The sequence below is a fragment of the Eggerthella timonensis genome (genome assembly GCF_900184265.1).
Classification (GTDB): Bacteria; Actinomycetota; Coriobacteriia; order Coriobacteriales; family Eggerthellaceae; genus Eggerthella; species Eggerthella timonensis.
The window spans coordinates 226,397-341,739 of record NZ_FXXA01000002.1 but is presented as its reverse complement, the minus strand read 5'-3'; the positions used below and the strand labels follow the sequence as shown (position 1 = coordinate 341,739).

General features: G+C 64.8%; 93 protein-coding genes and 3 tRNA genes (1 of these 96 cut by a window edge). 62 read left to right on the top strand and 34 right to left on the bottom strand.

Translation table 11 applies throughout. From position 1 onward, the window contains the following. Positions 1-37: 37 nt before the first annotated feature. From C1A15_RS01490 to C1A15_RS01460, 7 genes are all read right to left on the bottom strand, one after another. Positions 38-850 carry a family 1 encapsulin nanocompartment shell protein gene (locus C1A15_RS01490; protein WP_101720936.1) on the bottom strand — a complete coding sequence of 271 codons (813 nt, stop codon included), beginning with the start codon at positions 848-850 and terminating at the stop codon, positions 38-40. A gap of 108 nt (positions 851-958) precedes the next feature. After that, a complete protein-coding gene (locus tag C1A15_RS01485) occupies positions 959-1,330 on the bottom strand; it encodes a demethoxyubiquinone hydroxylase family protein (RefSeq protein WP_101720935.1) in 372 nt (123 codons plus the stop codon). 122 nt (positions 1,331-1,452) lie between these two features. Further along, positions 1,453-2,760: a UV DNA damage repair endonuclease UvsE gene (gene uvsE / locus C1A15_RS01480; protein ID WP_101720934.1), complete on the bottom strand. Its 1,308-nt coding sequence runs from the start codon at positions 2,758-2,760 to the stop codon at positions 1,453-1,455. Positions 2,761-2,875: 115 nt separating this feature from the next. Further along, the gene (locus C1A15_RS01475) at positions 2,876-3,655 is read right to left on the bottom strand and encodes a TVP38/TMEM64 family protein (RefSeq protein ID WP_101720933.1); all 780 of its coding nucleotides are present in this window, start codon (positions 3,653-3,655) and stop codon (positions 2,876-2,878) included. 57 nt (positions 3,656-3,712) lie between these two features. Next, complete coding sequence (locus C1A15_RS01470; protein WP_245864869.1) at positions 3,713-5,356, bottom strand: HAMP domain-containing sensor histidine kinase; 1,644 nt, start codon at positions 5,354-5,356, stop codon at positions 3,713-3,715. Beyond that, on the bottom strand, positions 5,326-6,039 hold the full coding sequence (locus tag C1A15_RS01465) for a response regulator transcription factor (protein ID WP_101720932.1): 714 nt from the start codon (positions 6,037-6,039) through the stop codon (positions 5,326-5,328). The genes C1A15_RS01470 and C1A15_RS01465 overlap by 31 nt, the downstream gene beginning before the upstream one ends. Before the next feature lie 224 nt (positions 6,040-6,263). Next, a complete protein-coding gene (locus C1A15_RS01460) occupies positions 6,264-6,749 on the bottom strand; it encodes a universal stress protein (RefSeq protein ID WP_101720931.1) in 486 nt (161 codons plus the stop codon). An 818-nt stretch (positions 6,750-7,567) separates the two neighbouring features. Here C1A15_RS01460 and C1A15_RS17395 point away from each other — a divergent pair. Together C1A15_RS17395 and C1A15_RS01450 are read left to right on the top strand one after the other, a co-directional pair. Continuing rightward, positions 7,568-8,410 (top strand): GGDEF domain-containing protein, encoded by an 843-nt coding sequence (locus C1A15_RS17395; protein WP_425430951.1) that lies wholly within the window; start codon positions 7,568-7,570, stop codon positions 8,408-8,410. After that, on the top strand, positions 8,407-10,296 hold the full coding sequence (locus C1A15_RS01450; protein ID WP_146001781.1) for a putative bifunctional diguanylate cyclase/phosphodiesterase: 1,890 nt from the start codon (positions 8,407-8,409) through the stop codon (positions 10,294-10,296). The genes C1A15_RS17395 and C1A15_RS01450 overlap by 4 nt, the downstream gene beginning before the upstream one ends. Here the strand turns inward: C1A15_RS01450 and C1A15_RS01445 are convergent. Next, positions 10,220-11,062, bottom strand: a complete 843-nt coding sequence (locus C1A15_RS01445; protein ID WP_101720928.1) for a stress response protein nst1 — start codon at positions 11,060-11,062, stop codon at positions 10,220-10,222. The two genes, C1A15_RS01450 and C1A15_RS01445, sit on opposite strands and share 77 nt — an antisense overlap. Before the next feature lie 262 nt (positions 11,063-11,324). Beyond that, complete coding sequence (locus tag C1A15_RS01440; RefSeq protein WP_245865074.1) at positions 11,325-11,513, bottom strand: helix-turn-helix domain-containing protein; 189 nt, start codon at positions 11,511-11,513, stop codon at positions 11,325-11,327. 140 nt (positions 11,514-11,653) lie between these two features. Here C1A15_RS01440 and C1A15_RS01435 point away from each other — a divergent pair, with 140 nt between their 5' ends. Continuing rightward, positions 11,654-12,112: a hypothetical protein gene (locus C1A15_RS01435; RefSeq protein ID WP_146001780.1), complete on the top strand. Its 459-nt coding sequence runs from the start codon at positions 11,654-11,656 to the stop codon at positions 12,110-12,112. 113 nt (positions 12,113-12,225) lie between these two features. Here the strand turns inward: C1A15_RS01435 and C1A15_RS01430 are convergent. The 3 genes from C1A15_RS01430 to C1A15_RS01420 form a co-directional block, all read right to left on the bottom strand. Next, positions 12,226-12,301 (bottom strand) — tRNA-Thr (locus tag C1A15_RS01430). A gap of 81 nt (positions 12,302-12,382) precedes the next feature. Beyond that, positions 12,383-13,657 (bottom strand): ArsB/NhaD family transporter, encoded by a 1,275-nt coding sequence (locus tag C1A15_RS01425; RefSeq protein ID WP_101720925.1) that lies wholly within the window; start codon positions 13,655-13,657, stop codon positions 12,383-12,385. Positions 13,658-13,843: 186 nt separating this feature from the next. Further along, on the bottom strand, positions 13,844-15,193 hold the full coding sequence (locus tag C1A15_RS01420; protein ID WP_245864868.1) for a polysaccharide deacetylase family protein: 1,350 nt from the start codon (positions 15,191-15,193) through the stop codon (positions 13,844-13,846). Between the two features lie 240 nt (positions 15,194-15,433). Here C1A15_RS01420 and C1A15_RS01415 point away from each other — a divergent pair, with 240 nt between their 5' ends. Further along, positions 15,434-17,653, top strand: a complete 2,220-nt coding sequence (locus C1A15_RS01415; RefSeq protein ID WP_101720924.1) for a MurT ligase domain-containing protein — start codon at positions 15,434-15,436, stop codon at positions 17,651-17,653. 821 nt (positions 17,654-18,474) lie between these two features. Then, a complete protein-coding gene (locus C1A15_RS01410; protein WP_101720923.1) occupies positions 18,475-19,824 on the top strand; it encodes an LCP family protein in 1,350 nt (449 codons plus the stop codon). Between the two features lie 60 nt (positions 19,825-19,884). Here C1A15_RS01410 and C1A15_RS01405 read toward each other — a convergent pair whose 3' ends face one another. Next, entirely contained in the window at positions 19,885-20,607 is a 723-nt protein-coding gene (locus C1A15_RS01405) for a TraX family protein (protein ID WP_101720922.1), read from the bottom strand. A gap of 101 nt (positions 20,608-20,708) precedes the next feature. Between C1A15_RS01405 and C1A15_RS01400 the strand changes: the two genes are divergently transcribed. Continuing rightward, positions 20,709-21,530: a CPBP family intramembrane glutamic endopeptidase gene (locus tag C1A15_RS01400; protein ID WP_101720921.1), complete on the top strand. Its 822-nt coding sequence runs from the start codon at positions 20,709-20,711 to the stop codon at positions 21,528-21,530. On the opposite strand, the gene C1A15_RS01395 is transcribed toward C1A15_RS01400, so the two are convergent. The 4 genes from C1A15_RS01395 to C1A15_RS01380 form a co-directional block, all read right to left on the bottom strand. Continuing rightward, positions 21,499-22,437: a sensor histidine kinase gene (locus tag C1A15_RS01395; protein ID WP_101720920.1), complete on the bottom strand. Its 939-nt coding sequence runs from the start codon at positions 22,435-22,437 to the stop codon at positions 21,499-21,501. The two genes, C1A15_RS01400 and C1A15_RS01395, sit on opposite strands and share 32 nt — an antisense overlap. Before the next feature lie 3 nt (positions 22,438-22,440). Beyond that, positions 22,441-23,307 (bottom strand): ABC transporter permease, encoded by an 867-nt coding sequence (locus C1A15_RS01390; RefSeq protein ID WP_245864866.1) that lies wholly within the window; start codon positions 23,305-23,307, stop codon positions 22,441-22,443. Continuing rightward, the gene (locus C1A15_RS01385) at positions 23,300-24,211 is read right to left on the bottom strand and encodes an ATP-binding cassette domain-containing protein (protein WP_101720918.1); all 912 of its coding nucleotides are present in this window, start codon (positions 24,209-24,211) and stop codon (positions 23,300-23,302) included. The genes C1A15_RS01390 and C1A15_RS01385 overlap by 8 nt, the downstream gene beginning before the upstream one ends. Positions 24,212-24,332: 121 nt before the next feature. Continuing rightward, positions 24,333-25,037: a response regulator transcription factor gene (locus tag C1A15_RS01380; protein WP_101720917.1), complete on the bottom strand. Its 705-nt coding sequence runs from the start codon at positions 25,035-25,037 to the stop codon at positions 24,333-24,335. Positions 25,038-25,212: 175 nt separating this feature from the next. On the opposite strand from C1A15_RS01380, the gene C1A15_RS01375 reads away from it, so the two are divergent. The 6 genes from C1A15_RS01375 to C1A15_RS01350 all read left to right on the top strand — a co-directional run bounded on the left by C1A15_RS01375 (position 25,213) and on the right by C1A15_RS01350 (position 32,316). After that, positions 25,213-25,299: transfer RNA gene (locus C1A15_RS01375), tRNA-Leu, on the top strand. 107 nt (positions 25,300-25,406) lie between these two features. Further along, positions 25,407-26,888, top strand: a complete 1,482-nt coding sequence (locus C1A15_RS01370) for a helix-turn-helix domain-containing protein (RefSeq protein WP_146001779.1) — start codon at positions 25,407-25,409, stop codon at positions 26,886-26,888. A gap of 298 nt (positions 26,889-27,186) precedes the next feature. Beyond that, positions 27,187-27,651, top strand: a complete 465-nt coding sequence (locus C1A15_RS01365; protein ID WP_146001778.1) for a hypothetical protein — start codon at positions 27,187-27,189, stop codon at positions 27,649-27,651. Between the two features lie 98 nt (positions 27,652-27,749). After that, on the top strand, positions 27,750-29,330 hold the full coding sequence (locus C1A15_RS01360; protein WP_101720914.1) for an FAD-dependent oxidoreductase: 1,581 nt from the start codon (positions 27,750-27,752) through the stop codon (positions 29,328-29,330). A gap of 99 nt (positions 29,331-29,429) precedes the next feature. Continuing rightward, on the top strand, positions 29,430-30,065 hold the full coding sequence (locus tag C1A15_RS01355; RefSeq protein WP_101720913.1) for a YigZ family protein: 636 nt from the start codon (positions 29,430-29,432) through the stop codon (positions 30,063-30,065). A gap of 316 nt (positions 30,066-30,381) precedes the next feature. Further along, complete coding sequence (locus tag C1A15_RS01350) at positions 30,382-32,316, top strand: serine/threonine-protein kinase (protein WP_245864865.1); 1,935 nt, start codon at positions 30,382-30,384, stop codon at positions 32,314-32,316. A gap of 664 nt (positions 32,317-32,980) precedes the next feature. Here C1A15_RS01350 and C1A15_RS01345 read toward each other — a convergent pair. Beyond that, positions 32,981-34,852 carry an FAD-binding protein gene (locus C1A15_RS01345; RefSeq protein WP_180952954.1) on the bottom strand — a complete coding sequence of 624 codons (1,872 nt, stop codon included), beginning with the start codon at positions 34,850-34,852 and terminating at the stop codon, positions 32,981-32,983. A gap of 181 nt (positions 34,853-35,033) precedes the next feature. On the opposite strand from C1A15_RS01345, the gene C1A15_RS17310 reads away from it, so the two are divergent. From C1A15_RS17310 to C1A15_RS01325, 4 genes are all read left to right on the top strand, one after another. Further along, positions 35,034-36,593 carry a helix-turn-helix domain-containing protein gene (locus tag C1A15_RS17310; RefSeq protein WP_101720910.1) on the top strand — a complete coding sequence of 520 codons (1,560 nt, stop codon included), beginning with the start codon at positions 35,034-35,036 and terminating at the stop codon, positions 36,591-36,593. Between the two features lie 423 nt (positions 36,594-37,016). Beyond that, positions 37,017-37,922, top strand: coding sequence for an acetamidase/formamidase family protein (locus tag C1A15_RS01335; protein WP_101720909.1), 906 nt, complete (start codon positions 37,017-37,019; stop codon positions 37,920-37,922). Between the two features lie 146 nt (positions 37,923-38,068). Beyond that, on the top strand, positions 38,069-39,094 hold the full coding sequence (locus C1A15_RS01330; protein WP_245864864.1) for an NADPH:quinone reductase: 1,026 nt from the start codon (positions 38,069-38,071) through the stop codon (positions 39,092-39,094). Next, positions 39,091-39,780 (top strand): metallophosphoesterase, encoded by a 690-nt coding sequence (locus tag C1A15_RS01325; RefSeq protein ID WP_101720908.1) that lies wholly within the window; start codon positions 39,091-39,093, stop codon positions 39,778-39,780. The genes C1A15_RS01330 and C1A15_RS01325 overlap by 4 nt, the downstream gene beginning before the upstream one ends. Positions 39,781-39,846: 66 nt before the next feature. Here C1A15_RS01325 and C1A15_RS01320 read toward each other — a convergent pair whose 3' ends face one another. Both C1A15_RS01320 and C1A15_RS01315 read right to left on the bottom strand, forming a co-directional pair. Beyond that, on the bottom strand, positions 39,847-40,728 hold the full coding sequence (locus tag C1A15_RS01320; protein WP_101720907.1) for a PfkB family carbohydrate kinase: 882 nt from the start codon (positions 40,726-40,728) through the stop codon (positions 39,847-39,849). A 210-nt stretch (positions 40,729-40,938) separates the two neighbouring features. Further along, positions 40,939-41,130 carry a DUF6724 family protein gene (locus C1A15_RS01315; RefSeq protein ID WP_101720906.1) on the bottom strand — a complete coding sequence of 64 codons (192 nt, stop codon included), beginning with the start codon at positions 41,128-41,130 and terminating at the stop codon, positions 40,939-40,941. Between the two features lie 155 nt (positions 41,131-41,285). On the opposite strand from C1A15_RS01315, the gene C1A15_RS01310 reads away from it, so the two are divergent. The 15 genes from C1A15_RS01310 (at position 41,286) to nhaA (ending at position 58,672) form a co-directional block, all read left to right on the top strand. Beyond that, positions 41,286-44,075 carry an ATP-binding response regulator gene (locus tag C1A15_RS01310; RefSeq protein WP_101723642.1) on the top strand — a complete coding sequence of 930 codons (2,790 nt, stop codon included), beginning with the start codon at positions 41,286-41,288 and terminating at the stop codon, positions 44,073-44,075. A 73-nt stretch (positions 44,076-44,148) separates the two neighbouring features. Continuing rightward, on the top strand, positions 44,149-45,438 hold the full coding sequence (gene serS, locus C1A15_RS01305; protein ID WP_101720905.1) for a serine--tRNA ligase: 1,290 nt from the start codon (positions 44,149-44,151) through the stop codon (positions 45,436-45,438). Positions 45,439-45,480: 42 nt separating this feature from the next. Continuing rightward, positions 45,481-46,461 (top strand): hypothetical protein, encoded by a 981-nt coding sequence (locus tag C1A15_RS01300; protein ID WP_245864863.1) that lies wholly within the window; start codon positions 45,481-45,483, stop codon positions 46,459-46,461. Further along, positions 46,458-46,874, top strand: a complete 417-nt coding sequence (locus C1A15_RS01295; RefSeq protein ID WP_101720904.1) for a cyanophycin synthetase family protein — start codon at positions 46,458-46,460, stop codon at positions 46,872-46,874. Before C1A15_RS01300 ends, C1A15_RS01295 begins: the two co-directional genes overlap by 4 nt. Positions 46,875-46,879: 5 nt before the next feature. After that, entirely contained in the window at positions 46,880-48,145 is a 1,266-nt protein-coding gene (locus C1A15_RS01290; RefSeq protein ID WP_101720903.1) for an aminotransferase-like domain-containing protein, read from the top strand. A 37-nt stretch (positions 48,146-48,182) separates the two neighbouring features. Further along, the gene (locus C1A15_RS01285) at positions 48,183-49,166 is read left to right on the top strand and encodes a D-alanine--D-alanine ligase family protein (RefSeq protein ID WP_101720902.1); all 984 of its coding nucleotides are present in this window, start codon (positions 48,183-48,185) and stop codon (positions 49,164-49,166) included. A 554-nt stretch (positions 49,167-49,720) separates the two neighbouring features. Next, a complete protein-coding gene (locus tag C1A15_RS16925) occupies positions 49,721-50,509 on the top strand; it encodes a hypothetical protein (protein WP_180953165.1) in 789 nt (262 codons plus the stop codon). Between the two features lie 15 nt (positions 50,510-50,524). Then, on the top strand, positions 50,525-51,205 hold the full coding sequence (locus C1A15_RS01270) for a PspA/IM30 family protein (protein ID WP_101720901.1): 681 nt from the start codon (positions 50,525-50,527) through the stop codon (positions 51,203-51,205). A gap of 118 nt (positions 51,206-51,323) precedes the next feature. After that, positions 51,324-51,860: a YtxH domain-containing protein gene (locus C1A15_RS01265; protein ID WP_180952953.1), complete on the top strand. Its 537-nt coding sequence runs from the start codon at positions 51,324-51,326 to the stop codon at positions 51,858-51,860. Positions 51,861-52,014: 154 nt separating this feature from the next. Continuing rightward, a complete protein-coding gene (locus tag C1A15_RS01260) occupies positions 52,015-52,998 on the top strand; it encodes a PRC-barrel domain-containing protein (protein WP_101720899.1) in 984 nt (327 codons plus the stop codon). Continuing rightward, on the top strand, positions 52,991-53,716 hold the full coding sequence (locus C1A15_RS01255) for a TVP38/TMEM64 family protein (protein ID WP_101720898.1): 726 nt from the start codon (positions 52,991-52,993) through the stop codon (positions 53,714-53,716). Before C1A15_RS01260 ends, C1A15_RS01255 begins: the two co-directional genes overlap by 8 nt. Positions 53,717-53,873: 157 nt before the next feature. After that, entirely contained in the window at positions 53,874-54,764 is an 891-nt protein-coding gene (locus C1A15_RS01250; RefSeq protein WP_101720897.1) for a TM2 domain-containing protein, read from the top strand. A gap of 425 nt (positions 54,765-55,189) precedes the next feature. Beyond that, a complete protein-coding gene (locus C1A15_RS01245) occupies positions 55,190-56,128 on the top strand; it encodes a beta/alpha barrel domain-containing protein (RefSeq protein WP_101720896.1) in 939 nt (312 codons plus the stop codon). A 609-nt stretch (positions 56,129-56,737) separates the two neighbouring features. After that, positions 56,738-57,127 (top strand): anaerobic ribonucleoside-triphosphate reductase, encoded by a 390-nt coding sequence (nrdD, locus tag C1A15_RS01240; protein WP_101720895.1) that lies wholly within the window; start codon positions 56,738-56,740, stop codon positions 57,125-57,127. 81 nt (positions 57,128-57,208) lie between these two features. After that, positions 57,209-58,672 carry a Na+/H+ antiporter NhaA gene (gene nhaA, locus C1A15_RS01235; protein ID WP_245864862.1) on the top strand — a complete coding sequence of 488 codons (1,464 nt, stop codon included), beginning with the start codon at positions 57,209-57,211 and terminating at the stop codon, positions 58,670-58,672. A gap of 40 nt (positions 58,673-58,712) precedes the next feature. Here the strand turns inward: nhaA and mscL are convergent, their stop codons facing one another. Next, positions 58,713-59,165: a large conductance mechanosensitive channel protein MscL gene (gene mscL, locus C1A15_RS01230; protein ID WP_101720894.1), complete on the bottom strand. Its 453-nt coding sequence runs from the start codon at positions 59,163-59,165 to the stop codon at positions 58,713-58,715. 156 nt (positions 59,166-59,321) lie between these two features. Here mscL and C1A15_RS01225 point away from each other — a divergent pair, with 156 nt between their 5' ends. The 11 genes from C1A15_RS01225 (at position 59,322) to C1A15_RS01175 (ending at position 76,556) form a co-directional block, all read left to right on the top strand. Beyond that, entirely contained in the window at positions 59,322-60,617 is a 1,296-nt protein-coding gene (locus tag C1A15_RS01225; RefSeq protein WP_101720893.1) for an isochorismate synthase, read from the top strand. Beyond that, positions 60,614-62,428, top strand: coding sequence for a 2-succinyl-5-enolpyruvyl-6-hydroxy-3-cyclohexene-1-carboxylic-acid synthase (menD, locus tag C1A15_RS01220; RefSeq protein WP_101720892.1), 1,815 nt, complete (start codon positions 60,614-60,616; stop codon positions 62,426-62,428). The genes C1A15_RS01225 and menD overlap by 4 nt, the downstream gene beginning before the upstream one ends. Positions 62,429-62,715: 287 nt before the next feature. Continuing rightward, positions 62,716-63,621 (top strand): alpha/beta fold hydrolase, encoded by a 906-nt coding sequence (locus tag C1A15_RS01215; RefSeq protein WP_101723639.1) that lies wholly within the window; start codon positions 62,716-62,718, stop codon positions 63,619-63,621. Positions 63,622-63,767: 146 nt separating this feature from the next. After that, the gene (locus C1A15_RS01210; RefSeq protein ID WP_101720891.1) at positions 63,768-66,551 is read left to right on the top strand and encodes a phosphoenolpyruvate carboxylase; all 2,784 of its coding nucleotides are present in this window, start codon (positions 63,768-63,770) and stop codon (positions 66,549-66,551) included. A 302-nt stretch (positions 66,552-66,853) separates the two neighbouring features. Then, complete coding sequence (menB, locus tag C1A15_RS01205) at positions 66,854-67,693, top strand: 1,4-dihydroxy-2-naphthoyl-CoA synthase (protein WP_101720890.1); 840 nt, start codon at positions 66,854-66,856, stop codon at positions 67,691-67,693. 48 nt (positions 67,694-67,741) lie between these two features. Further along, positions 67,742-70,627 carry an o-succinylbenzoate synthase gene (gene menC / locus C1A15_RS01200; RefSeq protein ID WP_101720889.1) on the top strand — a complete coding sequence of 962 codons (2,886 nt, stop codon included), beginning with the start codon at positions 67,742-67,744 and terminating at the stop codon, positions 70,625-70,627. Positions 70,628-70,813: 186 nt separating this feature from the next. Beyond that, positions 70,814-72,298: a basic amino acid/polyamine antiporter gene (locus C1A15_RS01195; RefSeq protein ID WP_101720888.1), complete on the top strand. Its 1,485-nt coding sequence runs from the start codon at positions 70,814-70,816 to the stop codon at positions 72,296-72,298. A 302-nt stretch (positions 72,299-72,600) separates the two neighbouring features. Continuing rightward, a complete protein-coding gene (locus C1A15_RS01190; RefSeq protein WP_101720887.1) occupies positions 72,601-72,993 on the top strand; it encodes a hypothetical protein in 393 nt (130 codons plus the stop codon). Between the two features lie 130 nt (positions 72,994-73,123). After that, positions 73,124-73,699, top strand: coding sequence for a xanthine phosphoribosyltransferase (locus C1A15_RS01185; protein WP_101720886.1), 576 nt, complete (start codon positions 73,124-73,126; stop codon positions 73,697-73,699). Further along, a complete protein-coding gene (locus C1A15_RS01180) occupies positions 73,696-75,084 on the top strand; it encodes a nucleobase:cation symporter-2 family protein (RefSeq protein ID WP_101720885.1) in 1,389 nt (462 codons plus the stop codon). Before C1A15_RS01185 ends, C1A15_RS01180 begins: the two co-directional genes overlap by 4 nt. 152 nt (positions 75,085-75,236) lie before the next feature. Beyond that, positions 75,237-76,556, top strand: a complete 1,320-nt coding sequence (locus C1A15_RS01175; protein ID WP_101720884.1) for a hemolysin family protein — start codon at positions 75,237-75,239, stop codon at positions 76,554-76,556. A gap of 302 nt (positions 76,557-76,858) precedes the next feature. On the opposite strand, the gene C1A15_RS01170 is transcribed toward C1A15_RS01175, so the two are convergent. Continuing rightward, positions 76,859-77,653 (bottom strand): amidohydrolase family protein, encoded by a 795-nt coding sequence (locus tag C1A15_RS01170; RefSeq protein ID WP_101720883.1) that lies wholly within the window; start codon positions 77,651-77,653, stop codon positions 76,859-76,861. A 234-nt stretch (positions 77,654-77,887) separates the two neighbouring features. Here C1A15_RS01170 and C1A15_RS01165 point away from each other — a divergent pair, with 234 nt between their 5' ends. From C1A15_RS01165 to C1A15_RS01150, 4 genes are all read left to right on the top strand, one after another. Continuing rightward, positions 77,888-78,607: a DUF4097 family beta strand repeat-containing protein gene (locus C1A15_RS01165; RefSeq protein WP_180952952.1), complete on the top strand. Its 720-nt coding sequence runs from the start codon at positions 77,888-77,890 to the stop codon at positions 78,605-78,607. Positions 78,608-78,758: 151 nt separating this feature from the next. After that, positions 78,759-78,835 (top strand) — tRNA-Met (locus tag C1A15_RS01160). A 131-nt stretch (positions 78,836-78,966) separates the two neighbouring features. Further along, positions 78,967-79,533, top strand: coding sequence for a 3'-5' exonuclease (locus tag C1A15_RS01155; RefSeq protein WP_180952951.1), 567 nt, complete (start codon positions 78,967-78,969; stop codon positions 79,531-79,533). A gap of 9 nt (positions 79,534-79,542) precedes the next feature. After that, positions 79,543-79,830 carry a hypothetical protein gene (locus C1A15_RS01150; RefSeq protein WP_101720880.1) on the top strand — a complete coding sequence of 96 codons (288 nt, stop codon included), beginning with the start codon at positions 79,543-79,545 and terminating at the stop codon, positions 79,828-79,830. Between the two features lie 135 nt (positions 79,831-79,965). Here the strand turns inward: C1A15_RS01150 and C1A15_RS01145 are convergent, their stop codons facing one another. Further along, positions 79,966-81,018 (bottom strand): amidohydrolase family protein, encoded by a 1,053-nt coding sequence (locus tag C1A15_RS01145; protein ID WP_101720879.1) that lies wholly within the window; start codon positions 81,016-81,018, stop codon positions 79,966-79,968. 260 nt (positions 81,019-81,278) lie between these two features. Between C1A15_RS01145 and C1A15_RS01140 the strand changes: the two genes are divergently transcribed. After that, positions 81,279-81,887, top strand: coding sequence for a TetR/AcrR family transcriptional regulator (locus C1A15_RS01140; protein WP_101720878.1), 609 nt, complete (start codon positions 81,279-81,281; stop codon positions 81,885-81,887). Positions 81,888-82,156: 269 nt separating this feature from the next. Further along, positions 82,157-83,374: an MFS transporter gene (locus tag C1A15_RS01135; RefSeq protein ID WP_146001777.1), complete on the top strand. Its 1,218-nt coding sequence runs from the start codon at positions 82,157-82,159 to the stop codon at positions 83,372-83,374. Here C1A15_RS01135 and C1A15_RS01130 read toward each other — a convergent pair. Then, a complete protein-coding gene (locus tag C1A15_RS01130; protein WP_101720876.1) occupies positions 83,371-84,156 on the bottom strand; it encodes a response regulator transcription factor in 786 nt (261 codons plus the stop codon). The two genes, C1A15_RS01135 and C1A15_RS01130, sit on opposite strands and share 4 nt — an antisense overlap. A 237-nt stretch (positions 84,157-84,393) precedes the next feature. On the opposite strand from C1A15_RS01130, the gene C1A15_RS01125 reads away from it, so the two are divergent. The 4 genes from C1A15_RS01125 (at position 84,394) to C1A15_RS01110 (ending at position 89,458) form a co-directional block, all read left to right on the top strand. Continuing rightward, positions 84,394-85,614, top strand: a complete 1,221-nt coding sequence (locus C1A15_RS01125; RefSeq protein ID WP_180952950.1) for an MFS transporter — start codon at positions 84,394-84,396, stop codon at positions 85,612-85,614. Further along, on the top strand, positions 85,614-87,227 hold the full coding sequence (locus C1A15_RS01120) for an amidohydrolase (protein WP_101720874.1): 1,614 nt from the start codon (positions 85,614-85,616) through the stop codon (positions 87,225-87,227). The genes C1A15_RS01125 and C1A15_RS01120 overlap by 1 nt, the downstream gene beginning before the upstream one ends. A gap of 164 nt (positions 87,228-87,391) precedes the next feature. After that, positions 87,392-88,108 (top strand): Crp/Fnr family transcriptional regulator, encoded by a 717-nt coding sequence (locus C1A15_RS01115; RefSeq protein WP_101720873.1) that lies wholly within the window; start codon positions 87,392-87,394, stop codon positions 88,106-88,108. A 42-nt stretch (positions 88,109-88,150) separates the two neighbouring features. After that, positions 88,151-89,458 carry an MFS transporter gene (locus tag C1A15_RS01110; RefSeq protein WP_101720872.1) on the top strand — a complete coding sequence of 436 codons (1,308 nt, stop codon included), beginning with the start codon at positions 88,151-88,153 and terminating at the stop codon, positions 89,456-89,458. A 136-nt stretch (positions 89,459-89,594) separates the two neighbouring features. On the opposite strand, the gene C1A15_RS01105 is transcribed toward C1A15_RS01110, so the two are convergent. The 4 genes from C1A15_RS01105 to C1A15_RS01090 all read right to left on the bottom strand — a co-directional run bounded on the left by C1A15_RS01105 (position 89,595) and on the right by C1A15_RS01090 (position 96,589). Beyond that, complete coding sequence (locus C1A15_RS01105) at positions 89,595-90,167, bottom strand: 4Fe-4S dicluster domain-containing protein (RefSeq protein ID WP_101720871.1); 573 nt, start codon at positions 90,165-90,167, stop codon at positions 89,595-89,597. Positions 90,168-90,175: 8 nt separating this feature from the next. Continuing rightward, the gene (locus tag C1A15_RS01100; protein WP_101720870.1) at positions 90,176-92,617 is read right to left on the bottom strand and encodes a molybdopterin-dependent oxidoreductase; all 2,442 of its coding nucleotides are present in this window, start codon (positions 92,615-92,617) and stop codon (positions 90,176-90,178) included. A gap of 321 nt (positions 92,618-92,938) precedes the next feature. Beyond that, positions 92,939-94,504 (bottom strand): flavocytochrome c, encoded by a 1,566-nt coding sequence (locus tag C1A15_RS01095; protein ID WP_101720869.1) that lies wholly within the window; start codon positions 94,502-94,504, stop codon positions 92,939-92,941. A 597-nt stretch (positions 94,505-95,101) separates the two neighbouring features. Continuing rightward, a complete protein-coding gene (locus C1A15_RS01090) occupies positions 95,102-96,589 on the bottom strand; it encodes a LuxR C-terminal-related transcriptional regulator (protein ID WP_101720868.1) in 1,488 nt (495 codons plus the stop codon). 301 nt (positions 96,590-96,890) lie between these two features. Between C1A15_RS01090 and C1A15_RS01085 the strand changes: the two genes are divergently transcribed. Then, on the top strand, positions 96,891-97,439 hold the full coding sequence (locus tag C1A15_RS01085; protein WP_101720867.1) for a DUF308 domain-containing protein: 549 nt from the start codon (positions 96,891-96,893) through the stop codon (positions 97,437-97,439). 111 nt (positions 97,440-97,550) lie between these two features. Then, positions 97,551-99,002 carry a sodium-dependent transporter gene (locus C1A15_RS01080; protein ID WP_101720866.1) on the top strand — a complete coding sequence of 484 codons (1,452 nt, stop codon included), beginning with the start codon at positions 97,551-97,553 and terminating at the stop codon, positions 99,000-99,002. A gap of 56 nt (positions 99,003-99,058) precedes the next feature. On the opposite strand, the gene C1A15_RS01075 is transcribed toward C1A15_RS01080, so the two are convergent. After that, positions 99,059-99,466 carry a DUF302 domain-containing protein gene (locus tag C1A15_RS01075; RefSeq protein WP_101720865.1) on the bottom strand — a complete coding sequence of 136 codons (408 nt, stop codon included), beginning with the start codon at positions 99,464-99,466 and terminating at the stop codon, positions 99,059-99,061. A 168-nt stretch (positions 99,467-99,634) separates the two neighbouring features. Here C1A15_RS01075 and C1A15_RS01070 point away from each other — a divergent pair, with 168 nt between their 5' ends. Further along, a complete protein-coding gene (locus C1A15_RS01070) occupies positions 99,635-100,546 on the top strand; it encodes an acetamidase/formamidase family protein (protein ID WP_101720864.1) in 912 nt (303 codons plus the stop codon). A 68-nt stretch (positions 100,547-100,614) separates the two neighbouring features. On the opposite strand, the gene C1A15_RS01065 is transcribed toward C1A15_RS01070, so the two are convergent. From C1A15_RS01065 to C1A15_RS01055, 3 genes are all read right to left on the bottom strand, one after another. After that, a complete protein-coding gene (locus C1A15_RS01065) occupies positions 100,615-101,652 on the bottom strand; it encodes a threonine aldolase family protein (protein WP_101720863.1) in 1,038 nt (345 codons plus the stop codon). Positions 101,653-101,702: 50 nt separating this feature from the next. Further along, complete coding sequence (locus C1A15_RS01060; protein ID WP_101720862.1) at positions 101,703-102,905, bottom strand: 4Fe-4S binding protein; 1,203 nt, start codon at positions 102,903-102,905, stop codon at positions 101,703-101,705. A gap of 81 nt (positions 102,906-102,986) precedes the next feature. Then, positions 102,987-104,540, bottom strand: coding sequence for a helix-turn-helix transcriptional regulator (locus tag C1A15_RS01055; protein WP_101720861.1), 1,554 nt, complete (start codon positions 104,538-104,540; stop codon positions 102,987-102,989). A gap of 147 nt (positions 104,541-104,687) precedes the next feature. Between C1A15_RS01055 and C1A15_RS01050 the strand changes: the two genes are divergently transcribed. Both C1A15_RS01050 and C1A15_RS01045 read left to right on the top strand, forming a co-directional pair. Then, the gene (locus C1A15_RS01050; RefSeq protein ID WP_101720860.1) at positions 104,688-105,662 is read left to right on the top strand and encodes a hypothetical protein; all 975 of its coding nucleotides are present in this window, start codon (positions 104,688-104,690) and stop codon (positions 105,660-105,662) included. Positions 105,663-105,748: 86 nt separating this feature from the next. After that, positions 105,749-106,342 carry an iron-sulfur cluster assembly scaffold protein gene (locus C1A15_RS01045; RefSeq protein ID WP_101720859.1) on the top strand — a complete coding sequence of 198 codons (594 nt, stop codon included), beginning with the start codon at positions 105,749-105,751 and terminating at the stop codon, positions 106,340-106,342. 671 nt (positions 106,343-107,013) lie between these two features. On the opposite strand, the gene C1A15_RS01040 is transcribed toward C1A15_RS01045, so the two are convergent. Beyond that, complete coding sequence (locus C1A15_RS01040) at positions 107,014-109,143, bottom strand: aldehyde ferredoxin oxidoreductase (RefSeq protein WP_101720858.1); 2,130 nt, start codon at positions 109,141-109,143, stop codon at positions 107,014-107,016. 379 nt (positions 109,144-109,522) lie between these two features. Here C1A15_RS01040 and C1A15_RS01035 point away from each other — a divergent pair, with 379 nt between their 5' ends. The 5 genes from C1A15_RS01035 to nrfD all read left to right on the top strand — a co-directional run bounded on the left by C1A15_RS01035 (position 109,523) and on the right by nrfD (position 114,709). Next, entirely contained in the window at positions 109,523-110,257 is a 735-nt protein-coding gene (locus tag C1A15_RS01035; protein WP_101720857.1) for a ferredoxin-like protein, read from the top strand. Between the two features lie 80 nt (positions 110,258-110,337). After that, positions 110,338-111,051: a molecular chaperone TorD family protein gene (locus C1A15_RS01030; RefSeq protein WP_101720856.1), complete on the top strand. Its 714-nt coding sequence runs from the start codon at positions 110,338-110,340 to the stop codon at positions 111,049-111,051. A 14-nt stretch (positions 111,052-111,065) separates the two neighbouring features. Next, on the top strand, positions 111,066-113,267 hold the full coding sequence (locus tag C1A15_RS01025) for a molybdopterin-containing oxidoreductase family protein (protein ID WP_101720855.1): 2,202 nt from the start codon (positions 111,066-111,068) through the stop codon (positions 113,265-113,267). After that, the gene (locus C1A15_RS01020; protein ID WP_101720854.1) at positions 113,267-113,809 is read left to right on the top strand and encodes a 4Fe-4S dicluster domain-containing protein; all 543 of its coding nucleotides are present in this window, start codon (positions 113,267-113,269) and stop codon (positions 113,807-113,809) included. Before C1A15_RS01025 ends, C1A15_RS01020 begins: the two co-directional genes overlap by 1 nt. Positions 113,810-113,815: 6 nt before the next feature. Then, the gene (gene nrfD, locus C1A15_RS01015) at positions 113,816-114,709 is read left to right on the top strand and encodes an NrfD/PsrC family molybdoenzyme membrane anchor subunit (protein ID WP_101720853.1); all 894 of its coding nucleotides are present in this window, start codon (positions 113,816-113,818) and stop codon (positions 114,707-114,709) included. A gap of 304 nt (positions 114,710-115,013) precedes the next feature. On the opposite strand, the gene C1A15_RS01010 is transcribed toward nrfD, so the two are convergent. Further along, a protein-coding gene (locus C1A15_RS01010) for an InlB B-repeat-containing protein (RefSeq protein ID WP_101720852.1) crosses the window boundary here: on the bottom strand, positions 115,014-115,343 show its final stretch. Its footprint extends 4,542 nt past the window's final position; the window shows 330 of its 4,872 coding nt (coding positions 4,543-4,872); its start codon lies beyond the right edge, outside the window; the stop codon is at positions 115,014-115,016.

Genomic DNA, 115,343 nt, shown 5'->3' with positions numbered 1-115,343 from the left:
GAACCGTCCGTGAAATGCGCGGCGTGCGTGCTTCGCGTTACGCGAACACCACGATGGATGCGGGGTCCTTGATACGCAGGGCGGCCGTCTCCATGATGCGGAACGTGTGGTTGAAGTCCGCGAGCTCCAGGTAGCCTACCGACAGGTCCAGGCCGACGGCGAGGTCGAGGTACTCGGGCTCGGCGCACACGAGCACGGCCTTGCCGGGACCCATGACGCTGGTCATGTACACGTTGTCGCCGATGAGCTTCTTGATGCGGTCGATTTCCAGCAGGCCGGTGTTCGGCTGCAGGCGCTGCAAGTCGAGGAACAGGTCGGGCGATACCACGAGGGCGTAGCGGCCGAGGTAGCCGGTTTTGGCCAGCTGCGCCACGCCGGCGGTGACGTCGGAGAAGCTGTTCTCGCCCTGGGCCCAGTCGCCCTTCTTGATCTTCGCCGAACCCTTCACGGTGAGCAGGCCGTCGGCGCCGAGGGCCTTGTTGCCGTTGAGGATGAGGTCGTCTTCGCGACGCGATGCCTTCTTCGCGGCGGCGATGGCCACCGAGAGGTCGAGCGGGTAGCCGGTTTGGGCGGCGTACTCCATGTCGCGGCTGAGCAGGGTGAAGTCTTCGTAGAACAGCGGCAGCTCAAGCTGCGTGCGGCCGACGATGCGGCCGATGCCGTCCTCGAGCACCTCTTCCTTGTTCACGCCGTCGACGGCCACCGTGGTCACGCCGGCGCCGAGCGGGCCGAACACCTTGAGGAAGCGGCGGCAGGTCAGCTGGTTGCGAGCCGTTCCGATAACGGTGTCGTCGATGCGGTTCCACAGCTCGACCGAGAGGTCGGCTGATTCACGAGCGAGGTAGTCCATGGGGGACTCCTTTCAAACGGGGCGCTGCGATGGGGGGCAGTTCGTGCGAACCATGGCGCACGAACGAATGTTTCACGTGAAACATTCGTCCTCCATCAGCGGAAACGGTTAGGACAGGTCGCCGACGGTGGGAGCGGGGGCGGGCTCGGCCGGCGCCGGGGCGATCTCGCCGTCGGTCTTGATGCCGAGCTCGGCCAGCTTCTCCTGCACTTCGCCTTCGCCCTCCAGGAAGAACTCCGTCTCCGTGGGATCGAGGTGGCGCATCAGCGTGATGAGCTCGCCCATGTGAGCCTTCTCCTCGTCGCGGATGTCGGCGAGCACGGCCTTGGCGGCGGGATCGTCGGTGGCCTGGTAGTGGGCGTCGTACAGGAAGATGGCTTCAAGCTCGCCGGCGATGTCGATGCGAAGCGCCTGCATGAGCTCGGCATTCGTCATCTTGCGATCGACGTTGCCGGCGAACGGGTTGGGGAAACTGGGCATAAGGTCCCTCTCTTTCGTATAACGGTGTAACGCTCTTCTCCTGCTCGATATGATACTCCGATTATCAGGGTTGATGTATTACGATAGGGTTATTATTGAGAATAGTTCTCAATAAATACACGTTAAATCGAAAGAGAAGGGGATTCGATGAAATAGTAGGACTCCAGCAGATAGGCCTGGTCGTACTTCTCGGCGAGCGCGTGCAGCTTGCGTTTCGCCGCGCGCTGGTTGCCTTGCGCCATGAGGCGCTCGAACGACGCTCGCTCGCGCGGGGTGGCGTGGCCCGACAGGTAACCCCACACGTGCTGGGCGGCGTTGCGAAACGATCCGGGCTCCACCGGCTTTGCGAGCGCACGTTCGACCGTTTCATAGAACGGGATGGCCGGCCACGTGCGCTTGTCCTTGAGCAGTGTGCGCAAGGCCAGGTAAGCGGTCTGGTCGTGCTCGAGCACCGCGTATTTGTAGCGTGCCCACTCCCGTTCGAGTTCGGCGAAACGGCCGCGTTCGCTTGTGCTCAGGATGCACTTGAGGGCCGAGAGGTTCTTGTCCTTCACTTCGAGCATGATGTCGGGCATGCCGAAACATGCGCCGCTTTCGTCCCCCGCGCTTCCCGCGTCGGTTCGGTGCGCTTCGAGTTCTCGGTAGAACGCGAGGAAGGGTTCCAGCTCGATGGAGTCGGTGTGGCTGCCCAGCCTGCGACCGGGGGCTTGCTGGGCATAGTGCATTTTCTGCACGCCGTCCTCGGGCTTCCAGGTTGCGGCCGCCGCGTCCAGCAGCGTGCGCCAGTCCGGCGCGTCGGGCTCGTGGTGCAGCTCGTGGTGGAGGATGTCGAACACCATGGGTGCCCCGGTGGTGCGGCTGAGCGAGAGCACGTCTTGTGCGGTGAAGAGCCGATCGTCGTTCTCGATGACGAGTCGTCGGCGCACGGCGGAGGGGAGCGTGCCGTATGCGCTGGCGAACCGTTCGAGCGAGCGCAGCTTGTCGCCGTACGCGCCTCCTACATGTAGGACGATCTTGGCGGTTGCGTCCATCTCGAGCGCGTCGAGAAACGCCGCATGGTACGCCAGATCGAGTTTCGCGCGCTCCACCACGTCGGCGTCGGGCGAGTTCAACACCGTGTATTGCCCCGGGTGCATGCTCAGTCGGATGCGGTGGCGCCGCGCCTTGCGTCCGAGCGCAGCCAGCTGCGGCTCGAAGTCGCGCACCCAGTCGAGCGCGTTCACGGGGCTCGAGCCGAAGGGGATCACGTCCGAGCTGACGCGGAACAGGTGGATCCCGTTTTTCGCCTGGTAGTCGAGCGCGGCATCGAGGGCGCGCAAGTTGCCGTCGATGACTTGGGTCAAGCGTTCGGGCGTGGCAAGCCGCTGCACCACCGATTGCATACGCGCGGCGGGCACCGCCAGCGTCTTCGATGCGTAGCCGATGCTCACGATGCCTCCCTCCGATACGGTTGCCGCGCTTCGTCGGCTCCCATCATACGCGGAATCGATGCGGAACAGGATGCGAGCGCCCAACCCTCGAGACACGACAGCGTGACAGCTGCGCCTACGCTGTCGCAGCCTCTCCCTCGGCGCTGCGCTTCGCCAGCTTCCGGTACGCCACCACGCCTGCCGCCGCCAGTACCACGGTGAGCGCCGCCACGAGCGCTGCGCCCGCGTAATTGCCGTCGCCGAAGGCGCCTGCGGCCAGCGTGGACGAGACGATGGAGGGAATGCGTCCCACCGTGGTGAGGGCGACGATGCGCCCGATAGAGCTCGAACCCAGCCCCGCCACATAGGTGAGCAGGTCTTTCGGCGTGCCGGGGATGAGGAAGCACAGGAACAGCAGCAGCTCGAAGCGCCTCGCGTCGCGCAGCCAGCGCATCGAGGTGATCTTGTCGGGCGAGAAGAACAGGCCGACGATGCGCATGCCGAACGTGCGCACGAGCGCCATGACCGCCGCCGTCCCCAGCGCGCTGGCCACGAGGCACCACAGCGTGCCTTCCCAGAAGCCGAACGCGTACCCTGCGCCCAGCTCAAGCGGTTCGCCGGGCAAGAACGCGAACACGACTTGCGCCATGTTCGCCAGCACGAAGACGATGCGGCTCATCCATCCCGCCTCGTCTACCCACGCGCGGAAGCGCGGGGCATCGGCCACGAACGAAAGCAGCTCGGGGCCGTAGGTGACGCAGAGCGCGACCAGCCCCGCCGTCACCGCCAGCAGCCCGACGATCACGGCGGCGCGTTTCCTGACGAGCGAGCGCCGGTCCTCGTCGGGGGTACGGTGTATCTCGGCAGCCTCGGCGAGGGGCGCGTGCTGGGCGCGCAGGGAGGCGACGTCTTCCATGGGATGCTCCGTTTCTCGGGTGCGTTCGGTACGCTTCCGATGGTACGAAGCAAATATCTACCGGCTGTCTACGTCTGCGCACAAATCCAAAGAGAATCGCGCGACCACCCGCGCCCCTCCCGTTTCGCGGTTTTGCAGCGCGAGGCTGCCGCCGTGCTTTTCGCACATGAGCGACGCGATGTTCAGACCCAACCCGAAGTGCTCGGCCGAGGGAACCTCGCTGAAGAAGGGAGCGCATCCTCGCTCGAGCGCTGTGGGCGTGAAGCCCGGGCCGTCGTCCTCCACGATGAGCACGAGCGCTCCGTCCTGCACATCGATGCGCGCATCCACCTGCGAGGACGCATACCGCATCGCGTTGTTCAGCAGGTTGTCGGCCACCTCGCCGACGATGGCCTGATCCACGCACAGCCTTGGCCGCTCGCGGTCGCACCGCGGGCTGACCGATAGGGCGAACGTGCGGTCGGCGCAGGCTGCAAGCCCTGTGCCGGCATCGTTAACCATGCCGGCCACGTTGTCGAACGCGACCATGTGCGCGACCACGGCGCGGTCTTCCAGCTTTTGCAGGCCGCTCATGGCCTGCACGTAGCGTTCGAGGCGCTCCACCTGCGCAGCCAACGAGGCGACGGATGCCGCTAACCGATCGGCGGGCACGTCGCCCGCTTGCACGCGCCCTTCGAGCAGTTCGATCTTGCCCTTGAGGATGGTGAGCGGCGTGCGCAAATCGTGCGCGAACGCGGCGTTCAGGCGCTTGCGCTCCTCGGCCGTGCGCCATAGCGCGCGCTGCGATTCGGCCAGCGAGGCGCGCATGGCCTCGAACGATGTGGCGAGATGTCCCAGCTCGTCGTCGCGATCGTACGACACCGAGAACTCGAGGTTCTGCTCGGCGATGTTCTTCGCCGCCCCGTCGAGCACGGAGAACCCGGGTTCGAGACGCTGGCCGAAGAAGCGCCGCGCGGCGGCGAAGATGCACAGGCCGAACCACAGGGGGAACATGAGGAAGGTCAGCATTCCGAAGGCGGCCGACAGCGCTTGCGCTTCGTCTGACGGGGGCGTGTTCAGATAGTAGCCCACCGCCGACGTGAGCAGACCGACAGTGTCGCCATCCTGGTCGCCGCCGCTGAAGAACGACGCATAGGGGCTGTCGGGGTTGGCGGCAAGCCAGGCATCGAACCGCTCGCGTGCCAACGCGTCGTAGGCGGGCAGCTCGTCGGGCGTGAGCTCGACGTTTTCGGGGAGTTCCGGCAGATCGGACGTTCCGGGCGTCTCGATGCTGAAGGAGTCGCCCTCGTCGCTGGCCGATCCGTACAGGTACGTGGTCCCCGGCGCATATTGGTAGTCGCTCGCATCGGTTATCTCGACGAGCGAGGACAGGTCGGCAAGAGGCATCTCGGTCACGTCGCCGCGCACGGTTTGGACGAACACGCTGCTGCCGTTCTCGTCGATCTCCACGGCGCGCGCGGGAACGAGCATCTCGTCCTGGGCATCGAAGAGATACAGCCCCGACACCTCGTACGCGTCCTCGGTCGCCGCATGCTGCAGCGCGCTGAACACGCCGGCCGTCACGGTGGACATCACCAGCGCGAGCAGCAGGAACCCCAGCATGTACACCATGAACGAGGTTTTGAGCGACGCGTTGCGCCAACGCTCCCGCAGCGAGTCGAGGCGGGAGCTCATGCGCGCCACCGGTATCCCATGCCCCACACGGTTTCCACCGGGTCGGGCGCGGCTCCTGCTGCGGCCAGCTTCTTGCGGATGCGTCGGATGTGCTCGGTCACCACTTGGGAATCGCTTTCGTTCTCCCAGCCGCCCACGCGCTCGTGGATGCGGTCGCGTTCGAACACCTGGCCGGGATGCTTCGACAGGAATGCGACGATATCGAACTCGCGGCGCGTCAGATCCACAGCCTGTCCGGCCACCGTCACGATGCGGGAACGGTAGTCGATGGCGATGTCGCCGTCGAAGCGCACCTCGGCGCGCACGTGCTGACGGTTGTCGCGGGCGAGGTGCGCCTTCACGCGCGCGCCCAGCACGGCCAGCGAGAACGGTTTCAGCACGTAGTCGTCGGCGCCGGCCTCGAAACCCTCCAGCGCATCGACGTCCTCGACGCGCGCGGTGAGGAATAGGATGGGGCAGGTGAGGTGCTCGCGCAGACGGCGGCATACGGCGTAGCCGTCCAAGAGCGGCATGCCCACGTCGAGCACGATGAGGTCGGGGTTCTGCTCGGCGCGCTTGAGCGCCGACGCACCATCGCCGGCAGTGAGCACGCGGTAGCCCAGGCCCGTGAAATACTCGTCCAGCAGCGCGACGATTTCCGGTTCGTCGTCGACCACGAGCAACGTGGTCTCGCCGCCCCGCTCGATCGCCGCTGTCTCTTGTTCGCTCACCGCTTCGCTCCTCTGCATGCTCGCTCATCGTCGCACATGCGGCGAAGCATAGCACGAGAATATCAAGAAACCATCAACGCATTCGAGCGGGGTGCGCTATCCGCTGTGGTCGCGCGTGATCCTTCGGCCCCGACGGCTTCGCCGCCTCCGCTCAGGATGACGCGGGTTTGCGGCGGCGTTCCCGCAGGTGCCCAGGCTGGGGGGGGAGGAGGGCCAACCCGTCGCTACTCGTTCGTGCCCTCTTTGACGATGAGCACCGGCACGTCGGCGTTGCGCAGCACGTAGCTGCTGACGCTGCCCAGGATGCCGCGCAGCGCGCCCAGCCCGCGCGAGCCCATGACGATGAGATCGCACAGGTTGTCGATGGCGTACGTCACGATCTGCCCGCCTGGTTGCGTCTCTTGCAGCAGCTCGATGTACACCTTGTTCATCAAGCCGCTCAGCAGCGGGTCGATTTCGCGATGCAGGTCCTTGCTGGCCTCTTCGGTAACTTCCTCGTACGTTTTCTTGAGCATCGCCGACGATGCCGCGGTTAGCTCGTCGCGCCCTTCGGCTTCCAGCTTGTCGATGGCAAGTTGGTCGGTGTCGATGATCTGCACGATGCGCAGCGTCAGGCCGGGATCGTCTTTCGCGAACCGCACCGCTTCGGAAAGCGCCGCCCGGGCCGAAGCCGATCCGTCGTAGGGAATCATGATGTTGTCGTACAGCATGGTGCATCCTCTCTCGCGAAGGCCGCTCGATGGTTTCAGTATACCAGCCGCACGCGGGCAACGGCTCCTGCGCAGCGCTCAAGCAGCCGACTGGCACCAGGCCGTCACCTACTTTGCGGACACAAAATCTCGGCAAAGTCAAGACAATACTAGTTCTATTTACCCTGATGAGCGCATTGTAGAACCCTTCCATCATTGGTATGCTTATGCAAGTGTGTTCTCTTGCGAGACCGGGTTGCAGATGCGTCCCTGGACGCGTCGGGAACCGCGGGAGAGAGACGGACAGATGCGAGGGCGCGATGGACGATCGTGATATAGCGGCACTCATTTGCGAGGAAAGCCAAAGCGCTATCTACGCGTGCGATTCCCGCTCGCACGAGCTCGTGTACCTTAACCGCACCGCGCTCGCGCTCTATCGTCCCGAAGGCGATTACCACGGGCAGCTGTGCTATCGCGTGCTGTACGGTCGAAGCGAGCCCTGCCCGTTCTGCACGATGCAGAAGCTCTCGTCCGAGGGCGAGCTGAGCTACGGCCGCTACGACGAGCGGCTCGACCGCCATTTTCTCTGCCGCGATAAGCTCGTCGAGGTTGGCGACCGTCTCGTGCGGCTCCAAATCGCGAACGATTCCACGCTCGAGGTCGAGGAGCGCCGCGGCCTCGAGGCGCGTCTCGCCGTCGAGGAGACCCTCGTGCGGTGCGCCAAAACGCTTTCGAGCGATGCGAACGGGGAACGCGGGCTGGACGATCTGCTGCGTATCATCGGCGAGTTCTACGATGCCGATCGCGCGTATCTGCTCGAGTCGTCGCTGAACGCCACGATGATGTCCAACACGGTGGAGTGGTGTGCCGACGGGGTGGAGCCCCAGATCGACTTCCTCCAAAACGTGCCGCTTTCCGAATTCGAGCGTTGGACCGAGCTCTTCGACGAAGTGGGCATGGTGCGCATCGTCGATCTGGAGCACACGGTCGACCGCGATTCGGTTGAATACGCAACCCTCGCCCCGCAAGGCATCACCGATCTGCTGGTCGTGCCGCTTTACGAGGGCGGCGGCGTCATCAGCGGCATGCTGGGCATCGACAACCCGCATCGCAACACCGAAGAGACGGGGCTGCTGCGGTCGCTCACCTACTTCGTGCAGAACGATTTGGAGAAACGCCAGCTGCTCGACCGGTTGGGCGAGCTGTCGCATACCGACGGGCTCACCGGGGTGGGAAACCGAAACAGCTACATCGAGCGCTTGGTGGGTCTGGCCGAACAGCGGCCGAAAACGTTCGGCGTGGTATTCGCCGATATCAACGATCTCAAGCTAGAAAACGACACGCGCGGCCATTCCTTCGGCGACGCGATGATCCGGCGCGCCGGTCAGCTGGTGCGCGATCTGTTTCCCGGCGACACGTACCGAATAGGCGGGGACGAATTCGTGGCGTTTTGCGTGGACGCGACGCAAGAGGAGTTCGAAGAGCGCGTGCGCAAGCTGGCCGAGATGACCGACGCTGATGGGGCGCTGACCATCTCGGTTGGCTCGTCGTGGAGCGAGGACCAGGAGGCGCCGGGCGATTTGGTGATCCGCGCAGATCGGCTGATGTACGAGCAAAAGCGTTGGTACCATAGCGCTTCTCGGGGCCGCGGCCACGGCGCCGATGTGGGTGATCGCTCGTGAAACGAAAGATGTCGGCAAAAGGGCTGATCGTCGTTGCGCTGTGGGTGTTCGGCGCGATCATGCTCATCGCGTTCCTGATACAGGTGCGCAGCTATGCCGGCATCATCAACGACTCGGGCGTGGTTCGCGGCGGCACGCAGCGCGTCGTGAAGATGGAGCTTGAAGGCGAGCACGCCGAGAAGACCGTAGAGCGCGTTTCGGCGTTGCTCGCGGAACTCAAGCGCGACGAGGAATCCCGTCCCTTCAAGGATTCGGAAACCAGGGCGTTCATGCAGAGCATCGACGACGTCGAACGCCAATGGGGCCTGATCCTCGAGGAGTTCGATCGACTTGATCGGGGCGAGGGATCGAAGGAAACGCTCCTGGCTCTCAGCGAGACCCATTTCGAGTTGGCTGACAAGATGGTGATGTCTGCGCAGACGCGCGCCGAGCACGAATTCCTGCTCATGGGCATCGTCTGCGCGGTGCTGTTCCTGTTGGCGGCCACCATCATGCTGTTCATGCGCAACGATCGCATCGCCAAGCTCCGGGCGGCGTACTTCGTCGACCCGCTGACGAACCGCAAGAATTTGCTGGCGTTCGAAGAGCAGGCGGGCGAGCTGGTGGCCAACGCCGAGGACGGCGCGTACCTCGTGGTGTACACGAACGTGTCGAATTTCCGCTACGTGAACGAATCGTACGGCTACGAAGCGGGCAACCAGCTTATCGTCACGCTGGCGCGCCTGCTCGACAGCGTGTGCGGGCGAAACGAGTTGGCCGCGCATACGAACGCCGACCATTTCGTTGTGCTGGTGCGCGCCGAGCCCAACCGCGTGGAGCGGCTGTGCGAGGTCGTCGAGGAGAAGCTGCGCGAAAGCCCCGATTTGCACTTCGCGAACATGCTGTCGTTCGGGTGCGGCGTCTGCGCGATGACCGAGGCGACCGGCACCATCCCCGCAGCCGTCAGCAACGCCATCGCGGTGTTGAAGGGCGCGGACGAATCCGGCAAGGTGGCGTATTACGACGATGCGTTCCGCGCTGGCGTGGAGCAGAAGAACCGCATCGAGCAGCGCATGGATTACGCGCTGGCCCAGCATGAGTTTTTGCTGTACCTGCAGCCGAAGAACAACCTTGCCGACGGCTCGCTCGTCGGTGCCGAGGCGCTGTGCCGCTGGCAGTCCGAAGACATGGGCTTCCTGTCGCCCGACCGGTTCATCCCCGTGTTCGAGAAGAACGGCTTCATCGTGCAGCTGGATTTCTTCATGCTTACCCGTGTGTGCCAATGCTATCCGCTCATGCCGCCCGACGGCGACGAGGCGCTCGTCGTGTCGGTGAATTTCTCGCGCGTCACCGTGCTGCGCGAGGGCTTCGAGGAGCGGCTCGTGCGCATCGTGGACGGCGCTCACGTGCCGCGCGCGTGCATCGAGATCGAGGTTACCGAGAGCGCGTTCGTCGTGAACGAAGAAGCGGTCATCGACAAGCTGATCTCGCTCAAGCGATGCGGCTTCCGCCTGGCGATGGATGACTTCGGCACCGGCTACTCGTCGCTCAACCTGCTGCGGAAGCTGCCCATCGACGTGCTGAAAATCGACCGAGGTTTCCTGTACGAGGACGCGGAGACGGGACGCACGCGCGCAGTGCTCAAAGGGGTGGTCGATATGGCCAACGACCTGGGGCTGACGACGGTGTGCGAAGGCGTGGAGACGCGGGAGCAGGTTGCGATGCTGCACGAGCTGGGCTGCGATGTGGGACAGGGGTACGTGTATTCGAAACCGTTGCCGCTCGCCGAGTTTCGCGAGAAATTCGCCACGGGGGGGGGGCTTCTAATTCCTATGCCGGAACCGGGGGAACGAACTCGTAGCTTGTTTGACAGCTTTCCCCTTCCAAAAGCGCCTCGCCGCGCTTGACGAACCGGAAGCGCGCCGGCACGGCAGGGCTTTCGTTGATGGTGCGGTCCATCAGGCCTTGAGCGGGCGCTTGCAGCGCATGCCCGCGATCGTCGAGCACTTCCACCCGCAAGCTCATATCGCCTTGCCGCACCTCCGCGACCGTAGGCGCGTGCTCAACGATGTGCACGCCGCGATACGTGGCGAAGCGGTGCTCGGTCGCGCCCAGCGTGACCACGCCGATGCAGCCGGTGAAGCGGATCGGGCCCAGCGGTATCTCGGCGATGGCCAGCATGAGCGAGGCGTCGCGCTGCAGGTCGAGGCACTGTACCCAGAAGTAGCTGCTGGGAAACGTATGGCCCCGATCTCCCTCCATGTAGCCCACTCCGTCGTGCATATCCATCGTGGCGCCGTTCAGGCAGACCGATCCCGAAACCAGGTGGCGCATGCTGAACACCGTGTGCTTCGTCTCCATCGGGAGATGCGCGAACGGACCCATGATGTCGGAGCGCAGCGGCAACAGGTTTCGGTAGCGCACGACGCCCGTCAGTTCGAAGTCGGGTTCGCAGATGCGCAGATCCATGCCGTGCGGGGTGAACAAGCTGGATCCCACGCGCATGCGGTTGCCCTCGTGATGGAACGCCTCCAGCGGATACGAAACGAAACGCGACCCGCGGTTCGTGACCACTTGGACGAACGCCGAGTCCTGCGCGCGGCCCGGAATGACGGCAAGCACGTCGTCCCCTCGCTGCTGTTTCATGTACCAGCCCTCGTAGTACGGCTTCACGGTGCGCTCCTTCGGTCGGGTTTCAGGCGATGGTAGCATCGCCCCACGCGCGGTCGCGGAAGCGTAAAGGAGGCGCAAGGGGATGGTGAAGACCCGGTAAAGGCTGCGGAGTCTGCGCGCGAAGCGGCCCAAGTGTCACAAAATCCTGGCGGCGCGTTTTGTGGGTGCAGGGCCGATATTCCCCTCGGTTGTTTAATGGGGATCATTATACGGCAGCTAAGGTTGCCGAGGCCTGCAGCTTGCGTGCCGTAGGCTTCTTGCCCTAGAAATCTATGAGGTCGCGAACTTTGACGTCGAGAGCCATGGCGATGCGGTGAAGCACACTGATGCTGATGTTGGACTTGCCAAGCTCTATGCGTGATATATACGCTTTCCCTTTTGAGCTGCCTATCATGAGGGCGAGCTTATCCTGCGTCAATTCCTGCTCCAAGCGGAATTGTCGTATTCGCATACCGAGCTTCTGTAGGTAGTCCTCTTCCATCCTTGAAACGATATGCGCTACAATCGTCCTATAGTAGACGTATATGTCTACCTAATCAGACGGTTGCTTGAGCGACGTTCGAACGATAGCGAAGATAGCAGGAAGTACCCATGAGCATATTCCCAAATGATCACGTGTGCCCGCTTGCGGTCGAGCGTAATGAATCCCGATGCTCCGATCCTGCAGGAAAGCCTGATAGGGCTTGTGATATCTGCCGTGCGACGCTCATGGACGAACTGGGAGACGCAATGCTAGATGGGGACGCATCCTTCTTCGAAATGCTCTTCGTCGGCCACGTTCTCGAAAGGGAAGGGTTCGTGGGGATACGCGACGAAGAAGAGAATATCCAATTGGAACGCGTGCAAAGCGAGCTGGACGAGCATCCCGGGGACTGCGCAATCGGTGCTATTTCCCCAGTGCTTGGCGGCGGGTACCGGCTATTTATTGCAGTAGATGACGATCATGAGATCTCGAAGGTTTTCGATTCGCTGGAAGACGCAATCACCAGCTACTTCGACCACAAGCCAACGATAGAGGAACTAGCTAGGGGGGTGCATCCCGAAGAATGAGCAACCGTTGCATGGTTTAGCGTCTCGGCGCGCATGTCGCGCTCAAGCGCTGGCATATAAGGGGATGATGAGAAACAGGCCGCCGGGTTTCCCGGGCGGCCTGATCTTGTTCGTGGAGCCAACGAGCGGATTCGAACCGCTGACCTACGCATTACGAGTGCGTTGCTCTACCAGCTGAGCCACGTTGGCATACGGCTTCATTACGAAGCGCGAGAATGCAGTATATCGGAACCCCTGCGCTCCCGCAAGGGGTTCCGTCGAATTTTCGGACTACGCCGGTGGGAAGCGTATGACCAGGTACACGCCGGCGATCAGGATGGTGAGCAGCATGATGGGGAAGCCGGTCTTGAAGAACTTCGCGAACGTGATCTCGTAGCCGTGCTTCTTGCTGATGTCGGACAGCACCACGTTGGCGCTGGCGCCGATGAGCGTGCCGTTGCCGCCCAGGCACGCGCCCAGCGACACGGCCCACCACAGCGGCGTGACGTCCATGCCGGTGGACTCCATGGCCAGCAGGATGGGGATCATCGTGGCCACGAACGGGATGTTGTCCAGGAAGCTGGAGATCACGGCCGAGCCGATGAGCAGCACCAGCATAGTGATGAACACGTTGCCGCCGGTTGCGTCGATCAACCCGTTCGCCAGCATGCCGATAACGCCGGTTTCCGCCAGCGCGCCCACGATGACGAACAGGCCGGCGAAGAACGACAGCGTCGTCCACTCCACGTTCGACAGCGCTTCTTCGATGCTTTCGCCCGAGATCAACATGATGACGCCCGCCGCGCCCAGCGCGATGATGCACGATTCCAAGCCGAGCGCGCCGTGCGCCATGAACCCGACCACCACGACCAGGGTCATGACTACGCTTTGCTTGAGCAGGCGCATGTTCTTGATCTGCTGATGTTCGTCCAACTCCATGATGCGCTGGCGATGCTCGTCGTCGACGTGCATCTTGCGGCCGTACATCACGTAGAACACGCCGAGCACGGCGGCCAATATGACCACCACGGCAGGCGCGTCGTACAGGATGAAGTCGAAGAACGAGTACCCTGCAGCCGAGCCGATCATGATGTTGGGCGGGTCGCCGATGAGCGTTGCGGTGCCGCCGATGTTCGATGCGAGGATCTCAGTCATGAAGAAGGGGATGGGATTGATGTCGAGCAGCTTGCACACGGTCAGCGTCATTGGGCCGATGAGCAGCACGGTGGTCACGTTGTCGAGGAACGCCGAAAGCACGGCTGTGAGCAGCACGAACAGCAGCATGATCTTCCATGGGTCGCCTTTGGCGAGCCGTGCGCATTTGATGGCCAAAAACTCGAACACGCCCGACAGCTTCACCACCGACACGAACAGCATCATGCCCAGCAGCACGCCCAGCGTATTGAAGTCGATGTGCTCCATCGCCGCATCGAACGGCATGACGTGCAACGCGAGCACGATCATCGCGCCGGTGATGGCGGCGAGCGAACGATGCAGCTTCTCGGTCATGATGGTGATCATGACGATGACGAACACTGCGATGGCTACGATTTGATTAACGTCCATGAAGCACCGCCCGAACCCCTCGTTTGGAAATGGCCGCGCTTATGCACGACCAACGCGCTTCACTATAGCAATGTAAGCGAGGGTGAGACAGGTGATTTCGGCAATGTTTGTCGCCAAAGGCGTGACGTTTCTCAGCAAACGGCTCGATGGGCGCGTTCCTCCGGCGAGCGGCTCCGCGGCCGGTTCCTACGACAGCGGATAGCTGAGCAGCTCGTCCATAGTGACGAAGCGATAGCCTTGCGAGTTGAGATAGGGAAGCGCTTCTTTGAGCGCTTCGACCGTTTGCGAGCGATCGCCCCCGCCGTCGTGCATGAGGATGATGGCTCCCGGCCACGCGCTCTTGATCTGGTCGACGATCGCGCTCACGCCGGGCTTGCGCCAGTCTTGCGAATCGATGTTCCAGCCGATCTCTGCGCTGACCAGGGGGCCGACGTTGCGCATGACGTCCTCGCCGTAGTTGCCGCCCGGCGCGCGGAACACATGGCCGGCTTCGGTGCCGGTGGCGGCCTCTATGGCCTCGTAGCCCTTCTGCACCTCTGCCACCTGGTCTTCCGGCTTCATGTAGCCGAGGTTGACGCTTTTGCCGTCACCGGCGGCGTGGTCGTACGAGTGCGTGCATATCTGATGGCCTTCGGCGGCGGCGCGCTTCACGAGGTCGACGCCCTCGCCGTCGATGCGGTTGCCCACGGTGAAGAACGTGGCCTTGGCCCCGTTCTCGGCCAGCACGTCGAGCACGGCGGCGGTGGACTCGGGCCAAGGTCCGTCGTCGAACGTGAGGGCCACCACCTTGTCATCGCCCACGTCGGGCGATACGTTGCGCCGCAGCGCGTTGACGGGCTCCTGCGTCACCTCTTCGACGACGGCCCCGGAGATCGATCCGGTCTTCGTGCGCTTCATGCCGTCGGCGCCTTCGCCCTCGATCAGGTGGATGGGTCCGCGTCCTTCTTCCTCGTGGGCGAAGGGGATGGCGGCCTCGACCGTTTCCGACGGCTCCTCGATGGGGCTGCCGTCGCCCAATTCAACTACATCGCCGCTGGTCAGCTTCGCGTTGATGTCATCGGTGTTTTCGCCGTTGATGGTGGCGTGGAACGGTTCGCCCTTGCCCTCCTCCAGCACCGAGCCGTCCACGGCCACGAGGTCGCCCGGTTTCGGCTTGATGCCGCTGGCGTGCAGCGCGTCGCTCAGCGTTTTGCCGCCGCCTACGTCGATGCTCGATCCGTTCAACGTGATGGAAGCGGGCAGGCTTTGCACGACGAAGTACGTCCCGACGCCGAAAGCGACCAGCACGAGCAGAATGACCATGATGCCGAGAGCGCGGCGCCCCGAGCGTTTCGGCCGCGCTTGCGCGCGACGATAGTAATCGAAGTCTTGGTAGGGGGAGGCGGCGTCGCGCGCCGTCTTCGACGTCCGGGGGCGAGGATTCGTCGGAACGGGTCGGCGGCGGGCTTCGTCGGGGCACACGGAATCGGAGCGGCGAGGCTCGTGGCCACCGCTTTCATGCGTTGGGAACAAGTCGTCGAAACTGCGCTCGGTCATACTCCGTCCTCAAAAGGCGCGTGGCCTTCAATCGCGCGCCGCATATGCGGTCGCTCTATCCAACATACCCTACCAGTATGCGTCTATCAAATAACCGTTGGGTAAACAATTCCGTGTCTCTACCTCTCGTTGAACGTCCTGAAATTTGTATGGAGGGCAGGTGTCGGTGCGTACCGGGGCGACGCGCGTTGAACGGTCGAACCACTATACTGAACGCAACGTGATCGAAAGGAATGACCTATGGGTTTGCAGTTCGCCGGCGCTCGCGCCGTCAGCGCCGTTTCTACGTGGGGCCTCAAGAACGTGTTCCGCCGTCCCGCCGCGAACTTTCCGGGCAAAATCGCGCTGTACCTCGATCCGCGCCTCATTGCCGACCTCGCGCCGAAGTTGGAACGCGGCTCGGTGTGCGTGGTGGGCACGAACGGCAAGACCACGGTGACGAACCTGCTGGCCGACGCGCTCGAGCTGGCCGGCAACCGCGTGGTGTGCAACCGCACCGGCGCGAACCTCGACTCGGGCGTGGCCACGTCTCTGTTGCACGCGGGCCCGTCGGATTGGGGCGTGTTCGAGTGCGACGAGCTGTGGTTGGCGAAGATCCTGCCCCAGCTGCAGGCTACGTACGTGGTGCTGCTCAACCTGTTCCGCGATCAGCTGGACCGCGTGGGCGAGATCGACCGTATCCAGGACAGCATCGTGGGCGCGCTGGAGAAGTCGCCGAACACCGTGCTGGTGTACAACGCCGACGACCCGCTGTGCGCCCGCATCGCCGAGCGCGCGGCGAATCGCTCGATCGCGTTCGGCGTGAACGAAGATCTGGGGCTGCCGCAGAACTCGGTGGCTGATGCGCAGATGTGCCAGCGTTGCTCCTCCATGTTGGAGTACGCGTATCGCCAGTACGGGCAACTGGGCGCGTTCTCATGTCCCACCTGCGGGTTCGCGCGTCCCGCGCTCGATTATGCCGCCGAGGACGTGCAGCTGGGGCTCGACGGGCTGTCGTTTTCCGTGCGGAAGGGAAGCGATGAGGAGGCTGCGGGGTCGATCAACGCGCCGTACACGGGCGCGTACATGGTGTACAACCTGCTGGCAACGGCGGCTGCGGCCGACCTCGCCGGATGCCCGCTGCCTTCGCTGCAGAAAGCCATCGACGCTTTCGACCCGCAGAATGGGCGCCTGCAGACGTTCGGCATCGCGGGCCGGCGCGTGCTGCTGAACCTCGCGAAGAACCCCACCGGGTTCAATCAGAACCTCAAGATCGTCGCGCAGGATCCCCGTAATAAAGTAGTGGCCTTCTTCGTGAACGACAAAGAGGGCGACGGCCGCGACGTGTCGTGGCTGTGGGATATCGACTTCGAAGAGCTGGCGGACGATCCGGCCGACCTCACCGTGTTCGCGGGCGGCATCCGCGCGAACGACATGCAGGTGCGTTTGAAGTACGCCGGCATCGACGCCCAAGTGGTTGCGGATGCGGACGACTTGCTGGAGCGCATCGCGAACCTGCCGACCGAGGAGAACGCCTACCTGATCGCGAACTACACCGCCTTGCCCCCTGTTCACGCGGTGTTGACCGCTCGCGCTGAGGGGGACGCGGCCTCCCGTGGTGCGGCGGGCGATGCAGGGAGCGATCAACCCGCATCCGCGCCCGCGGACGCCCCTGCCCGTTCGTCGTCGGGCGCCGAGCGTCAGGCCGCACCTGCGAGCGCTCCTTCCCTTACGATTGCGCACCTCTTCCCCGACCTGCTCAACCTGTACGGCGACGGCGGAAACGTGCGCATCCTCGAGCAGCGCCTTCGTTGGCGCGGCATCCCCGTGGAGGTCAAGCGCGTCAACCACGGCGAGGCCGTCGATCTTTCCGGCGTCGACCTCGTCATGCTGGGCGGCGGTCCCGATCGCGAGCAGCGGCTCGCGTCGGACGAGCTCATGGGCATGCGCGACCAGTTGCGCGCCTACGTGGAGGATGGCGGCGTGCTGCTGGCCATCTGCGGCGGCTACCAGATCCTCGGCCACGAATGGCTGCTGGGCGACGAGGTGGTGAAGGGCCTCGGCATCGTCGACATGACCACCGAGCGCGCGTCGGGCGGTTCCGGCGACCGTCTCATCGACAACATCGTGCTAACGTCGCCGCTGGCGAAGCGTCCGGTCGTCGGCTACGAGAACCACGCGGGCCGCACGCACCTCGGTGCCGGCGTCGAGCCGTTCGGTTCCGTGGCGTCTGCGACCGGCCACGGCAACAACGACGCCGACAAGCAGGACGGCGTGCGCTACAAGAACGTCGTGGGCACGTATCTGCATGGGCCGCTGCTGGCGAAGAACCCCGAAGTCGCAGACGATTTGCTCGCGCGTGCCCTCGACCGTCTCGCCGCGCGGACGGGCCAGCCGGCCATCCGCCTCGAGCCGCTCGACGATGCGGTCGAACAGGATGCGAACGATGCGATGACCAAGAAGCTGGGTGTGCGGGCGTAACGCGAAGTCCGTGCATGCTACGATGCGAATTCGCGTGCCGGATGAAGTCCCGGCATGCGAATCGGCTCGAAGCATGCAATTTTTTCGTTTTGCGAACCCCAGCCCCTCGAAAACGACATTTGCGAGAGGCCTATTTGCGAAAACCCCAGGTCGTGAAGATGGGCGAATGCGTTCGAGGCTTTAAAAGGGGCTGAAGCGTTCGCAAAACGAAAAAATTGCTTAGAACTCGGCATTTTGCGTGTCGCGGCGGGTCGTCTGGACGAGCACGGCGGCCGGCTTGTCATCCTGAGCGAGCGCAAGCGAGTCGAGGGATCCCGTGCGGCTCCAGCGGGAAACGTCACGGCTGGCGCCGCACGGGATCCCTCGACACCGCGGCTGCGGCGCTCCGCTCAGGATGACAGGGCGCGGTCGAATTCGCACGCGTCGTCCCGGGCAAACGCATAGCACAAAATCGCAGATATGAACGATTTTCGGGAGCATTTTCGCACGCAATTCTGAGAAACCCCAGGTCGGCAGTTTCTCAACTGGCGAAAAATCGTTCATATCTGCGATTTTGTGCTATGGCCGCCGGCTGCCGCCTCGGAATCGGCGCCGGGGCGTGTCTCGCGCGGTTCTCGCACCTTCTGGCCCTGTGGGCTTTTCCTAGGAAACGAGTGGAGGCGGTTGCGCCTGTGGAGCGCTGCCGCCAGAATGACGCCATGGACAATAAACGCAGCCCACAGACGCGCTCTGCGCGTCCCTCTTTCCGATCCCGTTCTCGTCAGGCCGAGCCGGGCCGTCGTCCGAGCGTTCAGGGCGAGCCCACGCCCACGCCGCGCCGCGTGTCGCGCGGCGACTACGAGCGCACGCGCTCCCGCAAACGCCGCCGCACCCTCGCCATCGCGCTTGCCGTGGTTGGCGTGCTGGTACTGGGCGGAGCCGGAGCCGCGTTCGCGTACTACAACATCCTCTCGGGCAACCTGCATGACGGCGTCAGCGCCGAATTGCGCGACGCGCTCGTGGAAACCGACCTGGCCAACGAGCCGTTCTACATCCTGCTCATGGGCACGGACGGCTCGAACGACCGCGAAGCGTCCCAGGAGTTCGCGGGCGACCAGTTCCGCAGCGACAGCATCATCCTCACGCGCATCGACCCGGTGAACAAGAAGGCCACCATGGTGTCCATCCACCGCGACACGCTCGTCGACATGGGCGAGTACGGCCAGAACAAGCTGAACGCCGCGCACGCCATCGGCGGGGCGGCGCTCACGGTGAACACCGTGTCGAAGCTGGCCGGCGTTCCCATCTCGCATTATGCGGAAATCAACTTCGACGGTTTCAAGGACATCGTGGACGCGCTCGGCGGCGTCGAGGTGGATGTGCCGATGGAGATCGACGACGCCGATGCCGGCGGCCACCTGGATGCGGGCCTGCAAACCCTGAGCGGCGACCAGGCGCTCATCCTGTGCCGCTCGCGCCACGCCTACGACGAGTACGGCGACGGCGACTCGTACCGCGCCGCGAACCAGCGCCTCGTGCTGTCGGCCATCGCGAAGAAGATCCTCGCGGCCGACGTGGCCACGATGGCGTCCACCGTGCAAGCGCTGTCCCAGTACGTGACCACCGACCTCGAGATCACCGACATCATCGGTCTCGCGCAGACGATGCAGGGGCTCGATCCGTCCACCGACATCTACTCGGCCATGGAGCCCACGACCTCCGAATACATCAACGATGTGTGGTACGAAATCAACAACGTCGAAGAGTGGAAGAAGATGATGACCCGCGTCGACCAGGGCCTTCCGCCAACCGACGAAGACATCGTCGACGAGCAGTCGAACACGGTGCTGGCCACCACCGGCAGCGGCGAGACGCATTCGAGCACGAACGAGGACGGCACGCAGAAGAAGCCGAAGCATTCGGGCAACGTGGCCGTGCGCAACGGCAACGGCATCACCGGAGCGGGCACCGAAGCCTCCGCGCGCATCGAGGAGCTGGGCTACACGGTGGAGTCGGGTAACGCCGACAGCTTCGACTATGCCAAAACGCTCGTCATCTACGACGATGACAGCAAGGCGTCGCAGGCGAAGGAGATCGCGGAAGCCCTCGGCGTGGGCAAGGCGATGGCGAACGACGGATCCTACCTGTTCGAAAGCGATTTCCTCGTAGTGCTGGGAAGCGACTGGAAGTAGCGCTTCCTTTTAGGTGCGACGAGGCGCGCGCCTTCTTCCGCAGGCCTCGCGCCGAAAGGGTTAGAACCCCAGTCCCCAATCGCCCAGCAGCAACCCCTTCGCCAAGCCCAGCACGAGGATGTGCGCGGGGTAGTACGCGTAAAACAGCCACTTCATGGGGCGGCCGCGCGAGCCGTTGTAGGCGAGCAGCAGGGGGATGGTGGCGGTGCATCCCACCAGCGGATACAGCACGAACGGCAACAGCGTCGCGTCGAATGATGCCAGGAAATCGGACAGCGCGGGCAGGCCGTTTCCCAGAATGGGCACGAGCAGCGGCAGGATCACGCGCTGGCGGCGGTCGTCGATCGCGCGCATCATGAGAATCATGAGCGGCCCGAGGATCCCCCAGTCGCAAAGCGCGCTGATCGCCGTGAGGGCGGCTGCGGCCAGCCAGAATCCCGCGCGATGTTCCATGTGGTCGTAGAGGTAGAGGACGCCCAGTCCGATGAGCAGGGTGAACAGCACGTTCAGCGTGGTAGGAGCCAGGAACAGCCCGTACGGCACCTGCGAGACGAGCGCGAACACGAACAGCCGCGACGCGTAGCGCTTGATGTTCGAGGTGTGATGATAGCCTTCCACCAGCAGAAACGCCATGATAGGGAAGGTGAGCCCGCCGAAGCCGAACAACACGCACAGCGCTTCGGTGGGCAGGTAGGGGAAGAAAATGTAACAGAAGTGGTTGAACGTCATGCCGACGATGGCAACGACTTTAAGCGTGAACGACGAAACTCCCCGACGCGGCATAGCGGACGGCGCGGCTGCTAATATGCTCGACGGTGTGCTCATGGCGTTCCAGTATACTGCCTGCATACGATGCACTCGATGACGAAGGGCGATGAGGCGGCGTGACGCGCACGAATTCCATGACGAAGCTTGAGGCGGGCGAGGGGCGCGCGCGGAGCCATCGCGCTGCCGTGTTCGTCGCGGCCCTCGTCGCGTCGGCGGCATGCTTCTCGCTGGTGCCGGGCGACACGCTGGGCGACTCGATCGTGCAGGGGGCGATGCTGGCCGCGGTCGCGCTCGTCGCGGTCGGCGTGTCGAACCCGCGCGTGCTGCGCGCGCCCCGCTTTGGCGTTGCGGGTGGACTGGGCTCGTGGGCGGCGTACGTGCTGGCCGTCGGGTTGGCAGGCGGCATCGCGTCCTTCTTCGCGCTGTCGCAGGATGCGGCGTTGGACGTCGCGCCGATCCACGTGGTGCAGGTGATGGCGTTGTGCCTGGTTACCGGTGTGTTTGAGGAAGGGCTGTTTCGCGTGTTGGCGCTCGATGCGCTCGTGCCGGCATTGGGAGGGGGTCGTCGCGGCGCATTGCGCGCAGCGCTCGTGTCGGCTGCGCTGTTCGGCGTGCTGCATGTGTCGTTGGGCGAGGTCTCGGCCGCCGTCGATCTCGCCGCCGTCGCGCAGGTGGTGCTCAAGCCCCTGCAAGCGGCCCTGTTCGGCCTGTTCATGGCTGCGATGTATTACAGGACGCGCAACCTGTGGACGCTCGCCGTTCTGCACGCGGCGTTCAACCTGCTCTATACCGGTCCCCAGCTGTTGTCCGGCGGTATGCAGCAAACCTACGTCACCGGCAGCTTGTTCGACCTCGTCGTGCTGGCCGCCACCGTCGTGCTGCTGCTTCCTCCTTCGTGCGTTGCCATCAGGAAGGCGCTGAACCGCCCTGCGCCGTAGCCTTCGTATCGCCGCCTGGCGTCGATGACCTGCGGGGGAATTCCAGCGAGATGGATAACAGGTCGTTTTCGAGGTGCGCGGCCGGTTTGATGCCGAGCGTGCGGGACAGCTGGGCGACGATGGCCAGCCCCAGGCCGCTTCCTTCCCCGCTGCGTGCTGCGTCGCCTTGGTAGAAGCGCTCGAACAGACGCTCCGCCTCCACGCTGGAAGGGTCGGCCACGCGGTTGGAAAACGTGATGGTGGCGCCCTCCTGCTCGATGCGGGGAGCTTCGCGGCCGTACCGCAATGCGTTCACGGCCAGGTTGCGGAAGATGCGCCCGAGCGAGTCTGCATGCGAGAGCGCAACGAGCGGTTCGTCCGCAAGCTCGATGGAGGGCTCCCAGCCCCGTTCTTTGAACGGGGCGTACAGCGAGGCGAGGGATTCCGCGAGCACCTGGCTGACGTTGACGGGCTCGCGCTCCACGCGGTAGTCCGGATCCTGCACCTGGGCGTATGCGTACAGCTGGTCGAGCAGCCCGCTCACGTCGTCAAGCCTGCGGGCGATGACGTCGAGGTAGCGGGCGCGCAGCTCCGGGTCTTCCTCTAAGGCCAGCAGCTGCGCGTAGCCCTGCGCGCCGGCCAAGGGCGTGCGGATGTCGTGCGAAAGGTACGTGAGGCCGCGGCGCACATCGCGCTTGTTTTCCTCTGCCGCAATCCGTTCGCCCTGGTGCCGGTCGATCTGACGGTTGATGGCCTGCCCCAGTCGCGTGAACCCGCGCGTGTGCACCGACGTGGTAACGCGTGTATTGCTCAACGTGTCGCGATTCACCAGGAACCGCGCGATGGCGCGCAGCTCCATTTCCGAACGCGCCAGCTGGATCGCCAGCACGACAACGACGAGCGCGAGCAGCGCGACTGCGGCCGCCATAGCCTAGATGTCCTTCTTCTTGAGCGCGACGGCCGAAAGCGCCGTCGAAATCGCGATGAATACGATTCCCACGCCAGCGATGTGCGCTGCGCTCAAGCCGCCGTCCAGATTGAGGCCCTGGCCCAACGAATGCATGCAGGTGTACAGCGTGTAGTTGACAAGGTCGGCGAAATTCGGGAACAGCAGCAGCACGCCTTGGACGATAGTGGCTACCAGACCTGCTGCGAAGCAGCAGCCAGCCACGATGCCCACCACCATCTTGCGCGTGAGCCATACGAACAGCCCGGTCACCATGCCGAATGCCGCAAGGGTAAGCGTCAACAGCCCGAACCAAAGGAGCAGGTCGGTCACGGGAGCTGCTTCGAGGGCGAACCCGACAACGGCCGCAGCTGCAAGCGTCGCCACCGTGGCCGTCGTTGAGAACAGGGCTGCGAGCAGGATGATCTCGATGATGCGCGCACCGAGGAACACGAACCGGTTCGATTGCACGGTGAACACGTTCTTGCTGAATCCGCTCTCGAACTCGGATGCGAGGAATATGGAGATGAAGATGACGAACATGGTGGCCAGAGCTCCGCCGTTGATGAAGATGTTGCCGACGAACGCCAACTGCGTCGCGCCGGTGGACAGCGCTTGCATGGCCGTCAGCTCGCTGGAGTAATCGTCGGAAATCATCGTGGGATCGCCGAGGCCGACGCTCACCCCCATCGTGGCGGTGCCGTTTGCCAGCGCTTCCAGGAACTCGGGGCTTGTCGTGTAGTGCAGCAAGCCGGTCGTGATGATGGCCATGCCTATGATGATAGCGAGGAACACCCAGAGCGATTTCCCGCGGATCAGCCGGTACAGATCCATTCTCAGTATGTTAACCACGATGCTCAGCCCCCATCATTTCCACGAAGAATTCTTCCAGATCGCGCTTGTGGGCGTACAGGCCCTGCACGGCGATGCTCCGCTCGTTCAGCACGGCACCGACGGCGCCGGCGTCCATGCTGCCGAACACGCGGATGGATGCGTCGGGCATCGACTGGAAGCGCAGGTTGGGGAATCGTTCTTGCAGGGCGGCCAGCGCCAGCGTCGGGTTCGCGGCGTTCAGCTGCAGGAAATCGCTGCACTCCTGCTCGACGTCGGCGGCCGTCATCTCGCGCACCATGCGACCTTCGCAGATGATGCCGTAGCGGGTCGCCATCTTTCCCAGCTGTTCGAGAACATGGGAGCTCACCACTACGGTGATGCCGCGGTCGGCGTTCAGTTGCATGATGAGCTGGCGGATCTCGCGTGCGCCTTCGGGGTCGAGGCCGTTGAGCGGTTCGTCGAGCAACAGGAGGTCGGGGTCGCCCAGCAAAGCCAGCGCCAAGCCCAGGCGCTGCTTCATGCCCATGGAGAAGTGCTTCGTCTTCTTCGATCCGACGTTGCCCAACCCGGTGAACGCAAGCAGGTCGAGCACGCGCTCCTTCGGGTTCACCAGGCCCAGGTTGAGCGCCTTGAGCATCATGTTGTCGTAGGCGCTCATGGTGCCGTACAGACCGGGAGACTCGATGAGCACGCCGATGCGTCGAGACGCCCCCGCTTCCTGCGGGGCCATGTCGAATACGCTGACGTCGCCTCCACTGGGTGCTGCAAGGCCTGCCAGCACCCTCATCACCGTTGTTTTGCCTGCTCCGTTGCGCCCGACAAATCCGTAGATATCGCCTTGGTTGACGTGCATATCGAAATGATCGACGGCGGTTTTGCTGCCGAAGGTTTTCATCAGCCCGTGGGTTTCCACTACGTTCACGTTGCGCTCCTTTCGGTATCGTCTCGTTGTTCTCCGATGCGTTCCACGATACGGAAAAGGTGTTCAGCAAGTCGCCTTGAAATGGTTAAGAAATGGTTAAGCGGGGCGGGTTCGCGCATGCTCAATCGGCGAGCTTGAACCCGATGCCCCAGACGGTTTCCACGTAGTCGTCGGTGCCGGAGGCCCTCAGCTTGCTGCGGATGTTGCTGATGTGCACGGTGGCGGCCTTTTCCTCGACGAAGCACTCGTCGTTCCACGCCGACCGAAGCAGCTCTTGTTTGGTGAACACCTTTTTGGGACGGCGTACGAGCGTTTCGACGATCCCGTACTCCAGGCGAGTAAGCTTAACGGGCATGCCTGCGGCGGTGAGGGTGCGGGCGTCGGTGTCGAGGACCCAGTCCTTGAAGCGCAACGTGGCCGTGGCCTGTGCGGTTCCGCGGGCGGCGTGGCGCAGCTGGACGACGATGCGCGCATGCAGCTCGTCGAGGTCGAAGGGCTTTCCCAGGTAGTCGTCTGCGCCCAGTTTCAAAAGCTGCACCTTGTCGTCGGTGCCAGTGCGCGCCGACACCACGATGATGGGAGCGTCGCTTTGCTGGCGAATCTCGCGTATGAGATCCTCCCCCGATGCACCGGGCAGCATGAGGTCGGTGACGACCAGGTCGAACGGCGCGTCCCCGGTTGCGACGCGCGCGTTCAGCAACAGCCGGGCCTCGCTTCCGGAATACGCCTGGACGCAGGCGTACCCCGCCTTCCTGAGATACGTAGCCGTCAGCTCGTTGATGTCGATGTCGTCTTCGATGACGAGTATGCGCGTCGCTTCTTCCATGTTCCCATTGTAGCCGAACGAAAGGGCATCTGCGCGACGCGCGGAAACGAAGCGCGCCTGCTCTGGCGAAAAGGCGGACGGGAAATAAAATGCGGCGAGCTTAGTTTTTTTCCTTGCATCGAGCGGAAACGTCCTGTATCATCTATTCTTGCTTTCGGCCAAGGCTGTAAGGCATGCGGGTGTGGCGGAATTGGCAGACGCGTACGGTTCAGGTCCGTATGGGGGCAACCCCATGAAGGTTCAAGTCCTTTCACCCGCACCATTTGAATTGAGAAACCCGCTTCGGCGGGTTTTTTGTTTTGCCTCAACGTGCACGTGCGTGCGTTCGCGTCGCGATTTTTCCCCGCTCCGTTTGCTATACTCGCACCCATGAGCGAGATACTCGACAGATTCACGGGCAATATCTCTCCGGTGGCGCTGCTCGTGTCGTCGTTCTTCTGGTCGTGGTTCGACGTCGTCCCATTCAGCCCGGCGCTGTTCTCGGCGGCGGGCAAGCCCATCGACGTGCTTCCGTTCATCGTGTCGTTCGCCGCCAGCGCGCTGCTGCTGGCCGTGCTGGCGGCAAGCGCCTCGATGCGCTCGCGGGTGCTCGACCCCAAGGTGTTCGCCGGCTGCTCCTTTCTGTGCGGCAGCCTGGGCTCGCTGCTGATTTACCTCGGCATCCACACCGATCCCGCGCTGCTCGTGGCGGGCGGCATTCTCGTGGGGCTGTACCAGAGCGTCGGGGCCGTGTTGGCCGGCGGCATCGCCACGTGCCAGGGGACCACGAACGCGCTCGTGCATCTTGCGGCGGCATTGCCCCTGAACATCGTTGCCATTTTGCTGGTGATGTTTTTGCGCCCGACCGCATCGGTGGCGTTCGCCGTGCTGTTGCCGCTGTTCTCGGCGCTGTGCTATGCCGTCTACCTCGTGCGCGGGCAGAATCGCGCGACGCTCGAAGCTATCGCCCGCGTGCGCGAGAAGTGCGCCGACGGCATGCGACGCGCGGGGCGGCTGTTCGGCTGCGACCGCTACTTCCTGCTCATGGTGCTGGCCATCAGCGCGTCGTTCGGCTTCGCGAACTACCAGGCTATGTTCACGCCGGGTATGCAGGGCGCCTACGTCGAGTACATCACGGTGGCGCTGCGCGCGTTCACTAGCCTTGCGGTGCTGGTGGGGTACCTGTTCTACTCATGGCGGCCCTACCTCATCCTGCGCGCGGCGCTGGTGGCCATGTCGGTGGGGCTCATCGCCAGCGGTACGCTTGCGGTGATGGGCGCACCGGGCGCGCTCGTGTCCGATTGTCTGTTCTTCACGGGGTACGCGTGCTTCGATCTGCTCATCTGGACGATCATCGTCATGCTCAGCTACAAGTCGGGCACGTCGCTGCTGCGCATGATCTGCGTGGTCTACGCGGTCGATCAGCTGGGCATCCTGCTGGGCACGGTGCTGGGGCAGTTCGTGGATAAGGACGGCGCCACCATCGTGTCGTACATCGTGTTCGGCAGCGCGTTGTTGCTGCTGACGGTGGGGCTGTCGGGCGGGAGAGGCAGCGTGTGGGGCAACCTCAGCAAGTACGAGATCGACTTTAACCGACCCGATGACGCGTCGCTGCGCGCTCCGGGCGATGACGGCGCAACGCCCGGTTTGCCGTCGCAGCGCATCGCCGAGCTGTCGTCTGCGTTCTTCCTCACCTCGCGCGAGACCGACGTGCTGTCGCTGCTGGTTGCCGGGCGCAACGGCCCCTACATCTCCGAGCATTTGCACGTGTCGGAGAACACGGTGAAGAGCCACATCCGCCACATCTACACCAAGGTGAACGTTCACAACCGCCAAGAACTGCTCGACCTGGTATTCCCCCAGCAGCCTTAACAGGTGCGCTAAAGCCGCCCGTTTGAGGTTTCGGGGCACATCTTCGCTCGGGAAACACGCCACAGCGTGTGAGGCGTGTTTCCCGAGCGAAGATGTTTGGGCGATCTGTGGGTTGCGGGCCAGCCCCCACGGCGGGCCCTCCGCAGTCCTCGCTTCCTCTCATCACAAACGGGTGATTTTCGCAAAACGCCCGCTCCTGATGAAGAAATCCCCATCCGCTTCGCGTTCAATCGTTCTCGAGCCGCCGGCCGGCAAGGGGCTGGTTTGCAGCGGCGAATCGAATAGGAAGGGGAGAGGGATGGAGATGCGCACAAGAGGGAGCAAGACGAGGCGCGTGTCGATGATGCTCGCGTTGGCCGTGGTCGCGGTTCTGTCGCTGGGCGCGCTCGCGGCGTGCGGAGGCGGCTCGGACGGCTCCGGCAGCTCGGGGGCCAGCAGCGCCGATGCCACGACGAAGACGCTTGTGAAGACGGCGACGAACGAGATGACCCTGGTGGATTGGGACGTGTCGGCGGCCGATAGCCCCATCACGGTTTCCAGCGATGATGCCAAGTTCGCCGACTACGTGGACGATCTGCGCGAGATCACCGGGTTCGACATCGAGAGCCTGACGATGCAGGTGCGGGTAACCGAATTCGCCGGTGCCGAGATCGCCGCCACGCATGAAAACGTGAAGGACAACACCTACACCATCGAGAGCCTTGAAGCGGTGGTCGACGGCAAGACGGTCACGTACGCCGACGGCGATTTCAAGAAGCGCTAGACCAAAACGAGTGGACGATTCTGCGGACGGTTTCGCAGGTGGTTTCGCAGATGGCTCTCCCACGTTTTCATTCATCGACACGAAAGTGAGACACTCACATGACTGAATTGAGCAGAAGGAACTTCCTGCTGGGCGCCGGCATGGCGGGCGCGGCTCTGGCCATGAGCGCGACGGGCGTCGCCTATGCGGCCGACAAGAAGGGTTCGAAAGACGACGAGGACACCGACTGGGCGAGCCAGGTCACCGAGGAAATCTCGTGCGACATCCTGGTTGTCGGCGGCGGCTTCTCCGGCACGGCGGCCGCAGTGCAGGCGGGCGAGAACGGCGACAAGGTGCTGCTGATCGAGGGTCAGTCCGCGCTCGGCGGCAACGGCACGGGCGTCGAGTGCACGAACGCCTACGGCCTGCATCCCAACTCGGGCGAGGCGACGCTGGGCGAGATGGTGCGCTACGAGGCCGACGCCCAGTCCTACACGGTGAACCAGATGTTCATCCGCGACATGATCAGCCACGCCGCCGAGAACGTGCAGTGGCTCATCGACAACGGCGTGCAGTACGAGGCCATCGAGGACCTCGACCCGGCGTACCTGGAGATGTACAAGCAGGGCCGCTACCGCGCCGAGTTCAGCTTCGACTACGTGTACAAGGGCGGCGCGGCCGGCATCGGCTACTTCCCGTACATGAAGAAGAAGCTGGCCGAATACGGCGTGAACCTGCGCCTGAACACGCGCGCCCGCGACCTCGTGCTGGACGAGAACGGCAACGTGGCCGGCGCGTACGCCACCGACACGTACGGCGACACGCTCAAGATCAACGCGAAGGCCGTCATCATCAGCACGGGCGGCTTCGGCGAGGACGCCGCGCGCATGGGCAAGCTGGGCGTGGACCTTGAGGACATCCGCATCATCGGCACGCCGGGCCACTACGGCGACGGCGTGACCATGATGATCAAGGCCGGCGGCATCGAGCACGGCGCGCCGGCGTTCGGCTGCACGAACATCATCGGGTCGGCCGGCCCGTGGGGCCCCATCTGGGACAAGCTGTGCTGGGGCGGACCGAGCCTGTGGGTGGACATCAACGGCGAGCGCTTCTCCGACGAGGCGTGCTCCACGTACACCCACAACTTCGAGCTGCAGCACGTGCCCGTGCGTCTGGCCGGCGGCACCTGCTGGAGCATCATGGACAAGGATATCTACGAGTACATGCTCGACGGCGACGAGGAATGCGCGCAGCTGTGGGACGAGATGATCGCCAAGGGCGACGACGCCTACAAAGCCGACACGCTGGAAGAGCTGGCCGACATCATGGAGGTCGACAAGGAGCTGTTCCTGAGCCAGGTCAAGCAGTACAACGCCAACGTCGAAGGAGGCGTCGACGTCGACTACGGCAAGGACCCCGAGTACCTCATGCCCATCGCCACGCCGCCGTTCTACTGCGGGCTCATCCGCGGTGCGCTCGAGGGCCTGTACTCCGGCGGCGTGAAGACCGACCGCCAGTTCCGCGTGAAGAAGCCCGGCCGCGACCAGGCGTTCGAGAACCTGTTCGCCGTGGGCGCCGACGGCGGCATGCTGTACAACAACATGTACGGCATCGACATCAACGGCTCCATGACCTGCCACGGCGTGAACAGCGCCCGCACGGCCGCGAACACCGCGCACGCGTTCATCGCCGGCAAGTAACGCACTGCATGCGGCGGAGCGATCCGTCGCCAGCCGCGAACCGTTCCGAGAGCCCGGGCGCCTCCCTCCCTGCCCGGGCTCTTCTGCTACACTTTCCCTATGACTTCCTACACCACCATAGCGGGGCGGGCGACCGCCGAGATCGAAGAGAAGAAGAGCCGCTTCATCGCGAGCCTTGCCCATGTGGAAACCGAGGACGAAGCGCTGGCCTTTCTTGAGGAGATCCGTGCGGCCAACCGCATGGCGCGTCACAACGTGTACGCCTACGTGCTGCGCGCGGGGGGCGCGGGCGCGCAAGGGCGCGTGCGCTATTCCGATGACGGCGAGCCGCAGAAGACGGCGGGACTGCCCACGCTCGAGGCGGTTCAACATGCGGGGCTGACCGATGTGATCGTGGTGGTCACGCGCTACTTCGGCGGTGTGCTGCTGGGCACGGGCGGCCTCGTGCGCGCGTACACGCAGGCCGCGCAGGCAGGCATCGAGGCTGCCGAGCTTGTGGTCGTGTCGCGGTGCGTGGACATCGAAGTGCGTGCGGCGTACGGGAAGTACGACCAGCTCGCGCGCATCGCGGCCGACTGCGGCGCGAAGGTGCTCGACACCGTATACGACGATGCGGTCACTCTGCGTCTTCGCATGCTCGACGGCACGCAGGAGGCGCTGCTGTTGAAGATCACCGAACTCGAGCGCGGCCGGGAGCGCGTGCGCGTCAGCGACCCCTTGGAGGCCGCGTTCTGAGCTCGCGGCCGTCGAGGGGCGCAGCTTGCACGGCGATATGCGACCGCGATGCGCCGGCTTGTGCAAGATTTCCAGCGCGATACGTTGCAGAATCGGGTTTTTGGCAGCTTTGTTCGGCTGATTCGGAGATAGGACGAACCGCGACCTGCGGTTTCTTCGGCGTGCGCCTCTCCCGAACGTTCTCAATGGCGGCCGATACGGGGATACGCTGCCAAAAACCCGATTTTGCATCAGATAGGGACGAGGTTTTCTGCACGGGTCATGTGCTGCGGTAGCCCGCGTGGGCATCTTCGGTCGTCTGCCCTATAATAGGCGCATGGCACGTGATCAACAGCTCATATTGAATCGCTATCGACCCGTCGGCGAAGCGAAGGCCGGCGGCTTCGGCACCGTGCGGGTGGCGTGGGACACGCGCATCCAGCGCAGGGTGGCCATCAAGTGCATCGAGTTGGACGAGATGGATGCCGCGCGCGCGGCGCTTCCCGGGGCGAACGCCGTACGGCAGCAGCCGATCGAACCGCTTCCGTGGGAAGACGACCCCTTGTTCGGCGAAGACGATGCTGCCGACGGAAGCGACGGCGGAGCGACCTCGGTGTTCGACCTGATCGGCGACGAGCCGCTCGTGCACTCGCTCGCGCATGTACCCGGGTTGGACGAGGCGCGCACCGCTGCGATGCTGTCGGACGCGAGCATCGTCGCGGTGTACGATTTCGAGGTGCAGGATTCCACTGCGTACCTCATCATGGAATACGTCGAGGGCATGACGCTCACCGAGCTGCTGCACCGCCATGCCGACCGCCTCACGCTGGACGTTGCGGCGGCTGTGTTCGCGTCGGTGTCGCACGCGCTGGAGGTTGCGCACGCGAACCAGGTGCTCCACCTCGACATCAAGCCGGACAACGTGCTGATCAACCATCAGGGACAGGTGAAGGTGACCGACTTCGGCCTGGCCACGCTGGCCGACGCGTCAGGGTACGGCGCTGCAGGCGGCGGTACCATCGGCTACATGCCGCTCGAGCAGATGCGTCAGGAGAACCTCGACGTGCGCTGCGACGAGTGGGCGCTCGCGTCGCTCACCTACGAGATGCTGGCGGGCGAGAACCCGTTTCTGGCGCCCGATCTTGAGCGTGCGGAAGCCGCCATCGAGGACGCCGAGCTCGTGCTGCCGTCATTGTGCTGGGACGAGCTCGATCCCGCCGTCGACGACGTGATCTTCTTTGCGCTCGATCCCGATCGGGAAGAGCGTTATGCGACCGTCGCCGATTTTGCGGAGGAGCTCGAACCGTTTCTGGGCGATCCGAAGCGCGGCGTGCGCGAGCTTTCCATCATCGTGGGCCATGCCGACGACGAGGAAGAAGAAGCCGCGGCGGAAAAAGAGCCGCCGGTTCCGCGCGTGCCGCTGCGCGAGCGCATCACGCCGCTGCAACGCACCGTCGCCGCGCACGCGGTGGGCGCGTTGGGCAGCGGGGCGGTCGCGTTCGTGGCGTTTGCGAATCTGCCGCAGACGAGCGGGTTCGACAACCCGCTGTTTTGGGGGTTGCTCGCGCTCGTGACGCTGGCAGGTGCGCTGAAGCCGCACTTGGGAGCGCTGCTGGCATACTTCGCGCTGTCCGCCACGCTCATCGCCGGGAACGCTCCCGCTGCGGGCATCGTGCTGGTGGCTGCAGTTGCGACCTGGTGGTACTTTACCGGTCGTCTGGGCAACGCCGACGCGAACACGACGCTTGTGCCGCCGTTGGCCGGTGCGTTCGGCTGCAATCAGTTGACGCCGCTCGTGGCGGGGTTCTGCCTGCCGCCGGCGCGCGCGTTCGGCGCATTGGCGTTCTCGCTGCTGGTCAGCTTGGTGCTGGCCGCATTCGGCTCGCATAGCCTGTTGGGATGGAGCGCGCTGACGAACTGGCAGTTCTCCGCAGGGTTGGACGTGCAGGCCAGCATCGGCAGCCTGTTGATGCAACCGGCGCTGTGGTGCATCGTGATCAGCTGGATTGTGGCCACGGGCGCGCTGTCGGCCTTCCGGCTGCGACCGACGCGCGCGTTCGCCGTGCTGGGGACGCTCGTCGCCGGCGCCGTGCTGCTGGCGGGTATCGCGTTGGCCGCCTGGGTTGCCTCAGGACAAGCGACTTGGATGCCGTCGCTCAACAACCTCGTGTTCACCGCCGTCCCCATCGTCGCGATGCTTCTCATGTGCGTCCTCGTTCCCGAGCCGTACTACTACGACGAGGATTACGAGGACTACGAGGAGACGGCGTAGCGAAGTCGCGAGAGGGGCGGGCGGATTGTCTGAGCGGATTGTCTCCCCATGGCCTTGCGCGATGGTTCCACGCGCGCGTATAATAGGACGAGCCGAAGGGAGTTGTGTGCTCCCAACGGCTCTCGGATCGCTTCGGCGGTTTGGGTTATTGGTGGCGCTCCTTTCCCCTGTGGGTTAGGAGCGCGTCTTTTATCACCAGGACGAACTCGATGACTCGCGACGCGAACTCCAAGAGCAATGCAACCAACGCAATGAACTCCAAAACGGTCATGGTCTTCACCTCTTTTCATCTAGAATAGTGAGAGGGAGAGGCACCAAGCCGCCTGGCGTATCCGTACCTATCAGTATAAAGAGCTGGTCTTACGTTTTGATGGCGCAGATCACCCTGGAAAGTCGCCTCGATCCAGCGCCGATTCCACGCCGTCCCAACGCGCTTTCCACGCGCCTTGCCAGCCGATCCGATGCGCTTCGAACGCGCAGTGCACGCTCATCCAACGTGAATTCTACGGCGCGCAATCCGTGCGCCTCCACTTCCGACCCTCGCACCGGCATCATGCCTGCGAACGCAAAAGAAGGGAGGCCGCGGGAGGGAGTGCGGCCTCCCTTGCAAGGAGGGGTCGGATGTGTTCGGGGCCGGCCACGCTCGAAACCGACGGCGCAGGCGCTACTTCACGGTGCCGCCTGCCGCGATCTTGCCGGCGACGTAACCGTGAGTGAGCGCCATGCCGATGGAGCTGCCGGCGGCCGGTGTGGAGTAGGCATTGCCGAAGCGCTGGCCCAGGCAGTTGCCCACGGCGTACAGGCCCTTGATCGGCGTTTTCAAGTCGGACGAGAGCACCTGCAGGTCGTCATCGGTCACGAGGCCGCACAGGCTGACCAGGCCAACGTAGCCCCGCCCGGTGTTCGGCTGCGCCGATCCGAAGAACGGAGGGTTCTCGATGGCGCTCATGAACACGCTGTCCTTACCGAAGTCGGAGTCTTCGCCTACCCGGCACAGCTCGTTGTAGTGCTCGATGGTGGCTGCTGCCTCCTTCTTCGCGTCTCCTTCGTAGCCCAGATAGCCGAGCAGCTCGTCGATCGTGTCGGCGGCGTACACCTGGTCGGGCATCGTGTTGTCGTATTCGATGACGTACACGCCGTCGACGCTGACGCCTTCCGCCCCCTTTCCCACGGCCGACTGCATCTGCTCGTCCATGCGATCCATGATCTTGATGATGTCGACGCCCGCCGCGCCCCAGTTGGGGGAGAAATGGTCGGTCGAGCACTGCTTCATGACGTCCATGTACTTGGAATCGCAGATGGTGGCCAGGATGCCGCGCGGCTGCTTGAGCGTGGTGGGCTTGATGTACGGCGTCATGGCTTCGTTCATGAAGCGCTTGCCGTAATCGTTCAGCCATAGGAACGGCGTCGTGCCCCACGGGCCTGCGTTGCCGCCGTTCGTGTTCATGCAGGGTCGCGGCGCCTGCTCGATGAAGCCGCCCGCCCAGCAGCCCAGCTTGTGGCCGGCGCCCTTGCAGTTGCTCTCGCCGGTCATCTCCTCGCGCGGGATGTCGCAACGCAGCGATTGCTCGTTGATGTCGGTGCACAGGTTTACCACCATGTCGGGGTTCGCGCCGAAATCGCCGGTCGCGAGGATGACGCCCTTCGCCGCCTGGTAGCGCACGAGCCCGTCCTTGCCCTTCGCCACGACGCCGGTGACGTTGCCCTGCCCGTCCTGGTCGAGCACCGTCACGTCCGTCTCGAAGAAGAACTCGGCCCCCAGCTTCTCGGCGGCTTCCTTGCAGTAGAGGGCGATTTCGGTCATGCGCGACACGCCCTCGCGTCCGCAGACGGGCGTGGGGTTCTTCGTGCTGAGGTTCTGGATGGTGGTTGCCCACGATTGGAACCCGCCGCGCGTGAAGGGGTAGGAGCTTCCGTCGGGCATGTTGTACGCAACCTGGATCTGCGCCTGACCCGTTTCGAGGTCGAACAGGTTCGACGTGTCGGGAATCTGCGCGACGATGTTGTCCAGCATATCGCCCGAGTTCGCCACGAACTTGCGGATGATCTCGGCGCTGACGCGCCCGCCCCCGCGGCGGATGAACTCGGCCACGATGTCTCCCGTCTTGTACGGGCCGTACCCCTTGTCCACGAGCCACTGTGCGTTGAACGCGCAAATGTCGTTGCCGAGCTGCGTCCAGGTGGCTTCGGGCTGGATCTCGAGCACGGCGACCTTGGCGCCCTCCTGCGCCGCGGCGAGCGCCGCCTGCACGCCGGCGTTTCCGCCGCCGCACACGACGATGTCGAAGTCCTTGGTGTCGACGATGTCGCTGTCGGCCACCTCCGGCTTCGCCCCCAGCCAGTCTTCGGCGCATTCGTAACCCTTCGGCAGGGAAGAGCCGGACGTCCCGGCAGCCTGCGCTGAGGTGCCGGCGCTTGCCGCCTCTTTGGGCTGTGCGGGCGAGCAGCCGGCCAGCATGGCTCCTCCCGCGGCGAGCGCGCCGGTGGCAAGCGCGCCCTTGAGGAAGTTCCTGCGATCCATCGTTTGCTGTTCCATGATGCATCCTTTCCTTGGACGGTTCGGCATCTGCCGCGCTTCCTGCGTGGTGTGCGGAAGCTCCCCTGGCAGATGGCTCGATTCGGATGTTCGCGCAGCGCGGCTCGGCTGTCGCTATCGATGGTGGGTAGTTTCCGCCGTCCACGAGGGAAGACCTATCAAAAGTTGGTAGGTTTGCGACATGGCGGGTATGGTAGTATCGAGCCGCAGGGTGCAGGGAGGGATGCAGGTGAAAGCCGTTTCGGGACAGATGCCGCGCGCGCATGCCGTGGCTTTCGTCGGATACGTTCTGTATTCCGTGTACGTTTGCATGACCTTCTACTCGCCTACCACCATATCCTCGGTGGTCGAGATCGGCTATCTGCCGAAGGCGCTGTACCTCTTCTACATCATCCTCGGCCGCATGATCGCGCTTGCCGCGCTGGCCTTGGTGCTGGCGCGCCGCAAGAAGCAGGCGCCGCTTTCGGTCATGGTGGCCGCGTCGGCCGCATGCGCGCTCGTGGGGTTTGCGGTGATGGCCATCGTGTTCCAGATGACGGCGGTCGCTGCGCTCGACGCGCTGCTACCCTGGTTCTTCGCAAGCGGGGTGTGGATCGGACTAGGCGACGCGCTCGCCATCGTGCTGTGGTTCACGTACGTCAGCAGGTTCGATATCCGGTTCATGTACGTCTTCCTCGTGGCATCGGCCGCAGCGGGGGCGGTGCTGTACTTCGCGACGACGTTTCTTCCCGCGCCGGTGCCGTGGATTGTGGCCGTGACGGCGTTTTTCGGATCGCTCGCGTGCTGCGCGCACGTGCTCAAGCGGCCGGAGGAAACGCTGCGGCCGGTCGATGCGGCCGCGGATCGCCGCTCGTTCCGCCGCCTGATCAGGCCGCTGCTCGGGGTTGCTCTCATGGCGTTCATGGCGGGCCTCATGATGAACGTGGCCGGTCAGGAGAAGATATCGCTCGGCACCTACCAGTGGACGGCGTTCGTCATCATGTTCGCGCTCAACGGCATCTTGCTGCTGCCCGCGCTGCTCGCGCCGCGCGCGTTCAGCGTGCCGCGCCTGTACAAGTTCATCCTGCCGTTGTCGGCGCTGGGGTTCCTCCTGCTGCCGGTGGCGTGGGATGCCAGCGGGCGCGGCATGGTGAACTCGTTCGTGCAGGTGGGGTTCACCTTCACGAACGTCATCTTCTTCTGCCTGATCGCCGAGGAATACCGCCGCGAGAAGGGGTCGTCGATCAAGACGTTTTCCCTCATGCAGCTCGTGGTGATGGCGGCGAACTTCGCCGGGCTGTTCCTCGCGTTCTTCGGCATCGGGTACCTTGAACCGGGCGATCTGATGCTGACCATCACGGCGCTTGTGGCGGTGTACCTGATTCTTGCTGCGACGTTGGTGCTGTTCAAGGACAAGAGCCTGAGCGTTACCGAGGGCGAGAAGGAGGGTGCAGGTGAGGACGCGGGGCCGGCCGACAAGCCGACGCACGCCGATCCCGTGCGAGCCGACTCAGCGCGCACCGCGCAGCTGATGGAGCGCGCCGGCCTGTCCGTTCGGGAGCGCGAGGTGCTCGAGCATCTGCGGCAGGGGCGCGCGCCGAAGACCATCGCGAAGGTGCTGTTCGTCTCGGAGAACACGGTGCGCTTCCACATTCGCAACATCTATCAGAAGTTCGGCGTGCATTCGCGCACGGAGCTTATGGAGCTGTTCGACGACGAGCTCGACGCTCAAGAGGCGGTTGAGCGTTCGGGCGGTTCGTAGGGGAGTGATCGACGCGCACGCCCCTCGCACGCCCCGATGTTCCACGTGAAATACTCGGGAGAGGGAGATGAGGGGACGAGGCGCAGGTGGCGAAGGGCGCGCGCCCGTGCGCTACCCGAACCTCGGCGCTATCTGTTGCAAAACCGGGTTTTTGGCAGAATTCCCCTGCAGGGGGTGCTGTCGGGAACGTTTCGGCGCGGCGCACGCCCGAGAAACCGCAGGTAGCGTCTCGCTCAATCTCCGAGGGGGTCGCGCATGGCTGCCAAAAACCCGGTTTTGCAACAGATAGGACCGGAAATCCTGCACGGATGACCGCCTGAGCTTTGTATCCTTCGAGCGCAAATCCGCCACAAGAGATGCGTCCGAGACGAGTTTCCTCGTAGTACTATGATCTTCAACGAATAGTCGAGGAAGGGGTGCTCCATGCAGGAACTCAACGATGATCGCGTGCTGTTCGCGTTCGCGCGCGATGCGGAGCCGGCGCTGACGGTGGCGTCGGGCGAGACGGTGCGCATCCGCACGCAGGATTGCTTCGGCAACCAGGTGCAGACGCCCGAGGACGAGCTGGACGAGATCAACTGGGATCGCATCAACCCGGCCACCGGCCCCGTGTTCGTCGAGGGCGCGGTGCCCGGCGGCGCGCTCAAGGTGGTCATCGAGAACATCGAGCTCGATGCGCAAACCGCGTCGTGCACGGGCAAGGACGAGGGCGTGTGCGGCGACCGGTTCGATGCGTGGAGCACGCACTTGTGCGCCATCGACGGCGACAAGCTGGTGTGGAACGACAAGTTGTCCATTCCGCTCAAGCCCATGATCGGCGTGATCGGCGTGGCGCCGGCCGGCGAGCCGGTGAACTGCGGAACGCCCGGCAGCCACGGCGGCAATATGGACAACACCGCCATCACCACGGGCGCGACGCTGTACTTCCCCGTGGCGGTGGAGGGCGCGCTGTTCGGCTGCGGCGACATGCACGCGGTCATGGGCGACGGTGAGGTGAGCGTGTCGGGCGCCGAGGTGGCCGGCTACGCCACAGTGACCCTGACCGCGCTGCCCGACCTGCATCTGGTCGATCCCCTCATCGAGAACGACACGCATTTCGGCATCATCGCGTCGGCCGAGACGCTCGACGCCGCCGCTGACCGCGCGGTGCACGAGATGGTGGACCTGCTGCACGATCGCACCGGCGTCGACGAGGCCGAGCTGGTCATGCTGCTGTCGCTCGTGGCCGACGTGCAGGTATGCCAGATGGTCGACCCCGAGAAAACCGTCCGCTTCATGGTTCCCAAGTACGTCTTGGAAGCGCTGGAGTTCGAGCTGTACAAAGCTTAAGCGACCTTTCACCCTTTCGCCTGGCCGTCTTCTCGGTAACGGGCTTGCGGCTTGTCCGTTTTCCTTTCGTAGCGCGCCTTCGGGCGCGCTACGATGCGTTTGGGGCCCGTGCGGTGCGGGCGCCGTGCGAACGGAAGGAGCGCGCCATGAGCGATGCGAACATGAAAGCCGTCGTCGTCGAGCGGTTCGGCGGCCCTGAGGTGCTGCGACTGCGTGAGCGCCCGGTGCCTCAGCCTGCGGCGGGCGAGGTGCGCGTGCGGCTCGCCGCAGTGGGCGTGAACCCCGTCGAGACGTACATCCGCGCCGGTGCGTACGGCGCGCTGCCCGAGCTGCCGTACGTTCCGGGCAACGACGGCGCGGGCGTGGTGGACGCTGTGGGCGAGTGCGTCGAAGGCGTGCAGACGGGCGATCGTGTGTTCGTGGCCGCCACGCGCGCGAAGCGGAACACGGGAACGTACGCAGACTACGTGGTGTGCGATGCGTCGGCTGTCGGGCGTCTGCCGCAAGGCGTGTCGTTCGAGCAGGGCGCGGGCATCGGCACGCCGGGACTGGCCGCGGGCGATGCGCTGTTCGTGCGCGCTCGCGTCCGACCGGGCGAAACGGTGCTCGTGCATGGCGCGAGCGGCGGCGTGGGCACCCTGGCGGTGCAGCTGGCGCAGCGCATCGGCTGCACGGTGTACGGCACGGCGGGCGACGAGCGCGGCCGTGCCCTCGTCGAGCAGCTGGGCGCGCTGCGTGCGTTCGACCATCATGCGGACGGCTACCTCGACGACATCCTCGGCGCCACCGACGGTCGCGGCGTCGACGTGGTGCTCGACATGGCGGCGCACGCGAACCTTATGAAGGACGTGCGCGTATCGGCGACCCGGGGCCGCATCGTGGTGGTTGGTAGCCGCGGTTCGCTGGAGTTCGACCCGCGCGGGCTCATGAGCAACGACTTGGACGTGCGCGGCATGAACGTGAACAACCTGCGTCCCGACGAGCTCAACCTGGTCATGCATGCGTTGGAGGCGGCGCTCGACGGCGGGTTGCGCGTGACGGTTGCCCAGACGTTCCCGTTGGCCGACGCTGCCGACGCGCATCGAGCGGTGGGCGAGCGCGGAAAGGACGGGAAGATCGTGCTGGTCACCGGTCTGTGCGACGAAACCGACGAGGGAAGGCGCGGCGCATGATCTATCTCACGGGAGACACTCATGGCAGCTACCGGCACATCCGCACGTTCGCGCGCGAACACGATGCGGGTTCTGGTGACGTGCTCATCTGCCTGGGCGATACGGGCTTCGACTACTACGGCGACGAGCGGGACGCGCAGGTGAAGGACAAAGCCGCGAGCATGGGCTTCACGCTGCTGTGCATCCGCGGCAACCATGATCGCAACCCGGCATCGCTGCCCGGCTACCATCTGATCCCCTGGCGCGGCGGAGAGGCGTACTGCGACGATCGCTGGCCCGGCATCCTGTTCGCCCGCGACGGAAGCGTGTTCGACCTCGATGGCCGCGCGACCATCGCCATCGGTGGCGCGTACAGTGTTGATAAGGCGTATCGCCTGGCCAAAGGGTACGCGTGGTTTCCTGACGAGCAGCTGACCGTCGACGAGCAGCGCGCTGTCGAAGCGGCTCTCGCCCACCGCGACTGGCGTATCGACACCGTGCTCTCGCACACCTGTCCCGCAGCGTTCGTGCCCCAGGAGGCGCTCCTTGCCGGTGTGGATCAGAGCACGGTGGACACCGCGATGGAGGACTGGCTCCAAACCATCGAGGAGCGCCTCGACTACCGCCGCTGGTTCTGCGGCCACTTCCACATCGAGAAGCAGGAAGCCGACCTCCGCTTCGTCTACCACGACATCTTGGAGTTCTGATTCGAGGTCTAAAAAAGCCGACGAACTGCGTTCGCCGGCTTTTCGGATCGTACGTCGCCGTTGCTTTTACAGCAGCTCGCACACCTTCCCCAACAGGGGTTCGAAGCTGACGCCGCGGTCGCGGAAATCGGGCTGCTCGGCGCTCACCAGCATGGCGTCGTGCACGAAGTCGCCGGCAAACGTGGCGGCCTCTTCCAGCGAGCGGCCGGCCATGACGGCGGCCATCAGGCACGACGCGTACAGGTCGCCCGTGCCGTGCAGCATGTAGGGCAGGTACTCGTTGTGCACTTCGAACGTCTCGCAATCCACGCCGCCCACGAAGTTGCGGATGCACGACTCGCCTTCGCGCTGGATGCCCTTGAGCACCACGTGCTTTGCGCCCTTCGCGATGAGCGCATCAACCAGGCGGTGCGCCTCTTCGTCAGAGATGTCGGTGCCGGCCCAGTCCTCGCCGATAGGCTCGCCCAAGATGATGGCGGCCTCGGTGAGGTTCGGCGTGAGGATGTCGGCGCCGCAAGCCAGCTCGGCCATGGCGTCGCACAGCTCGGGGGTGTAGGTAGGGTACACCTTGCCGTGGTCGGCCATCACGGGGTCCACCACGCGCAGCGCGTTCGGGTACATCGCGTACAGGTCGCGGATGCGGTCCACCTGCTCGGGCGCGCCCAGGAAACCGGAGTACACGGCGTCGATCTCCACGCCGATGCCCTTCCATGCGTTCAGGTAGTCGGCCAGGATATCGGTGGTGTCGTGCATGTACCAGCCGGGGAAGGCGGTGTGCGACGAGAACAGGCCCGTCGGCACGGGGCATACGTCGCAGCCGGCAGCCGACAGCACGGGGATGGCTACGCCCAGCGAGCACTTGCCGTAGCCGCACAGGTCGTGCACGGCGGCGACGCGGGGGATGTACGCGCCTTCGCGCTGGTACAGATGCGTTTCGGCTTCACTCATAAGGGACTTCCTTTCGAACTTGTCAAGAGCCGATGGAGCTCAAAACTATGGATTGAGTGTGCGGGAAAATTTACGACTTGAAAACAGGAGCGCGCAGCTTTTCAGCTGCGCGCGGCGGGGCGAGCGGATGGCGATCACGCGCCTGTGCGAGGGGCTTTGCGCCGGGCGAACCGCACCGTTTCACCGCCGTTCAGCACGAATGCAAAGACGCTACTTGTCGTCCTCGTCGTCGTCGAAAAAAGACCAATCGTCCTCGTCAGGCTCGTGGTTCGTGAACGTTTTGCGCGTGCGGCGCTCCATGATGACGCAGGCGATCAGGCTTATGACCAAACCCAGGCCCACCAGGCATCCGATGCCGACGTAGGTTTCAAAAAGAAAATGATAGAGCTCACCGAAATCCATGATTACCTCGTTACTCTAACTCGTTCCATCACCATTACCACAGAACGTTTGCATTTCAACGTTAGAGTATACTATGACAAGCCGATCCGGTACGGGTCGGCTTCGATATTCCTTTATTCTTACGTGCGCCGAAGAAGGGCAAGCACATGCGCGCTATGAGCAGGGATAAGCAGAAACGACGCATAGCCGCATCAATCGCAATCGTCGCCGTAGTGGCGGCGATTGTTGCTGCTGTGCTCGGACTGACGTCCTACATCGACAAAAAGCTGAACCAGAGCGCCGAACAGCAGGTGGTCACGTTCACCGAGCAAGCTGCGGCGAGTGTGGCCGATCGCATGTTCATGTCCCAAAACGCCATCGGGGCCTTCACCGTGCAGACGGCCGACCCCGAGCTGATCGTGCCGGCCCTCAGCAACTTCGAAGAGCGCAACGGCTTCGCATGCGCTGCGTTCGCAGACATGAACGGCGAAGGGCTGCGCTCGGACGGGTCGGCGTTTTCCACCAGCGAGCTGCCGGAGCCCGAAACCGCGATCGCCGAAGGCCGCTCCTCGTATTCGGGCACCTTCGCCAACGAGGACGGCGAACGGGTGCGGCTTGCCCAAATGCCGCTGTACATCGACGACGAGCAGGTGGGCGCGCTGTACGTGCAAGTGCCGCTCAGCCTGTTCTCCATGGCCCGCCAACTGGACATGTTCGACGGTCGCGGCTACTTCATGCTGTTCGAAGGCTCCACCGGCGAAGTGCTGGTTCCGCCTACCGACGAGACGAAAACGCCGGTGACCATTGGCACGTCGCTGTACGATTTCCTCGACGAGGCGTCGCGCTATGATCCCTCCACCTCGATCACCGACGCCGCGGTCTCCACCGAGGCGGCGCTCCAGTTCATGCAGTCGCGCTCGCAAAGCGACCTGTCCACGCTGCGCGACGTGGTGGCGAACAAGCAGACGGGCCTGCTCACGGCTACGGTCGACGGCAAGGCCAGCTACGTGTGCGTGGCACCGGTGGATTCGGGCTACTGGTACGTGTGCAACGTGGTGCCGGTCGAGAACGTGCGCGCCGAGGCGGCCGTGGTCACCACCACGTTCGAAGCGGTGTTCGCCATCATCTTCGCCTGCCTCGTGGCCGTGGGCCTGCTGGTGTTCGGCGCGTATCGCCGCCGGCTGCGCGAGCAGAACGTCGCCATGCTCGCGCAGCTGTACGAGGCGCTGTCCGACAGCGTCGACATGGCGGTGAACCTCTACTCGCCCTCAGACGGAGCCGTCACGCCCATCGTGGCGAAGGCGGACCGCATCATCGGCTACCGCCTGGATGCTTTCCTCAAAAACGAGCGCCTGGCGGCGACCATCGGGCTTTCTCCCGAAGGCGTTGCGCTGTTCGATCGCATTCGCTCGGATAAAACCAAGGGCTTCGAGCAAGGTGAATTCTCGTTCCGCAGCAAGCAGACCGGCAAGGAGAGCTGGGCTTCCTACTCCGTCAAGCAGCTCACGTTCGAAGGGAAGCCCCAGCTGCTCGTGGTCATGCGCGACGTGACGGCCGACAAGGAGATCCAACTGTCCATGAAGGACGCGATGGACGTGGCCGAAGCGGCCAACGCGGCGAAATCCGAGTTCCTCTCCCGCATGAGCCATGAAATTCGCACGCCCATGAACGTGATCATCGGCATGCTTCAAATCGCCCAGGGCAGTGTGGACGACCGCGAGAAGGTGGCGGTGAGCCTCGACAAGATCGGTGCGGCCTCCGACCATCTGCTGGGGCTCATCAACGATGTGCTGGACATCTCGAAAATCGAGAACGGAAAGATGACGCTGGCCAGCGAGCCGTTCCGCCTGAGCGACTTGCTGTCCCATGTGACCACGGCCATCCGCATGCAATGCGAGCAGCGCGACCAGACGTTCGTCGTGGAAGTGCCCCCGTGCGCCGACGCCGTGTACGTGGGCGATGCGGTGCGTCTGAAGCAGCTGCTGCTCAACCTGCTGACGAACGCGGTGAAATACACGCCCTGCGGGGGCCACATCCGGTTCGAGACATCGGTGTCGAAGGGTGCCGCCATGGGGTATCGCCAGGTCAGGTTTACGGTGGCTGACGATGGTATCGGCATGTCCGAAGAGTTCAAGGAGCACATCTTCGAGCCGTTCAGCATGGAGGGCCGCTCGCGCGAGCAGGGCACGGGCCTCGGCATGCCCATCGTGAAGAACATCGTCACCATGATGGCCGGTGATATCGCGGTCGAATCGACGAAGGGTCGCGGCACCACGTTCACCGTGACGTTCAACCTGCGCATCGCGCTGGAGGCCGAGCGCATCGTGTTCGAAGAAGAGGAGGGCGCTGCGGTTGAAGGCACCGAGCCGGAGGTGCTGAGCGCGTCGGCTGCGGCGAGCGAGATGCGCGCCCGCGGCCTGCACGGCGATCGCCCGACGCGCCCCGTTTCCGCGTACGCCGCCTCGCTGCCGGGCGCTCCGCGCGCCCTTGATCGCACCGAGTTCGAAGGGCTGCACGTGCTGCTTGCCGAGGACAACGATTTGAACGCCGAGATCGCGTGCGAGCTGCTGTCGGAGGCGGGCCTCGTGGTGGATCGCGCCGAAGACGGCGCCGAGGCGCTCGCCGCGTTCGAGGCATCGCCGGTGGGCCACTTCGACGCGATCCTCATGGACGTGCAGATGCCGAATATGAACGGCTACGAGGCCACGAGGCGCATCCGAGCGCTCGATCGCAAAGACGCCGAGGTCATCCCCGTCATCGCCATGTCGGCCAACGCGTTCGCCGAAGATGTGAGCGCGTCGCTGGCCAGCGGCATGGACGCGCATCTGTCGAAGCCCATCGATATGCGCCGTGTGCTGGCCACCATCATAAAGTACGTTCGGAAGCGCTATGGAGCAGCCGAAGGCGATGGAAGCGAGGCGGGAGAGCCGTCGGCCCCCGGCTCCCAGAACATGCCGGGTGCGTGAAGGTGCGACGGGGCGTTGCGCCCGTGAGGTATACTAAGAAAACTATCGTATCCCATCGTGAAGGAGCGCGACCATGCTCGATATTCGTTTTGTCCGCGACAACCAAGAAGCCGTCGCCGAGGCGATGAAGAACCGCCATGCTTCGTGGGACGCGTCGCGCTTCTCCGAGCTCGATGAGACCCGTCGCGCCGCCATCGCGAAGGAGGAGGCGCTGCAGGCCGAGCGCAACGCCACGTCGAAGTCGATCGGCCAGATGATGGCCGCCGGCCAGAAGGACGAGGCCGAATCCGCCAAGGAGCGCGTGCGCGCCATCAACGACGAGCTGGCCGTTATCGGCAAGGATCGCGAAGCGGCCGACGAGGCCCTGCGCGAGCTCTTGCTGGGCACGCCGAACATGCCGGCCGACTCCACGCCCGTGGGCGACGACGAGGACGACAACCCCGAGGTGCGCCGCTGGGGCACGCCGCGCGATTTCGCCGCCGAGGGCTTTGAGATGAAGCCGCACTGGGACCTGGGCCCCGAGCTGGGCATCATCGACTTCGAGCGCGCGGTGAAGCTGGCCGCGAGCCGCTTCATCCTGCTGGGCGGCCTCGGCGCTCGCCTGGAGCGGGCCCTCATCAACTTCATGGCCGACACGCACGCATCGCGCGGCTACAAGGAATGGTGGTGCCCGGCCATGGCCAACGCCGAGACGCTCACCGGCACGGGCCAGCTGCCGAAGTTCGAGGAGGACCTGTTCCACACCACCGAGGGCCTGTACCTCATCCCGACGGCCGAGGTACAGCTGACGAACATCCACGCAGGCGAGATGCTTGAAGCCGGCCAGCTGCCGCTCAAGTACTGCGCGTTCACGCCGTGCTTCCGCGAGGAGGCGGGCAGCGCCGGCCGCGACACGCGCGGGCTCATCCGCGTGCACCAGTTCGACAAGGTGGAGATGGTGAAGTACGCCAAGCCCGAGGAGAGCTACGACGACCTGGAGGCCATGGTGGCCGACGCCGAGAACATTCTGCAGCTGCTGGGCCTGCCGTACCGCGTGATCAGCCTGTGCACGGGCGACATCGGGTTCTCCGCCGCCAAGACCTACGACCTCGAGGTGTGGCTGCCGTCGTACAACGGCTACAAGGAGATCTCGTCCTGCTCGAACTGCACGGACTTCCAGGCGCGCCGCGCGAACATCAAGTACCGCGACCCCGAGAACTTCAAGGGCTCGCGCTACGTGCACACGCTGAACGGCTCCGGCCTGGCGGTGGGCCGCACGATGGCCGCCGTCATCGAGAACTACCAGCAGCCCGACGGCACCATCAAGGTGCCCGACGTGCTGGTGCCTTACATGGGCGGCGTCGAGGTCATCGCGCCCGAGTAGCGGCAGGCGAATCGACCGGGACCGGCCAAGGACACGATCAGCGTGGCAACGAAGCGTAAACGAACCAGGGAATCGAATACCGCCGCATCCGTGACGGACGCCGCCAAGCCGGAGGCGTCCGGCCGCATCGCGCCGCGCAAGCGCACCGACGCGCCGCCGAAAGCGAAGGGGCGCACGGGCGCCACGCCGCGCGTCGTCGGTGCGTCCGAGGCCGTGACGGGTGCCGGGGCGGATGCGGCTGCGAGCGCGGCCGACGCGTCGGCCGAGAGCGCGCGCGAGCGGCGGGAGCGTCGCGGGACGGCGGCGAAGCCGCGCAAGCGCCGCTGGCCGCTCGTCGTGACGGGCTCGGTGCTGCTGGTCATCCTGCTGGCGGTGGGCGGGTTCTCGTGGGACCGTTGGCTGCGCTACGACGACGCGCGCGAGTTCCTGGGCGAATGGCAAACCCACGGCACCACCGCCGTCGTGGTCATCGACGGGGAAACCATCAAGCTCACCGAGGACGTGAGCTGGACATACACGCTGGACACGGGCGCGAAGACCATCGCGTTCACGTTCGGGAACATGGAAGGCTCCGGCCGCTACCGCTTCTCGCTCGACCGCTCGCAGCTGGTGATCACCGACGGCGACGGCTACTCGTGGCTCTCCACGCTGGCGGACGACATCGCCTGGCAGTTCGACCAGCTGGTGCGCGCGATACAGGGGCAGCCGCAGGAGGAGCCTCCGTCGGGCGACGGGTACACGGTGCTCGATCGCCTGTCGCACGATGCGGCGGCCACGCCGCAAACGGGCACGCCGGTGGAGCCCGAGCCCGAGCCGACGACCGAGCCCGAGCCGACGACCGAGCCGGAAGCCACGCCCGCTCCCGAATCGAAGCCCGAGTCCGAAACCACGCCGGAGTCCGATGCGGGATCGACGTCCGCGCCGGACGCCGCCCCCGAGTCCGCGGACGCGGGCAAGAACGACGACGCCGGCACGTCGAGCGCCCCCGGCGGCGTGTTCGACGTGAGCGACCTGCCGGCGTGAGCGCCTGCGACACAGCCCCGCTCGCCATCGAGCGCCTCACCGTGCGCGCCGACCGCCTCGTGTGCGACGTAGCGCTGGCGCCCGGCACGCCGCACCGCACCTCCCCGCAGCTCATGGAGCGCGTATGCGTCGCGCATCCGCACGTGCCGCGCCATGCCTGCGTGAACGACGAGGGCGACACCTTCGCCGCGGTCATGAACGGCACGTCGTTGCCGCACCTGTTGGAGCACCTGGTCATCGACCTGCAAACGCAGGCAACAGCCCAGCGGGACGCCGTGTTCGTGGGCACCACCGAGTGGACGGACGAGCGCGCGGGCCGCGCGCGCATCGAGGTGAGCTTCATCGATGATCTGGTCGCTTTGCGCGCTTTTCGCGATGCGATTGCGTTTCTCAACGCCGCGGTGGTACGCTGACGCCCATGACTTCGGCTCACCTGACATTTGACCAGACGGGCGAGAAAATCGCCGAACGCGTCACGAAGATGCGGTCCTCCGCCGTGCGCGACCTGTTCGCCGCGGCGTCGAACCCCGCCATCATCTCGCTGTCCGGCGGCATGCCCGACGTATCGCTGCTTCCTCAAGCCGCCATTCGCACGGCCACGCACGCGGCCTGCGACGACGAGCGCGCGGTGGCGTTGCAGTACGGCTCCACCGACGGTCGTGCGGAGACGAAGCGCGTGTTCTGCGACCTCATGCGCGACATCGGCGTGCGCGCAAAGCCCGAGAACGTCATGATCACCTCGGGCGCGCAGGAAGCGCTCGACCTCATCGCCAAGACGTTCGTGAACCCGGGCGACATCGTGCTCGCCGAAGGCCCCACGTACCTGGGAGCGCTGCAGGCGTTCAGTGCCTACGAGCCCGATATCCGCTGCATCCCGTTCGACGACGAGGGCATGCGGATGGACCTCCTGGAGGCCGAGCTGCAGCGCATCGGCGCGGGCAACCCGCAGCTCAAGTTCCTCTATGCGATCCCGAACTTCCAGAACCCCGGCGGCGTGACCATGGCGCCCGCGCGGCGCAAGCGCCTGCTGGAGCTGTCCGACGAATACGGGTTCATGGTGGTGGAAGACGATCCCTACGGGCGCCTGCGCTACGACGGCGGCCACGTGCTGCCGCTCAAGGCGCTGTCCGACGACGTCGTGTACCTGGGAACGGTGTCGAAGGTGTTCGCGCCCGGCCTGCGCACCGGCTGGATCGTGGCTCCGAAGCACGTGCTGGCGAAGATCAACCTCGTCAAGCAGGGAACCGACCTGTGCGGCAGCGCGTTCAACCAGGTGGTGGTCGAGCACTACTTCACCGACACCCCGTGGCAGAAGACGCTGCAGACGTTCGTCGAGACGTACCGCGAGCGGCGCGATGCCATGCTGGCCGCGCTCGAGGAGCATTTCCCGCCCGAAGCGACGTGGACGCGTCCCGAAGGCGGCTTCTTCGTGTGGGTGACGCTTCCCGGCTACGTGGACACGGGTTCCATGCTGAGCGCGGCCCTGGACCGAGGCGTGACCTACACGCCCGGCGACGGCTTCTTCCCCGACGGCACCAGCGGCAAGAACAGCATGCGCATCGCGTTCTGCTACGAAAGCCCCGAGAACATCGCCGAAGCGGTGCGCCGCCTCGCCGCCGTCATCGAGGAGCGCCTCGAGCTCTACCGGGCCTTCCTGGAAGCCGGAGCGATCAAACCCGAATAGCGTCCCTAGCGTCCCTAGCGTCCCAAAGGAGTACCCCATGAAAGTTGCAGTGTTGATGGGCGGCAGCTCGTTCGAACGCGAGTTTTCCCTGGCCAGCGGCAAGAACGTGTGCGCAGCGCTCGAGGAGGCGGGCCACAAGGTGGTGCCGCTCGACACCACGTCCGACCTCGTCCCCACGCTGCGAAGCGAACGTCCCGACGTATGCTACAGCGCCCTGCACGGCAAGCACGGCGAGGACGGCACCATCCAGAGCCTGCTCGAGTTCGTGGGCATCCCCTTCGTCGGCTCGCCGTCCAGCGTGTGCCAGCGCGCTTGGAACAAGGATTCTATGCACTCCGAGATGGCCGCCTACCGCGCCATCACCGGCGAGGAGCCCGTGGCGTACTGGCCGCAGGGCCTCTACATCGCGCGCGACGCGTTCAAGGACATGGGCGCTGCGACGGCCCTCGACCTCGTGGAGGATCGCGTGATCGGCGGCTACCCCGTGGCGGTGAAGCCCGCGCACGGCGGCTCGGCCCTGGGCGTGCATCGGGTTGATTCCGTTGACGACCTGGGCGAGGCGGTGCTCGACGCGCTGTCGTTCGACGACGCCGTGGTCATCGAGCAGTGGATCGAGGGCGTGGAGCTTGCCGTGTCCGTGCTGGGCACCGGCTGGGACGCCTACGCGCTGCCGCCCGTGGAGGTCGTCGCGAAGCAGGGCCTGTACGACACGGCCGCGCGCCTCACGCCGGGGGCGGTGGAGTACCACGCGCCCGTGCGCCCCGCATCGCTGTCGAACGACGAGGCCGACGCCCAGGCCATCCGCGCCGAGATCGAGCGCGCTGCCCTCGAGGTGTACCGCGCCTACCAGGTGCGCGATCTCGCGCGCATCGACCTCATCTGGGACGGCGCCCAGGCGCGCGTCTTCGAGGTGAACGTGTCGCCCGGCATGACCGAAACGTCGCTGTTCCCGGCCGCCTGCGAGGCTGCCGGCCTGTCGCTGCCCAGCGTTCTCAACGAGCTGGTCAGCCAATACGCATAGGCGTTGGGGGAATCCGCTTCTTCGGTGCCCGTCGATGTCGCCGTGCTACAATGACCGCAGGATCGGTGCGAGGCTGAGGGGGAGGCATGGGAAGGTCGGGCGGAGGAGGCGGCGGCGGCTCGTCGGGCGGAGGACGCTCGGGAGGCTTCTCGGGCGGTGGACGCTCCTCGGGCGGGTTCTCGGGCGGATCGCGCGGCTCGGGCGGCAGAAGCGCTCGGCCCAGCGGCGGCTCGGGCGGAGGCGGAGGAGGCTTTCGCATGCCCTCCGTCATGCCTATCATCATCAACACGACGCGTGACGAGCGTCGCGATGAGCGCTACGAAGCTCCGCCTGCTCCCGTTGCCCCGCCCGTTCAAACGGCGCCTCGCACTCCCCAAGCTCCCCCAACACCGTATGTCCCGCCTGCTCCGGAAGCCCCCCTTCCTCAGCAGCAGGCGTATCCCGGCCAGGACCAGGCGCCGTATCAACCCCCGTCTGCAAGCTCGCCGCCCAGCTCGGTGCCTCCGGCGCAGCCGTCCGCTTCAGGTGCGCCCAAGAGAAAAGGCCCCGGCTGTTTGATCGCCGCCATCGCCCTCATCGTCATAGTCGCAGCGACCGCCTTCTCGGCCGTTCTCGACGATCGCAACGGGGTCGACTCGCACGGCAACAAGGTCGTCGTTCGCGAGGCGCTTCCCTCGTCGGCCACGACGGAGACCGACTACTATACCGACGAGGACGGCGACTGGATTCGCAACGACCGCAAGCTCGAAGACGGTCTGCGCTCGTTCTATCGCGCGACGGGGGTGCAGCCGTACGTGTACATTCTGCCGAACGGCTCCTCTACGTCCACGTCCGAGCTGCGCGGCATCGCGGAAGAGCGTTACGACCAGCTGTTCTCGGACGAGGGCCATTTCCTGCTGGTTTTCTGCGACGATGGCGAGGGCTCGTTCAACTGCGGATACACGATGGGGTCGGATGCGCGGGCCGTGATGGACGCCGACGCCGTCGATCTGCTTGCCGACAACCTGGATCGATATTACAACGACCGCTCTATCAGCGAAGAGGAGATTTTCTCCAAAGCGTTCTCCGACACGGCTGACGAGATCATGAAGAAGCCTCACGACTCCGGGGACACCGTGGTGGGCGCTATCGTGGTCATCGTGCCGCTTGCTGCCTACATCGTGTACTGGCTCGTGCGCCGCCGTCGCGAAGATCGCGAGCTCCAGCGGGCGTACCAGGAGGAGCTGCTGCGGACGCCCCTGGAGAAGTTCAGCGACCAGAGCATCGAGGACCTGGCCGAGAAGTACGAGCAGACCCATAAGGAACAGCCTCGCGACGACGCGAGGAGCACGATACAACCTTAGTAGAGGAGAGCGACGATGGGAATTCTGGACCGATTCACCGACATTGTGAAAGCGAACATCAACGACCTGCTCGATCGGGCGGAAGACCCCGCCAAGATGATCGACCAGTACCTTCGCGACCTGACCGACAGCCTGGCCGAGGTGAAGGAGCAGACGGCCGGCGTGATGGCGGAGGAGGCGCGTACGAAGCGCCTCGTGGACGATTGCGCCGCCGACGTCGAGAAGTACGACGGCCTGGCCCGCAAAGCCCTCCAAGCCGGCAACGAGGATGATGCCCGTGCGTTCCTCGCCAAGAAGCAGGAGCTCGGGGCGAAGGCGGCCGGCCTTCAGGCCGCGTACGAGGCCGCGCACGAGAACGCCTCCAAGATGCGCCAAATGCACGATAAGCTAGTGGACGATATCGAGGAGTTGAAGGGCCGGCGCGAGGGCATCAAGGCCAAGGTGGCCGTGGCGAAGACTCAGGACAAAGTCAACGAATTCACCGCGGGCGCCGACAAGGCGGAGGGCGCCATGAGCGCGTTCGATCGGATGGAGGCTAAGGCCGACCAGATGCTCGATCGCGCGAACGCCATGAACGAGCTTAACCAGCAGCCGATCGACGCGGCCGCCGAGCTCGAAGCGAAGTACGCCGATGCCGGCAGCGATGCGGCAGTGGACGAGGAGCTGGCGAAGCTCAAAGCGGATATGGGTTTGTAGGACAATCGGCGAGCAACGAAACGGCAGCAAAATCGTAGAGCGCTCGTGTTTTCCCTCGTGGGGGTCGGCGGGTGCCCCTATAATGGTCGGACAGGCAAACATCCCGAAGGAGGCCGTCATGGGCAACAAATTTGGAGCTTTTTTGGCTGGTGGGTTGGCCGGCGCGGTTGTCGCGCTGCTGTACGCCCCCCGGTCTGGTCAGGAAACGCGCGCTATGGTCACCGATAAGATGAACACGGCGTGGGGCGAGGCGCAGGAGCTGGGCTCCCAGGCCAGCGCCAACATGCAGCATGCATACCAGGATGCTGCGTCCAAGGGCCAGGAAGTCGTGCAGGATGTGGCCGCGAAGGGCCAGGAGCTGTACGGCCAGGCTTCGCAGCGCGTGCAGGAAGCCGCCGACAACATCAAGCCGGCGTTCTCGCAGAAGAACGACGAGCTGCGCGACAAGATCGAAGCGGCGCGCCAGCGCATCGCCTCGCAGGTAGCCAAGAACGCCGAGCAAGCGCACGATGCGGTGAGCGACACCATCCCCGTCGCTGCCGATACGGCGCATGACGCCGTCGACAAGGTCGAGGACAAGGCGCAGGACGTGGCTGACACGGCGAAGCACAAGGCCGAAGAGGCTGCCGACAAGATCTCCGGCGACGACAAGTAACCAAACGCATTCATCATGAAGCGGCGAGGCAGGTGACGCGGGCGCAAAGCCCCGCACCGCTCGCCGCTTCCTGAGTATTCGACAGGCAACGGCGCTGGGGGGCTGCGGTCGGATCCGCAGCAAGTGCGCAGGTTGCCGAGTGGAGAAGAAGGTCATGGCAAGCAAACTCATCACCACGCATGAGCTCACGGGCGTTCGCGTCGTGGGCGGCAAGAACGGCACGAAGCGCATCGGCAAGGTGCGCCGTTTCGTATTCCATCCGAAAGAGAAGCGCTGCGTCGGCTTCATCGTGAAGCGCCCCGACCTGCTGTGGATGTTCCGTCGCAAGGACAAGTTCGTGTCCATCGAGGGGTACGACATCGTGGACGGCCGCATCGTCGTGCGCGACATCCCCGAGGCCACCGACAAAGCCGCGTGCAAAGCGCTCGGTGTCAACTGGGACGAGTGCGTGCTGTGGGTGGGGCTTCCGGTCATGACCGAGGACGGCACGTCGCTGGGCATGGTGGGCAACGTCACGTTCAACCGCATCACCGGCGCGGTGGACACCTTCGACACTGATTCCGGTGCCACCGCCAACGCCCTTTTGGGCAAGCGCACCATTCCGGCTGACCTCGTCAAAGGGTTCCGTCGCGGCATGGGCGTGGCGCTCGCGCAGGTGGGCTCCGAGGGTCGCGAGACCGACGAGGTGGTGCTCGGCGCGATGCTGGTCGACGACGCTGCGAAGGAGCTCGCTGCGGAAGGCGGCGTTGCCGAGAAGGCGGGGGCGGCCACGGCCGTGGCCGTCGACAAGGTTCACTCCACGGTGGACAAGGCGAAGCCCGTGGTCAGCGAGGCCGCCAAGAAAACCGGCGAAGTGGTGAACAAGGGCGCGTACGCCACCGGCAAGCAGATCGCCGCCACGAAGGGCATGTTCTCCGGCTTCAAAGAGGAGTACGACAAGGCCCGCGGCGTCAAGCCCGATCCTGACGAGCAGGCGCTTGCGACGTCGGATGACGAGGCCGCTTCCGCGCCCGCGTCCCCGAAGCCCAAGTCGGCCGCCGCGCCGAAGAAGACCACGACCGCCAAGAAGCCTGCGCCCAAGAAGAACATGTTCGCAGCCTTCAAAGAGGAGTACGACAAGGCCCGCCACGATGACTGACGAGAAAAAGCCCAGCCGTAAAATCGAGAAAGCCGACATTTTCAAGTTCGCCGGCCTCATCGCATTCTTCGCCATCATGGTGCTGATCGTGGTGCTGTTGTGGCCGTACTTCGGCGACCTCTTCGAAGAAGGCGGTATCGAGCGGATCATCGCCGACGTGCGCGATGCGGGGCCCGTCGGGTTCCTGATCCTACTGGGACTGCAGTTCTTGCAGATCGTTGTGGCGTTCATCCCCGGCGAGGTCGTGCAGATCGCGGCCGGCCTGCTGTACGGACCGTGGCTCGGCTCCTTGATCATCCTGGTCGGGTGCGTCGTCTCGAGCGCGTTCATCTTCGCGCTCGTGCACAAGCTGGGCGCGCCTTTCGTGCAGAGCATGGTGCCTACGCAGTACCTCAACAAGTTCCGCAAATTCGAGCTGACCGGCAAGCTCAACATCATAGTGTTCATTCTCTTCCTGATCCCCGGTTTGCCCAAGGACGTGTTCACCTATCTCGTGCCGCTGACGGACATGCGGATGCGCACGTTCTTGCTGCTGTCGAACGTGGGACGCATCCCGGGCATCGTCGTGTCCGCGTATGCGGCTGACGGGCTGGCGGAGGGACGCCTGATGGAGAGCGTGATCATCTTCGCGGTGGCAGCTGTGATCGCCGTGTTGGGCATCGTGTTCCGCGAACGCATCATGAAGCTGCTCGAGAAGCATTCCGACAAAAAGAACTAGGTGCGATCAGGCTTTTCATCAGCTTATTCCCATATCTTAAGAAATACTGAACGTCGTTGACGGTATTGTGACGAAACCGTCTCGCGCGTTGTGGTGCGCACTACTATGGCACTAGAGAATACCGACGCAGAAACGCAGGATGAGAGGTAGGTCCCTTATGGCCACCAACGAACCTTTGAACAGCGCAGTGGACGAGGTTGCCGCTGCTGAAGCGGAGCTCAAGGCCGCTCAGGAAAAACTGGAAGCCGCGAAGGCGAAGTTGGCTGCGACGTCCGGCGATGCGTGCGTCGTCGAGGACGAGACGGTTGCGGCTATCGTGGTCGACGAGGCGACGGGCGAGGTCGAAGCCGTCGTCGTCGAAGACGTGGCGGTCGTGTCGTGCGACGCGGAACCCGCGACCGCGGAGGATGCGCCGAACGCGGACGAGAAGGCGGAAGCGGTTCCTGCCGAGCCTGCCGAGTCGGCCAAGCCTGCCAAGCCCGTTGAGGAACCGGAACCGGATTGGGTGCCGTACTCCACGGCCCAGGCGTCAGCTCCTTCTGCTGCGCCCCAGGCGGCTCCCGTGCAGCCTCCGATGCCGGCCGACGCTCCCGCCGCGTCCACCGCTCCCACGCAGCCCGTTGGCGCAGCTCCGGCGCCCGGCCAGCCCGCACAGCCCGGCTACTATGGCGCGCCCGGCTACGGCGCGCCGCAGACTCCGCCGCATGCCGGCCCTGGCGCCGTGCCGCCGCAGCAACCGTACTACGGCTACCAGCAACCGTACTATCAGCAGCCGTACGGCCAGCCGATGGTATCGACGAAGGACCACGTGGCGGCCGGCCTGCTGGCCATCTTCTTGGGCGCGTTCGGCATCCACAAGTTCTATCTGGGTTACAACACTGCCGGCTTCATCATGCTGGCAGTCACCATCATCGGCGGCGTGCTGACGTTCTCGCTGGCTTCATGGGTGATCTGGGTCATCGCCATCATCGAGGGCATCCTGTACCTCACGAAGTCCCAAACCGAGTTCGAGCAGATCTACGTGCTGAACAAGCGCGAGTGGTTCTAGTTCTGTTCCGCGGGCCTGCCGGCCCGCGGAATTAGCCGACGCTGCGCCCGGCTGCGGTGCCCGGCTTTCGCGCGATGCCGACGACTCGCGTACCAAAGTACGCTTCGCCCTCGCCATCCCACGAATTCCGGGCACCGCAGCCGGTCTCGCTGACTCACTGAGCCAACCTGTGCCCCTTCGCGCTTCACGCGAACGGGTGTTTCACGTGAAACATCTGGCGCCGATCGCGCTGGAGATATTGCGGAGTGCGCCTGCATCCGTGTGCCTCCACATGCCGCTCGTTTTCGCGCTTCGCACGCATCGGCGGCTCGTTCGCGGGGTTTTTCGGTGAAACGGTGCGCCCTGCCTCGCTTTTTCGCTAGAATGACCATATCGATAAGGCGTTGAGCCTCATCCGTTGAGTTGGATCCTATAAGGAGGAAACCATGCCCAAAATCACTCGTGACCAGGTGAGGGTGCCGGCCGACGTCATGCCGGAATCCCGTGACGAGTACATTGAGAACTTCATGAAGGCAACCCGTGGTACGGGCCGCCTCATGCTGTTCGCCTGCGATCAGAAGATCGAGCACCTCAACAAGGACTTCTACGGTGAGGGCATCGACATCGCCGACGCCGAGCCGCAGCACCTCTTCGAGATCGGCCGCCAGGGCGTGTGCGGCGTGTTGGCTGGCCAGCGCGGCCTTATCGCGCAGTACGCCGCCGACTATCCCGAGATCAACTACCTCGTGAAGATGAACTCCAAGACGAACATCGTGCCGGGCAGCCAGGACGATCCCTACTCGCCGCAGCTCTACGACTTGGACGCCGTGCTGGCCATGCGCGAGGCGGGCGTCAACATCGTGGGCATCGGCTACACCATCTACCTGGGCAGCGAGTACGAGTCCACCATGATGGCCGAGGCCGGCGAGCTCATCGCCCAGGCCCACGCCAACGGCCTGCTGGTCGTGCTGTGGATCTACCCGCGCGGCAAGGCCGTCAAGGCCGAGAAGGACCCGGCGCTCATCGCCGGCGCGGCGGGCGTGGCCCTGTGCCTCGGCGCCGACTTCGTCAAGGTGAACCCGCCGAAGCCCGAGGACGGCACTGCGCCGGCCGAGGCGCTCAAGATCGCCACGATGGCGTCCGGTCGCACGGGCCTCGTGTGCGCCGGCGGTTCGACGGTTGACGCCGAGACGTTCCTCACCCAGCTGTACGATCAGATCCACACGGGCGGCGCCGTGGGCAATGCCACCGGCCGCAACATCCACCAGCGCTCGCTGGCCGAGGCGGTTCGCCTGACCAAGGCCATCAGCGCCATCACGCTGGCCGACTACTCCGTGGAAGACGCGCTCGACGTCTTCAACGGCGACGAGGACTTCTCGCTGTAGCACGTTGCGTCTTGCGCATCCGCGCATCCGCGCATCCCGACGGGCCCCTTGTTTCGCGGCGAGGGGCCCGTTTTGCGCCTGCCCTGCGATTGTGGGCGCGAATCGGCAGCCATGACAAAATCGAGGAGCTCCGATCCCTTTCTCCGACGATGCAGAGAAACGCCACCTGGCCTTTCTCGACTGCGAGCGGAAATCCAGAGCGAAATCCGTTCCGGAAATTGTCATGGGTCCTATTTTGCGCCCGCCAGGCGCTCAGGGCCTCCGCGCAGCGATACCCGGCGGGCCCGTTGCGCTTGGCCGAGTGTTTCACGTGAAACATCCGTTCGCACCCCCGCTTCCGTCTCGCCGCGCGCCAGCCCTCCGTTCTTCGTCCCGCGCCCGCTGCGCCCACCATGCCGGCACCGCGCTCGTCGCTTCCCGTTCAGTGCCCGCCGTTCTCGCTCTGCCGCTCCCACAGCGCCCGCCCCGCCCGTTGCGGCGGATTCGCCTTCCGTTGTCTTCCAAGCCGTTGGGGGATCGTTGCGTCCTGCCCCTAGCGTCCTGCCGCATTAAATGGTACTATAATCGTAACATATAAGGGAAAGCAACAAACTCAGTGAGGAGTGCGGTATGGAAGCGGTTATGGACACGACGAATCCGATGGGCGATATGGTTGTGAACGACCGGCTGACCGTTGACGGCGTGAACGTATTGGTGGGCTACACCAACGAGAGCGACCAGCACGTGACCGAGGCGGAGATCCGCGCGTACCTCGAACGCGGAGCGCTGCAACATCCGAACAGCGCCGTGACCGGGCTCGCGCTGCTGGTGGATGGCGAAGACGTGGGAATTCGCTACGAGCTGGCACCCGTTCCGTTCGATCGCATCCGTCGTATCACGGGCTATCTCGTGGGCACGATGGATCGTTGGAACGACGCGAAAACATCCGAGGAGGCCGACCGTGTGAAGCACGGCGTCTATCGCGAGGATCGCGCGTTCGCGTGCGCGAACGGTTGCTAGCGCCGACGCGGCTTCAAAAAACTTCTGTTCGTTACCGGGCTGTGGCCATGAGGTCACGGCCCGTTTCGTATACTGCTACCTATGACATCAGAGAAAAACACCGACGTGCGCCAGGGGCGCAAGCACGCTCCTGGCGAGGAAACGCCGCCTGCTTGCTTGAGCGGCGATCCCACCTGCGCGACAACCGAGCGCATCCTCGAGCCGGAAGTGCGTCACCATCATCGGCGCAAGCGCAAGCTGCTCGAATTCACCCACTCGTCCACGCGCGCGACCATGCTCATGCTGGCTGCAGCCGTGGCGGCGCTCGTCATCGAGAACACCCCGGTGCTGCCGTACTTCGCCGAATTCTGGCACACGTTCGACATCGGCATCTCGCTGGGCGACTTCGCGCCGCATATCTCGCTCGAGCATTTCATCAACGACTTCCTCATGGCCATCTTCTTCCTGCTGGTGGGCCTCGAGATCAAGTTCGAGATGACGGCGGGCGAGCTCAAGAACCCGCGCAAGGCGCTGCTGCCCATCCTCGGCGCGGCCGGCGGCGCTATCGTGCCTGCGCTCGTGTACACGGCGGTGAACGTGGGCAGCGGGTTCGAGCAGGGCTGGGGCGTCCCCATGGCGAACGATATCGCGTTCTGCCTGGGCATTCTCGCATTGCTCGGCAGCCGCATCCCGGCGGGGCTGCGCTCGTTCCTCTCGACGCTCACCATCGCCGACGACATCATCGCCATCATGGTGATCGCCCTCTTTTACACCGCGAACCTCGACGTGGCATGGCTGGCCGGCGGCTTGGGTCTGTTCGCCGTGCTCATCGTGTTCAACCGGCTGCACATCTACGACCTGCTGCCGTACATCCTCGTGGGCTTGGGGATGTGGGTGTGCTTCCTCATGTCGGGCGTGCACGCCACCATCGCCGGCGTGCTGATGGCGCTTGCCATTCCGGCGCGCTCGCAGGTGAAGCTCGAGCGCGCTCCCGGCTGGTTCGCGGCACGCGCACGCAGGGCCGACGACCGTTACGACCCCGGCGAGCCCGACATCGTGCAGAAGGAGTACCTGTCCGAAGTGGCCGAGATCGGCCGCGTGTCGCGCCTGTCCATCCCGCCTATCACGCGTCTCGACCACCGTCTGCACATCCCCGTGTACTTCTTCATCCTCCCGCTGTTCGCGTTCTCGAACGCCAGCGTGGTGCTGACGGGCATGGATCCGCTGTCCATCGTCACGAACCCGGTGACCATCGGCGTGTTCTGCGGTCTCTTGTTCGGCAAGCCGCTCGGCATCTTCCTGGCCACGTGGCTTACCGTGAAGCTGAAGCTGTCCGACCTGCCGCAGGGCGTGAACTGGGGCCATATCGTGGGCGTGTCGGTGCTGGGCGGCGTGGGCTTCACCATGGCCATCTTCGTGACGAACCTCGCGTTCGTCGACCCGAACATGATCGCCATGGCGAAGGCAGCCATCTTGGCGGCGTCGCTGATCGCCGGCATCGCCGGATTCTTCATCCTGCGCGCCGTGACCGACGAGGAAGACCAGGAAGAGGTCGTCGAGCCCTAGCCGACTCGCGGCGGCCAGCGGATCATCCCTGTCTGCGGCGCTAGCTCATTTTAGGCGTAGGCGCGGCGGGAGCGGGCAGTTCGGCCGTGCAATGCGGGCAGCGCGTGGCGCCTTCCTGCACCTCTTCCAGGCAGAACGGGCAGTGGGGCGCTTCCATCTCCTCGGCATGCTTGCCGCGGGTGGTCAGCGTGCGCGCCTTGTTCATAGCCTTCACGATGAGGAACACCACGAACGCGATGATGAGGAACTGGATGACGGCGTTGATGAAGTTGCCGTACGTGAATGCGGCCGCATCGGGGCCGCTGCCCAGCGATATCTTCATGTCCGAGAAATTGATGCCGCCCGTGACCAGCGAGATCAACGGCATGATGAGGTCGCTCACCACCGAGTTCACGATGGCGGTGAACGCCGTGCCGATGACCACCGCCACGGCCAAATCCATGACGTTGCCCTGGTTGATGAACTCCTTGAATTCCTCGAAGAACTTTTTCATAGTGTGCCTTTCTTGCGTGCTTGCGGGGGCGGAGCCGTGCGTCCGCCGCCGGACAGGAATAGTGTAGAAGCCATCGTGTTAGAATGCGATGCGCGCGTCAAATCGTTGACGATTCGGTGTGTTGGGCGCAGGGCGGAACGGACGAGAGAGGCCTTTATGACGAAGATCTTTTCATACACGCAATCGATCGAAGCCGATATCGTCGACGCGTACTGCGTGCTGCAAAAAGGCTTCACCGACCAGTTCGTCTACTATCGCAAAGACCGGCCCGTGCGTTTCATGGGCATGGGGCGCTGCATCGCGCTGCCCACGCTCGACGGCGTGGAGTGCGAGCTTGAGGGCCCGGCTGTCCAGCAGCCGATCTTCTTCTCGTTCAACCGGTTCGATGCCGAGAATCCCGCCCCGAGCGACGAGCTGTTCGAGGCGTTTCCGCGTCTGAAGTTCATGCTGCCTGAAGTAGTGCTCATCGAAGACGAGCGCGGTGCATACCTGCAGGTGAACTCGCTGAGCCCGGTGTACCCGGGCCGCATCGAGCGATTCGCGCGCCAAGCGCTGGGCGCGCCGCGCCGCAGCCGTCGCACCATCCCCTTCAAGTTGGAAGCCGATTCGCGCGACGCGTGGCGCGCCAACGTGGAAGCGGCGCTCGGCGCCATCGAGCAGGGCCGCATCAGCAAGGTGGTGCTGTCGCGCCGCCAGCGCCTTGAGGCAGCGGAGCCGTTCTCGTCGAAGGACCTGGTCGTGAATCTCATCGACGGTCCGGCGCTCGGCACCGTGCTGCTGTACCGCTACGCCGACGTGTTCTTCTGCGGCTGCACGCCCGAGCTGCTCGTGCGCAAGCGCGGCAACGAGGTGGAAAGCATGTGCCTCGCGGGCACCTGCCCCGCCGGTTCGAACGAGGACGAGCGCGCGCGGCTGGCCGACGAGCTCATGGCCGATGCGAAGAACCGCGCCGAGCACGACTACGTGGTGCGGTTCATCCGCGAGGTCTTCCAGCGCACGTGCTACGACGTGGACGTTCCCGAGGAGCCGGGCATCCTGCCGCTCACGCATGTGCAGCATCTGTGCACGCCCGCAAGCGCGCGCATGCTGGAAGGCGTCGATCTGTGGACGATGAAAGACGATCTGCATCCCACGCCCGCCGTGGCCGGAACGCCGGTGGGCGAGGCGCAGATGCTGATCAGGGGCATTGAATCGTACAACCGCGGGTTCTTCGCCGGCGCGTGCGGCTACGTTGACGGCGCGGGCGACGGCGAGTTCTCGGTGGCGCTGCGCACGGGCGTGTTCGACGGCGAGGTGGGCTGGGTGTATGCGGGCTGCGGCATCGTGGCCGGCAGCGTGGCCGACGACGAGTACGATGAGATCGGCATGAAGCTGAAAACGGTTCTGTCGGCGTTCGAGGGGAATGAGACAATTACCCCGTCCCTTCGTCTCGCGGACGGAGGCGAGCGATGAAGGCCGAACCCGCCGCAACGGCTCTGTTTCTGGGCGCGTTCTTCGACGAGTTGGAGCGCTGGGGGGTGCGCGACGTGGTGGTGAGCCCCGGGTCGCGCTCGACGCCGCTTGCCATGGTGGCCTACGAGCTGTCGCGCCGCTTTCCGGAGCGCATGCGGCTGTTCGTGGACGTGGACGAGCGCGGTGCGGCGTTCTTCGCGCTGGGCTTGGCGAAGGCGAGCGGACGCCCGGCCGCCGTCGTCTGCACGTCCGGCACGGCGGTGGCGAACTACTACCCGGCCGTCATGGAGGCCGAGTCGTCCCGCGTGCCGCTCATCGTGCTGACGGGCGATCGCCCGGCGCGCCTGCAAGGTCTGGGCGCTCCGCAGACGTGCGATCAGCTGAACGCGTACGGCGCGCACGTGCGCGTGTTTCGCCACATGCCCGAGCCCGCCGCGGACGAGGCCGCCATCGCATTCGCGCGCCAGGCGGCGCGGGAGGCGTGCATCGCCGCAGGCGGGGAGCTTGCGTGCGCTGCGGCGGAACCGCGCATCGCGGGTGCCTGCCTGGGCGGTCCCGTGCATCTGAACTTCCCGTTCGACGAGCCGCTCAAGCCCGATCTGCAGGTCGAGGGCTTGTTCGAGACTGGACGAAGCGCCCAGGACGCGCTTTCCGACCTGCGCATGGCTCAACCGCCGACGTATTTCGACCCGATCGATTCCGCCCGTTTGCTTGAGACGCTGCGCGGCAAGCGCGTGCTCGTGGTGGCGGGGGAGGGGTCGTGCGCGACGGCAGGAGAGGCGAACGCGCTGCTGGCCTGGGCCGAGTCGTTCGAGTACCCGCTGCTGGCCGACCCGCTGTCGGGCCTGCGCACCGTTTGCGACGCGCTTGTCGTCGACCACTACGACACCGTGCTGGCCGCGCCGACCGAGGCGCTGGCGCCCGAGGTGGTCATCCGCTTCGGACGCTACCCGGTGTCGAAGCGCGCCACGACGTTCCTCGCTTCCGCGAACGCGCTCAATATCGTGGTGGATCCGCTGGAGACGCGCGATTTCAACTGCGGGACCGACCTGTACCTGCGTTGCACGCCGCTCGACCTTTCGCAAACGCTGCTCTCGGCCATGCGCGGAATCGCGCGCGAGGACGTTATGAGCGAGCGGCAGCATGCATTCGCGGCAGCCTGGCTGGACGCGAACGTCGCGGCAGGCAGGCGCGTCGCGGCGGTTGATACGGTCGTGAGCGGCTTCGAGGGGGCGTTCGTGCGTCGCGTGGCCGAGCGCGCCCCCGAAGGTTCGTGCCTATTCGCGGCGAACTCCATGAGCGTGCGCGCCCTTGACTCCTTCTATGCCAAGAGCGACAAGCAGCTGACGGTGCTGTGCAATCGCGGGCTGAACGGTATCGACGGAACCGTGTCGACGGCGTTGGGCGCGGCGCAGCGCTTCGAGCAGACCACCCTGCTCACGGGCGATTTGACGCTGCTGCACGACCTGAACGCCCTCGCGCTGCAGCGCGAGCTGCGCGTGCAGCGCGAGTTGGGCGCTCCGGCGCGCAGCATCGCCATCGTGCTGCTGAACAACAACGGCGGCGGCATCTTCGACATGCTCCCGCAGCGTTCGGAGGACGCGTATTTCGAGCGGCTGTTCCTCACGCCTCAGGATGTGGACTTCGGTGCGGCAGCGCGGGCGTTCGACGTGCCGTATCATTTGGTGGAAACCGTGAGCGCTTTCGACGAGGCCTACGCCGCCACGCTCGGTGTGCCGGGGATCTCGCTCATCGAGGTGCGCGTCCCTCTCGAAGGCCTTCCCGAGCGCTACGCCCCGTACTGGTCGTAGGTGGCGAGAACGATGGGCGCAGCGCGATTGCGTGGCGAATTAGGAGGCGACGTGCGCGCGGAACAATTTCTTGGATTTCTTGCGGGGAGCCCGGGGGAATCTGGCACAAATTTACGGGTATGCAAGTTGTTTTGGGGCACGGAAAATCATGACCTGGCATTATTGCGAAGCCGGTGCTCCCTCACGTTGATTTTCGGGGCGAATTCCTCGCATACCCGTCAATTTGTGCCAGGTTTGGATCATGGGACCGACCGTTCGATCACGTGCGGTTCGTTTGGGGGCGCAGCGTGGACGACGCGGTGAGCTCTTTCTCTTTCGGCGGAATCTCGTACGCGTACCGTGTGTGGGCGCCTGCGCCCGCCACGGCCGCTGCGCCCGAGGCCGCCGCCGCGACTCCGCTTGTGCCCCCTGCGCCGCTCGTCCTACTGCACGGGTTCGCCCAAAGCGCCGCATCGTGGGATGCCGTGGCGCGCGAGTTTGCGGCGGCCGGCCGGTCCGTGTACGCGCTCGACCTGGCGGGACATGGCGAAAGCGAGCGCCCTGCCGACCCGCAGGCCTATGCGCTGGAAGCGCAGGCCGACGCGCTGCTCGCGTTTGCTCGCAAGCTCGCGGACGACGAGGGAACACGTCCTGCGATCCTCGGTTACTCGATGGGCGGTCGCGTGACGCTCGCCGCGCTGGGCCGCGACCCGCAGGTGTTTTCGGGCGTCATTCTGGAAGCGGTCGGCTTCGGCCCCGCCACGCAGGCCGAACGCGACGCGGCGGCCGAACGCGATGCCGCCTGCGCGGCGCGTCTGCGCACGGACGGCCTGGAGGCTTTCATGGAATTCTGGGAGCAGCTCCCCCTGTTCGCCAGCCAGCGCGAGCTACCTCCCGACGTGCGTGCTCGCGTGCGTGCGGGGCGCCTGGCGAACGACGCCGAGGCCCTTGCGCGCACGTTCGAGCACGCCGGCCAGCACGTCATGCCCGCGCGGACGACGACGCTTGAAACGCTCGCGCGCCTGCGCGAGGCCGGCACGCCGCTGCTCTACCTGGCGGGCGAGCGCGATGCGAAATACCGTGCCCTCGCGGCACAGGCCGCCGAGATAGGCGCGACGGTGCGCATCGTGCCCGGCGCGGGCCACAGCACGCACCTCGAAGCACCCGATGCCTTCGTGCGCGAAACGGCGGCGTTCCTCTCGGGGGCGGGGTGAGACAGAGGGGCGGGGTAATTGTCTCATTTCGCTTGCGAAATGAAAATGAGACAATTACCCCGTCCCTCTGTCTCACTGCCCAGCCCCATAGGACGGCAACGCGTATAATGGCCAAACGACCGATCATGCACGACACAGGAGGCACCATGGCCGATCTCGAAGGCGGAACAACCCTATCCCTCGACCGCCATCTCGGCGCGTCGGACACCGCCGAGGCGATCAAGTCCTACACGGAGATCGAGATACCGGAGAGCTTGCGCGACAACCTCGTGCTGTTCCTCCGCATGGAGCGCAAGGTGCTCAAGGAGTACGATCCCGCCATCTGCACCCTCTTCGACCGTCTGTTCAACAGCGTGATCAGGGCGAACGAGGGCAACCCCGGCACCGTCGCAGCAGAGGAGCCCACGGACGCCCAGGGCATTCCCACGGCGGACACCGACGGCGCGCGGGCGTTCCGCGAGGCCGTCGAGCTCATCGACGCGCTGCCGGTGGATCAGGCGCAGGTGGTGGTGCGCGCGTTCACGTCGTTCTTCCACCTGGCGAACCTGTCCGAGGAGAATTACCGCGTGGAAACGCTGCGCGAGCTGGAGCGCAACGTGTCGATGGAGTCGGCGGTGGACACCTCGAACGAGCTGGTCGTGGCGTACGGTCGCCTGCTGGACGAAGTCGGCACCGAACGCACGGCCGAGCTGCTCGGCCGCTTGGAATTCCATCCCGTGTTCACGGCGCATCCCACGGAGGCGCGCCGTAAAGCGGTGGAGGGAAAGATCCGCCGCATCGCCGCCTTGCTGGACGAGCATTCCCGTTTGGGCGGGTCGGCCCTTCTCGAGAACGAGCGCCACATGCTGCAGGAGATCGACGCGCTCGTGCGCACGTCGCCCACCGAGCTGAAGAAGCCGACCCCGCTCGAGGAGGCCGACACCATCATCGACATCTTCGACGGCACGCTGTTCGACACGGTGCCGCAGGTGTACCGACGCTTCGACGACTGGGTGCTGGGCGAGGAGGCCGGCACCGTGCCGCCCGTCTGCCCGGCGTTCTTCCGCCCGGGCAGCTGGATCGGCTCGGATCGCGACGGCAACCCGAACGTCACCGCGAAGGTTTCGCGCCGGGTTGCGGCCAAGTACTTCGCGCACATGGTGTCGAAGCTGGCCGAGGAATGCCGCAGCATCGGGCGCAACCTCACGCTGGAATCGCGGCACACCGCGCCCACGGACGAGCTTATGAACCTGTGGAGCCAGCTCGTGGAGATGAGCGAGACGCTGACGGGGCGGGTGGCCGACGACCTGGGTTTCGAGCCGCATCGCGCCGTCATGCTGGTGATGGCCGCGCGCCTCGAAGGCACGGTGGCGCGCAATGCCGACATCATGTACTCCTCGCCCGAAGAGCTGCTGGCCGACCTGCGCACGGTGCAGGACTCGCTCGCGCGCGCCGGAGCCGTGCGCGCCGCGTACGGGCCCGTGCAGACGCTTATCTGGCAGGTGGAGACGTTCGGGTTCCATATGGTGGAAATGGAGTTCCGTCAGCATTCGCTCGTGCACGAACGCGCGCTGGCCGACATCCGCGCCCATGGCGTGCTCGGAAAGCTCGACCCCATGACGCGCGAGGTGCTCGACACGTTCCGCGCCATCGGAGCCATCCAGAAGCGCTACGGGCAGAAGATGGCACGGCGCTACATCGTGTCCTTCACCAAGAGCGCCCGCCACATGGCCGACGTGTACGAGCTGGCCGAGCTCGCGTTCTCCCACGCGCAGGACGTGCCCGAGCTGGACGTGATCCCCCTGTTCGAGCAGCTGGAGGATCTGGAGAACTGCGTCGACGTGCTCGACGAGATGCTGCAGCTGCCGCCCGTGCAACGCCGCCTGGAGCAGACGGGTCGGCGGATGGAGGTCATGCTGGGCTACTCGGACTCCTCGAAGGACGCGGGCCCCGTCACCGCCACGCTCGCCCTGCATTCGGCGCAGGAGCGCATCGCCCGCTGGGCCGAGGAACGCGGCATCGACGTGGTGCTCATGCACGGACGCGGCGGGGCGGTGGGTCGCGGGGGCGGGCCAGCCAACCGCGCGGTGCTCGCGCAGCCCAAGGGCTCGGTGAACTGCCGGTTCAAGGTGACCGAGCAGGGCGAGGTCATCTTCGCTCGCTACGGCAACCGCTCGCTTGCGCTGCGTCACATCGAAAGCGTGGCGGCGGCCACGCTCATGAACTCGGCGCCGTCGGTGGAGCGCGTCAACACCGAGGCCACGGAGCGGTTCGCCGAGGCGGCAGCGCGCTTGAACGAGATCGCGCACGAACGCTATCTGGACCTGCTGCATACCGACGGCTTCGCGCCGTGGTTCTCCACGGTCACGCCCCTGGCCGAGGTGGGCCTGCTGCCCATCGGCAGCCGCCCGGCCAAGCGCGGCCTGGGCGCCCAGTCGCTCGACGACCTGCGCACCATCCCCTGGGTGTTCTCGTGGTCGCAGGCGCGCATCAACCTGGCAGCTTGGTACGGCCTGGGCACCGCGTGCGAGCAGGTGGGCGACCTGGAGCTTTTACAGCGCGCGTATCGCGAATGGCCCTTGTTCCGCACGTTCATCGACAACATCGAGATGTCCATCGCCAAAACGGACGGACGCATCGCGAAGATGTACCTGGCGCTGGGCGATCGCGACGACTTGGCGCAGACGGTGTTCGAGGAGATGCGGCTGACGCGCTCGTGGGCGCTTGCCATCGTGGGCGACGACTGGCCGCTCGAGCATCGTCGCGTGCTGGGCTGCGCCATCCGCGTGCGCAACCCCTACGTTGACGCCCTGTCGCTCGCGCAGGTGCGCGCGCTGCGCGTGATCCGCAGCCAGCAGGAGGAGCTCTCCGACGAAGCAAAGGCCGAATACCTGGCGCTCATCCTGGCCACCGTGACTGGGGTGTCCGCCGGCTTGCAGAACACGGGGTAGCGCCCGAAGCGAGGTGGGGGACGGGGTTGGCGAGACAGTGGGACGGGGGTCATGTCTCATCGACGATGAGACATGACCCCCGTCCCACTGTCTCGCCGCCGCCTCCCCCTCGTTGCTTGTGCCACCCGGGTGGCATGTCGTTTCGCCTCAACCAACGGTCCATTCTCCCGGTTCTTTTCGGAGAAATTTTGCTATGAGGTGCGAAAACGCGCGATACGCGGTACTATACAGACATCTAGTTGGAGATCCCCTTCTACACACGGCGCATCCGCCTTGTCGGATCGCGCGACGAAAGGACGGCCATGGGCGACATTGCGTGGCAGGCGGGCAAGGCATACCGCGAGATCATCTATGAAACAGCAGGCGGTATCGCCAAAATCAGCATCAATCGGCCCGAGCGACGCAATGCATTCACCCCGCTCACCGTCAACGAGCTGTACGACGCTTTCAGCGAAGCGCGCGACGACGCCAGCATCGGCGTCATCATCCTCACCGGCGTCAACCACGGCGGTCGCCACGAGGACGAGGCGTTCTGCTCGGGCGGCGACCAGAAGATTCGCGGCAACGGCGGCTACGTGGGCGAGGACAACATCCCGCGCCTCAACGTGCTGGACTTGCAGCGCCTCATCCGCGTGGTGCCGAAGCCCGTCATCGCCATGGTGAACGGTTACGCCATCGGTGGCGGACACGTGCTGCACATCCTGTGCGACCTCTCCATCGCGGCCGAGACGGCCAAGTTCGGCCAGACCGGCCCCAAGGTGGGCAGCTTCGACGCGGGGTACGGCGCGGGCTATTTGGCCGACATCGTGGGCCAGAAGAAGGCGCGCGAGATCTGGTACCTCTGCCGCCAGTACACGGCTGCCGAAGCGCTTGAGATGGGCCTCGTGAACAAGGTGGTGCCGTTCGAGGAGCTGGAATCCGAGTGCGTGAGCTGGGCGCAGGAGATGCTGCAGTTCAGCCCCACGGCGCTCAGGTTCATGAAGGCGTCGTTCAATGCGGCGACGGACGGCCTGGCCGGCATCCAGCAGCTCGCCGGCGACGCGACGCTTTTGTACTACACCACCGACGAGGCGAAGGAAGGTCGCGACGCGTTCAAGGAGAAGCGCGCTCCCGACTTCACCCAGTTCCCCAAGTTTCCCTAGGATCGCAGGTTAGCGAGGGCACGACCGAAAGGCAGGAATCCGGCAGCGATGATCGGTGCGTTTGAAAGCATGATGCGGCAGTGTCCGCAGCGCACGTGCTTCACGTACGTTGACGAGGCGGGCAACGAAACGGCGTACTCGTACCGCGAGGCGCGCATGCTGTCCGCTGCGCTTGCCCGACTCCTGCTCGAACGCGGCGTGCGGCCCGGCGACTGCGTTGCCGTCGATCTGCCGAACTGCCCGGAGTACGTGCTGCTCATGCTGGCCGCCGCGTACGGCGGCTTCGCCCTCGTGACGCTCAACAACCGGCTGACCGATGCCGAGAAGTACAGCCGGTTGCTCGATATCGAACGCAAGCCCGACGTGTCGCTGGCATCGCTGCGCATCGATGAGACCAACGCCTCGCGCCTGGTCGACGGCGCGCAGGCGCTGCTCGCGGGCGAGAACGCTCTCGGTGCGCAAGGCTCCGCCCGCGCGTCGCAGCGCGGCGTGCGTCCCAGCTTTGCGGCGCGCGTCAACGCGGCGTCCGCCGAGGCTCGCACCACGAAGGCTCTCGGGCGCGCCAGCTCGGGCCGCGCCTCGCTGCGACGCCGCAGCGAGATGGCGCAGCAGGATGCGGCCGAAAGCGTCATCCACTTCGCCGAGCACGCTTCGCACGTGTTCGACTTCGATGCTCGCGCGGTGGTCATGTTCACGTCCGGCACCACGGGTCGCGCCAAAGCGGTATCGCTGACGTGGGGAAACATCTGCTTCGCATCCGAAGCGTCCAACCGGGCGCTCAATCGCCAGGGCGAGGGCTTGTGGCAGGCCGTGCTGCCGCTCTATCACATCGGCGGCTTTCAGGTGATCGTGCGCAGCGTGCTGAACTGCTGCCCCTTCGTGCTGTACCGACGCTTCGACGCGGCGCGCCTGCTGTCCGATGCGGCGAAGAAGGGCGCGACGCACGTGTCGGTGGTCGACAAAATGCTGCAGGACATGTTGGTCGTGGACAAGCCGGAAACGCTCGCACGCTACTCGTGCATCCTGCTGGGCGGCGGCGCGCTCAACCCGCAAACGCTCGATCGCGCCTGCCGCGCGGGCGCGCGCGTGTACGCGAGCTACGGCATGACCGAGACGTCGAGCCAGATCGCCCATGCCCAGGTGACCGCCTCGTTCACCGGCGGCTTGCGTTTGCTGCCCGGCTACGAGGCTCATATCGTGGATCCCGGCGACGACGGGTTCGGCCGCCTTGCCGTCAAGGGCCCGGGCCTGTTCGGCGGGTACCTGAACGCGCGCGCGGCCTACACGGTGGACGGCTTCTTCCTGACGGGCGACACGGCGGCGCTGTACGGCGGCAAGCTGTTCGTGAAGGAGCGCACCGAGGACATGTTCGTGTCGGGCGGCGAGAACGTGTACCCGGCCGAGATCAAGGAGAAGCTGCTGCGCGTGGCCGGGGTGGCCGACGCGCACGTGTTCGGCGCGCCCGATGCGCGATGGGGCCGGAGGCCCGTGGCGTTCGTCGAGCGCGAGAAGGTGCCCGCGCCGCGCCCGACGACGAGCCGCTTCAACCAGCGGGAGCAGGCCAATCCTCGTGCGACCATGACGAACCGCCAGCTCGCAACCACCATCCGCGCCAGCCTCGCGCCGCGCCTATCGAAGCTGTACCTGCCCAAGCACGTGTGCGTGGTTGACGAGTTCCCGCGCTCGGGCATCGGCAAGGTCGACCGCGCCGCGCTCGAGCAGCTCTACGATCAGCGCATCGAGGTGGCGCGCGTCACGCTGCACCGCATTCGCCTGCCGTTCAAAACGCCCTTCAAGACGGCGAAGGCCACGTTGACGCATCGCGAGTCCGTCATCGTCGAAGTGACCGATCACGCCGGCCGCACAGGCCTGGGCGAGTGCGTGGCGTTCCCCACCGACTGGTACCTGCCCGAGGTGCTCGATCAGGACGTCCGGGTGCTCCACGACCTGCTGGCGCCGCTCGTGCTGCACGAGGCCTTCCTTCATCCGCGCGAGGTGAGCGCCGCCTTCGCCTCCCTTCCCGAGGCCCAGGCGTTCCCGCTGGCGTGCGGGGCGCTCGAGCCGGCGTTGTGGGACTTGTACGGCAAGATCGTCGGGAAGCCGTTGCGGCAGCTCATCGGCGGGGAAGTTGGGGCCGCAGGTGCGGGCGCGCCTGCGGGCGCTCCCGGTGGCGCGTCCACGAGCGTGCCGGCCGGCGCGGTGATCGGCCTGGGCTCCGCGGTGGAAACGGCGGCTGCCGCCCGGCGGTGCGCCGAGGCGGGCTACAAACGCGTGAAGCTGAAGGTGAAGCCGGGAGGCGCGCTCGCCTGCGCGCAGGCCGTGCGCGCGGCGCTGCCCGACATGATGATCACGCTCGATGCCAATCAGAGCTTCTCGGAGCGCGAAGCCGAGGAGCTGCGCGGTCTCGACAACCTGAACGTCGCCTGGATCGAGGAGCCCCTCGATCCGCGCCGCCTGCCCGCCGTGGGTCCTACCGACCTGTTCAGCCGCTTGTCGCGGCTGCAGCGCGCGCTGCGCACCCCCATCTGCCTCGATGAATCCATCGTGCGTCCCGACGACCTATCGCGCGCGCTGGCGCATCCCGAGCTGCGTTGCTACGCCCTCAAGCTGGGGAAATGCGGTGGCGTGCAGCCGGCGCTCGACTTCGTGCGCCTGGCGCAGGCCCGCGGCATCGACGTGTGGATGGGCGGCATGTACGACACGGGCGTGTCCAAGCGACTGCACGCCGCGTTCGAGACGCTGCACGCGGTGCGCGCGCCCGGCGATATCGGCGATACGGCCCGCTACTTCTCCTGCGACATCACCGATCCGCCCCACACGGCCGAGCGCGGCATGGTGACGCTCAACCGCGAAGGACATGCTGCCGGCCTGGGGTGCGATCTCAACCGTTCGGCGTTGGAGAACGTGCTGGTAGAGCGCATCGTCATCACGTAATGAGACAAAGGGACGGGGTAAACGTCTCATTTTGCATGCAAAATGAGACGTTTACCCCGTCCCTTTGTCTCATTCGGTATCGTTCGGGATGACGAGGCGCATGCAAAATGTTGCATAACGGTGTGCCGGAATGCAGCGTTGTGGAGTATCATGCTACCAGTTGTTCAACGAGGAAACGGTGATTACATGAGCGAATCCGCATCGCACCATCCGTCCGCAGCTCCGGACATCCCCCAGCCGCAGGGCGGTTTGGGCATCTTCCGCCTCGTCACCACGGTCATCACGCTCATCGTCGGCGGCGGCGTGTTCACGCTGGCCGGCGACCAGGCGGCAGGCGGCGCCAGCGGTGCGGCCATCCTTACGGCGTGGGGCATTTCGGGCGTCGGCGTGCTGTGCCTCGTGATGACGTTCTTCGCGCTCTCGCGCATCAAGCCCCAGTTGAAGGGCGGCATCTACAGCTACGCGAACGCCGGGTTCGGCGACTTTTTGGGCTTCAACAGCGCGTGGGGCTATTGGATCAGCGCGCTGCTGTGCACGGTCAGTTTCTCGGCGCTGCTGTTCGGCGCGCTCTCGTACTTCTTCCCCATCTTCGGCGGCGGCACAAATCTGCCGTCGGTCATCGGCGCCAGCATCCTCATCTGGTTCTACGTGTTCCTCGTGTCGCGCGGCATCAAAGAGGCCACGGGCGTGAACGCCGTCATCACCATCTCGAAGTTCGTGCCCATCTTCGTGGCCATCACGGCCATCATCTTCTTCCAGAAGTTCGATCTCGGCATCTTCCTCGCGAACATGTCGCAGGGCGCCGAGCCGGGCCTGCCGTTCTTCGACCAGGTGAGCAACACCATGATGATCACCATCTGGGTGTTCGTCGGCATCGAGGGCGCGGTGGCCATTTCCGGCCGTGCGAAGAAGGAGCGCGACGTGGGCAAGGCCACGATCATCGCGTTCGTGTGCGTGTTGAGCATCTACCTCATGGTGAGCGTGCTCAGCATGGGCGTCATGCCGCTGTCCGAGCTGGCTCAGCTTGAGAATCCGGCGCTCGCCGGCGTCATGGAGCACGCGGTGGGGCAGTGGGGCGCCATCCTCATCAACGGCGGCGTGGTGCTGTCGCTCGTCGGCGCGATGCTGGGCTACACGGTGCTGTCGAGCGAGTCGCCCTACGAGGCCGCCGAGCAGGGCGTGTTCATCAAGGCCTTCGCCAAGACGAACAAGAAGGGCGCGCCCATCGTCACGCTCGTGGTGACGAACATCATCATCGAAGCGTTCCTCGTGATCATGCTGTTCTCGGACAGCACGTACCAGTTCTTCTACGCGCTGTCGGCCGGCATGATTCTGCTGCCGTACCTGCTGTCGGCCGCGTATTTCGCGAAGCTCACGTTCACCGAGCCCGATGCGTTCAAGGGCAAAGTGGGCGGCAGCCTCGTGGTGTGGCGCATCTTCGGCGTATTCGGCGTGGTGTACAGCTTCTTCTTGGCGTGGGCTTCGGGCTCGGTGGGCCTTACCTTGATGTCGCTTCTGTACGCGCCGGGCATCCTCATGTACATCAAGGGCAAGAAGGAGCGCAACGAGCCGTACCTGAAGAGCGCCGTCGACAAGGTGGTCGTGGCCATCATCCTCGTCGCCGCCGTCGTGTCCCTCGTGCTGCTGTTCACCGGGCAAGTGGTGCTGTAGCGCCCTTCGCGTCTCGCGTACCCTGCTTCCTCGAGAGGCCGCGCTCGTTGCGAGCGCGGCCTCTCTCGCTTTCCGCGCTCGGACGGGCTTCGCACGCGAACCGTCTGCCCCGCTGCTGCTGGCCTTGCAGCTTGTAGCATGAACTCCGCACGTTCGGTCTCGCACCGACGAATTCCCCATCATTTTGATGTGAATTCAACCCGGTACGCCCCTTCTGCTTGACAAAGCGTCCGGGGGGGGGGGCATTATATGTTGAATACTCATGAAATGAGGTCGAAAAAACGCGGGAGGACGTGGGAGGTATGAACGAAACGACGCGGGTGCGCTCCATGGCTGTCGAGACGGTAGTGCCGGGCGATCCGATTCCGTACGAGGGTCCCTGCAAGAAACCGCAGGCGAAAACGCGCGAGACTATGGCAGCCATCCTCGGGTACCTCATCGAGAACACGCCGCCCGGTGGCTCGTTCGCGCTCGTCTCGCGCCATGTGCTCCAGTCCGATTTGTGTATCACGCCCGCTCGGTTGCGCAACGTCAAGCTCGCCCTCGCTCGTGCAGGCTACATCAGAGCCGTCGCCTGTTTCCGCGAGGATGGCGGCCAGCGCGAAAGCGCCTACCAGGTTACCGAGCAGGGTCGCGCGTTCCTGCGGGAGTATCGCGAAGGCGTGTTGCGCGTCGGCTCTCCTGCATCTCGCTAGCCGCATTCCTTTCCTGCGCTTTCCCGCGCAACGGGTTGCCCCCTCCCCTTCGGGCGCATGCTCGGGTACACTGGTCGATACAACATTCGGCGGGCATCGACGGGTCCGGGGTGGCGGACGGAGGAAACGCATGGAGCTTTTGGAGGAACGCATCAGACGCGACGGGGTGGTGAAGTCGGAAGGCGTCCTCAAGGTGGACAGCTTCCTCAACCACCAGCTGGATATCGATTTGTTCGACGCGATGGGCGAGGAGTTCAAGCGGCTGTTCGCCGAAGCCCCCATCACGAAGATCCTCACGATCGAAGCGTCGGGCATCGGCATCGCGTGCGTGGTGGCGCGGCATTTCGGCGTGCCGGTGGTGTTCGCCAAGAAGGCGCAGAGCATCAACCTGGACGGCGAGATGTACACGACGCGCATAGAGTCGTTCACGCACGGTCGGGTGTACGACGTGATCGTGTCCAAAAAGTTCCTCAACGCCGACGACCACGTGCTGATCATCGACGATTTCCTGGCGAACGGCTGCGCGCTCAACGGCCTCATCGAGCTCGTCGACGAAGCGGGCGCCACGGTGGAGGGCATCGGCATCGCCATCGAGAAGGGCTTCCAGCCCGGCGGCGACGACCTGCGCCAGCGCGGGTACCGCCTCGAATCGCTCGCCATCGTGGAGGGCATGGATCCCGAGACGGGGGAGATCGCGTTTAGATGAAAGCATTCGATCACGAAGAGCTGTTCAAGCTCGACGGCGACATCCCCGTCGTCCGCGCCGTTCCCTACGGTATCCAGCACATCCTCGCCATGTTCGTGGCGAACCTCGCGCCCATCCTCATTGTGGGCACGGCCGCGGGGTTAGCCGACGATCAGGTCGGTATGCTCGTTCAAAGCGCCATGCTCATTGCCGGTATCGGCACGCTCATCCAGCTGTTCCCGCTGTGGCGCGTCGGCTCGGGGCTGCCCATCGTCATGGGCATCAGCTTCACGTTCGTCACGGTGCTCACCGGCATCGTGGCCACGTACGGCTACAACGTCGCCATCGGCGCCATCATCGTCGGCGGCATCATCGAGGGCGTGCTGGGCCTGTTCGCGAAGTACTGGCGCCGCATCATCTCGCCCATCGTGGCTGCCGTCGTGGTGACCTCCATCGGGTTCTCGCTGCTGGGCGTGGGCGCGAACTCGTTCGGCGGCGGCACCGGCGCGCCCGACTTCGGCTCGCCGCAGAACCTGCTGCTGGGCACTATCTCGCTCGTGTCGTGCCTGGCGTTCCAGGTGCTGGCGAAGGGGAAGACCAAGCAGCTTTCGGTATTGTTCGGCCTGGTCATCGGCTACGCATGCGCGGTAGTGATGGGTGCGGTGGACTTCAGCGGCTTTCAGAACCTGCAGCTGTTCGCGCTGCCGCAGCTCATGCCGTTCGCTCCCGAGTTCGATCTGGGCGCCATCGTGTCGGTGACGCTCATCTTCCTCGTGTCGGCCACCGAGACCATCGGCGACACATCGGCGCTGACCATGGTGGGCCTCAATCGCGAGGTGCGCGAGAAGGAGCTGTCCGGCTCCATCGCGTGCGACGGCTTCGTCAGCTCGCTGTCGGCATGCTTCGGCTGTTTGCCCATCACGTCGTTCTCGCAGAACGTGGGCCTCGTGGCCATGACGAAGGTGGTGAACCGCAAGGCCATCGCCACCGGCGCCGTGATCATGGTGCTGGCTGCGTTCCTGCCGGTGATCAGCGTGGTGTTCGCGTCGCTGCCCGAGGCGGTGCTGGGCGGCTGTACCATCATGATGTTCGGCAACATCATCGTCAGCGGCTTCCAGATGATCGCGCGCGCAGGCTTCTCGCAGCGCAACATCCTCATCGCCGCGCTGTCGTTGGCCGTGGGCATCGGCTTCACGCAGGTGTCTGCGCTGTTCGCGAACTTCCCCGAGCTGATCCAAAGCGTGTTCGCGCAGAACTGCGTGGCCGTGGTGTTCCTGGTGGCCGTGGTGGCGAACCTTGTGCTGCCGAAGGATGCCGGCGTCGAGGGCGTGGCGACCGCGTCCGAGGAAGCATCCAAGGAAGCACCGCCGAGCATCGAAGAGGACGGCGAGCTGGCTGCGGTGTAGCGCGCGAGGGCAACGAAGTAGGGGCCGCGCATGATCGCGTGGCCCCTACTTATGGAAACCTGCGGGTTTCCGGTAACGGGTGTATGACCGGGTGGGGTAATGCCGTACGATTACATGGCGAATAGTCATATTAAGGAGGACCATCCGCAATTATGCCCATAGCACTCAGTTTGCTGCTCGTTCTGTTTTTCCTGCTTATGAATGCGTTTTTCGTCGCCGCCGAGTTCTCGCTCGTGCGGGTGCGCAAGTCGCAAGTCGAGATTCTCGTCGACGAGAATCGCAAGGGCGCCAAGTACACCAGGCTCGTCGCCGACAACGTCAACGCCTACCTCTCCGCTTGCCAGCTGGGCATCACGCTCGCGTCGCTGGCCCTCGGCTGGTTGGGCGAGCCTGCGGTGTCCGCGCTGTTCGAGCCGCTGTTCAAGGCGCTCAACGTTCCCGAGGCCGCCACGCACGGCATCTCCATCGTCATCGGCTTCGTCATCATCACCGCACTGCACATCGTTGTCGGCGAGCTCATCCCGAAATCGCTGGCCATCTTTTCCACCGAACGCTACGCCCTGTTCACGGCAACGCCGCTCGTGTGGTTCTATCGCATCACGTACCCGGTGATGTGGCTGTTCAACAGCATCACGAACGGCGTCATGAAGATGCTCGGCCACGACGTGGCCAACGAGCACGAGGTGTACACCGACGAGGAGATCAAGCTGCTCATCGACGAGAGCACCGAAAGCGGCCTCATCGATCCGGAGCAGAACGAATACGTGGACAACATCTTCGACCTGGGCGACAAAGACGCCGAGGCTATCATGACGCCGCGTACCGATGTCGTGTGCATCGACCTGGACGATCCGCTGGAGGAGAGCCTCCAGACCGTGCTGCAGTACAAGTACACGCGCTATCCTGTGTGCCGCAGCAGCAAGGACCGCATCGTCGGCTTCGTGCACGTGAAGGACCTTTACACGATGCCCAAGGACGCGACAGTCGATGACCTGCGCATTCGCATGATTCAGGCCGTACCCGAGAGCGTGCCCATCGCGAAGCTGCTGCAAACGCTGCAGGAGAAGCGCACGAAAATCGCCGTGGTCATCGACGAGCATGGCGGCACGGCCGGCATCGTCACGATGAGCGACATCATGGAACAGATCGTCGGTCGCATCGACGACGAGTACGCCCACGGCGGTTCGGACGAGGTCGTGCAGCTCGACGACGGCAGCTATCTCATCGACGGCTCCATGCCGGTGGACGAGGTGGAGGAGCTCATCGGGTTCGAGCCTGTGGAGTCCGAAGAGTGCGAGACGGCGGGCGGCCTGCTGCTCACCGTGTTCGACCGTATCCCCGACGAGGGCGATTCCGTCACGGTTGAGGACGGCGACGACAAGGCCACGTTCACCGTGGTCGACATGGATCGCCATCGCATCGACAAGATCCGCGTGGTCGTTGTCCGGTCGGCCGATCAGCCGGCGGGCTAGCGTCGCCCAGGCCGATCGCATTCGGGTTCGCTTCGCGCTAAGGCAGCCGCCGTGTCGAACGTGGTTCGGCGCGGCGGCTGCAACTTTTTCGACTTTGTGGCAAAGAGGGCGAAGCGCCATCAGGGGTTTTGTTGCGTCGGCAGCCGCCATCGACAGCGCCGTTTCGAAGCTGCTGCAAAATGCCTGGTAGCAAGCTTGCTCCCGAGCGCGAATCTGCCACAAAGTCGAAAAAGTTGCAGAAGCGGGCAAAATTGCTGCATAGAGCGCGAACGGGCGCCTTTGCGCCACGGGGAAGACGCTCGCTAGCTCACCTTCGCGCCGGCGAAGCGCTCGGCGTTGTGCCACAACATGTTCTCCAGCTCGTCTTCCGAGAAGCCGGCCGTGACGAACTGGTCGTACTCTGCGGCCGGATTCCACATGGGGTAGTCCGAGCCGAACATGATGCGGTCGGTGCCCCACATACGGGCGAGTTCCACCGTGCGGCGCTGCCCCAGGAAGAACTGGGAGCTCGATGCGTCCACGAACAGATTCTCGGCATCGTGGAGGATGTCGTAGCCCACTTCGTAGCGCGACCAGCAGCCGAAGTGCGCCGCGTCCACGACGAGGTTCGGGAATGCCTTCAGCACGTTCATGAGACGGCGCGGGTGCGAGTAGTCGTAGCGGTAATCGCCCGTGTGTATGACGATGGGCAGGCGCCCTTCGATCATCTCGTAGACATTCATGAGCCGGGGGTCGTCCATGTTCACGTGCTGCGTGTCGGGGTGCAGCTTCATGCCTTTGAGGCCCAGGCCGATGGCGCGCTCGATTTCCTTCTCGGGCTCCGGATAGTCCTGGTGCATGGCCATGAAACCGATGAATTCGGGGTGCAGCCGGCACTGCTCGGCGATGAAGTTGTTGATGGATTCCACGCTGCCCGGCGTCGTGGCCACCGAGTGCACGATGAAGTGCGTGATGGGCGCATGCTGCTGTGCGGAAAGCAGATGCTCCACCGTGCCTTCGCCGAACATGTCGATGACGTAGAAATCGCCGACGGCGTCGACAGCCCGCGATGCGATTTTCGGGGGGTAGATGTGGGCATGGGCATCGATGACGGCCATGGGCGCTGCTCCTTCACGGTGAGATGCTGAGGTTGAGGCCGTACGGCCCGCGTGTTTCGTTTCCGATTGTAGAGCATCGGACTCGGCCTCGCATTAATCAAAGGCCGGTTCTTGGGGATTTCGCACGCAAAAACGAGCCGCAACCTGAAATTGCGGGCTTTGCCTACCAGATGTGCTGGTGCAACCGAGCGCTTCGCCTCTAGAATGGATGAAAACGACGACGAAGGGGTGCTCATGGCGGATGCAAGCGTAGAGGCGGCAGGGATCACGGGGCTGGCAATCAAGTGGGCTTCGGGAGCGGTGAACGTCGTTGTGGTCGACGATGTCGAGGCGCACGCGATCGAGCTGACCGAAACGGCTCCGCGTCCTTTGGGCGAGAGCCAGCGGATGCGGTGGCGGGTTGTGGGATCGACGCTCGAGGTTGATTTCGGCTCGTGGTTCGAGTGCTTTCTGCTGGGGCGCAAGGATCTTGAAGTGCGCATCCCCCGTGCGTTCGCGAGCGCGTTCGAACGGGTGAGCGTCGAGGGGTCGTCGGGTTCGTACCAGGTGCGCGACATCGGATGCGGCGCGATGAAGCTCAAGCTGGCTTCCGGGAAGATCGATGTCGACCGGGTTGCCGCCCGCAAGCTGCACGTCGACGTGGCAAGCGGGTGCGTGTCGGCGGTGGGCTGCTTCGACGAGGGCGTGGACGTGCATGCGGCGTCGGGAGAGGTGTGGGTGCTGTGCGACGGCGCGTGCCCGCAATCGATCGACGCCGATATCGCAAGCGGCAGCGTGCGCGTGGCCGTCCCTGCGTCGTCGGGGTTCACGGCGCGCATCACGAAAGCGTCGGGAGCGTTCAAGAGCGGATTTCCACTCGAGCGGGTCGGTGGCGCCTATCGCCACGGCGACGGCTCCGCCCGCGTGTCCGCTCGCCTCGCAAGCGGCACCTTCGCGCTGGACAGCGTGGGGTAGGGGGAGTGGTCGGCTCAGCTCGCAAAAGTGTAGACTATGTGGAGTGATGAGAAATTGTTTGCGCTTGTAAAGATGAAAGGGTAATATTCTTTCTTGCCGCTTTTCCTGTTTGAAGGCACTTCGGGCAGGAGAGGTAGGCGCAACATAACGGTGCGGGGTGGAGCAGTCTGGTAGCTCGCCGGGCTCATAACCCGGAGGTCATAGGTTCAAATCCTGTCCCCGCGACCAGAAACTAACAGGACGGAAGCATTGCTTCCGTCCTTTTCTTTATGTCGAGATACACTCGACATCGTCATCAATGACAATAATGATTATATACTATGCTCTGGATCGTTATTTGCAGCGGAAGGACCGTCGGGATGGATGGCTATTTGTTCTTGGATGTCGAATGGGCCGACGCCCGGCGGCACATATGCTCGATCGCCTACCAGAGGACGAACTACGAAGGCGACTTGCTCGACAGCTGCTATCAGCTGGTGAACCCGCTGTGCGACTTCGAGCCGATGACGCAGCGCGTCCACGGGATCACCGAGGAGATGGTGGCGCACGAGCCGACGTTCGACGTCGTGTGGAACGAAGCGCTCGGGTCGCTGGTCGAGTCGAGCGTGGTGGTCGCGCATTGCGCCAAAACGGCCGACTGCCCCGCCATCTATCGGAGCTTGGAGTACGTCGAAATCGAAATGCCCGAGCTTTACTACATCGACACCGGCGAGATGGCCAGGCGCGTGCTGGGAGGTCGGAAATTCGGGCTGTCGACGTGCTGCGACTACTACGGCATCTCCCTCGACCAGCATCACGATGCGCTGTGCGATACGAACGCCTGCCGAGAGTTGTTTTGGCGGCTTGCAGAAGAGATCGAAGTGCCCGCCCCGCGGCCGTACGTGTTCGGCGGCAGCTCCAGCAGGAGCAGGGCACGATGGAGGTAAGGGACGGTGATGACCATGCATGAGACGGTTGCCATGAGCGAGACCGAAATTCGAGACTTGTTCGGATTCACGAAAACGAAGCCGATCGTGTTCAAGGAGCGCGGCGACGATGGGCAGGCGATTCGCACGCAGCCGGTGGTGGATATGCAGCTGATCAAGCTGGATAGCGACGGCAAGATGGGATCGCTGTCCATTACGCTTGAGGATGGTCGCGAACTGCGGATATGCTCGGCGTATCTCAAGGAAATGCAAGCTGCCCGCTTCACCTTCGAGACGAAGCTCGACGACGAGGAATAGCAGGGACCGCCGCGCCCAACGGCGCGGCGACGCGAGCCGGTTGGGGAGAGGGCTGTCGCCCGAAACGTACGGTTTTGGCGCGAAAACCGTACGTTTCGGGCGACAGCCTTGCGACGAGCCCTATCTCAGGGTGCGCTATAGGTTCAGGCCCAGCAGGTCGATGGCGTTCTGGCGGCCGATCTGCTCGCGGTCGGCGTGGCTGAGCGGCACGTTGTCGAACCAAAGGGCGGCCTCGTCAAGACTCTCGTACGGAGTGTCGGACGAGAACATCACGTGCGAGGTGTTGCACTCCATGAGCGTGTTCAAAAACGCTTGCGTGTTGAAGTGGCCGCTCGTGGTGACGTACACGTTCTGCTCGAAGTACTCGGTCAGGGGCTTCTTGTGCGCGCCGCACGGCTTCTGGTTGTTCAGGCGATGCTGAACGCGCGGCAGGCCGAAGGGCAGGCCTTCGCCGAGGTGGCCGAGGATCAGCTTGGCCTCGGGCAGCTCGTCGAACAGGCCGCTGCACAGCAGGCGCAGCGCATGCAGCGACGTCTCGGCGCCGAATCCCCAGGCGGAGCCCAGCAGGCCCTCGTAGCCCTCGTAGCCGCGCTGCTGGTTCGGGGCGGGGTCGCGCGGATGCAGGTACAGCGGCACGTTCAGCTCCACCAGCTTCTGCCAGAGCGGGAAGTTCTGCTTCTCGTCCAGGTACTCGATGTTGTTCTTATCGTTCTTCATCGTGTAGCCGTTCACCAGCGCGCCCACGAACCCGAGTTCCTTCACGCAGAACTCCAGCTCCTTGGCCGCGGCCTCGGGGTCTTGCAGCGCCACGGCGGCGAAGGCGTTGAAGCGGGTCGGGTACTTCTGCACGTAGTTCTCGTAGATCCAGATGTTCATCTCGTGCGCGCGCTGCACGGCCTCGTTGGTGTCGAGCACCTCCTGGATGCCGGGCTGGGTGAGCGACATGATGAACATCTCCACGCCGTTGCGATCCATCTCCTCGATGCGGATTTCGGGGGAGTGCAGGCGCGCCTTCACGGCCTCGAAGTAGTCCTCCTTGTTGCGGGCCGTCTCGTTCGCCGGGTCGCCCGTAGCGTCCCAGGTGGGGGACTCGTAATGCTCCTCGAGCGCGATTTTCCCATGCGCGACTTCCTGTCCGTAGGGCGCGACGTAGTCCTTGACGAACTCGGTGCGAAACTCGTGTGCCATCGTTCTCGTGCCTCCTTGTGGTTTGATGTGATCGGTTCGACGAGCTCGATTCTAGCGAGCGGAATTCCGGCTGGGTATCTGCAAAATTGGACGTATTGTAGGAATTCGGACATATGTAGTAAAATTGTGCGAGAACGGAAGCGCGCGGGCGCGGCAAGAGGCGCGCGGCACGACAGGAAGCGCGAAGGCGCGGCGCAACAGGACGCACAAGGGCGCACTGCGGCCTAGCGCCGCGCCGCGGCCGGGGAAAGGGGCGTCCCATGGATCGCACGAACGACATGCGGAAGGCGCGGAGCCGGCAATACCTGACGGACGCGCTTCTGGAGCTGATGCAGGAGAAGGACTTCGAGAGCATCTCGGTCAACGAGATCGTGAAGAAGGCGCGCGTGTCCCGCAGCACGTTCTACTTCCAGTTCGAGGACAAGTACTTCTTCGTCAACCAGATCATCGACGACGTGCTGGCCGACCTGCGTCGCGAGGCGAGCCCCACGCGGGAGGCGGAGCGCGGGCTCGAGCGCGAAAGCCACGACTACTACAAGCGGCATTTCGAGTACATATACGACCACGCGCAGTTCTTCGTGACGATGCTCGGCCCGCACGGCGCGCCCCTGTTCAACAAGAAGTTCGAGGAGAGCGCGCACCGCACGTACCGCGAGATATTCAGCACGTTCGAGGGCGGCGGCCTGGGCGATTCGCTGGATTACTTCATCCAGTACATCATCTCGGCTCACATCGGCATCACCATCAAGTGGATCAACGGCGGGCTGCGCGAATCGCCTGCATATATGTCGGAACTGCTGACAAGGCTGACGTTCCGCGGCCTGCTGCACGGCCTGGAGATGGACCAGCAAGTGACGTTGCCGCAGTAGGCGTCTACGCACATTGCCCTAAGAAGATACGCGCTTTGCGTACTGGCGGACGGCATCGGAAGTTGGGATGATGCTGCCATCGGGGAAGCGACGCGAGGGGGTGCCGAGTGGGCGATCGTGCTGGGGGCAGTCGGAAGCGTTGTCGGTCGAAAGCCTCGGTTTTTCGCGAAAAACCGAGGCTTTCGACCGACACGGATGGTTGTCCGAGTGCTCCTCGTTTGCCGGCTTACCGGTGGGTGATTCTGCTCGTCTCCTGCGCGCTCATTTTCATGACGAACTACCTGCAATTCCAGGTGTCGTCGCTCGCCCCGCTGATCGTGCCGCGCTTCGGGCTGGACTCGGTGCAGCTGTCCAGCCTTCTGCTGGCCCCGCTGCTGTCGGGCGTGTTCCTCAGCATTCCCGGCGGCGTTCTGTGCGACCGGTTCGGGCCGCGTGCGGTGGTGGCCGTGGCCACGGCGGTGTCGGTAGCGGCCGGCTTCGCCCGGGTATGCGCAGGCGATTACCCGTCGCTGTTCTGCGCGATGTTCCTGCTGGGGTGCTGCCCCGCCGTCCTGCAGGCCTCGCTCATCAAGCTGTTCTGCATCTGGTTCAAGCGATCAAGCAACATGGCCATGGGCATCTACTTCGCCAGCGCCTCGGTGGGCATTGCGTGCGCGCAGGCCACGTCCAACCTCTTCGCCGACATGGCCGTCGCGTTTCTCGTGCCCGCGGCGCTGTTCCTCGCTTGCGGGATAGCGTGGACCTTGTTCGCTCGCGACGTGCCGAAGGGCGAGGAGCCGCCGGAGGGCGAACCGGTCGCGCGCTACCTGATGACGGCTGCCGCCAGCAAGAATGTGTGGCTCGTCGCGCTTGCCGTGGGCCTGGGCATGGCGACGTCGACCGCGTACGTGGGTCTGTTCCCGCAGGCGCTGTTCGAGGTGCACGGGCTCGATCCGGAGTCGGCTGGAGCGACCGCGGCCATCCTGTCGCTGGGGTCGATCGCCGGCTCGGTGTTGGGCCCGTTGGTTTGCCAGCGCCTCGGGAGCGTGAAAGGCGCGCTCGCGGTCATCGTGGTGCTGGGCGGCATCGCGAAGCTGCTGAGCTGGACGCTGTTCGGTACGGTGGGCATCGCGGCGATGCTGCTGGTGAACGGCGCGCTCGGTTCTGCGGCGGGACCGGTGCTCGAAGCGCTTCCTGGGGCGTTTCCCGAAATCGGGCACAAGTATGCCGGCTCGGCCGGCGGGGTGGTGGGCAGCGTCAGCCTCGCCGTCAGCTACGGTCTGCCGCTGGCCGTGTCGGCCATTGCGGGAGCCGACTACTCGCTCAACCTCATCCTGGAATCGCTGTGCTTCGCGTTGGCCGTCGTGCCTATCGTGCTGCTGTCGAAGGTGCGCGAAGCACCGTCCATGTTGCCGCTCTGCGCCCCCGATCCTGTGCCGGCCGTTGCGCCGGAAGCGGCGTCGGCAAATCTGCCCGACCCCGCACCGGACCCTGTACCCCTGCCCTAGCCGGCGCGCATGTGCTGGCGCGCGAACACCGCCAGCTCCAGGCGGCTTTTCGCGCCGGCCTTCTTGTACAGGTTCTCCAGATGCTTGCGCGTGGTGGCGGGGCTGATGCACAGCTCCTCGCTGATGTCGCCGTTGCTCATGCCCTTCAGCAGGCACGACAGCACTTCGCCCTCGCGCGCGGTGATGTTGTGATCCTGCAGGAACTTCTCGAAATCCTTCTGGCTGCCGTCTTGCAGACGGTGCTGCGACAGGCGCTCGGTGATGTGCGGCTCCAGTACTTCGAGGATGAACACCTCTTTATCGCTGAAGTCGTTGAGCTTGCGGTTGAGGTTGAGCGACCCCAGTGGCCCCTTGGGGCAGGCGAACGTGCAGGTGAGCACGTTGCGCCCGCCGAGGAAATCTGAGTAGTAGGACGACGACCGCTTCTCCTCCTTCGAGACGAAATCGCTCTCGCGGATGACGCGCGATTCGTCGGTGGGGAACAGCTCGCGGATCTTGTCGCCTTCCCAGGCGGTTTCGAGGTACTCGTCCAGCCGGCCCTCCTCGCAGTCGATGCCGATGGGCGACGCGAAGAAGTTCGGCGTGGTGGACACCTTCGATAGGTCGGTGAGGAAGAACGCCGCCGATTCGTAGGGAATGAGGATGCGCAGCTGCTCGAGGATCGTACGTCGAAACGCGTAGTCTTCGTTGAGGCGATTCGCCAAGCCGATGATCTTGATGAGTTGCAGCCATTCGCCATCGGTGAGCAAGTTGATGGGCTGCGGCCCCTGTTCGTCTGGCATTGCGCCTCCCCGGCAACGATAACGCGGACCCTGCGGTTCGTCCGATACGGCCTAGTATAGCGCAGCGCCGCGCGCGCAAAAAGCCGACGGTGCACGCGGGCGCGGCGGCCGGTCTACCGCTTTGCGCGTAGAAAGATACGAAGTTCGGTCGATGGTGGCGGACGGAGCCAGTCCCTATACTTCCAGGTGATGCCGGCGTATCAACTATTTCATTCGTATCGACAAAGGAGGGGAATCATGGAATCGCGTACGTTGTCCTCGTATCGTTGGGTGGTGCTGCTCGTCTCGTGTCTCATCATCTTCATCGCGGACTACATCCAGTTCCAGCTTTCCGCATTGGCCACCGAAATCATGCCCGCGCTGGGCATTGACGTGGCCCAGTTCTCTGCTCTGCTGCTCGCCCCGCTGCTGGCGGGCGTGTTCGTGTCCATCCCCGGCGGCTCGCTGGCCGACAAGTTCGGCGCGAAGATCGTCGTGGGCGTGGCGACGGCCATCTCGGTCGTGCTGGCGTTCGGTCGCCTGGTCGCAGGCGACTTCACCATGATGCTGGTCATGATGCTGGGCACCGGCATCGCGCCGTCCGTGTTGCAGGCGGCCACCATCAAGCTGTTCGGCGCCTGGTTCGAGGACAAGATGGATTTCGCCATGGGCATCTACTTCGCGGCCGCATGTTGCGGCATCGCGGCCGGCCTGGCGACGTCCGCCTTCTTCCCGAGCGTGCAGGACGCCTACCTCTGGTCGTCCGTCGCGTTCGCCGTGATCCTCGTGCTATGGTTCGTGCTGGCGAAGAACCAGCCGAAGGGCGTGGAGGTTCCCCCGTCCGAGCCGGTGATGCAGTACTTCGGCGTTGCCATCAAGAACAAGTTCGTATGGCTCATTGCCATCGCCACGGGCTTGGGCATGGCCACCGCCACGAACTACTCCGGCATCCTGCCGCAGGCTATGGTCGAGATGCGCGGCGTGGACATCATGGCTGCCAACAACATGGCCGCGTTCCTCACCATCGTATCCATCTTCGGCTCCATCATCGGCCCCGTGCTGTGCCAGCGTTCCGGCAAGCCGCGCCTCGTGCTCGTCGTCATCTGCATCCTCGGCGGCGTGGTGATGATCGCCAACTGGTACTCGCCGATGGGCATCATCCTGTGGGTGCTCCTATGCTTCAACGGCATCTTCTCCGCCGCGTCGGGCCCCATCCTGCAAGCGCTGCCGTTCCAGCTGCCCGAGATCGGCCTGAAGTATGCGGCCTCCGCCGGTGGCGTCATCGGCTCGGTCAGCCTGATCATCTCCTACGTGCTGCCTATCGGCATCGGCATGATCGCCGGCACTGACTACACGCTGAACTTCATCCTGGAGGGCATCTTCTTCGCCATCGCATTCATCCCGGTGCTTATGCTCCCGCGTTCGCTCGACAAGGGCGGAGCGCCCGTGCCTGAGGAACTTGAAGGGAGCGAAGCGTAATGGTTGCCGATCGCATTCTGCTGTCCGAGGCGGTGTTCACGGGCAACACTCTGGAGCCCTTCGCGGGCGGCGTGGCCATCGCGGGCGACCGCGTGCTGGCTGTCGGGCCGAAAGACGAGGTCATGGCGTTGGCCGGCCCCGACACCGAGGTGGAGGACTACGGCGACCGGTTGATTGCCCCCGGTTTCAACGACTCGCACGTGCACTTCGCGTCGGCCGCGGCCTACGACGACCCCGACTTCTGCGTGAACCTCATGGGCTGCACGAGCGAGCAGGAGTGCGCCGAACGCGTGCGCGCTTTCTGCGAGGCGCATCCCGACAACGAGTGGGTGTACGGCCTGGGCTGGGACACGGCCATCTGGGACGACCATGCGGCCCCCACGCGCGACTCGCTCGATTGCTTCGCGCCCGACCAGCCCATTTGCCTGAGCAGCTTCGATCACCATGCGGTGTGGGTGAACGGCGCGGCGCTGGCGAAGGCGGGCATCACGGCTGAAACGCCGCAGCCCGAGGGCGGCGAGATCGTGCACGACGAAAGCGGCCGCCCCGTGGGGCTGCTGCTGGGTCAGCCGGCTTCCACGATGGTGTCCGACCTGGCGTTGCAGGTGAAGGGGCTCAAGGGCTCCATCCTACGCCTGCTAGACGTGTTCCGCGAGCTGGGCATCACGGCGGTGGGCGACATGTTCCCGCGCGACTTGTCCAACGACGACATCTACGACACGTACCGCGAGATCGAGCAGGACGGCGACCTCACCTGCCGCATCACGTTCTTCCCGTCGCTGCTGGAAATTCCCGAGGCGCTGGACCTGCGCGCCCAGCTGCGCGGCACCCGCTTGCGCGTGGGCGGCGTGAAGCAGGTGCTCGACGGCGTGATCGAGGCGCACACCGCGTTCATGCTGGAACCGTACGAGGGCTCCGACCTGCGCGGCGAGACGAATCTGCCGCCCGACGAGTTCAAGCGGCTCGTGCGCGCGGCCGATGCCGCGGGGTTGCCCGTGCGCGTCCACTGTATCGGCGACGCGTCGGCACGGCTGGCACTCGATGCGCACGAGGAGGCCCAGGCCGCGAACGGCCGCAAGGAGCTGCATCACTGCCTCGAGCACATCGAGACGATCACGGACGAGGACATCGAGCGCATGGCTGCCCTCGGCGTAGGCGCTAGCGTGCAGCCGCTCCATGCCACGTTCGGTTCGTCCACCGGATTCTACGACGTGTGCATCGGCGCCGACCGCGCGTCGCGCTGCTGGCGTTTCCGCACGGTACGCGACGCGGGCGTGCCCCTGGGGCTGTCCACCGATTTCCCGGCGGCGCCCATGGTGCTGCCGCTGCAGGTGCTGTACGCGGCCGTGGCCCGCTGCATGCCCGACGGCCAACCTGCCGAGGGCTTCCATCGCGAGTACGCGCTCGCCCTGGGCGAGGCGCTCCAGTGCATGACGCAGGGCTCGGCCTGGGTCGAGAGCTTCGACCACGAGCTGGGCACGCTCGAACCAGGCAAGCTGGCCGATATCGTGGTCATCGACCGCAATCTCTTCGCCGTGAACGACCTCCACGAAATCGCCGAAGCGTCGGTGGTGGCCACCATCGTCGGCGGGGAGACGGTGTTCGCGCGGTAGGCGACCTTTTCCTCACGTCAACTCGAAACGCTCGGTCCGCTATGCGCGCCGGGCGTTTCCTTCACGTGCCTCCGAGCGCGCTGTGCTATGCTTTGAGCGGGGGAATGTTCATCGTTTGACGGGTGGGGAAATCATGAAGCACGTACGATTGCAGGGGTGTCGCCATGTTCTGGCCTGACAAGGGAGACATCGCGTCGGAGCTTCCGGCCAAGGACGAGCTTGTGCGCATGCTCGAGGAGGCGGGCGTCGATTATCATGTGCGCCACGTGCCGAAGGGCGTTTTGTTCGGATGGGGAGAAGAGCCTCATAAGAGCGCCCATTTCGTGGTGGAGGGCATGGTCGAGATATACAAACTCGAACGCGACGGGCGCAAGAAAACGCTCTATTTCTGCAAGAAGGGAGACTTCTTCGGCTTTCAGATCTTGAGCGATGCTTGCATGCCCATCGCCACCGCGAGCGCGTGCGCCGACAGCGAGCTCATCGCCATTCCGAAGGAGTCGTTCTTCAAGGCGCTCCACACGTGTCCCGATTTCGCTGACATGGTGGTGAAATACCTGTACAACCTCATATCGGTGCTGACGAACGAATCGGTTTCCTCGGCATTCTACGCCACCGCGCAGCGCGTACCTATGTTGCTGTTGAGCCTTGGGCGCGACGAGCTGAGCGCACGAGCAGCCGCTTCGCCCCACACCGAGCCACGCATCATCGTGAAGTACAACAACAGCGATCTGGCGAACATCCTCGGCATCAGCAGGAATTCCGTCACGTCGTCGATCTCGCGCCTTCAAGAGCAGGGGATCGTGGCGAAACGGCGCAACAGCATCGAGATACTCGATATGGACCGTCTGGAGAAGGTCACGATGCTCGAATCGGGCGAGTAGCGGCGTCTTACTGCTTGTGCACAATATTGGTCAGACTGGCCGATGCCCTACGGATATACTCTGGTCAAGAGTGTAGGAGGGTGTCGGGGGATGTCGATAACGGAACAGTCGCACGCACAAGAGCGCAAGCTCGCACTGAAGGGAATTGCGCCGCTGGCGGGGCTTTCGTTTGCAGGCTTCTTCATGTATGGGTGCAACAACATTCTGATGACGTTGTTGCCGGCGTACGCGCTGGACATGGGCGCGACGATGGTGGAAGCAGGCCTACAAGGGACGGTGTTCCTCCTGGTAGCCGTCGTCATGCGGTTCTATTTCGGCCCGCTGGCCGACCGTCGCGGTACCCGTTTCGTCATGGTTGTTGGGGCTGGCTCGTTCGTCGTGTCCAGCGTGCTGCTGATTTTCTGCACGACATTTTGGCAGTTGCTGCTCATACGTTGCATTCAAGCCGTGGGGCTTTCGGCGTTCTGGCCATGCGCGGTCGCGGCCGTAGCCTCCATCGCGCCTACGGGCAAGGAAGGTCTGTTCATCGGCTCCTATCGGTTCGCCACGGCGGCATCGCTCCTGTTCGGCCCGCTTGTTGCGTTGATGTTGGTGAACGAACGGGGGTACGCTGCCTGTTTCATGGTGTTGGCGGGCTTCGCCGTGGCGGCGTTCTTCCTGTCGTTTTGCTTCGCGCCAGCGGGTGACGGCGCAGGCGGAAGCGCACGCGACGACGCGGAAGAACGCCCTGCCCGTGCCGCTCGCGAACGGCAACGTATGGGGACGGCGAGAACGTTGCGCATGGCGTTCGCCTCAGGGCAGCGAACTCTTGTGGTGCTGCTGTGCGTGACGGCGGTTGTCGCGCTGGGGTACGGCCTGTCGATGAACTTCGTCGTGACGTTCGTCGAAGGAGCTGCCATCCCCATCAACGCAGGGCTGTTCTTCTCCTGCTTCAGCCTTGGCGGCCTCATCGCCAATCCGCTTGCCGGGTGGGTTGCGGACAGGTGCAATCGACGTGTGCTGCTGGCAGTTACGCTCGGTTGCATGGGCGCGGGCATCGGTCTGATCGCGTTCGCGCAAGCCGTTCCGCTCGTGCTGTTGGCGGCGGGCTTTGCAGCGGGCATGGGATCGTCGGGTTCGACGATCGTCGTGCTGTCTACGATATCGGCGCGCGTGGACGAGCGCTTCCGGGCGTCGGCGCTCGCCGTTCAACAAAACGTCGTCGATCTGGGTATCGCGTGCGCCTCGACGTTGTTCGGATGGCTGTTCGTTGTTGCCGCGGCTCCCGAGCTCGTGTTCGTCGGGCAGGCCGTCTTCATGGCCGCAAGCGCCCTTGCCCTGCTCGCCGCCAGCAAAGCGGTGCGCTTCTAGCGAGACAAGGGTGAGACAAAGGGACGGGGTAATCGTCTCATTTCTAATGAGACGATTACCCCGTCCCTTTGTCTCACCCCTCAATAGCAGGAAGCCCGCCGAGGCGGGCTTCCGGGGAGGGATGCCGAAAAGAGCGCTATTGCACGTAGTACACCGAGGGGCCGGTTCCGTATTCCTCGTGGAAGGGGACGGCCTTCTTTTCGGCGAGGTACTTCGCCGCGTCGCTTTGCGGGTCGTTGAGGTCGCCGAAGATGCGCGCCTTGCCGGGGCACGACAGCACGCACCAGGGCTGCTCGCCGACAGCCGCGCGTTCGTAGCACAGGTTGCACTTCGACGCTTTTTTGGCCGCCTCGTCGATCTGGGGAATCTCGTACGGGCAGGCGATGGCGCACGTGCCGCATCCGATGCAGGCTTCCTCGTCGACGATTACCGCGCCGTCCTCCTCGCGCTTCACGATGGCGCCGGCCGGGCATTTGGCGAAGCATGCGGGCGAAGCGCAATGGTTGCACAGCTCGGGCCTGAACGCCAGCTTCGCATCGGGGAAGGTGCCCGTGGCCTGGTAGGGGATCTCGCCGTCGCGGCTGCGCACGCGGCCCCAGTACAGTCCTTCGGGCGTGCGGTTCGAGACTTTGCAGCTTACCACGCAGGTTTGGCAGCCCATGCACCGCGTCGTGTCGATGACCATGCCGTATTGGATGTTGTCAGCCATGGTTCCACCTACGCTTTCTCTACTTCGACCAACACATCATAGAAAGCGGTACTGGTCTGGCCTATGAATTCTTCGGTCGGGTTGATCGTGAAATGGGTGAGCATCTGGTAGTTGCCCTCGATGAACTGCTCGGGCGTCCAGCCGCTTGCCGTGGCCACCGCGCCGGGGCGAATGCCTTCGGTCAAAAACGCCTTCATCTTGCAGGAGCCTCGGTCGTTCGCGATGGAGACGACGTCGCCGTGCTCGATGCCGCGCGCCTTCGCATCCACGGGGTTCATCTCAAGCAGCGGCTCGCTTTGCACGACGCTGAGCTCGGGGATGAGGATGTGCTGCGAGTGCACGTTCAGGCGGTCGTGGAATTGCAGGTACACGAGCGGGTACTTCTGGCCGAGGTCGCCTGAAGGGTCCTCGAGCATCGGCTCGTACGTGGGGACCTCTTGGCCGAACGGGACGAGTTCCTCGTTGTATAGCTGGAAGCGCTTCGACGGCGTGGGGAACGTGTTGTCGGGTCGGAAGATCAGCGGATCGAAAATGGCGTCCGCGCGGGCGAAGATGCCCTCTTCGGCCACCTTGTCGAAATCGAAGCCCTCCCAGGCGGGGTGGTCGTAGTTGATGAACCCGCGCACCCATTCCTCGTCGGACTTGTCCCAAAGCTTTTCGAGGCCCACTTTCTTCGCAAGCAGCGACATGATCTCCGCATCGGACTTGCTCTCGCCCATTGGCGCGATGCAGGGCTTGCTGATGATGACCCACGGCGTGCGGTCTTCGATGTCCCACTTCTCCCAGTAATTGCAGGCGGGCAGCACGTAGTCCGATTGCTTGGCCGTCCACGTCCAGTAGGGGTCCACCGTCACGATGGTCGAAACGTTGGGGAGTACCTCGTTGATGATCTTGTTGGCATCGGGGCTCATGTTAACGAAGTTCGAGTTCGCGAACCACAGGAAGTCGAGAGGGTACGGATCCTTTGTCATGATCTGGTCGTACATGGTGGACGTTCTGACCATGGCGGCCTTTTTGTCTCCGGTGTTCGACCAATCGGGGTTGCCGAGCGCAGGCTTCTCGATTTCGGGATGCGGCTGAGCAGCTGTGATGCCGCCCATATGCGACGCCCCGCCGCCCTTGACGCCCACGTATCCGGTCACGGCTGCGAGCGTCGCAACCGTACGGAACGGCGAGAACGAGTTCCACACACGCTGCATGCCCTGGCCCATGCGGATGCCGGCGGGCTTCGCGTTGGCGTACTCCAGCGCGAACGTCTCGATGACGTCTTCGGACAGGCCGGTGATCTCGGCCGTTACGGGCAGCGTGTACTTCGATACCTCGTCGACCAGGCGGTCGAAGGCCGTGCGCACCGCTTCGCCGTTCGCGTCGAACGTGCCCGAAAGCGCGGGCGTGACGCCTTCCTCGTTGTACTTCTTGGCGCTGTCGGTGGCCGTGTCCCACACCATCCAGTCTTCGCCGTCCATGAGGTAGCTGCCGTCGGACTCCTTGACGAGGAAGGGGGCCACGCTGTACGAGGCGAGCCACTCCTTATCGTGCAGGTCGTTGCCGATGATGACGTTCATCATGCCGAGCGCGAGCGCGGGGTCGGTTTGGGGTTTGAGCGGAATCCACTGATCGGCGATGGTCGCCGACGAGCACAGGCGCGGGTCCACCACGACGATCTTCGCGCCCTTCTCGCGCGCTTCAACGAGGTAGCGGAACTCGGACGTGTGCGTGTCGGCCACGTTGCGGCCCCACAGCACGATCATGTTCGAGTTGAGGTAGTCGCGCGTATCGTGCGAGCCGCGCTTCACGCCGTAGGCGAGGATCATGCCCATGCTGGCGCCCTGGTCGCCCATGATGCCCTCGATGTCGAAGACGGTCCCGCCGAACGTGCCCGCGAAGCGGGTGGGGGCGCTCATCGAGAGGTTGCCCGAATTGCCGGTGAACGAGTAGAAGCCGGCGGCCTGCTCGCCGTGCTTGTCCTTCGTCTCGTTCAGCTTTTGCGCGATCTCGTCCATCGCCTGATCCCACGAGATGCGCTCGAACTCGCCCGACCCGCGCTCGCCCGTGCGCTTCATCGGGTACATCACGCGCGCGTTCTCGTCCTGGGTTTTCTGGCTGAGCGCCATGCCGCGCAGACAGGCGTTTGCGTAGTCCTCGCGCCCGGGCGTGTCGCCCGGCGTGACGGTGATGATAGTGCCGTCTTTGATGTGGGCTTTCAGATGGCAGTGCGACGTACAGTTGAGGTTGCAGCACGCGTGCGCGTACGTGACGCCCTCGTTCGGGTCGGCAGGCGTCGTCGTCTTCTTGTCGGTTTGCTGCTCGCCGGCGGGCGAGCAACCGACGGCGCCGAATCCCAAGGCCGAGGTGACCGTGATCCAGCCTGCTCCCTTCACGAACGTCCGGCGCGTGAGCTTGCCGTCCTTCACGTACTCGATGGGCGAATGTTCCTTGTTCTTGTCCATGCTCCTCCTATCGTCCTTGTCATCCGCACCTGTCGTGCGCTTCCCCGATGCGGACCGCTTTCAAGTATGGAGGGGAGAAGAATGCCGTTCTGCCCAGAATTGGGCACATGAAACGCTCCATTTGGACGACTGAGGCTCCGGCCGCCGATGCAGTCGGAGCCTCAGTCGTCGCCCCGCCGGGGAGGGGGAGGCGGGGCGACGCGGGTTGGTTGGAGAGGGATCGTCGGTCGAAAGCCTCGGTTTTACGGCCAAAACCGAGGCTTTCGACCGACGATGGCGTGGCGCGGCGTGCGGGGTGGGGGCGCCCGCCGCGCCACGCCGCTAGGCGGTCTGCTCCTTAGCGGCGTTTTGGCCGGCGATGCGGCCGTTCACCAGGCAGTCGGCCGTGGCGCAGGAACCCAGGCGACACGCGCCGTGGATGCCGCCCACCGCTTCGCCTGCCGCGTACAGGCCGGGGATGACCTGCAGGTCCATGTCGACGACGCGGCACTCGAGGTCGGTCTTCACGCCGCCCATGCAGTGGTGCACCTTCGGCCACAGACGCACGCCGTAGAACGGGGCCTCGTCGATGGGCTGCGCGTCGTCGGGGATGGGCTTCTTGAAGTCTTCGTCAACCTTGTTCGCCACGAACGTGTTGTAGCGGGCGATCTCCTCTTTCACCGCGTCGACGGGCATGCCGTAGTGCTCGGCCGCCTCCTCGATGGACGCAAATTCGGTGGTGATGCCGGCTTTGATGGCGCCCTCGAGACCGGTCCCGCCGTCGTACAGCGCCTTCTTGCACGTGATCTGCACGCACGGCTGGCCGGTCTCCAGAATGGCGTCGGCGTAGCGCTTGCGGTCGGTCAGCTCGTTGACGATGCGCTTACCGGTGGCGACGTTCAGCGTGGGCGCGTAGCTGGCCTGGCCGTCGGTGTAGAACGCGGCTACGCCGTAGCCCTGCTCGTCGGGGCTCATGAAGGGCAGCAGCTGGATCCAGTCGGTGTGCACCGCCATCGCGCCGGCGGCCACCGAGGCGCGCAGGCTCTCGGCCGTGGCGCCTTCCTGGTTCGTGCAGTCGACGGAGTCGTCGAGGCGCGGGTCCTGCGCCTGGCGGAACGCCAGGTCGCGGCCGAACCCGCCGGTGGTCAGCACCACGGCTTTCTTGGCGCGGATGGCCACGGGCGTGCCGCTCTCCACGTCGTTGCCGCTGGGCTTGTCGTGCACGATAGCGCCGATCACGCGGCCGCTCTCGTCCTTCACCAGCTGGGTGAGCATGCGCTTCGTCTCAACTTCGACGCCTAGCTCTTTGAGCTTCTCGGCGAAGGGGCCCGTGACGTTCGCGCCGCCGCCGTCGCCCTGCGCGATGGAGCGCATGACGGTGTGGCCGCCGTACGGGTAGAGGAAGTACTCGTCGTTGTCGTTCTTCGCCCAGGAGGCGCCCATCTCGATGGTCCATTCCCACGTCTCGTTGGACTTCTCGGCGATCACCCGGCACTTCTCCTTGTCGTTGAGGTACAGGCCCGCCACCATCATGTCGTCCACGTACTGCTCGACGGAGTCCTGCACGCCCTCGCGCTCTTGCACGCTGGAGTTGCACACGGCGAAGTCGCCAGCTGCAAGCGCCGAGTTGCCGCCCACGCGCGCCGTCTTCTCGATGACCTTGACGTCCGCGCCGGCGTTCTTCGCCTCGAGCGCTGCAGCCAGGCCCGTGTACCCGCTGCCCACGACCAGGACGTCGCACTCCTCGTCCCACTTCGTGTCGGCGCCGTTCGTGGCGGCCGATGCGGTCTGCTTGTCCTGCGGCGCACAGCCGGCCAAGCCCAGCGTTGCCAGCACGCCTGCCGCTGCGGCTCCCGTGATGAACGAGCGGCGCGACACTCCCGTTGCGTTCGATGCGATGTTCCCCATACTAAGCCTCCTCCGTTTTGCGATCCTTCGCGATCCTGATGCTCGACGCGCCGAAAGCGCATCTGCTGGGGCCCAGCGTACGGGCGTAGCGGGTCGCGCGCACCCCACCCGAAGCGGGAAACTGCGAAACCCCCCTTGAGGTGGGGTGCACGACCAGGGGTTATGGAGACGCGAGCTTGCCGATGCTCGCCTGGGGGCGCTTCTTCCGTCGGCATTGCGCACTCGGTTGCGTGGCGTCGACCAGCTTGGTGCGACGAAGCTGCGCCAGAGAATTCGCGTCTTGTGGTCGGTTTTGCACGATATTCAGCATCTGGGGCTGCGGAACTGGGGTCGTAACCGACGTTTCGACTTGCACGCGATCCGTTATCCCAGGTCGGAGAAATCGACCGGGCTTTAGCGGCTGCGGGCTAGCCGATGCGAGGATGAATATCGTGCAAAACCTACCAGATTTCGGGGTTTTGCTGGCTCAGCGCAGTCGATATATGCGCATGACGCCGCGCCTGAAGGCGGCTTTGTCGGGGAGGCGGCGCTGCCGGCTTCCCGGCTCGTGCTGCGAGGCCCCTGTCACCGACTCCGCTCCCGACGGCAGCGTTGCGTTCAGAATTTCGCAGGGTTTCGGCTTTCGCCGTGCACGAGGTCGATGATCTCCTGCTTGCTGTGGACGTCGAGCTTCGCGTAAATGGTCTTCTGATAGCTCTTCACCGTGTTCTTCGACAGGAACAGCGTTTCGCAGATGAACGCGAGGTCGCGCCCTTGGGCCAGCAGGTACAGGATGTCCTTCTCGCGGTTGGTCAGCCCGTGGTCGTCGGCCAGCGCGTTGCATCGCAGCTGGCGCACGCTCTCCTGCTCTTGCGCGAAACGACCGAGCAGCTCGTCGGCGGCGCGCGCCTGCGACTCGGCGCGCTTGCGCTCGTGCGAGTTCACCATCCAGATGACCATGAGGATGAGGTACAGCAGGAAAAACGCCACCGCCGTGGTGCGCACGAAGTCGGCCGTGCTGCCCACGCCCAATAGCTGTGCCACGTTCTGCCCAACGAACAGTCCGAATCGAGGCAGCGCGTACGCCAGCGAAATGCCCACGAGCAGCTTCGTGCGACTGTGCGCGTACGTGGTGACCACGAGGTAGAACAGTGCCAGCATGACGAGCTTCCATCCGGCGGCGGCCAGGATGTTCAGCGATACGGCGTAGTCGTTTGACAAGAACGGCAAGAACAGGATGCCGGTGGCCAGGATGCCGAACACCACGTTGAACAGCAGCGACGGCGCAGGTTTCGCGCGCGTGCCAAAGTAAGCGAGGAACACGACGGCCGCCGCGATGCCGCCGAACTGCGAGATGAGGATCGACGTGGCGGGCGAGGCGCTGCTGCCCGTGGCGGCGGTGTCGAGGATGCCGTACACGATGGACAGGGCGAACGTGCACACGCCCGATACGAGGAATACGTCGAGGAAGTCGTGCTTCGAGAGCGCGCTGCGCGTATGCGGCGAATCATCGCGGCGTGCGTCGGGAGCGTGCTCCGTGCGGAGCGCGAAGCCCAAGCACAGCGCCGATGCGGCGAGCAGCACCGCATGCGCGACGAGCGAGACGATGTCGGGTGCGAATCCCAGCAGCATGTTCGCCGCCATACCGCCCAGCGACATGATGCCGAACGCGATGGCGATGCGGCGCGACGAGTAGCGGGCGAACGCTTCGAAGTAGAAGGGCATGACCAGCCCCATGCCGATGCCGGCTGCCAGTGCCGACGAGGCGACTACAGCGGTGTCGAGCGACGTCGCCGCGGCGAAAAACGTGCCGCCCAGCGCCAGTGCGAACCCGGCGTAGCCCACCGCCAGGTACATCGTGCGGCCGAAGGGCAGCTTCGAGCGCGCGAGCAGCGAGAACAGCAACGACGCACCGAAAATCGAGGGGTTCAGCACGTTGTCGAACATCGCGGGCGAGAAGCTCGGCCGGTCAACCAGCAAGCTGGAATAGAAGAACGACACGCACACGGCGTACAGGCAGGTGAAGCCGATGACGGCAATGGGGTAGCGCCGCTGATCTGGCGTGCCCGGCTGCTTCGCGTCGTTCTGCTTGTTCGTGGTCCCCATATCCCCTCCGTCGTGGCCTCCGAGGCTGCGTCGCATCATTATAATGCGCCCGCGGCGGGTTTCGCGCGGCATCGCGGCGTTGCAACGTTGCGGCATGGCGGCACCGCGACGTTGCGGCACCTGCAGCATTGCGACACAGCGGCATGGCGGTATCGCGGCGACACCGCACCGTGGCATCACGGCGCCGCTGCAACACCGCACCGCTGCGGCCTCGTACCCGTTACGCATCGGATACCGTATACGCGCCCGGAACGCATTATGATAGAGGGAGTCACCTTCAATCGCTCGGAACGGAGGCATTATGAAATCGTTTCTCGAAGCGCTGCGCTCCAATATGCTTGCGCAGGCCGTCACGTCTATCGCGCTGGGCATCTTCCTCGCGTTCTGGCCGGGCGTCACGATCCTCACCGTCGTGTACCTGCTGGCGCTGTACCTGGCGGTGTCGGGCGTCGCGTCGCTCGTGGCGTACTTCCGCTCGTCGGGCGCGCGCTATCGCTCCGCCGGCGTGTTGGCGAACGCCATCCTGCTGCTCGTGCTGGCGCTGCTCGTGTTCCTGTTTCCCGAGGCAGTGGGCGGGTTCTTCTCGTTCATTCTGGGCATCCTGCTCACCATCGGCGGCATCGTGAACGCCGTGCGCTCGGTCGAGCTACGCGCGTACCAGGGCAGCACGTGGGTCGTCACGCTGATCCTCAGCGCGATCATCGCCATCGGCGGCCTCGTCATCATCGTGAACCCGTTCGCCACAACGGCGATGTTCGTGCTGGTGCTGGGCGTGCTGCTCATCGTGAAAGGCGTGGCCGACCTCGTCATCGAGCGCCGCCTCGCCCGCATGATGAAAGAAGCGCGTTAGGCGAGCACTAAGAATTAGCTCTCAAAGCCTCAACCTTTCGATTCTTACGCTACAATCGTAACGCTTTTCTTACGAGCAATTTTGTACAAGAATCAGCGGGAGAGGTATGGTATGAGCAACGGCAAGGGGAGCGGCGCGGCCGAGGCCGGATCCGGCATCGCCAAGCGCGAGCGGTTCGGCTCGCGTCTGGGCTTCATCTTGATTTCCGCAGGGTGCGCCATCGGCTTGGGCAACGTGTGGCGCTTTCCCTACATCACGGGCGAGTACGGCGGCGCGGCGTTCGTGCTCATGTACCTCGTGTTCCTCGTCATCCTGGGCCTTCCCGTCATGGTCATGGAGTTTGCCGTGGGCCGTGCCAGCCAGAAGAGCTCGGCGGTGGCGTTCGATACGCTGCAGCCTTCGCGGAAGTGGCACTGGTTCTCGTGGTGGGGCTATATCGGGTGCATGGTGCTCATGATGTTCTACACCACGGTGGGCGGCTGGATGCTGTCGTTCGTGGTGAAGATGGGCACGGGCGCGTTCAACGGCCTGGACAGCGCGGGCGTCGGCGCCGTGTTCAACGACATGCTGGCGAACCCCACCGAGCTGGTCGGCTGGATGCTCGTGGTCATCGTGCTGGGTTTCCTCGTGTGCAGCCTGGGCTTGCAGAAGGGCGTCGAGCGCATCACGAAGGTGATGATGATCTGCCTCTTGGGCATCATGGCGGTGCTCGTGGTGCGTGCGGTCACGCTGCCGGGCGGTCTCGAGGGCCTCAAGTTCTACCTTATCCCCGACTTCGGTAAGCTGTTCGCCGGCGCCACGACCGCCGAACAATGGGCAACGTTCGGCGACGCGGTGTACGCGGCTATGGGCCAAGCGTTCTTCACGCTGTCGCTGGGCATCTCGGCCATGGAGATCTTCGGCAGCTACATCGGCAAGGAGCGCTCGCTCACCGGCGAGGCGCTGCGCATCTGCGGTCTCGATACCGCCGTGGCGCTCGTGGCGGGCCTCATCATCTTCCCCGCGTGCTTCGCGTTCGCCGTGCAGCCCGACAGCGGCCCGGGGCTCGTGTTCGTCACGCTGCCCAGCGTGTTCAACCAGATGCCGATGGGGCAGCTGTGGGGCGCGCTGTTCTTCGTGTTCATGAGCTTTGCCGCGCTGTCCACCATCATCGCGGTGTTCGAGAATCTCATCAGCTGGTCGATGGACAAGTGGGGTTGGACGCGCAAGACCGCCGTCGCGCGCACGGCCATCATTGTGACGGTGCTCAGCCTGCCGTGCGCCCTCGGGTTCAACGTGCTGGCTGGCGTGCAGATTCCGGCTATCGGCGACATCCAGTCCATCGAGGACTTCATCGTGTCGAACAACCTGCTGCCGCTGGGCAGTCTGTTCTACGTGCTGTTCTGCGTGACGAAGGGCGGCTGGGGCTGGGATAACTTTCTGGCCGAGGCCGACACCGGCAAAGGCGTGAAGTTCCCCGCCTGGTCGCGCTTGTGGCTGAAGTTCGGCATCCCGGCGCTCATCATCGTGATCTTCGTAATGGGATATGTGCCGAAGTTCGCCACGTGGCTGGGGCTGTCGTAGCGACGGGCGGCGGCCTTTGCGAGCCCTGCGCACAGGAGGCGCTGGCGCAGGGTCGTTTATCGGTTGTCGGCGGCCTGGTTCGCCAGGCCCTCCAGAAGCTGCTGCATCTTCGCGATGATGGGTTGGTCGCCCAACCCGTAGCGGCCTGCGAGCTCTTTCATGGCGGGGAATGCGAGCTGCGTGCGGCCCGCCTCGTCCTCCCAAACGGCAATGCGCAGGGGCAGCTCGAGCGATATGCGCTGGTCGGCCTGCATGAGCACGGTACCAACCTGGGGCGAGCCGAACACCACGACCACGGTGGGACGCAGGCTGAGCCCCACGTCTTCGGCGTTCCGGGCGTGGTCGAACGTGGCGAACACGGGAATAGAGCGCGCCTTCAGTTCGTCCTTGAGGCGGTGAACCGTCTCGTCCACGGGCAGACGCCCTTCGACCAGGCAGAGATTGCGCGCTTCCGATTCGCTCATAGGGGCTCCTTCGACGTTTGAGGCCGCTGTCGTGCTTCACGATAGCGCGTTTGCGCTCGAAAAGCGCGCTTTGTTGGGCAGCGGTTGCGCGAGGGAAAGCGAACGCGCAGCGGTATACTAGCCCTATCACGCGTTGGCGAGATCGCGTCATCAACCAAAGGAGGAACCATGCAGGTCATCGAGGATCAGGTCATCAAGTTTTCCAAGGACAACGCGCCGTGCGCGACCGCCCGTCCGGGCGACGTGCTGCTGTTCAAGACGCAGGACTGTTTCGCCGGGCGCATTCCCAGTGAAGACATCACGATGAAGGACCTCAACTTCTCCTACGGGTTCACGAACCCGGCCGCCGGCCCCGTGTACATCGAGGGCGCCGAGCCGGGCGACGTGCTGGTGGTGGACATCTACGACGTGCAGGTGGCCGACCACGGCGTCATCGCAACCGACGACCATTGCGGCCCGCTGTTCGAGACGACGGACTATCGCAGCAAGATCATCCCCATCGAGGGCGGCATGGCCGACTTCAACGGCGTGAAGTTCCCCATCGACCCGATGATCGGCGTCATCGGCACCGCGCCCGACGGCGAGGACGTCATCGACGGTTTCGTGGGCGCGCACGGCGGCAACCTGGACAACAAGCTGATCACGAAGGGGACGCGCCTGTACTTCCCCGTGCGCGTGCCGGGCGCGCTGCTGCAGATGGGCGACGTGCACGCCACGATGGGCGACGCCGAGCTGTGCGGCACGGGCATCGAGATCGCAGCCGACATCACGGTGAAGGTGTCGCTCGTGAAGGACTTCGAGCTGAACTGGCCCGTGCTGGAGACGTTCGGCCCGCACGGCAAGTGGTACGTGAACGCGAGCGCGCAAGAGTTCGACGAGGCGCTGATGAACGGATGCAAGGAGCTGCAGCGCCTGCTCATGCGCATCACGGGATGGGACGCCATCGACACCTACATGTACATGTCGGTGCAGAGCGACGTGGAGCTCTCGCAGGCGTGCAAGCCGTGCGAGGTGCAGCTGAGCTTGCGCGTGGGCACGCCGAAGCTGGTCGATTTCTCGCCGCTGGTTCCGCAGCCGTAGCGCCAACCGCGCCGAGAGCGCAACGAAGCCCCGAGCCCGCCGCGAAGCGGACTCGGGGCTTTTTCGTGTTACAGCAGCGCGATCAGCTCGTCCACGCTTTCGGGACGGGTGGCCCAGCTGGTGGCGAAGCGGACGACGGTGCGGCCGTCGGGCGTGCGCTCCCAGAAGCCGAACGACGCATGCTCGGCCAAGCGCGCCTTCGTCTCGTCGTCCAGCACGATGAACTGCTGGTTCGTGGGCGAATCGAGGTGCAGCTCGTAGCCCTTCGCGCGGAAGCCCTCGGCGATGCGCTGCGCCAGCTCGACGGCGTGGCGGCCGATGCGCTCGTAGCGCAGCTCGCCCTCAACCTGGTCGAACAGCACGTCGAACTGCAAGCCCAGGAAGCGTCCCTTCGCCAGCAGCGCCCCGCGCTTCTTCATGAGCGTGAAGAAGTGGTCGTCGAGCCCCGGTTTCGTGAACACGACGGCCTCGCCGCAGAACGCGCCCACCTTCGTGCCGCCGATGTAGAACGCGTCGCACAAACGCGCGATGTCGGCCAGCGTGACGTCGGTGCCCACGGCGGCCAGGCCGTAGCCCAGGCGCGCGCCGTCCATGAACAGCCGCATGTCGAAGTCGCGGCACACCTGCGCGAGCGCTTCCAGCTCGGCCAGGGAGTACACGGTGCCGTATTCGGTGGGATGCGAGATGTACACGGCACCGGGTGCCACGATATGCTCGCGGTTCTCGTCGCCCCAGTACGCCTCGCAGAGCGTGCGCACCTCGGCGGCGTCCAACTTGCCGTCGTGCTGGGGCAGCGGCAGCGTTTTGCGTCCGCACGCCTCCACGGCACCGGCCTCGTGCGCGGTGATGTGGCCGGTCGTGGCCGATACGATGCCCTCCCACGGCCGCAGGATCTGGTCGGCGACGGCCGCGTTGGCCTGCGTGCCGCCCACGAGGAAGTACACGGCCGCGTCGGGGCACGCGCATGCCGCGCGGATGCGATCGCGCGCGGCCGCGCACACCTCGTCGGTGCCGTAGCCCGACGTCTGGTCGAGGTTGGTGGCCATCAGGCGCTCGAGGATCGCGGGATGGGCGCCTTCCAGGTAGTCACTGTCGAAGTGGAGCATAGGGGGTCGGTCCTTTCCGGTGGGTCTAGGGGACGGTGGCGCGCGGCGGCTCAGCGGCGGCTGGGCAGCACGCGGCGTTTGGGTATGCGTATGGCGCGCGGCTCGAGCGCGAACAGCTCGGAGACGGTGAGCGTCTCTTCGCGGGAGATCGCAACGTAGCGGCAGGTGTCCGTGCAGGTGCCGCAGTCGCGGCACAGGGCCGCGTCGAACTCGAGCAGCGTGCGCCCGCCGTCGGCCTTGCCCGCCTTGCGCAGCGCCTGCGTGGGACAGAAGCCGGCGCACAGCGCGCAGCCCGAGCAGCGTTCGGCGTCGATGTCCACGCGCGGTGCGAGCGTGCGCGGCACGACCGTGCCGTCTGCGGGAAGACCCGCGTCGTGCAGGTCGTCGAGCAGCTGCCAGCGTCGGCGGTCGGGCTCGGGCGCGGGAGCGTCGGCGGCGCGACGGCCGGCCAGCGCGTCGATCTGCGCCGATGCGGCGTCGGTGGCAGCTTCCATCAGCGCCGAACGCGCTTGCGAGAACAGGCCGCGTCGCGACACTTCGCCCGCGGCGTCCTCGTCGTCAGACGCGGCTACGTCGTCCACGGCATCGACGATGCTCACGGCGGCATCGAGCTGCCACATGTCGAGGATGCGCTGAGCCGCGTCCGCCGTCTGCGGCAGCGCGCTCACGGCGGCGGCGTGCGCGCATGAGGCGCAAGGGGCCGTTAGCAGCGCGATGCGCTGCGCGCCCGCGCAAGCCATGTGCACGATGAGCGCCTCGTCCACCCAGGCGAGGCAGGGCAGCGTCACCGTGCGCTCGGCGTCGATGCGTCCGACTCTTTCGCGCACGGCTCGCTCGCACACGAAGCCCGCGCACGAGGGTTCGGCATCTTCGGGCGCTTCTTCCTGCTGCACCGCGCCCGCCGCCGCTCCCGCCGCCGCGCTCGCGTTCAGCAGCGTGTCGTCGTCGAGCGGCGCGACCGCCAGCAGCGCAGCCGTGGGGCACGCCGTGATGCACCGGCCGCAGCGCACGCATGCGTCATCGTCGATGCGAGGCCCGGTGGGGCCGTCTTTCGTCACGGAACCGTACGCGGCGGCCGGTGCATCGTCCTCGCCGCGACCCGCGCCCACCACGATGGCGGCGACCGGGCACGCCTCGGCGCAGCGCGCGCAGGTGGAGCCCAGATCGCGCTCGGGCAGGCAGCGCTCTTCGTGCAGCAGCGCCACGGCCGGTCGCTCGGCCAGGCGCTGCGCTATGTCGATGAGATTCGGCATCCCGTTCCCCCTGGGTGTTCTTCTCGTATCGTCGCCGATCGCCCTGCTCGCGATGCGAAGCACGGGCGACGTATCCTTATTCTACGACGCGTACTGCTCAAGATAGTCGAGGATCTCCTGACGGGAGTGCAAGCCGGTTTTAGCGTAGATGCGCTTGATGTGCGCATGGGCGGTCCCCTGCGTGATGAACAGCTCCTCGGCCACGCGCTTCTGCGTATAGCCCAGCGCGTACAGCGCCATCACCTCGATCTCGCGGTCGGACAGCAGGAACTGCTTGCCCATCTCCTCGGCGTTGTGCTTCATGGATGCTTGGCGCATGTCGGCAAGGCTCTCGTGCTCGTCGAGGCCCATGATCTTGAGCATGCTCTGGCGCCGCGCGCTCTGCTCGTCCTGCTCCTCGGCGGTATGCCGGGCGATGTTGAGGAACTGCACGAACACCACCTGCGTCGATACGACCACCATCGCGCCCATCACGGCGCTCATGAGGATGTCGTTCGAGAAAAGCTCGTGGGTTCCCAGCAGCGCGATGCGCGCCACGGCGCGGCAGCCCAGCCACACGAGCCATCCCGCGATGGCGTAATAGTACGGGTCGCGCCAGCCGTAGCTCATGAACGCGATGATGATGTACCAGGTGAACCCCACCATCAGCGCGTTGAGCGTGGTGGTGAACACCGCGCCGATGTCCAGCATGTCGGGGAACGCCGCGTACGCGATCAAGGCGAAGCATGCCAGCAGCTCCATGACCACGAAGATGCCGATGGTCATCACATGCTGCCTCCGCTTCAGCACGAGCGCGACGAGCGCGGCGCTGATGCCGATGGTAAGGGCGCCGTAGGCCGCGCGTGTCACCGGCGTGAACGCGATGGACGTGCCGTCGGGGTAACCGCGCAGCAAGCCTATGACGATGGAAAGACAGCCGATGCCCAGCGCGGTCGCCGCGAGAAACTGCTTGCTCTGCAGCATGGTCTTGGAGAATCCGAAGTAGTCGTTAGCCTGCGTCGGCGATACGATGGCATGGGGCTGCCGCTGCTTGCGCGCCCAAAGCGCGCAGGGGTATTGCAGCAGCACGAGCACGGCCGCGACGAAGTTGCCGGCGAACACGGGAAGCAGCGTGCACAGGTAGATTTCCACTTCGCTGATGATGAGCGCGACGAACACGAATACCGCCGCGGCGGTGGTGCTCGTACCGCGAGCGCGGCGCAGCCAGTAATAGATGGCCCCGGACGACACAAGGGTACACAGCGCGCTCAGCGCGAAGCGTTCGGCTGCTCCGCCGACGGCGAGCAAGTCGAACGCCGCCATCGCCACGAGCGCGAACGCTTCCAGCGCCACGCAGATGCGCATGACCACGTTGGTGGTGTGCTTGCTGATGGTTCGCTTGCTGACGATCAGCGCGACGAGGAACAGCGCCAAAACGGACAGTGCCACCAACATGGCGCCGTCGGTGAAGATGCCCTCGTCGGTGCTCGTGTAACTGCCGTAGCTGTTGACGATGAGGCCCGCTCGGCCGAAAGCCAATCCCAGGATAAGCGGCCAGAGCGGAGCGTAACGGCGTATCGTTCCGCTGATTCCGCGATAAGCATGGCTTTGCTCGGCGCCCTCGGACGTCGGTTCAGTTGTGGTGCGTGCGCCCAACCGTACACTCCCTCCCCGTGCTCGGTACGCAGTTGACGCGGGCGTACGTCCCATTCGCCTCGATTTATCCTGAAAGAGGGGATGCGGGCCGCGCGCCGTGGGTCATCATACCATACGGAAACAAGCGCATGACAAAGGAGCGTGCTAATGGTTGATGAAGAAGCTCAGCGAATTCGGGACGAGGTGATCCGCGCGATGGCTGAGCAGGGGGAAGATGTCGAAGCGCTCGGCCTGGATACCTCTGCCGATGCCGAAACCGAGGGCGCCCCTGTGGCGATGCCCGCATGGGAACACGTTGCCGAAGTGGCGGCCGAAGCCGGTCAGGACGAGGCTTCCGGCGAGACGGCCATGAGCGACGAAGAGGTGGAGCGTCTGTTCCTGGCAGCGGTGTTCGAGGACGTGCGCGCGCACTCGGGCGACGGCAAGCTGGTCCAACCGGCGCACTGGCTGGACGCGGGCCTCGTGCCGGCGCATTTCGCCGCCGACGATTGGGAGATGTTCGTGTACGAGTACCTCGAGGAGCGCAAGGGCGAGCGCGACGAGCGTGTCGCTGCGGCTTCTGCGGCCCCCGTTCGCACGGCGACCCGCGCGGTGGGCGTGCCCCGCATGCTGCGCGTGGAAGAGGAGCCCGAGCCGGAGGATGCGGCAGCGTCGGAAGTCACGGAACCGGAGGATCCCGAGCGGGACGGCGGCGCACGCGCAAACTCAGCCCCCGACGACGCCCCCGACGCCCTTCCCTGCGGCGACATCGTGGCGCTTGTCGGCAAGCACAGCTACTACCTGTACTCCACCGAGCGCATGACCGACGCGTACGCGCGCTGGGCGTTCCTCGCCAGCGAGGACGATCGCGTGCTCACGTTCGTGGAATGCGTGCGCGACGAGTCGCGGAAGTACCCGCGCCCGATGGAGGCGTCGTCGCTGTCCAACGAGCCGTTCAGCCTGTCGGCCGACGAGATCGACGAGCTGTGGCGCACTGTTCGCGACAGCGGAGCCTACCCCGATCTCGACACTGTTACCGCCTCGAACGGCGACGTGTACTACTTCTCGACCGAGTACCTCACGCCCACGTACGCGGCGTCGCTCGCGGAGTGGAACTCCGTCGAGCGCGACATGTTTCTGTAAACCGAACGCCGGTTTCGGCCGGCATGAACGGCGTCCGAGTGCCGGCGCGCGCAACGCCGCTACGACGCCGATGAAAGGGGCTTTTCATGGAAGACGAGGCGCGCAACGTATACCGCGAGGTGCAGGATCGCCACGTGCTGCGCACGGCCGACGTGTACCAAACCGAGATCGAGGACGGCGTGACGGGGTATTCCGATACGCTGCTGTCCGTGGTGGCGAACTTCCGCAACGGCGGCGCCCCCGAGGGGTTCAATGCCCAGAGCATGGTGGGCAAGTCGAAGCGCGGCGAGGTGGCGCTGCGCCTGTTCGCCGTCATCGACCCCGAAACCGAGACGTTCGTGCGTGTGGGCTTCAAGGCGCGCGGCTGTCTGGCCGTCACGGGGTGCGCCAGCGTGGTGTGCTCCATGCTCGAGGGATGCACGTTCGACGAGGCCCTGGCCATCACCACCGACGATGTGAAGACGGCGCTCGACGGCGTTCCCGTGGACAAAGTGTACACGCTCCACTTCGCCATCGAGGCCATCCGCGCCCTCATCGGCGACTACCTCGCGCACCGCGGCGCCACGCTCGAAGAGCTTGATGCCGTCGTCCCCTGCAACGCCATGGGCATCCCCTGCATCATCTGCGAGCATTGCTCTTTCCGCTCCACGCGGGTCGAGTTGAAGGTGGCAGGGGCGTAAAATCGCGCTTGTTGTCGTCGAGCTTGCGAAGCGCGCAGGTTGCCCCGCCCAGGATGGCTATCTGCGCCGGCTTCGGCAGCGCCCTCTTCTCGTCCTGCTGCTACGGGAGCGCTGCGCCGAACGGTCCAGGCGCATGCCGACGGCGATCAGATGCAGAAGCGGAGGATGTCCGGTTGCGGGGCCGCTACGGTAAAGAATTCGCAATTTTTTCTTGATATAGTACCGAAGCTCGGAATTTGGCGGTCGGAACCCGTTTCCGGCCGCTCCGAATCCGTCTTTTCCTGCCGCATCGGGCGGTTTTCCTGCTTTCGCGGGGAGTTTTGAGCCCCTGCTGGCCTGATACGGTAAAATACCGAAAATTTTTCCCGATTCCATTACCGTATGCCAGGAAACAAAGTGCCCTGCGATCTTCCGACGGCTCGGAAGCGCCGCTCTTCGTCGTCAAACCGCTGTCGGCATGCTCGCAGATCGGCGCGTGCCATCCTGCATGTCAGTGACGGTTGCGGGGCTGTACTGTTTCGAAGGGGTCCTTGCGTGCTCATCTCCCCATAACGGGAGCGCACGTTCGGGCGCTATCGAGAACGCCCCCGGATGCAGCATCCGGGGGCGTTCCTATAAGGAGGTCGGGGTCGCGGGGAGAGGGGGGATGCGACCCCGTGCGGTGGGTTGCGTTACGGCAGCAAGCCCAGGCCGTCGAGCTCTTCCTTCACGTCGGCCATGCCGTACTGGTCGAGGCAGGCGGCCGTCGGGCAGCCCTTCTCGTGGTCCCAGCCGAAGGTGTCGTACACCATGCCGAGGGCGGTCTGGAAGTCGTCGCGGTCCATCTTGATGGTGCCCTCGGTGAAGGGCTGCTTGTCCGGATCGTGATCGAACGTCCAGGCGCACATCGTGTCGTGCACGTTGCGCATGTCGTTCTCGCCCATCGTGCCGTCGTCCTTCGTCATGCCGCGCACGGTGTTGGCGCGCTGCAGCGTCATGATCTTTGCACCGGCCTGGTACAGGTCGTCGGTGGTCACGTCCTCGCCGGTGACGGCCTTGAAGAACTTGGCCTCCAGATCGAGGTCGCCGCGGTAGTCGCGGGCCTTCGTGGGGCTCATGGTCATCGGCCACACCCAGTTGCACAGCGTCAGCGAGTCGTGCAGCACGTCGGTGACGATCGACCACCAGGCGAAGTTCGCCTTGCGCTCGTTCATGGGGGTGTAGTTCTTGTTCTGGTCGATGGCGTCCTTGCCGCCCCACACTTCCTCGGCGATCTGCTGCTTCAGCTCGAAGGGCAGACCGCAGCCTTGGAAGTTCACGGCGGAGTGGATCATGTCGTCGCGGTTGAACATCATGTTGTACACGCCGCCCACCTGGCCGAAGCACTCGATGGCGTGGTGCACGGGCCAACCGCGGTAGTTGATCAGCTGGCTGGGCTGCTGATCGAACCAGCCCTTGTCGTCCCAGCGCTCGGTCCAGTGGTACGGGCCGTAGGCGATGTGGGCGATCTCGGAGTCGTTCTGCGCGATGTCGTGCAGCAGCTCCACCATGATGGTGGGGTCGTCATCGTAGATGCGCTGCCAGTCGTACTTCGCCTTCTCCTCCTCGGGCAGCACGCGGTCGAACACGCCGGCCTTGATGCAGTGGGCGATGTCGCGCCACAGCTGGGCGTAGTTGCACCACAGGCCCAGCTCGTCGATGGTGGTGCCGATCAACGTGTTCCACACGATGCCCGACTCGGTGTCTTCCTTGATGTCGGTCTTCAAGATGCCGTTCATGTACTTGAAGGGGAAGTTGGCCGCGCAGGTGTTGCCCGAGACGGTCTTGCCGCCCAGCTCGCCGGTGCGCTCGGTGCGCAGGTCAGAGTAGCAGTGAATGGGGCAGCTGTGGCAGCCGTCCATCTTGATGGTGTACTTCTCGGCCACTTCGCCCAGATCGTACACCGACTTCATGCAGCGGTAGCCCACGGTGTTCAGCTCGCCGGGCTTCGGCTCGCCCACGTCGATGGGCTCGCCCTCGGCCATGCCCCAGGTCAGGCCCTTGCGCGCCGACCAACGGGAGCCCTCGTCGTAGAACTCGGCCCATTCCTGCTGCGTCTGCGGCACCACGTGGTTGTTGTTGGAGCCGATGACCTCGCGCAGCATGTAGTCGGACAGGTCGGCCACAGCCTGCGGATCCTTCACGTGCACGCTGCCGTTGCCCTGCACCACGATGGCCTTCACCATCTTCGAGCCCATGACCGCGCCCGTGCCGGCGCCGGCCGAGTGGTTGCGGGAATTCATGATGCACGCGTAGGGAAGCATGTTCTCGCCGGCGGGGCCGATGGTGGCCACGCACGATTCGACGCCTTCCAGGCGGTTGAGGGCCTCGGTGGCCTCGCGGGTGCCCATGCCCCACACGAAGCCGGCGTCCTTGATCTCCATCTTGTCGTCGACGATGTTGAGGTACACGGGCTTGTCCGACGCACCCTCGATGACGATGGCGTCCCAGCCAGCCAGCTTGATCTTGGCGCCGATCATGCCGCCGCAGTGGGCGTCCACCACGAGGTGGTCCTTCGTGAACGTGGACAGCGAGCAGATGGTGGTACGGCCGGCCAGGGGCACGCCGGAAGCCGTCAGGGGACCCACGGCGAAGATGACCTTGTTCTCAGGGGAGAAGGGATCGGTGCCGGCGGGCACTTCGTCGTACATGATCTTGTTGGCCAAGCCCATGCCGCCGATGTACTCCTTGTAAGGGTCGGTCGGCTGCGTCGTGATCGAGCCCGTGCTCAGATTGACGCGGAGGATCTTACCGGCCCATCCATACGATGTTTCGTCAGCCATGTTGCATCTCCAAATCTTGGATAGATTACTGAGGTTCGGTGTTGTGTGGGAACCTGCGGGGTGCGACACGAGCGCTGACAACATTCGTCGCTCGCCAGTATGCCGATGGGGGCGGTCAGGGTATACCCTCTTTGAGGGTAATTTGCGAAACTCGCCGGTCAGGGGCCAAATGCCCCTCAAAGAGGGGAGGGCGTTTTCGCGCGCGCGGGCATACTGGACTGCGTTGTGTGGAACCGAAAAACGGGATCGAACCGAGTGCAGCCTCCGCTGGCGGCATGAAAATGGCATGAAAAGGGACTGTCCCTTTCTCTGTCATTCCGGCGGAGGGACGAGGAAAACGACACTCACCGCACCTTTGTGAGGGAGGGAGCACCAGGCTATGTCAGATTCCAATCTGAACCAGAACACCTCCGAGGATCAGGACGTCAAGACGTCTGCGCCCGAGGGCGCCGAACCTGCCGGGGATGCCAAGCAGAAGACTTTCACGCGTCGCACGGTGCTGGCCATGGCCGGCTGCGGCGTCGCCGGCCTCGTGGTCGGCGGCGTGCTGGCGTCATGGGGCGTCACGTCGAAGTCGATCGCCTCGGGGCGCATCGAGATTCGCACCACGCCTACGAAGATGATCGTCACCGACCGCGCCCGCTGCTCGGGCTGCCAGCGCTGCGAGATGATGTGCACGCTGAAGAACGACGGCCGCGTGTCGCAGCACATCGCCCGCGTGCGCGTGTGGCAGAACTACAACTGGGGCACGAACCCCGACGGCCCGGACGGCATCTACAAGAACTGCGAGTTCACCGTCGAGCACTGCAAGCAGTGCGCCGACCCCGCGTGCATGAATTACTGCCCGGTCCACGCCATCTACGCCGACGAGGAGTCGGGCGCGCGCGTGGTGGACGCCGAGAGGTGCATCGGCTGCGGCATGTGCTCGCAGGCATGCCCGTGGAACATGCCGCGCGTCGACAGCGAGACCGGCACCTCCACGAAGTGCGTCAGCTGCGGTCGCTGCGCCGAGCAGTGCCCGAACGGCGCCATCAAGTTCATCGACTGGGAGGACATCGCGCAGAAGGTCATCGACCAGGGCGTCGTGAGGACGACGACCCTCGTGCAGGCGTAAGCGTGGCCGCTGGCCATGCCCGGCTGCGGCGCGCCTGGCGCGCGTCCGCACCGAGGATATGCGGAAAGGAGGCTTGAACGATGGAATACGACGAGATGTTCACGGTGCTGTCGATGTGCTTCGCGCCTGTCGAGCGCGACGAGTGGAAGCAGCTTGCCGACGGCCCGTTGTGGTCGGACTTCCTCGACGCCGCCCGGCGCGGCTTGCAGGATGACGACGCGCTCGACGGGCCCGCAAGCCCCATGGCGAGGGCGCGCACCCGCTGCCCGCTCCAGGAGTTCCTTTCCGCCGGAGAGGTGAAGGCGCTGTTCGCGCCCCCGACCTACGACGAGAAGCGGCTGTTCGCCGCGCGCCACTTCACGGGAGGGCTGCCTGAATCGGCCGTGCCGGTGGAGTCGCTGTACACGGCGTGGTCGAACGGGTCGCTGCCGTCGCCGTTCTCGAAGGCCGAGGGCATGTACCAGGGAGATTCGGCGCGCTACCTGCGCGATCTCGTCGAGCGCATGGGCATGCAGGTGCCGCCGGAGTTCGCGGCGTGCCCGGACCATCTGGCGCTCGAGCTCGACCTCGTGGCCGTGCTGCTGCGGTCGGGGATGCGCGAGGCTGCCGTCCAGTTCGTACTGGAGCGGTTCTCGTGGCTCACCGCGTACCGCATGCGGCTGCTGGAGCTTGCCGACGACGCCCGGTTCTACATCGGCCTCGTCGACGTGCTCGTGGGCGTGAGGGAGCGCCTCGCGCTGACGGCCGACGTGCGCGAGCGTGCCGAACGCGATCGTTTACACGCATGCATATAAGAGAGGAAGAAGCTATGTCAGAACACGCTATAACCAGGCGGAGCTTCCTGGCTGGCAGCGCCGGAGCGGTCGCGCTCACGGCGGCGGCCGGTTATGTTGGCTTCGACGCTTGGGAGCAGGCGCATGCTGATGACGGGCCGCAAGGCAAGGAAACCAAGGCCGTCCATTCGCTGTGCAACGCCTGCTCGAGCAAATGCGGTTTCACGGCGTACGTCGTCGACGGGCGCCTGACGAAGCTCATCGGCGACGCCGACCACCCGTACGCCCAGGGCAAGCTTTGCGCCCGCGGCTACGGCTACTCGCAGATCGCCTATTCGAAGGACCGTCTCACCGACCCGCTCAAGAAGAACGACAAGGGCGAGTTCGAGGCCATCTCGTGGGAGCAGGCGTACGGCGAGATCGCCGACAAGGTGAAGGCCATCATCGCCGATAAGGGCCCCGAGGCCCTGGCGATGGTCCAGGACCCCCGTCCGTCCGGCAAGTACTACACGAAGCGCTTCATGAACGCGCTGGGATCGGCGAACGTGTACACGCACGGCGCCGCATGCAACCTGTCGAAGGAGAGCGGGTTCACCCAGGCCATCGGTGCGGCCAGCTACGCATCGGACATGGAGCATTCGAAGATGACGATGTTCATCGGCCGCAGCTACGCCGACGCCATCCGCCCGAGCTCGGTGGCCGAGCTGCAGCGCGCTCACGACAACGGCGCGCGCATCGTGCTGGTGGACCCGCGCTGCAACAACTCCATCACGTTCGCCGACGAGTGGGTGCCCATCAATCCCGGCACCGATCTGGCCTTCCTTCTGGCCATGTCGAACGTGCTGGTGACGCGCGGGCTGTACGACAAGCAGTACGTGGCCGACAATGCGGTGGGCTTCGAGGACTGGGCCGCCGCGCTGACCGACTACACGCCCGAATGGGCCGAGAAGATCACAGGCGTCCCCGCGACCACCATCACGCGTTTGGCCGTGGAGTTCGCCGAAGCGGCTCCCGCGGCGTCCATCGAGCCCAGCTGGCGCGGAGCGTTCGGCTGCTCGTACGCCAACTCGGGCGAGACGGCGCGCACGGTGTGCCTGTTCAACACCCTGCTCGGCTGCTGGAACCAGGAGGGCGGTGCCATCTTCACGCCCAGCGTCTCGGCGGGCGACGTGGACAAGGAGAAGTTCCCCAGCGTGCCGAAGCCCGAGGCCAAGATCCTCGGCACGCAAGAGTACCCGCTGGCGCTCTCCAGCATGGGAACGAACCTCTTCGCGGCCGAGCAGGCCAAGAACGGCGAGGTCAAGGGCATGTTCTTCTACAACTCGAACATGGCCGCTGGCTACTCGAACACGGCGTACCTGGCCGATGCGCTGTCCCAGCTCGACCTCATGGTGGTCGTCGACGTGCAGATGTCTGAGACGGCCCTGCTGGCCGACTACGTGCTGCCCGACACGAGCTACCTCGAGCGCCTCGAACTGCCGGAGTTCATCGGCGGCAAGGTGCCGGCCGTGGCGCTGCGCGACCAGGTGCTCGAGAAAGTGCACCCCAACACCAAGCCCGTCGACCAGATCTTCAGCGAGCTGGCCGAGGCTTGCGGCGTGGGCGAGTACTTCCGGTTCGGCGTCGACGAGCTGGCCGACGCGCAGCTGCAAACCGTGGGCCTGTCGCTCGACACGCTCAGGCAGACGGGCACGGCGCACTTCCCCGAAAAGGAGTTCTCCTACGGCTCCACGCCGAAGTGGAAGACGCCCACCGAGAAAGTGCAGTTCACGAGCGAGGCGTGCGAGAAGGCGGGGCTGTCGCCCTACCCGGTGTGGGTCGAGCCGGCCGTCATGCCCATGGGCGACGAGCTGCGCCTCATCGGCGGCAAGCAGGCTATCCACAGCCATACCCAGACGGCCAACATCGAGGACCTCATGCAGATCACGAAGGACTACGACCTCACGCGCGTGTGGCTGAACGCCGACGAGGCGGCCCGTCGCGGCATTGCCGACGGCGACGAGGTGGAGGTGTCCAACGGCGAGCACACGGGTCGCGTGCGGGTGAAGGTGACGCAGCGCATCAACCCGACGGCGCTGTACATGCCCAGCCACTACGGCTGTTCCTCGCCCGATCAGCACACCGCCTACGAGGTAGGCCTGCGCCAGATGGATTACGTGCCGTTCCGCTTGGAGCCGGGCTACGGTGCGGCCTGCACGCAGGAGACGGTCGTCAACGTCAAGAAGGCAGGTGCGTAATGGCTCGCTACGGAATGCTCATCAACACGAAGAAATGCATCGGCTGCTACGCGTGCCGCGTGGCCTGCCAGCGCCAGAACGACCTGCTTCCCACGGAGGACTTCATCCGCTACGAGGAGAAGGAGACGGGCGCGTATCCCAACGTGCGCGTCGAGACGGTGCCCCTGCAGTGCATGCACTGCGAGGACGCCCCCTGCGTAGCGGTGTGCCCCACCGGCGCCGCCTTCGTCGGCGCAGACGGCATCGTCGGCGTGGACCACGGACGCTGCATCGGCTGCTTGTACTGCATGGCGGCGTGCCCCTACCAGGTGCGCGTGCGCAACGAGCAGACGGGCGCGGTGGACAAGTGCCGCTTCTGCACGGTGTCGGCCGAGACGTCGGGCACGAAGATGTGCTCCTGCGTGGAGGCGTGCCTGACGGGCGCGCGCATGTTCGGCGATCTGGACGACCCTGCGAGCGACATCTCGAAGGAGATCGTCGCGACGAATGCGCAGCCTATCGCAGGCGATCTGACCAAAGCAAAAGTCTTCTACGTGAGGTGATGAACGATGACGTTTGAACCTATCTGGGGCGCCATCATCGCATGGTACCTGTTCCTCGCCGGTCTCGGCGGCGGCGCGTTCGTGACCTCGGCCTTCTTGGGCTGGCGACACCCCGAGGCCGTGTCGATGCGCAAGATCGGGCATCTCGTAGCTCCGATCGTGGTGATCGTCGGCCTGTGCCTGCTGATGTTCGACGCGAAGGCGGGCCTCATGAACCCGCTGCGCTTCGCGCTGTTGCTGACCAACTTCGGCTCGGTGATGACCTGGGGCGTCGTGTTCCTCGGAGGCTTCACGGTGATCTCGCTCGTCGTGGTGGTGCTCGACTTCATGAAGAAGCGCGTGCCGGTGGCGCTCGACATCGCCGGCGTGGTGTTCGGCGTGGCCGTGGCTATGTACACGGGCGCCCTCTTGGGCGTGTGCAAGACGTTCCCGCTGTGGAACAACGCGCTGCTGCCCATCTTGTTCCTTGTGTCGGCGGTGTCCACCGGTGCGGCGTCGGTGCTGCTCATCAGCATCTTCAAGCACGCCGACGAGTTCAACCGCGTGGGCGTGCTCAAGAAGTTCCACTTCTGCCTGCCCATCATCGAGCTCGTGCTGATCGCTGCGCTCATGTTCATCACGTGCACGAACTCCACGGCGGGCTGGAACTCGGTCATGTCGCTGCTGGTTGGCCAGTACGCGCCGCTGTTCTGGATCGGGCTCGTGCTCATCGGCCTCGTGCTGCCCACGGCGCTGGAGACGTGGCTCTTGTTCTTCAGCCCGAAGGAGTTCGAGGAGAGCCGCAAGGCCCATTGGATCAGCGCCGCGTCCGACGCGGGCGTGCTGGTGGGCGGCTTCCTGCTGCGCTACCTCGTGGTGGTCGCGGCTCTGCCGCTGACCATGGTGGTGCCCATGCTGTAGCGGGCTGCGCACCAACCTGCGATGAAGCGCGCCGCCCTCGCGAGGGCGGCGCGCTTGTGTGCGGGCGGAGGTGCAGGCGCGTGGCGTCGTCAAATTTTGGCAAGTTCGCGTCGTTATGGCTAGGTTTTAGGGGACGGAAGGCGAGCGCGTCTGGTGCCCCGTGCCGAATGCCCTGTTCAGCGAGCTACGACTCCTATCCATTCACCTTTGAGGATAGCCAAAACGACTCGAACTTGCCGCCGCGTGCGCACCGCCTACCCGCTCTGCCTCGCGCCGCCCTCGCGAGGGCGGCGCGCTTGTGCGTCTACGAGCGTTTCCCTCGGAAGCCGAGCGAGGCGGCGAGGGCGGCGCCGGCGGTGACGAGGGCGACGGCGACGAAATGGAGCGGCCCCTGCTTGTCGCCGGTGCGGACGAGCGGCTTGGGCTGCGCGGGATCCGTGCTCGCGGGCGTGGACCCCGATCCTGGCTCGGGCGTCGGTTGGGGCTCGGGAGACGGGCCGGGCTGCGGCTCGCTCGGCTCGGCGTGGCCGTACAGCACCACCGAGCCGACGCTTCCTGCGGGAATGGTTTCGGCGGCCTTCTGCGTGAAGAACGAATCGTCGTACCAGGCGTTCGTGCCTGCTTTGGCATCGTC

Excerpts from the sequence above, each read along its gene's own strand:
- C1A15_RS01490 (WP_101720936.1), bottom strand. The coding sequence starts at position 850 with ATGGACTACCTCGCTCGTGAATCAGCCGACCTCTCGGTCGAGCTGTGG.
- C1A15_RS01485 (WP_101720935.1), bottom strand. The coding sequence starts at position 1,330 with ATGCCCAGTTTCCCCAACCCGTTCGCCGGCAACGTCGATCGCAAGATG.
- C1A15_RS01475 (WP_101720933.1), bottom strand. The coding sequence starts at position 3,655 with ATGGAAGACGTCGCCTCCCTGCGCGCCCAGCACGCGCCCCTCGCCGAG.
- C1A15_RS01460 (WP_101720931.1), bottom strand. The coding sequence starts at position 6,749 with ATGCTGTACGACAACATCATGATTCCCTACGACGGATCGGCTTCGGCC.
- C1A15_RS17395 (WP_425430951.1), top strand. The coding sequence starts at position 7,568 with ATGATGTCCAACACGGTGGAGTGGTGTGCCGACGGGGTGGAGCCCCAG.
- C1A15_RS01440 (WP_245865074.1), bottom strand. The coding sequence starts at position 11,513 with ATGCGAATACGACAATTCCGCTTGGAGCAGGAATTGACGCAGGATAAG.
- C1A15_RS01435 (WP_146001780.1), top strand. The coding sequence starts at position 11,654 with ATGAGCATATTCCCAAATGATCACGTGTGCCCGCTTGCGGTCGAGCGT.
- C1A15_RS01425 (WP_101720925.1), bottom strand. The coding sequence starts at position 13,657 with ATGGACGTTAATCAAATCGTAGCCATCGCAGTGTTCGTCATCGTCATG.
- C1A15_RS01420 (WP_245864868.1), bottom strand. The coding sequence starts at position 15,193 with ATGACCGAGCGCAGTTTCGACGACTTGTTCCCAACGCATGAAAGCGGT.
- C1A15_RS01415 (WP_101720924.1), top strand. The coding sequence starts at position 15,434 with ATGGGTTTGCAGTTCGCCGGCGCTCGCGCCGTCAGCGCCGTTTCTACG.
- C1A15_RS01405 (WP_101720922.1), bottom strand. The coding sequence starts at position 20,607 with ATGCCGCGTCGGGGAGTTTCGTCGTTCACGCTTAAAGTCGTTGCCATC.
- C1A15_RS01395 (WP_101720920.1), bottom strand. The coding sequence starts at position 22,437 with ATGGCGGCCGCAGTCGCGCTGCTCGCGCTCGTCGTTGTCGTGCTGGCG.
- C1A15_RS01380 (WP_101720917.1), bottom strand. The coding sequence starts at position 25,037 with ATGGAAGAAGCGACGCGCATACTCGTCATCGAAGACGACATCGACATC.
- C1A15_RS01370 (WP_146001779.1), top strand. The coding sequence starts at position 25,407 with ATGAGCGAGATACTCGACAGATTCACGGGCAATATCTCTCCGGTGGCG.
- C1A15_RS01365 (WP_146001778.1), top strand. The coding sequence starts at position 27,187 with ATGGAGATGCGCACAAGAGGGAGCAAGACGAGGCGCGTGTCGATGATG.
- C1A15_RS01360 (WP_101720914.1), top strand. The coding sequence starts at position 27,750 with ATGACTGAATTGAGCAGAAGGAACTTCCTGCTGGGCGCCGGCATGGCG.
- C1A15_RS01355 (WP_101720913.1), top strand. The coding sequence starts at position 29,430 with ATGACTTCCTACACCACCATAGCGGGGCGGGCGACCGCCGAGATCGAA.
- C1A15_RS01350 (WP_245864865.1), top strand. The coding sequence starts at position 30,382 with ATGGCACGTGATCAACAGCTCATATTGAATCGCTATCGACCCGTCGGC.
- C1A15_RS01345 (WP_180952954.1), bottom strand. The coding sequence starts at position 34,852 with ATGGAACAGCAAACGATGGATCGCAGGAACTTCCTCAAGGGCGCGCTT.
- C1A15_RS17310 (WP_101720910.1), top strand. The coding sequence starts at position 35,034 with ATGGCGGGTATGGTAGTATCGAGCCGCAGGGTGCAGGGAGGGATGCAG.
- C1A15_RS01335 (WP_101720909.1), top strand. The coding sequence starts at position 37,017 with ATGCAGGAACTCAACGATGATCGCGTGCTGTTCGCGTTCGCGCGCGAT.
- C1A15_RS01330 (WP_245864864.1), top strand. The coding sequence starts at position 38,069 with ATGAGCGATGCGAACATGAAAGCCGTCGTCGTCGAGCGGTTCGGCGGC.
- C1A15_RS01325 (WP_101720908.1), top strand. The coding sequence starts at position 39,091 with ATGATCTATCTCACGGGAGACACTCATGGCAGCTACCGGCACATCCGC.
- C1A15_RS01320 (WP_101720907.1), bottom strand. The coding sequence starts at position 40,728 with ATGAGTGAAGCCGAAACGCATCTGTACCAGCGCGAAGGCGCGTACATC.
- C1A15_RS01315 (WP_101720906.1), bottom strand. The coding sequence starts at position 41,130 with ATGGATTTCGGTGAGCTCTATCATTTTCTTTTTGAAACCTACGTCGGC.
- C1A15_RS01310 (WP_101723642.1), top strand. The coding sequence starts at position 41,286 with ATGAGCAGGGATAAGCAGAAACGACGCATAGCCGCATCAATCGCAATC.
- serS (WP_101720905.1), top strand. The coding sequence starts at position 44,149 with ATGCTCGATATTCGTTTTGTCCGCGACAACCAAGAAGCCGTCGCCGAG.
- C1A15_RS01290 (WP_101720903.1), top strand. The coding sequence starts at position 46,880 with ATGACTTCGGCTCACCTGACATTTGACCAGACGGGCGAGAAAATCGCC.
- C1A15_RS01285 (WP_101720902.1), top strand. The coding sequence starts at position 48,183 with ATGAAAGTTGCAGTGTTGATGGGCGGCAGCTCGTTCGAACGCGAGTTT.
- C1A15_RS01270 (WP_101720901.1), top strand. The coding sequence starts at position 50,525 with ATGGGAATTCTGGACCGATTCACCGACATTGTGAAAGCGAACATCAAC.
- C1A15_RS01265 (WP_180952953.1), top strand. The coding sequence starts at position 51,324 with ATGGGCAACAAATTTGGAGCTTTTTTGGCTGGTGGGTTGGCCGGCGCG.
- C1A15_RS01260 (WP_101720899.1), top strand. The coding sequence starts at position 52,015 with ATGGCAAGCAAACTCATCACCACGCATGAGCTCACGGGCGTTCGCGTC.
- C1A15_RS01255 (WP_101720898.1), top strand. The coding sequence starts at position 52,991 with ATGACTGACGAGAAAAAGCCCAGCCGTAAAATCGAGAAAGCCGACATT.
- C1A15_RS01250 (WP_101720897.1), top strand. The coding sequence starts at position 53,874 with ATGGCCACCAACGAACCTTTGAACAGCGCAGTGGACGAGGTTGCCGCT.
- C1A15_RS01245 (WP_101720896.1), top strand. The coding sequence starts at position 55,190 with ATGCCCAAAATCACTCGTGACCAGGTGAGGGTGCCGGCCGACGTCATG.
- nrdD (WP_101720895.1), top strand. The coding sequence starts at position 56,738 with ATGGAAGCGGTTATGGACACGACGAATCCGATGGGCGATATGGTTGTG.
- nhaA (WP_245864862.1), top strand. The coding sequence starts at position 57,209 with ATGACATCAGAGAAAAACACCGACGTGCGCCAGGGGCGCAAGCACGCT.
- mscL (WP_101720894.1), bottom strand. The coding sequence starts at position 59,165 with ATGAAAAAGTTCTTCGAGGAATTCAAGGAGTTCATCAACCAGGGCAAC.
- C1A15_RS01225 (WP_101720893.1), top strand. The coding sequence starts at position 59,322 with ATGACGAAGATCTTTTCATACACGCAATCGATCGAAGCCGATATCGTC.
- menD (WP_101720892.1), top strand. The coding sequence starts at position 60,614 with ATGAAGGCCGAACCCGCCGCAACGGCTCTGTTTCTGGGCGCGTTCTTC.
- C1A15_RS01210 (WP_101720891.1), top strand. The coding sequence starts at position 63,768 with ATGGCCGATCTCGAAGGCGGAACAACCCTATCCCTCGACCGCCATCTC.
- menB (WP_101720890.1), top strand. The coding sequence starts at position 66,854 with ATGGGCGACATTGCGTGGCAGGCGGGCAAGGCATACCGCGAGATCATC.
- menC (WP_101720889.1), top strand. The coding sequence starts at position 67,742 with ATGATCGGTGCGTTTGAAAGCATGATGCGGCAGTGTCCGCAGCGCACG.
- C1A15_RS01195 (WP_101720888.1), top strand. The coding sequence starts at position 70,814 with ATGAGCGAATCCGCATCGCACCATCCGTCCGCAGCTCCGGACATCCCC.
- C1A15_RS01190 (WP_101720887.1), top strand. The coding sequence starts at position 72,601 with ATGAACGAAACGACGCGGGTGCGCTCCATGGCTGTCGAGACGGTAGTG.
- C1A15_RS01185 (WP_101720886.1), top strand. The coding sequence starts at position 73,124 with ATGGAGCTTTTGGAGGAACGCATCAGACGCGACGGGGTGGTGAAGTCG.
- C1A15_RS01180 (WP_101720885.1), top strand. The coding sequence starts at position 73,696 with ATGAAAGCATTCGATCACGAAGAGCTGTTCAAGCTCGACGGCGACATC.
- C1A15_RS01175 (WP_101720884.1), top strand. The coding sequence starts at position 75,237 with ATGCCCATAGCACTCAGTTTGCTGCTCGTTCTGTTTTTCCTGCTTATG.
- C1A15_RS01170 (WP_101720883.1), bottom strand. The coding sequence starts at position 77,653 with ATGGCCGTCATCGATGCCCATGCCCACATCTACCCCCCGAAAATCGCA.
- C1A15_RS01165 (WP_180952952.1), top strand. The coding sequence starts at position 77,888 with ATGGCGGATGCAAGCGTAGAGGCGGCAGGGATCACGGGGCTGGCAATC.
- C1A15_RS01155 (WP_180952951.1), top strand. The coding sequence starts at position 78,967 with ATGGATGGCTATTTGTTCTTGGATGTCGAATGGGCCGACGCCCGGCGG.
- C1A15_RS01150 (WP_101720880.1), top strand. The coding sequence starts at position 79,543 with ATGACCATGCATGAGACGGTTGCCATGAGCGAGACCGAAATTCGAGAC.
- C1A15_RS01145 (WP_101720879.1), bottom strand. The coding sequence starts at position 81,018 with ATGGCACACGAGTTTCGCACCGAGTTCGTCAAGGACTACGTCGCGCCC.
- C1A15_RS01140 (WP_101720878.1), top strand. The coding sequence starts at position 81,279 with ATGGATCGCACGAACGACATGCGGAAGGCGCGGAGCCGGCAATACCTG.
- C1A15_RS01135 (WP_146001777.1), top strand. The coding sequence starts at position 82,157 with ATGACGAACTACCTGCAATTCCAGGTGTCGTCGCTCGCCCCGCTGATC.
- C1A15_RS01130 (WP_101720876.1), bottom strand. The coding sequence starts at position 84,156 with ATGCCAGACGAACAGGGGCCGCAGCCCATCAACTTGCTCACCGATGGC.
- C1A15_RS01125 (WP_180952950.1), top strand. The coding sequence starts at position 84,394 with ATGGAATCGCGTACGTTGTCCTCGTATCGTTGGGTGGTGCTGCTCGTC.
- C1A15_RS01120 (WP_101720874.1), top strand. The coding sequence starts at position 85,614 with ATGGTTGCCGATCGCATTCTGCTGTCCGAGGCGGTGTTCACGGGCAAC.
- C1A15_RS01115 (WP_101720873.1), top strand. The coding sequence starts at position 87,392 with ATGTTCTGGCCTGACAAGGGAGACATCGCGTCGGAGCTTCCGGCCAAG.
- C1A15_RS01110 (WP_101720872.1), top strand. The coding sequence starts at position 88,151 with ATGCCCTACGGATATACTCTGGTCAAGAGTGTAGGAGGGTGTCGGGGG.
- C1A15_RS01105 (WP_101720871.1), bottom strand. The coding sequence starts at position 90,167 with ATGGCTGACAACATCCAATACGGCATGGTCATCGACACGACGCGGTGC.
- C1A15_RS01100 (WP_101720870.1), bottom strand. The coding sequence starts at position 92,617 with ATGGACAAGAACAAGGAACATTCGCCCATCGAGTACGTGAAGGACGGC.
- C1A15_RS01095 (WP_101720869.1), bottom strand. The coding sequence starts at position 94,504 with ATGGGGAACATCGCATCGAACGCAACGGGAGTGTCGCGCCGCTCGTTC.
- C1A15_RS01090 (WP_101720868.1), bottom strand. The coding sequence starts at position 96,589 with ATGGGGACCACGAACAAGCAGAACGACGCGAAGCAGCCGGGCACGCCA.
- C1A15_RS01085 (WP_101720867.1), top strand. The coding sequence starts at position 96,891 with ATGAAATCGTTTCTCGAAGCGCTGCGCTCCAATATGCTTGCGCAGGCC.
- C1A15_RS01080 (WP_101720866.1), top strand. The coding sequence starts at position 97,551 with ATGAGCAACGGCAAGGGGAGCGGCGCGGCCGAGGCCGGATCCGGCATC.
- C1A15_RS01075 (WP_101720865.1), bottom strand. The coding sequence starts at position 99,466 with ATGAGCGAATCGGAAGCGCGCAATCTCTGCCTGGTCGAAGGGCGTCTG.
- C1A15_RS01070 (WP_101720864.1), top strand. The coding sequence starts at position 99,635 with ATGCAGGTCATCGAGGATCAGGTCATCAAGTTTTCCAAGGACAACGCG.
- C1A15_RS01065 (WP_101720863.1), bottom strand. The coding sequence starts at position 101,652 with ATGCTCCACTTCGACAGTGACTACCTGGAAGGCGCCCATCCCGCGATC.
- C1A15_RS01060 (WP_101720862.1), bottom strand. The coding sequence starts at position 102,905 with ATGCCGAATCTCATCGACATAGCGCAGCGCCTGGCCGAGCGACCGGCC.
- C1A15_RS01050 (WP_101720860.1), top strand. The coding sequence starts at position 104,688 with ATGGTTGATGAAGAAGCTCAGCGAATTCGGGACGAGGTGATCCGCGCG.
- C1A15_RS01045 (WP_101720859.1), top strand. The coding sequence starts at position 105,749 with ATGGAAGACGAGGCGCGCAACGTATACCGCGAGGTGCAGGATCGCCAC.
- C1A15_RS01040 (WP_101720858.1), bottom strand. The coding sequence starts at position 109,143 with ATGGCTGACGAAACATCGTATGGATGGGCCGGTAAGATCCTCCGCGTC.
- C1A15_RS01035 (WP_101720857.1), top strand. The coding sequence starts at position 109,523 with ATGTCAGATTCCAATCTGAACCAGAACACCTCCGAGGATCAGGACGTC.
- C1A15_RS01030 (WP_101720856.1), top strand. The coding sequence starts at position 110,338 with ATGGAATACGACGAGATGTTCACGGTGCTGTCGATGTGCTTCGCGCCT.
- C1A15_RS01025 (WP_101720855.1), top strand. The coding sequence starts at position 111,066 with ATGTCAGAACACGCTATAACCAGGCGGAGCTTCCTGGCTGGCAGCGCC.
- C1A15_RS01020 (WP_101720854.1), top strand. The coding sequence starts at position 113,267 with ATGGCTCGCTACGGAATGCTCATCAACACGAAGAAATGCATCGGCTGC.
- nrfD (WP_101720853.1), top strand. The coding sequence starts at position 113,816 with ATGACGTTTGAACCTATCTGGGGCGCCATCATCGCATGGTACCTGTTC.